This is a genomic window from Rhizobium sp. AC44/96 (genome assembly GCF_001692185.1).
Taxonomy (GTDB): domain Bacteria; phylum Pseudomonadota; class Alphaproteobacteria; order Rhizobiales; family Rhizobiaceae; genus Rhizobium.
Genome location: NZ_LXKO01000025.1, coordinates 403066 through 490036, shown reverse-complemented (window position 1 = coordinate 490036; position 86971 = coordinate 403066). Strand labels below are relative to the sequence as shown.

The window sequence follows — 86971 nt, the reverse complement described above, 5'->3', positions numbered from 1 at the left end:
CGTCTGCAAGCCGCCATCGACTTCGCGGGTCACCTGAGCCTTGCCATCCCCGATTTCGATCTTCGAGGCGAAGGTCGCCTGGGCGGAGCCGAGAAGGGCCGCCAGCATCTGGCCGGTCTGGTTCGAGTCGTCATCGATCGCCTGCTTGCCGACGATCACAAGACCCGGCTGCTCGGCATCGGCGACACCCTTGAGAATCTTGGCGACGGCGAGCGGCTCGACGGCATCGTCGGTCTCGACGAGGATCGCACGGTCGGCACCCATGGCAAGCGCTGTGCGCAGCGTCTCTTCGGCCTTGGCAGGACCGATCGACACCACCACCACTTCCTCGGCCTTGCCGGCTTCCTTCAGCCGCAGCGCTTCTTCCACCGAGATCTCGTCGAAGGGGTTCATCGACATCTTGACGTTCGCGAGCTCAACGCCTGTGCCATCGCCCTTCACGCGGATCTTCACGTTGTAATCAACGACGCGTTTTACGGGTACGAGGATTTTCATGGGGGCGTCCTGTTGTGTCTCTTGGCCCTTTCCGTTGGCGTCAGGCGCGAGCTGCGCAGAACGCCGGAAGTGGCGTGTTGATCGATCGCATCGCATGCTTGATGTTAGGCACGTTACAAAAGGTTCCGCCGAGCCTTGGTCCGAACCGGGCGCCACTGCTTGGCTAAACCCGCCCTCGGAGAGGACGAGGTAGGTCTCCTGTGTGCTATGGCAATGGTCGAGATAGCGCACATCAGACGCCATCCGCGACAAACCCAGCAGCACGTCCTTTCGACCATCGCCCCGATCGATCGGCGCGAGATCATCATGGGCCGAGAAGGCGGCGGCTGGCAGCTGCTGGAGAGCGTCGCGTCGTCCACCCATGTCCGCTTTCTTCCTCGCTGGAGGGGCCACGATCCCGGCCGATCAGAGATCCTTGGCGATCCTCAATCCGTCGTAGATGGCGGCATGCGTATTGCGCGCCGCAACCGCATCACCAATCCGGAAGAGCTGGAACTTGCCTTGCTCATTCCGGACGACCGACTGGGCCTGCCCGGCCAGAAGCTCGTCGTATGACGTCTCTCCCAGGTTTCGCGAGAGCGGCTTGAGTTCAAAGTACAGCTCATCGAGCGGAATGGTGCCGTGATTGATCACGATCTGGTCCACGACGCGTTCCTTGACGACGCCGCCATAGTCGCTTCCAACCTTCGCAATGATCTGGTTGCCGCTCTTCTCGGCGGATTCCAGCCGGAACGTGACCGTGAAGGTGACGTCCAGCTTCTGCAGCGAGCGCATGTAGGGCACGAGGTTCATCGCCATGACCTCAGGAGCGAACGACCGGTCCGGCGTCATGATCTCAACCTTTGCCCCTGCCTTCGCCAGGAATTCGGCTGCCTGCAGGCCGGCATGATCACCCGCATCGTCGAAGACCAGCACATTGGTGCCCGGCTTGACGTCTCCCGAGATGATATCCCAGGAGGAGACGACCAACTCATTGCCCTTCGACAGCACGTCGGTATGCGGCAGGCCGCCTGTCGCGATAATGACCACGTCGGGATTTTCGGCCGTGATGGTGTCAGCCTCCGCCCAACTGTTGAAATGAAAGGTCACGCCAAGCTTTTCGCACTGGCTCATCCGCCAATCGATGATGCTGATCATCTCCCGGCGTCGCTCGCTCTGTGCCGTAAGTCGAATTTGGCCACCGGCGTCGTTGGCCGCTTCGAACACGACGACGTCATGACCACGCTCAGCCGAGACACGCGCCGCCTCAAGCCCGGCCGGACCTGCGCCCACGATGACGATCTTCCGGCGCGCATCGCTCTTCTTGACGATATGCGGCATTGTCTGCTCGCGGCCGGTCGCCGCGTTGTGAATGCAAAACGCCAGGCCTCCCTGGTAGATACGGTCGAGACAGTAATTGGCACCGACACAGGGGCGGATATCATCCTCACGCTTCTCGATGATCTTCCTGACGATATGGGGGTCAGTCATGTGCGCGCGCGTCATGCCGATCATGTCGACCTTTCCTGACGCGATCGCGTGACGGGCCGTCGCAACGTCCTGGATCTTCGCCGCGTGGAATGTCGGGAAGGCCGTCGCGGCACGAATTTCGCCCGCGAAGTCGAGATGAGGCGCGCTCGCCATGCCTTGGATCGGGATGACGTCGGTCAGGCCGGGATCCGTATCGATATGGCCGCGGATGACGTTGAGATAGTCGATCAGGCCGCTTTCCTTCAGCCTTCGCGATATCTCGAAGCCTTCCTCCTTGCCGGTCCCGCCAGGAAGGCGTTCATCGGCGGTATATCGTACGCCGAGAATGAAGTCATCGCCGACGCGTTTTCGCATCTCGCGGAAGACGTCGAAACAGAAGCGCATGCGATTTTCGAGCGAACCGCCGTAGGGACCGTCGAGCTCGTTGGTCAGCGGTGAGTTGAACTGGTCAATCAGATGGCCATAGGCCTCGAGTTCGACACCATCCATGCCGCCAGCCTTCATGCGTTCGGCAGCGTCGGCGAAGTCCTTGATGATGCGCTCGATATCCCAATCCTCGAGCTTCTTGGGGAAAGCCCGGTGGGCCGCTTCGCGATGGTGAGACGGCGCCACAACAGGAAGCCAGTCGCCTTTGTCCCAGCGCGTGCGGCGGCCGAGATGGGTCAGCTGGATCATGATCGCAGCGCCCTCCTCATGGACGGCGTCGGTCATGTCCCGGATCCACGGCACGATCTCGTCCTTGTAGGCCAGCAGGTTGTTGAACACCGGCGGACTGTCGCGGGAGACTGCAGCCGACCCCGCCGTCATCGTCAGGGCGACCCCGCCTTTGGCGCGCTCGACCGTGTAGGCACGATAGCGCTCCTTCGGCATGCCATCCTCGGGATAGGCCGGCTCATGGGATGTTACGATGATACGATTGCGCAGCGTCAGATGCTTCAGCTGGTACGGCTGGAGAAGTGGATCGTTCGACATGTGCCGGCTCCAGATTAGGTATGGAGTGAGGCTAAACAAGAATGTACACATGTGTCAACTATGGAAAACAGACCAGTCATATATTTTGACACATATGTACATTCCTGTTGTGTGTGCATTAGCGATTTGATATGAGAGGCCTATGGACCTGACACTCAACGACAGCGGCTGGCGAGGATCGCAGGAAGGATGGCTGGAAGCGGCCTACACCTCACTGCTCGATTCCGGTGTGGATTCAGTCAAGATCCTGCCGCTTGCCAAGAAGCTCAACCTCTCGAGGACCAGCTTCTACTGGTTCTTCAAGGATCGCGAGGAATTGCTGTCCAGCCTTGTGGCGCGTTGGCGGGACAAGAACACCGGCGCCATCGTAAAACAGTCGGAGGCCTATGCGGAGACGCTCGCGGAAGCGATGCTCAACGTCTTCGATTGCTGGCTGGACAACCAACTCTTCGATAGCAAGTTCGAGTTTGCCGTGCGCAGCTGGGCACTGCAGTCGGAAGAGATTCTTGATGAGGTCCACAAGGCAGACCGAACGCGCATGGACGCGCTTTCGCGCATGTTCAAGCGGTTTGGCCATGCCGAGATCTCGGCGGATGTCCGCGCGCGCACGACCTATCTTGTTCAGATCGGCTACATCTCGATGCAAGCCAGAGAGGACATCGCCATCCGCATGAAACGGATCCCGGAATACATCGCCATCTATACCGGCGAAATTCCCCAACAACGCGAGCTCGACCGGTTCTTCGCAAGACACGGCTACAAGCCGGGCTAGGGAGAGGAACAATGGGCGCCACTGCGAGGATCGGGATCATAGGCGGGGCTGGCTGGCTTGGTACCTCTATCGCAGACTGCATCCTGGCTGCCGGCGTCGCGGCCGAACAAGATCTCACCCTGTCCTATCGCAGCTCTCGCCCAGATCGTTTCCCCCATGCGCACTGGACGTCGGACAACCAACAGCTTGTGGATCGCTCCGACGTCGTCATTCTCTCGGTGAGACCCCAGGACTGGAACCCCGACCTTTTCGACGCCAGGGGAAAGCTCCTGATCTCGGTGATGGCAGGCATCCGGCTGTCGGCGCTCGTCAGCGCGCACGGCTCCGAACGAGTCGTCAGAGCCCTGCCGAACGCGGCCGCGGAAGTACAGCATTCCTATACCCCCTGGCTGCCATCACCCAGCGTCAATGCGGACGATCGAACAATCGTGAGCCGGATCTTCGCCGCCTGTGGCGATGAAGACGAGGTGCAGAGCGAAAGTGATCTCGACTATCTGACAGGCCTGACGGGAACGGGCCCCGCCTACCCCGCGCTTCTGGCCGCCGCGATGATGAAAGACGCCATCGCTCATGGCCTGTCTCCGGCCATTGCCCAGCGCGCCGTCGTTGCGACGATGATCGGCGCCGGCCATCTTTTCGAAAAGAAACCGGATTGTCCTGACGACATCGTCGGCCGGTTTGTCGATTACCGCGGAGTCACAGCTGCCGGCATCGAGCAGATGCGCGCGGCAGGCTTCGACACCGCCGTTGCCAAGGGATTGGCTGCGGCGCTCCAGAAATCGGTGAGTATGGGAGACGCATCCTGACAACCGTGTAGGCGGGTTCGCGGCACCCCGTTGACGACATATATGCCGCTAAAGAGGGAACGATAAAATGAACAAGCTATTGGCATCGACATGTATCGCGTTCGGGCTGCTGGGAGCAGCGACCTCGGCAAATGCCGCTGACTGCGGCAGCGTCACCATCGCCAGCATGAACTGGCAAAGCGCCGAAGTGCTCTCCGCACTTGACAAGATCATCCTGAACGAAGGGTACGGCTGCCAGGCGGAAGTCACTGTCGGTGACACGGTCCCAACCATTACCTCCATGGCCGAAAAAGGCTCACCGGATATCGCGCCCGAGGCGTGGATCGATCTTCTTCCTGATGTCGTGAAGAAGGGCACCGATGAGGGCCGCATCGTCAAGGTCGGTTCGCCACTGCCCGATGGCGGCGTCCAGGGCTGGTGGATTCCCAAGTATCTCGCCGATGCCCATCCCGATATCAAGACCATCCCCGATGCGCTTAAGCATCCCGATCTCTTCCCGAGTTCCGAAGACCCGAGCAAGGGCGCCATTTTTAACGGCCCTCAGGGATGGGGCGGCACGGTCGTAACCACGCAGCTCTTCAAGGCTTTCGATGGCGAGAAGGCAGGATTTACATTGGTCGATACCGGTTCGGGCGCTGGCCTGGATGGTGCGATTTCAAAGGCCTATGAGCGCAAGCAGGGCTTCCTGTCCTATTACTGGGCTCCGACCGCGCTTCTCGGCAAGTACGAGATGGTCAAGCTTGGTGAAGGTGTTCCCGCCGACCCGACGGAATGGAAGCGCTGCAACACGGTTGCCGATTGCGCCGATCCGAAGCCCAATGCGTGGCCGGTCGATACGATCGTGACACTGGTCGCCAAGCCGTTCTCCGAGAAGGCTGGCCCCGAGGTCATGGGCTATCTCGAGAAGCGCTCCTGGAGCAATGAAACCGTCAACAAGGTCATGGCATGGATGACCGACAACCAGGCCAGCGGCGAAGACGGCGCCAAGCACTTCCTCAAGGAAAACAAGGATGTGTGGACGAAATGGGTATCGGAAGATGCCGCCAAGAAGATCGAAGCCTCGCTTTGATTGAAGGTCAGACGGCGCGCAACCCGCGCCGTCTTTTCTACAGCCGTTAGATAATCAGAACAATTGTGACGGCTCTTTCAGACAAAGGGGAACCGAATGGAATGGTTTTATAAATTCCCGCACATGAACGACGACAGTCTGCGCGATCTGAAAAAGGCCATCGACGACGGATTTCGTGGCTTCACAAGGGCTTATGGCGACACGATCGAAGGCCTGTTTTCTCCGCTCCAGCATTTTCTTCTCGCTGTCGACCGGTTCATGACGCAGACCCCCTGGCCGATCATCACGCTGATGGTGCTGATCGTTGCCTGGTTCGCGAGCCGCAGCGTGAAGATCGTTCTGAGCTGTCTCGTAACGCTTCTGCTAATCGGCTACTTCGACATGTGGGACGATACGATGAGGACGGTCGCGATGATCTTCGTCTGTACCGTTCTGTCAGTCGCAATTGGGTTGCCCATCGGCATTCTGATGGCCCGGTCAGACCGGTTTCAGCGGGTCGTACATCCAATCCTCGATGTGATGCAGACCATGCCGAGCTTTGTCTACCTCATCCCTGTTGTCATGTTGCTGGGCATCGGTCGCGTTCCCGGTCTGATCGCCGTGGTGATCTACGCAATTCCCCCAATGATCCGACTGACCGACCTCGGGATCCGTCTTGTCGACAAGGACGTCCTCGAAGCGGCCGATGCATTTGGCGTCTCCAACTCCCAGAGACTCTTCAAGGTTCAGTTGCCGCTTGCTCTGCCGACAATCATGGCCGGCATCAACCAGACAATCATGATGGCGTTGGCCATGGTCGTCGTGGCGTCGATGATCGGCGTGCAGGGTCTTGGCCAGCCGGTTCTGAAAGCGATCGCCAACCAGTATTTCACCCTCGGTATATTCAACGGCCTTGCCATCGTCGGCATCGCCATCATCTTCGACAGAGTCAGTCAGGCTTATGGCAAGCGGCTCCAGAAGCATCGGGAGATCTTCCATGGCTGACAATCACTTCGGCGGGATCAAGATCCGCAATCTCTACAAGATTTTCGGGCCGAACGGGCAGGCCTTTATCGAGGCCGTCCAAAAGGGCCTCAGCAAGGCGGACCTGAACCGAGAGCACGGACTTGTGCTCGGGCTTCGAAACATCAATCTCGAGATGCCGTCCGGCGCCATTCAAGTCATCATGGGCCTGTCGGGATCGGGCAAATCGACGCTCATCCGCCATATCAATCGGCTGATCGATCCGACGGCTGGCGAGGTGTTGGTAGACGGCGTCGACGTCGTGAAGATGAACGAAAATCAGCTGCGAGAATTTCGGCGGCGCCAGACAGCCATGGTCTTCCAGAAATTCGCACTGCTTCCACACCGCAATGTCCTTGATAACACAGTCTTCGGCCTGGAGGTTCAGGGGCTTGACCGATCAAAGGCGGTCGACGTCGCGATGCGGTGGATCGAGCGGGTGGGCCTGAAGGGCTTTGAGCAGAAATATCCCAATCAGCTTTCCGGCGGCATGCAGCAACGCGTTGGTCTCGCGCGGGCGCTTTCTAACGACGCCCCGGTTCTGCTGATGGATGAGGCCTATTCCGCTCTCGACCCCCTCATCCGCACGGATATGCAGACGGTCCTCCTGGATATCCAGAAGGAGATCAAGAAGACCATCGTCTTCATCACTCACGATCTCGACGAAGCGCTCAGGCTTGGCGACCAGATCGCGATCCTTCGCGACGGCGAAGTCATTCAGCAGGGAACGAGCCAGGATATCGTGCTGCGCCCGGCAGATGAGTATGTCGCAAACTTCGTCAAGGAGGTGAACCGCGGCCGCGTCGTTCAGGTCGAAGCCATCATGAGCCCCATCCGGCCCGGCGCGGGACTGAGCGGGATGACGATCGAGGCCCACACGACCATCGAGGAAGCCGTTCGGATGCTGGCATCGGCGCCAGATGGCGACGTGACGGTCCTTGGCCCCTCATCGCAGCCCGTCGGCGTCGTGAACTTCCGCCAACTGGCAGGAGCCATGGTGAACTCGCAGCCCCGCAAGGAGCACGAAAGCGCGGTTGCCCTCGTTAGGTGACGACGCCCTAGGCTCGACGACATCATCGCACGAGAACAGACCGCGCATGGAACTCCATGCGTGACCGTCAACCTTGTCTGGCAGTCGGGCCGCCTGCTGCCTTCCTCCCACCAACCACCATCACGAAATCGAGCTGCGCGACATGTCTCAACGATTTCCTCGCCTGTTTAGTCCTCTGAAAATCGGCCGGCACACGCTCAGGAATCGGATCGTGTTCGGCGCGCACACGGCCAACATGGCGGTCGATGGCCTGCCGTCGGCCCAGCATGTTGCCTACTATGCCGAGCGAGCGATCGGCGGAGCCGCAATGATCGTCGTCGAACCGATGCCCGTGCACGCGTCGACGGTTCTGACCAGAGGAAATTTTCGCCACTCGGACGACAGTGTCGTCCCGCATTTCAAGACGGTGGTCGGCGCCATCAAGGACAACGGCGCGATCGCGATCCAGCAGCTCTATCATGTCGGCGCACATGGAGACGCCGACAACTCCTTCCACCCGCACTGGTCGCCGTCCGGGCTTCCCAGCTATCACGATAGCGACGGCTCGCACCCGATGAGCGAGAAGGAGATTTGGGAGACGATCGACGGCTTCGTTCAGGCCGCACGGCGATGTCGCGAAGCGGGCTTCGATGGCGTCGAGGTCTGGGCCGCCTATCTTGGGATGGTCGACCAGTTCTGGACGCCGTGGAGCAACCGGCGTGACGATCGATGGGGTGGCTCGCTCGAAAACAGGACGAGAATGTCGCGCGAGATCCTCACGCGGATTCGCAAGACCTGCGGTCCCGACTTCATCGTCGGCCTGGCGGTCAGCGACGAACCTGATGTCAAGGCGGCGCTTCAAAGTGATGAGCTGGCCGAGATCATAAGCTTGCACGACAGCCTCGGCCTCATGGACTATGTCACCTGCGGCTCTGGCGGATATCTCGACTTCTACAAGCTGATGCCGACATTCATCTACCCCGAGAAACTCGGCGCCGATCTGGCGGCCACCTTGAAGAAGGTGGTGAAGAACGCCGTCATCATCGCGGAGAGCCATATCAGGACGCCAGAGAATGCCGAAACAGTCCTTGGCGAAGGAGCCTCGGATCTCGTCTCCATCGTTCGTGGCCAGATCGCCGATCCGCATCTTGCGAACAAGGCGCTGGAGGGCCGTCCCGAAGACATCAGGGGGTGCATCTCATGCAACCAGATGTGCTGGGGCCGCCGTTCCCGTGACTACTGGATAAGCTGCCTGATCAACCCTTCCGTTGGAAGGGAGGCTGAGTGGAATGGCGACCGCTTCACCAAGACAGAGCACCCGAAGCGGGTCCTTGTCATCGGTGGAGGACCAGCTGGCCTGGAAGCAGCAAGAGTGGCAGCAGAAAGAGGACACAAAGTCGTGCTTTCGGAAGCCGGAAGCCGCCTCGGCGGCAACTTCCTGCTGGCAGGGCTCCAACCGCGTCGCGCACAGATCCTCGACCTTCTCGCGTGGTACGAACGGCAACTCTCGAAGCTGGACGTGGAGGTGCGGCTCAACACCTATGTAGACGCCGACGAGATCGACGCGTCGAAGGTCGACGTCGTGCTCGTGGCGACCGGCTCCTATCCTCCCGAGACCGGCTTCCAGAAGGCCTTGCCGACCGTCGACACGATGCCGGGCATCGACAAGGGCGGCATTTTCTCGATCGAAGCCGTGATGGCGAGACAAGCAAGACCGGGCCGTCGCGTCCTTGTGCTTGATGAGGGCGGCGGATGGCGCGGCTGCGGCACCGCATGGCAACTCGCCGAGAGCGGCCACGACGTTACGATCGTCACGCCTGATCCGTTCGTCGGAAAGGAGCTGATCCGGACTGCCGCAGACGTTCCGATGAGGCGGATCCTGAAGAAGCTGGGTGTCCGTTGGATCACGGACGCGAGCATCCTCGAATGGCATGGCAACGGCGCGACCATCGTCGACAACGACATTGGAGAAACCCGTTTCGTCGAGGCCGACACGCTGGCCACAGCGACCACAAATCTGCCGATGAACTGGCTGATGGCCGGGCTTCGCGAGCGCGGCGTGACCACGCGCCAGATCGGCGATTGTGCCGCGCCACGCCAGGCTCCCTATGCCTTTTACGATGGCAGACGTGCGGGATTGGAGATCTGACATGGTCGAGGAGGTCCACCTTTCTTTCCAGGAGGCGGAGGACCTAGCAATGCGGGCCTGTCTCGCTGCAGGTGCAGCATCCTCAAGCGCTCGCTCGCTGGTGAACGCCACCCTATCGGCGGCTCGGCATGGCCGCGCGACCTTGGGGTTCCCGCACCTCTTGGATTATCTGACCGGCTTTATCGACAGGCGCATAAAGTGTGACCCGACCCCGCGGCTGGAGCGCAGTTTTCCGGCGTTCCTGGTCTGCGACGCCGACGGCGGCATCGCCCAGCTCGGCTTCGACCTTGCCCTCAACGACCTTGTGGGCGCCACAAGAACCTACGGCGTCGCCGTCTTCACCCAGCACAACAGCTTTACGACCGGCGAATTAGGCTACTATGTTCGCACCTTGGCCGACGAAGGCATAATCGCGCTTGCCGCTACCAATGCCCATGCCATGGTGGCGACGAAACCCGGCGACAGAGCCGTCTACAGCACCAACCCCCTGGCTTTCGGGTTTCCCCTTGGATCGAAGAGCCCGCCCCTGGTCATCGATCAAGCGTCGAGCGCAACCGCCTTCGTGAACATCCTTCACGCCGCCGAGGAAGATCAGCCGATCCCCGAAGGGTGGGCGGTCGACGCCAATGGCCAACCCACGACGGACCCAAGGATGGCGCTTTGCGGTACGCTGCTGCCGTTCGGCAGCCGCAAAGGTGGCAACATTGCCCTGCTCGTGGAAATGCTGTCTGCAGGCCTCTCAGGCGGAAACTGGTCCCTGGACGTGCCCGACTTCCGATCCGGCCCGACGTCTCCCGGAGTCGGTCTGACGATCATCGCCATCATGCCCGGCAAAAGCGGCGACGCACAGATCGACCGCGCCAAAGCTCAATCGCAGCGACTGCAGGAGTACAGCGTCCACGTGCCGGGCGTCACCGGCTACGAGCAACGCGCGGCTATCGAAGCGATCAGCATTCCTCGAAGCATCTTTGATCTGATCTCAGCGATCGCATTCAGGTGACAGAAGCCGGTCGTCGCCAGAAGGGCGACGCCTCTTTATCTCGGAGAGCGTGAACTCGGCTACGGGGCACCCAACTCTTCCAGTTGAATGCCCCGCATGCCTAAAGGGTTGTTGTCACGCCGGTTCATAAAGTCGCGTGCCGCGTGACCATCGCTACGCCGCAGGCAGGCCTCAGCGGCAGCGCGCTTCGTAAGTCCGACCATATCGGTCGCGATAAACACAATATCCTCGGCGCTCGGTTGATTGGCCGATGAGAGCTCCGGCTAACCCGCCTGCCACCGCGCCTACCGCCGCTCCGCCCCAGCTGTTGCTGACAGCACCGCCGATGACAGCACCTGTCCCGGCGCCAATTGCGGTACCCTTTTCGGTGGGCGTGCAGGACGCCAAAGCGCCAATCGTAGCGGTCACGATAACAATCTTCTTCAACATTATTGAACCTTCCTCGTTAGCCTTCCCTTGGCGAGTTAGTGCAGATTTACCAAAAGTCCACGGAGGGATTGCAAGAGGTTTTATTCCTGGCTCCAAAGACGGCGCTGTTTGCGAGGTGAAATGAACTATCGCAAACGCGGGCTACTACGCAGCCGAAAGCGTAGCCCGGGAACTACCGATCATGCTGAACAAGGTGATCCGATGCCTCTTGCGTGACTATCGGAAGTACTCAATCGCTCGAACTCACGGCATCAATCCTGCCACTGTGACCGGTTCGATGAGACGGCATCCCACTTACGCAGCGCTTCATTGAGCTGGGCACGTGAGGGTGCCCCGATACGCCCCCCGAACATCTGGCACTTGAGTGCCGCGGCCATGGATGAGCACCGCATGGTCTGCTCGATTTCCATACCTTCAGTGATGGCAAGCGCGAAGGTTCCGTGGAAGATATCACCTGCGGCAAGCGTATCGACGGCCTTTATCCTTGGCGCGGGAAGATGGCGAACGAGGCCGGTCGCGTCGTCGTACCACAAGCAGCCATGTTCGCCGGCGGTGACGCTGATGAAGGCATGGGGAAATCTCTGCTTCAGCAGATGGACGACTTCGACCAGGTCGGTCGCTCCAGCCAGCCGCTCTGCAGCAGGCTGCGAGAACACGATATGGCTCGCTGCCGGCGCGAGCCTCTCGATCACGCCATCCCCAACGACATCTCCGTCGAGGATGCCAGGCTTGCCCGCATCATGGGCGGCAATCAGGGTTTGCAGAGCGAGTTCGGGCCAGCGAACATCGACGAGCACGGCGTCGAAGTCGGAGATTTCTTCGGTCGTGACCGGCTTGACGCTATCGTGCAGCCGCCGATCGTAAAACGGAACGATCAGACGCTCTCCGTCGTCATCGACGAGAATGGTCGAGACGGCCGAACGGGCACCTTCCGCTCGGGTCATGCCGCTAACGTCGATGCCGCTGTTGCCGAGATCGGCTATGATATGTTCGCCCGCATCGTCATCTCCGACAGCGCCCCACAGGCTGGCATGGCCACCCAGTCGCGCGACCGCGAAAGCTGCGCTCGACGCCATTCCCTCGGCGATCTGCAGCATGTCATAGGGCAGGACCTTTCCCTGGCCAGTGGGCAATGAGCGCACGCGAAACAGGGTGTCGAGAACGGCGGCCCCAACGCAAAGGACACGGCGCGCCGGTCCAGCGGGCGGATCGAAGGCAGAAAATGTCGTCAAAATCGGCCTCTCAACTGGTCACTTGACAGCACCAGCCGTGAGGCCGGCCACGATCTGTCGTTGCGCAAACACCGTCAGTATCAGCACAGGCAGCGTGACGATCAAGGCGGCTGCCGCAAGCGGTCCCCAGCTAACCTGCTCGAAAGACAGCATGTTGTAGACCGCAACCGGGAGCGTTCGCGTCTCGCGGCTGGCCAGCACGATGCCGAAGACGAAGTTGTTCCAGGAAAAGATGACCGACAGGATGAAGGCGACAACTATGCCTGGTCTTGCAATCGGCAGGGCGACGAGCCGGAAGACCTGCCATGGTGAAGCGCCGTCGATACTCGCGGCCTCCTCCAACTCCAGCGGCGTCGTTTCGAAATAGGCGATCATGATCCAGACGACGATCGGCACGGTGACGACGAGATGGATGATGATCTGCGGCAGGAGCGTGCCGAGCAGGTTCAGCCACTGGAACAGCAGGAAGAGCGGGATGAGGAAGGAAAGGCCGGGCGTCATGCGGGAGATCATGATTACCATCGCCGATTTTTCCGCCTTCAGTCGCGCGATGCCATAGCCGGCGGGCACGCCGATCAGAAGGGCCAGAAGCGTCGCGCCGCCCGTAACCAGCACTGAATTCCAGAGGTAGAGGAAGAAGTTGTTTTCCTCGAAGACCTTGAGGTAGTTCGACCAGGCGAAGCGTTCAGGAATGAAGATTGGCGGATAGGCGCCGTTGTCGATCTCGTATTTCAGCGACAGCGAGATCATCCAGAGGAAGAACAGGATGACCGGCGAGATCATCACCAGGGCGGCGAACAGCAGTCCGATGCGATCGAGCGTCTTGCGTTTCATCAGCGCGCCTCCCCGTCCGACCAGTTCGCGCGGGCCCGTACCATCAGCAGGACGAAGGACAAGAGCACGATGAGAATGAAGAAGACCACCGCCATGGCCGAGCCATAGCCGATGTCGTAGTAGGAGAAAGCGGTGTTGTAGAGGTAGATGTTGATGGTCTCGGACGCCGTGCCGGGCCCGCCCTGGGTCATCGCGTAGATGATGTCGAAGCTCTTCACCGCGTCGATGCTGCGGATGATGACGGCGGTCATCAGGAAAGGCGCGATCATCGGAAGCGTCAGATAGCGGAACTTCTGCCAGACATTGGCGCCATCGATTGCTGCGCTCTCATACGGCTCACGCGGAACCGCGGCCAGCCCACCCAGCACGATCAGCATGACAAGTGGCGTCCATTGCCAGGTTTCGACCATGACGAGCGAGGGAATGACGCTGCTCTGGTTATAGATCCACTCCTGCGGCCCGATGCCGATGAAGGAGAGCAGGTAATTCAAAACGCCGAGCTGCGGATGGAACATCATGGTCCAGACGAGTGCGATGGCGACCGGGGTCGCCATCATCGGCATTACGAAGATACCGCGCAGAAATCCACGCAGCGGAAATTGCGCATCGAAGATCAGCGCAGCCAGCGTCCCCAGGACCAGCGGCGCCAGCACGGACAGCGACGTGTAGACCACCGTATGCCACAGAGATTCCCAGAAGCGCATGTCGCCGGCGAGACGGACATAATTGTCCATCCCGGCAAAGACCTGCGCCTGGCCAAGCGTCCAGCTGTTCACGCTCATCCACAGGGTAAACACCCACGGAAAAACGATAACGGCTGCAATGACGATCAGCGCCGGGACGACAAAGGGCCAGTAGTTGGGGGCAAACCGGCCCGGCTTGCTCCCCTTCTTTGGTGCGGCCCTGGCCACTGCGGCCGTTTCGATGCTCACCGAGGCCATTATCCCTCGCTTCTCGCAAGAACGGGTTCGAACTGAGCCGTTGCCGTCTTCAGTTCGTCCGTGGGATCGGCCCCGCCGATCATGTTGGTCAGACCGACGCCGTAGATGTCACGGAACTCCGTCACCGGGATGATGACCGGCAGGGTAAGTTGCGAGACCTTGGCCGAGCCGACAACTGCATCGAGCCATGCGCCGGGCATCTTGACGCCTTCGCGAACCTTCGCATCCTCGAGGATGGACTGACGGAACGGAACGCCGGCGCCGGCCTGCAGCAGACGGGCGCCCATGTCGTGCGAGATCGCCCATTGGCAGAAGAGATAGGCGGCTTCCTTCTTCTGGCTGGCAGCGACGACGCCGAGACCATCACCCGTCGTGGCAGCGGCCTGCGCCTTCGGACCCTTGGGCATGATGCCGTAACCGACCTGGCCGACGACGCGGGATTTCTCCGGGTTTTCGATCGGTGGTGCAAAGCCGACGCCATCGAGCCACATGCCGATCTTCCCCTGCAGGAAGGCAGACTGCGCTTCCGCCCAGTTGAAGCCGGAGACACCGGGAGGCGCCGTCTTCGTCATCAGCTTCTGATAGAGCTTTGCGGCCTCGACCGCTTCATCGGACGTCGTGCGCAATTTGCCATCAGGCCCGAGCGGGCTCGAACCATAGCCGAGCATCAGCGTCGTCCACACCGGCGTATTGGCGTTCTTCAGACCGCGGGCAACGAAGCCGTAGGTGTTGGTGGACGGATCGGTCAGGGCTTCGGCTGCACTCGCCAGCTCGTCAAAGGTTGTCGGGTAGGAAAGGCCCTTCTTTTCGAAGAGCGCCTTGTTCCAGTAGATGATCCAGTAATCGACCGAGAAGGGAAGCGACCGCAGCACACCATCCTGATCCTTGGCAAAGGCCATGCCGGCCTCGGCAAAATCGCGTTCCACAAGCGACGCGTCCGTGAGCGAAGGATCCTTGACGAAGCCGCTGATATCGGCAAGCCAGCCGCCCTTTTCGAACTGGCGTTTCTGAACGTGATAGCTCATGTGAACGACGTCGAAGCTCGGCTTGCCGGAGCTGAGCTCGATCGTGGTCTTCTGGCGTTGCTGCTGTTCAGGGGTTGCTTCGGCATTGACCTTGATGCCAGTCAGTTCCTCGAACTCGGACAGGTACTTGATCAGCGTCTCGCTGCGCGGGCTCTTGACGAGATTGACCTCGAGCGTGGTGCCGGCATAGCGCTTCCAGTCGACTGCCGCCGATGCGGAGCGCACGCTGAGCAGACTGCCCGCACCGAGCGCCGCGGTGCCCGCGAGAAAGCCGCGTCGCGTCGGATTCAAGAATGATGTCATGTTTGTCCTCCTCCTTGTGCCGGCGATCTCCTCACCTCCGGCTGGTTATGTCCTGCTAAATCCTGAGCGCACGGTCCCTTGCGTGGTTGATGTGCGCCACAAGGCTGTTGACGGCGTCTTCCACCGATCGTCGCTCGATCGCCTCCAGCACCTTCAGGTGCTCGCCCATCACGGGCCCGACCCGACCGTCGATGCGAAAGCGCTCCTGGCTGATCAGCCGCATCTTGATCGAGTTCACGCGGTAGGCGTTCGATATGATGGTATTTCCAAGCGCATCGATGAAGGCATCGTGCATGCCCCAGTCAACCGCCTGGGCTCGCACCTCGAGCTCATGAGACGCATCGCCATTTCGAATGGCGTCAGCGATATTCTGATGCTGCTTCAAGAGCTTCGCGATCGTTTCGTCCGATGCCGAGCGGGTGAAGAGCGCCACTGCTTCCTTCTCCAGAAAAACACGAAGCTGGAACGCCTCACGAATGAGGTTGAGATCAATATGGGCGATCTGCAGTCCGCGCTGCGGCACGGTCTTGATCAATCCCTCGGCCTCAAGCCGGGGGATGAGTTCGCGGATGGCGCCGAGCGTGAGGCCCGTCAACTCCACCAGGCGGCGCTGTGACACGAATTGGCCGGGGCGCACGTCACGCGCGAGGAGGTGACGCGTGAAGCTCTCATACGCCTTTTCCCGCAGTGTCGGCTGCTCGTCCGTTCCGTCCATCGCCTCCCCCAAAAACATGCCTCGCCTATGCAGCCTTCGACCGGAAAAGAGAATCGAAAGCAAGGGCGAGTTGGCTTTGCCCTTCCTCGGATATTGAAACAAGCGGCGGACGAACCGCAAGCCACATTTCATCATCCGTCAGACGCGCCACCATCGCCTTGACCGCAGCTGTCACAGGATATTTGAGAAGCTCGGCCACGAAATCTTCGATACGGGAATCGTCCCTGCCCTCTTCTGCCATGAGCTTGACCTCGTCGGGCACGAAGTTGGCCATGCCGGAGATTGCGCCCTGCCCACCAAGCCGAACACCCTTTGCCAGATGGCGTTCGTCTCCGATCAGGATGACCAGATCGCCATGCGCCTTGAGCAGGCTTTCGGTAAAGGGCCAGTCACCGGACGAATCCTTGACACCGACGACGACACGCGGAAACGCGGCACGCAGCCGCCCGATCAACGACACTGTCAGCGGCACCATGGTTACAGAAGGGATATTGTAGACGATGACGTCAGCAGCCTTGTCGCCCAGGATGGCGAATACGGCGGAAAACCAGCGGAAGAGGCCATCGTCGCTGACGTTCTTGAAATAGGAGGGCGGAGCCAGGAGAATGTTGCGGACTCCCTTGGAGAGCGCATGGCCGGCCTGAGCCGCCGCATCTTCAGCAGCATCGACGAGGACGCCGACAACGATCTTGCCTGGGGCGATCCCAGCCGCGAGGAAAGCGGCAAGAACGCGCTCCCGCTCCTGCGTTCCGATGGACGAACCCTCACCAGTTGTCCCAAAGAGCGTCACGCTCGAGCATCCGGCTGCCAGGCAACGCCGGGCCTGCGCGATCATGGCATCGATCGCGATATCGCCGTCGCCATCAAACGGCGTGGCCAAAGCGGCAGAAAGCCCGAATTTCTCAGTCACATCATTCCTCCCATTTAACATGCCAATCGTAACCAGCTAACATGTCAGTTGTAAAGAGCTGATTACAGAATAACAGGTGAAGATCTGGCGACCGTCGCAGGGCCGGCTGTTCCAGTCCGCCAGTCGATATCAATAAGGGGGGCAAGCAACCGTCGAAACCGCGCGTGCTCACAACTTCGGCAACGAACAAAGACTTGGCATCGCCGCGAGCGATGCTCGCTAGACGTTGCAAGGTCTGCGGCTGCTCGCGAACGCCAGCCGATCATGCCAGCGCGCGCCAGGTTTCGATTTGCCTCATGCCTTCGGCAAAAGCTGGCCCATTGCTTAAAAAAGGGGCGCAAATATCGGCTCGCGAAGCGCTCACGCTGCGACCTGGATAAACTCGATCGGTCCGCCAGGGATGTTGTCGTCGAACACCGCGCATGACAATCGGCCGCCGAAGACGCAGGCACTGTCGAGGTTTGTTCGATTGCCGGTCGTCTGCGGGTTCTCGAGCGAAGGCGTGTGGCCGTGCACGAGATGCTTGCCCCAGTATTCGCTGGAGTAACCGCCCGGGAAGCGCGTCCACATGAGATCTTCGGCTGTCTGATCTTCGAAGAACGCCCCTTCCTTGACCCCCGCGTGTACGAAGAGACGGTACTGGTCCTGGTGGAACAACGGTAATGCTGCGGCCCATTGAAGATGCGAGGGCAGGATCTCATGCCCGTAGGACGCCAAAGTCTTGAGGCCTCCATTTTCAAGCCACCAACTCTCGTCATGACAGCCATCATGAGCGCCGACCATCATATCCTCGTGGTTGCCCTTGAGCGAGATCCAGCGCCAGCCGGCGGGCGCTTCTACCGTGAGCGTATCGAGGACCGCTTTGCTATCCGGGCCGCGATCGACATAGTCACCGAGAAAAACGACCGTGCCGCCCGATGCGTAGGCATCGATATGTGTCAACATGCGCCTGAGCGGGCTTATGCAGCCGTGGATATCTCCGATCGCAAAGGTATAGCTCATAGCGCATCTCCTAGCTTCCCAACCGCTCACTGCATCATTGAACGGATGAAGGTGGAAGATAGGGCACCTTGGGGAGTTCGGCGCGCCTGCGACGAACATGAGCCGTCGCCTCGCCGATCACTCTAGAAGCCAAGCCAAAGAGGAGCCAGACCAGTGAACCTGACGAAGAGCTAAAAGTGACCGAAGGTCGGGATGTACCTGACGCACTCGATCAGCCGGATGTGCCGATGCCCATACGGACACCGGCAGCATAAGGATCGGCTGAGCGATGGTGTCTCCCCCCGAAAACCAGACTGCCGCGTTCTAGCGGCTTGCCGCGAAGTCGGCCATGCGACGGATCAGGAAGGATCCGACTGTGGCGCCGGCGTCCTGCAGACCGACGGTCTTTTCCTGGAAGGCGGCTGCCTTGCCGTGCTGCGCCAACATGGATTTTGTGGCTTCCAATGCCTGTTCAGCCGCTTTCGCTGTGACGCTCAATGCATCTGAAAGCGATGCATTTGCGGCAGCCTGCGCTTCCAGTGTCGTGGCGATCGGATCCAGTACGTCGAGCAGGGTCTTGTCGCCGACCTTGGCCTTGCCGCGCTCGGCAACGCCGTCACGGAATGCTCGCCAGAAGGCAACTAGGTCGGTCGTATCAAGCGTTTCCTTGCCTTCAACCGCCTTGCTCGCGCGCAGGAACCCGGTTGCTGTCAAGGTACCCATGGTGGACGGCGCCGTGCGCGCCATGGTCGCCCCGGCCGTGCGCAGCAGTTTGGAAATGCCCGCTGCCTCGCCTTCGGCTTCCAGTGCCTCCGCAGCGGCGGCGAAGGACTTGCTCATGGTGATCCCAAGGTCGCTGTCACCCACCTTGCCATCGAGCGCGATGAGGAACTCGCGCTGCTCGGCAAAAAGCTCCTTCCAGCTCTTGAAGAGGTCGATGAAGTTCGCGGCGTTCAGTGTCTGAAGCGTCATGGCATCACCCTGCGACGTACTGGAAGAATGGTGTGTTTGCCGGGGCTGCGACCAGCCGATCCAGCTCTTCGTCGAGATGCAGGATCGAGATCGATGCGCCGGCCATCTCCATCGAGGTCGCGAATTCGCCGACCCAGACGTATTTCGCCGTGACGCCGCGTGCTTCCAGAAGCTGGGAGACGCGACGGAAGAGGATGTAGAGCTCTTCCAGCGGCGTGCCGCCGAGGCCGTTCATCAGCACGGCAACGTTGTCGCCAGACTTGTAGTCGGTTTCGGCGAAGATGCGCTCCATCATCTCGTCGACGACAACATCGGCCGGCGCCAGCTTCTTTCGGCTGATACCGTTCTCGCCATGGATACCCATGCCGATTTCCATCTCGTCCTCGCCGATGGAGAAGGTGGCATGGCCGATCTCAGGAACGACGCAGCTCGAGAGTGCCACACCCATGGTGCGGGTGCGCAGGCGAGCCTTGTCGGCAAGACGCGTGACCTCGTCCAGCGAAAGACCTTCGGCAGCAGCAGCGCCCGCAGCCTTGTAGATGAAGAAGATGCCTGCGACGCCGCGGCGCTTGTGTTCTTCGCCGACGACCGACGATGCAACGTCGTCGTTGCCAACCACCTGCTTGACGGCGATGCCGTCGAGATCGGCGAGTTCGGCCGCCATGTCGAAGTTGATGAGGTCGCCGGTATAGTTGCCATAGATGTAGAGCACGCCTGCACCCTGATCGATGTGCTTCGTCACCTGGTACATCTGCTCGGCGCTGGGCGACTGGAAGACGCCGCCGACTGCGGCACCATCCAGCATTCCGTCGCCGACGAAGCCGAGGAAGGTCGGCAGGTGGCCGGAGCCGCCGCCGGTAGCGATACCGACCTTGCCGGCCTTGATCTTGGATGTGACGAGGCAGCGCAGATCGCCAGCCGTATGGGTGACGGCGGGATGGGCCTTGTAGATGCCTTCGAGCATCTCGTCGACGAAGTTGACGGGGTCGTTCAGGAACTTTTTCACGGGTTTCCTCCGGGAGTGGGGGTTATTTCTTACGCTGGCGCGTGACGAAGAAGGCGGCGGCCAGCAGGATGAAGCTTCCGACGACGAGCCGTTGCCAGGTGCTGGGAATGCCAACCATGACGAGCACGCTGTTGAGCACGACGATCAGCAACACACCGAGAAGGGTGCCGAGAACCGTGCCGGTGCCGCCGGTAATACGGGCCCCGCCGAGCACGACAGCGGCGATGACGTTGATCTCGGTGCCAACGAGATCGAAGGGGTTGGCCTGCCGGTTGGCACAGACATGGATGATGCCGGCAAGGCCCGCGAGCGCGCCTGCATAGCCGAACAGGAAGACGTGCACCGTCCGCAGACTGTAGCCAAGGCGGCTTGCAATGTCGGCGTTGCCGCCGACGGCGAAGATCGCGCGCCCCATCAGGGTACGATTGAGGATCCACCAGGTGACCAGAGCCGCGACGGGCAAGACGAGGAAGTAGAATGGCAGCGTGATCAGCGCGCCGTTGGCAGATTCAAACTGGAGGAGCGGCATGCGACCGAAAGCGCCCATCTGCGGCGGCAACGTCATGATCCAGACCGTGCCGATGAAGGAGAGCAAGAAGCCGCGGAAGAGATACTGTGTGCCGATGGTGACGATCAGCGACGGCACCTTTAGGTGATGAACGAGCAGGCCATTGATGATGCCAAGGACCGCGCCGCCGAGTGTCGCCATCAGGATGACGACGATGATGGGCAGACCCGGCAGATAGTGCTGCACCAGCACCGTCATCGAGTACATGGTGAAGGCCGCGATCGCCGTGAAGGAGACATCGATGCCGCCAGCCGCGAGGATGATGAAGACGCCAAGCGCGAACAGCCCCATGACCACGCTGGCACGGCCGATATCGATGAGCGTCGAAGGCTGCAGGAAGGCCGGGTTGGCGATGGTAACGCCGACAACGATCGCTATCAGGAGAAGGAAGGTAATCGTCTCCGGGCGACGATGCACGAGCGCACCGAAGCTGAAGGAGCGGGACGGATTGGCAGCGCCGTGGAGTTCATCGGTTCGTGAAGCGCTCATCGCATAGTCTCCGTCGTAGTCACCAGCATGGCCTTGTAGAGCTGGTCTTCGGTTGCCTGCTCCGCATCCATCTCCGCGACCACCTGGCCGCCGTTCATGACGAGGATGCGGTCAGCGTTCTGCAGCAGTTCGGGCAGATCGTCGCTGACGATGATGAGGCCCATGCCGGATTCGGCGAGCGCCTGGATGACGCGGTAGATCGTATCCTTGGAGCCGACATCGACACCGACCGTCGGTCCGTGCAAAACGAGGAGCTTCGGGGCGATGCTCAGCCACCGGCCGATAAGCACGCGCTGCTGGTTACCGCCCGAAAGTGCTCCGACCGGCAGGTCCAGGTTCTTCGTGTTGAGCCGCATTTCCTCGGAGAGCCGGGCGGCGATCGTGCGCCCTTCCTCCCGGTCGACGACACCGAGCGCATTGGCAAGGCGCGAGACGATCAGCGCGATCTCGTTTTCGAAGATCGACTTACCAAGGAACAATCCTTCGGCGAGCCGGTCCTCCGGCACATAACCGATGCCGCGTTCAATCGCCTCCGCAGGCGAACGCACGGAAACGGTCTTGCCCTCGAGGGTAACGACGCCGCTTGTCGCGGGGGCAACGCCGGTGAGCGCCATGGCGAGTTCGTTGCGGCCGGAATCGGCCAAGCCGGTGATGCCGAGGATTTCGCCCTTCCTGATGGAAAAGCTCATGTCCCGCACACCGTCGGCGACAAGGCGATCGACCTTGAGGAGGTCGGCATCGGCTGGCTTGCCGGTGCGGTAGCGCTGGGCGTCGATGGATCGGCCGGTCATCAATTCGGCCAGTTCCTTCTTGGTGTAATTGGCGATGGGTCCTTGGGCAACACACTGGCCATCACGGAAGACAACCGCGTGCCCGCCGATGCGGTAGCATTCGTCGAGCTTGTGCGTGACAAAAAGCACGGCGACGTTCTCGGAACGCAGTCTCTCGACGACGCGAATGAGGTTGTCCACCTCGCGGCGGGTCAGAGAAGTTGTCGGTTCATCCATGATGACGAGCTTGGCGCGGGTCGCAATCGCACGTGCGATGGCAACGAGCTGACGCGACGCGAGTGGCAGGTCGGACACGACAGTGTTGAGGAAGGCGCGGTCAGTCGGCAGGCCGGCAGCGGCAAGCGCCCGCTCAGCCGTCTGCCTTAGCCGCTTCCGGTCGAAGAGGCGTGCCAGGCGGCCGTTGGCATTGACCAGCTGCTCGTTCAGCGCGACGTTTTCAGCAACCGTGAGGTTGGGCAGCAGTGACAGGTCTTGGTAGACGGTCTCGATGCCGGCAGCGAGCGATTGGATCGGCGTTAGCGACGAAAAGGTCTCGCCATCGAGGATGATGTCTCCCGAGGTTGGCGCGTGCGCGCCCGACATGATCTTGATTACGGTGCTCTTGCCGCAACCGTTCTCACCGAGGAGATGGTAGGCTTCGCCGGGCTGCAGCGTCAGGTCGATGCCGCGCAAGGCATGGACGCCGCCAAACCATTTCTGAATATTTTTGAGTTCAAGGAGCGCTGCCGAACGCTGCGCGGTGTGTGCTTGTGCCGCCACGGAAATTGTCCTCATGCTGACCGGCGTGTTGCCACGCCGGACGGTTCCGGCCGGGAGGCGAATCCCCCGGCCGGCTGACGGTTTGCCGAATTAGAACAGGTGTTCCTTGTAGGTCGCCTTGTCGGCCAGGACCATGCCGTTGCCGAGGATCAGCAGACCCTTGCCGGGACCCTGCTTGACGGAGACCTTGTTGTAGCCTTCGACGCCGAGGTCCATGCCGTCCGTGACTTCCTTCTTCTCCAGCAGCAGCTTGGCGACGGCGTTCATTGCCATGCCGGCCTTCTGCGGATCCCAGAAGCCGATTGCGGTGATCGCACCGGATTCGAGAAGGTCGGCGGATGGGTTCGGCAGGCCGGTACCAACCAGGCACACTTTGCCGCTCAGACCCGCTTCGTCGATAGCGCGGCCGACGCCGAGGACGTCGTTGCCAGCCGAGGTCTGGAAGCCCTTGAGATCAGGATGCTTGCGCAGGATTTCCTTGGCCTTCTCATAGGTACCGTTGGCATCGTCGAAGGATTCGTTGTTCGGATCGACGAGTTCCATGCCAGCATACTTCTTGGCATTCGCTTCGCCTGCACCGACCCACTGCATATGCGTGCGGCTGCCGAGCGAACCGACGAAGGTCGTCCACTTGCCTTCCTTGCCCATGCATTCGGCGAGGCGCTCATTCAGCGCTGCACCGTAGTCGGCATTGTCGAAGGCTTCGACGTCGGCATTGGTGTTGGTCTGGTTATCGGCTTCATGCGTCACGACAACGATGCCGCGGTCCATGGCGCGTTGGAAGGTGCCTTCCAGAACCGCCGGGTCCATCGGGACAACAGCAAGTGCGTTGACGCCCTTGGCGACGAGATCGTTGACAATCTGCAGCTGCTGGGCCGAGTCCGCCGTTGCCGGGCCGCTCTGGGTGGCGACGACATCGGGATTGGCTTCCTGATAGGCGACGACGCCTGTGTTCATGCGGTCGAACCATGGAATACCGCTGATCTTGACCACAGTGGCGATGACGGGCTTGTCCTGTGCGGACAGCACACCGATCGAACCGGCAAGCGCGACGGCTGCAACGGTGGTTCCAGCCAAAAGCTTCTTCGAAAACGACTTCATAGTTTCCTCCACGAATATTCCCTCCTGTTTCTACTTCGATGCTTGAGGGACAGGCACCGAAGGGGTTTTCTTGCCGCGACCTGGGGACAGGAAGCCAGCGATGTCGTAGCGGCCGACGGCCAGGAACGTGAGCAAGAGCAGGCCCCAGGCGAAGTCGCGCACGAAATTGGAAAGACCGCCGAAATTGAGCAGGCTCGACATGAGCTGCAGGGCGATGGCGCTGAGCACGACGCAGACGACGCGTCCGTAGCCGCCCTCGGGCTTAACGCCGGCCATCACGGCAATGAGGATGGCGATCAGCAGGTAGGAGCTGCCATAGTCGAACTTCACGTTGACGTTGCGGGCCGCGATGATGATGCCGACGAGACCCGACAGTATGCCGGAGATCGCGTAAGTGCCGATGATCACACGGTTCTTCGGAAAGCCCGCATAGACGGCAGCCTTGGGGTTTGTTCCCATCAGCATCAACCACAGACCATATGGTGTGAACTTCAGAAGCGCCGCGACGACGCCGGCAACCAGCACAAAGACGAGGAAGCTGATCGGCACCGCGGCAATCATGTCGTTGCCGATGCTGGAAAGGAGCGCCGGGCTGCCGACCGTGACGGCCTTTCCGCCCGACACCACGACCGCGAGCCCCATGAAGGCCATCTGCGTTCCGAGCGTGCACAGGATGGGCGTGATGTTCAGGCGCGAGATGAGAAGGCCGTTGATGACCCCGCCGGCAAGGCCGACGAAAAGTGTGCCCGCGATGAACAGGAGGCTGAAGGCCGTACCGCTCTCCGACACCGACACGAAAGATGAGACGATGACTGCGGAAAGCACGCCTGACAGGTTGGCGAGCGCAATCCCCGACAGATCGATACCGCCATTGCCGGCGCACATGGCCAGCATGACGCCGATGGCCAGAAGACCGATTTCCGGCACTTGGCTCGCCATGGATTGGAGATTGAAAACCGAAAGGAACGAGCCGCCTGAAATCAGGGCGCCCGCCACAAGCAACAGACCGTTTATGACAAGCAGCATCGCCAGCTGTCCGCCGGTTTTCTGCATGATCTCCTCCCATTTGTTTACTAAACAAACTATAGCTTCACTAAACGCTAGCAAAGGAAATTTGCGCTGACAAGCCCCGTTTTTGCGCCATATCGGTTGCGAACCATGCCAAATTGGCTTAGGTCTCGGAAAATTTCGTTTAAATCGTTTAGTAAACTCGTTCGCAGTTGCAGCATGAAGGGCAGTCTGTCTCCGCATGAAGAAACCGGGAAAACTGACTATCAGGGACATCGCCGAGGCGGCGGGCGTATCGCCCGCGACGGTTTCACTCGTGCTGAACGGCAAGGGAGAAATTTCCGGCGTAACCCGCGCACGGGTGCTTGAGGCAGTGGCAAGCCTCAACTACGTGCCACGGGCAACGCGAAGCAGCGCGGACCCGGGCGAGACGCTGCGCTTCCTGAAGATCGCCAAGCACGGTCACACGGTCAACCGCGACCACAGCGTCTTTGTCTCCGACTATATCGATGGCATGTCAGCCGAGGCGACTCGGCGCAACTACACGCTTGAGGTGGTGAGTTTCGAGGGCCAGCCGATCAGCACGGTGGCGGAATCGCTGGCCGGCGCACCGATCTCAGGCGTTATCGCGCTTGGCACGGAACTGACGGAAGCCGATATCAGGCTGATCCAGGGCCTCGGCCTGCCGACCGTCTTCATCGATACGTTCTATGAGGTGCTGGAGGCGAATTTCGTTGACATGAACAATGAAGACGCCGTCTACAAGGCGCTGTCGCGTTTCCGCATGCAGGGTTTCCAGCGCATCGGCTTCGTTGCCTCCCATGTCGACACGACCAACTTCCGCCTGCGCCGCGAGGCATTCTTCAAGAACATGGCGCGGCTCAACCTGCCGGTGAACGAGGCCGATATCCTCTCGGTGGAATCAACGTACAACGGCGCTTATCTCGATACGCGTGCGCTGCTTTCGACTGGGCTCGAGCTCGCGGAATGCTACTTCTGCACGAACGACATCATTGCCTACGGCTTCATCCGCGCGCTTCGTGAACATGGCGTTTCAATCCCGCAGGATGTTTCCATCATCGGCTTCGACAATCTGCCGCAGAGCGCCACCATGGAGCCGGGACTGACGACTATCGACGTGTCGAAGCGCAAGATCGGCAACCTGGCCGTCACCGTGTTGGACGACCTGATTGCCGCCGCCGAGCCACAGCCGCCGGTCAAGATCCTGGTTGGCGCCGAGCTCATCCTGCGCGCCAGCCATGAGCATGGCGCACCGAAGGCTCCCCAGGACCGCCCGATGCGCAAGACGAAACAGCCCGCGCAATAACACCGCCAGGAAAGACGATGGAATACAGGACACTCGGCCGTTCGGGCCTCAAGGTTTCGGCCATCGCCATGGGAACCTTCTCCTTCGGCGGGGTCGGTGCCTTTTCCCGGGTCGCCAATCAGGGCGTTGCCGAAGCACGCCGCCTGATCGATTGCTGTATCGACGGTGGCGTCAATCTCTTCGACACCGCCAACATGTATTCGCTCGGCCGCTCTGAAGAAATCCTCGGCGAGGCGCTCGGGGCGAAGCGCGAGAAAGTGCTGATCTCGTCCAAGGCTCGCATGCGCATCGGCGACGGACCGAACGATGAAGGCACATCGCGTTACCATCTGATCCGGGAGTGCGAGTTGAGCCTCAAGCGGCTGAGAACCGACCATATCGACATCTACTTCATGCACGAATGGGATGGTCTGACGCCGATCGAAGAAACGCTGGCTGCACTCTCAACGCTGCGCGAACAGGGCAAGATCCGCTATGTCGGCTGCTCCAACTATTCCGGCTGGCACATCATGAAGGCTCTAGGCGTCGCCGACGCTAGGAACCTGCCCCGTTTTGTCACGCAGCAGATCCACTACACGCTGGAAGCGCGCGAAGCCGAATACGAATTGCTGCCGATTTCCGTCGACCAAGGCCTCGGTGTCATGGTCTGGAGCCCGCTTGCCGCCGGCCTCCTCTCCGGCGCTTTCGGCCGCGATAGGGCGCCCGCAGAGTCCCGCCAAGGCGCCGGTTGGAGCGAGCCGCCGATTCGGGACAAGAAGCGCCTCTGGACGATCGTCGACGCGCTTGAGGTTATCGCCAAGGCGCGCGGTGTAACGGTGGCGCAGGTCTCGCTGGCCTGGACCCTCTCACGCCCGGCCATTGCAAGCCTCGTGGTCGGCGGCCTCAGCGAAGACCAGTTCCGCGACAATATCGCGGCCGTTGATCTCAAGCTGACCGACGAGGAGCTGAATACGCTGAACGCAGTCAGTCGCGCGCCCTGCATTTATCCCTATTGGCATCAGCACAATTTTGCGAGCGCACGCTTCAACGCCGGCGACGATGCACTACATGCCAACTACGCTGATCTTGGCATGATGTGAGCGCATGGTCTGGCGCGACAAGTACCTGCCCTATCGCGGCCGGCACCGAAAAGCCCCGCCTCACCGCCCGAGGCTAGACATCGATGGATGGCTAGCGAAGGATCCACCTGTTCGATTCTGGCTCTAGTCGCCACGCGATGGAACCAGGCCCGTTTCCAGTCATTAACGTGGCATCAGCCGCGAAAGGAGATTGGAACAATGGCCAAAGACGTTACAGATCGCCGGGCGAAGGAGCATGTCGACGAGGACCAGAATGGTGTGATCGTCGCCGGCCCCGAGGCGCATGAACGCGAGCGCGGGGGGAGAGATCCCGCTCACAGAGTGGTGCCGGACAAAGACAAGGGCACCACCAAGCCAAACCCGCGAACCTGAGGGCGGTTCGAGAGTCAAGCAACGGGGCCGGCTCCCGCCAGGCGCAACGCCATAGCCTGAAAGGCCAGTTTTCCGATGCGACTTTGCCTCCGGCCACCCAGCATCAGCCGCGCAAATAAAAAACTCCCGTGTGCGGCCAGCACACGGGAGGGTCTTTTTTTGCGATGCCAGCGGCAGGCCGTTTCGCCGTTAGGCGACCAGGTCGAAGCGGTCGGCGTTCATTACCTTTGTCCAGGCGGCGACGAAATCCTGCACGAACTTCTCCTTGCTGTCGTCCTGGGCATAGACTTCCGCATAGGCGCGCAACACGGAGTTGGAACCAAAGACGAGGTCGGCGCGGGTTGCGGTAAAGCGGGCAGCGCCCGTCTTGCGATCGCGGATCTCGTACGAGTTCCGGCCGGTCGGGACCCAGGAATAGGCCATGTCGGTCAGGGTGACGAAGAAGTCCGTGGTCAGGGCTCCAACCTTGGACGTGAAGACACCGTGGCTGGTGCCGCCATGGTTGGTGCCGATGACGCGCAGGCCGCCGACGAGAGCCGTCATCTCCGGCGCCGTCAGGCGCAGAAGCTGGGCGCGATCGAGGAGCAGTTCCTCGGCGCTGACGAGATAGTCTTCCTTCTGCCAGTTGCGGAAACCGTCTGCGAGCGGCTCGAGCGGCGCGAAGCTGTCACCGTCGGTCTGCTCGGCAATGGCGTCGCCTCGGCCAGCTGCGAACGGCACCTGGATGTCGAAGCCGGCAGCCTTGGCGGCCTGTTCGACGCCGTAGTTGCCGGCAAGCACGATGACGTCAGCAACCGAAGCGCCGCTGGCGGCAGCGATCGGCTCCAGCACGGCGAGAACGCGGGCAAGGCGTTCAGGCTCGTTACCGGCCCAATCCTTCTGCGGCGCGAGACGGATGCGGGCACCATTGGCCCCGCCGCGGTTGTCCGAACCGCGGAAGGTGCGGGCGCTGTCCCATGCCGTGCTGACGAGGTCGGAGACCGAGAGACCGGAAGCCGCGATCTTCGCCTTGACGGCCGAGACGTCATAGCTCGTGCTGCCTGCCGGGATCGGGTCCTGCCAGATCAGGTCTTCCGCCGGAACATCCGGGCCGACGTAGCGAGCCTTCGGGCCCATGTCGCGGTGGGTCAGCTTGAACCACGCGCGAGCGAAGGCATCCGAGAATGCTGCAAAGTCATCGCGGAAACGCAGCGAGATCTCGCGGTAGATCGGATCGACCCGGAGCGCCATGTCGGCGTCCGTCATCATCGGGTTCAGGCGGATGCTCGGATCTTCGACGTCGACAGGCTTGTCGGCGTCGGCGATCGAGATCGGCTCCCACTGGGTGGCGCCTGCCGGGCTTTTGACCAGATGCCATTCGTGCTTGAACAGCATTTCGAAGAAGCCGTTGTCCCACTTGGTCGGCTCGGTCGTCCAGGCACCTTCAAGGCCGGAAACGACGGTATTCCGGCCGATGCCGCGCCCCTTGGTGTTCATCCAACCGAGGCCCTGGAATTCCGGACCTGCCGCTTCAGGATCGGCGCTGAGGTCGGCAGGATTGCCATTACCGTGGGTCTTGCCGATGGTGTGGCCGCCGGCGGTGAGTGCCACGGTTTCCTCGTCGTCCATTCCCATGCGGGCAAAGGTTTCGCGCATCTGCGCCGCAGTGGCAAGCGGATCGGACTTGCCGTTGACGCCTTCAGGGTTGACGTAGATCAGACCCATCTGGACAGCCGCGAGCGGGTTCGAAAGAGTAGCGGGCTTGGCAACGTCGCCATAGCGACCGTCGCTCGGCGCAAGCCATTCCTGCTCGTCACCCCAATAGACGTCCTTCTCAGGATGCCAGATGTCTTCGCGGCCGAAGCCGAAACCGAAGGTCTTCAAGCCGGCGACGTCGTAGGCGATTGTACCTGCAAGCGCGATCAGATCGGCCCAGGAAACCCGGTTACCGTACTTCTTCTTGATCGGCCACAGCAGGCGGCGGCCCTTGTCGGTGTTGACGTTATCCGGCCACGAGTTCAGCGGGGCAAAACGCTGGTTGCCGGTGTTGGCGCCACCTCGGCCGTCTGCCGCGCGATAGGAACCGGCCGCGTGCCAGGTGACGCGGGCGAACATGCCGACATAGCTGCCCCAGTCGGCCGGCCACCACTCCTGGCTGTCTGTCATGAGCGCGCGCAGATCGGCCTTCAGGGCCTCGACGTCGAGCTTCTTCAGCTCCTCGCGATAATTGAAATTCTTGCCGAGCGGATTGGTCTTTGTGTCGTGCTGACTAAGGATGTCCAGGTTCAGCGCGTTCGGCCACCATTGCGTGACAGATTTGCCGAGGGCCGTATTGCCGCCGTGCATGACCGGACACTTGCCGGCCGATTGTGTTTTCGTGTCCACGTTAACTCTCCCTAAAATTCGAACTGGGGTTGACGTCGCGTGCCAAATATTTTGCGCGGGTCGCTGAACCAGCTGTCGGGTCCAAGTCCCGAGATAGGCAATAAGCAACTCGGACGATAAATTCCAATTGTATATTCTGAATGGCCTGATAAGTTTAGATTATGATTGGCCTATCCATGAAGCACCTGCGTTATTTCGAGGCTCTGGCGCGGTTGGGGCATTTCGGCCGCGCCGCTGAATCCTGTGCGATTTCCCAGCCGGCGCTGTCCGTGCAAATCCGAGAACTCGAGGAACTGATCGGCGCTCCGCTCGTGGAACGAGGCGGACGGCAGATACGCTTGACAAGCCTCGGCGAGGAGTTTGCCGAACGCGTCCGCGCCATCCTTCGCTCGGTCGATGATCTCGCCGAACTAGCACGCGCCACCCAGGTGTCGCTTGCGGGCCGGCTTCGCATCGGCGTTATCCCGACGATTGCTCCCTATCTGCTGCCCGACGTGATCAAGACGCTGACGCAGCGCTATCCCGGGCTAGACCCACGACCGCGCGAGGCGGTGACCCAGCGGCTGATCGAGGACCTGCACGAGGCGAGGCTTGATGCGGCGATCGTCGCCCTCCCCGTTTCCGAGCCGACGCTCGAGGAAGTTCCCCTGTTCAACGAGGAGTTTGTTCTGGTGCGGCCGCTCGAGGACGCGGGAAAGCCCGTGCCGAGTTCGGAAATGCTACAGGAGATGCGCCTACTCCTGCTGGAGGAGGGCCACTGTTTCCGCGAGCAGGCGCTCTCCTTCTGCAACATCGCCGCCGCGCCGCCGCGCGAACTCATGGAGGGAAGCTCGCTCACCACGCTGGTGCAGATGGTAGGTGCCGGCATCGGCGTCACGCTGCTGCCGCAGATGGCGGTGCGTACGGAGACGCGCTCGGCCGATGTCAGCGTGTTCCGCCTGCTGGAGCCCCGCCCCTTCCGCACGATCGGCATGATCTGGCGCAAGACCAATCCCTTGGTATCGCAGTTCGGTCCCATCGCCGAAATTGTCCGTGACGCCGGCACCCGCAAGAAGTGCGAGCTTGAGGACCTCCCCGGTGTCAGCGGGGCGGCGGCGTCTCAATTTTCTATTGCGGGTTAGAATGCTGCCGGCTCATACAAAGACGACAACGGGGCAGAAAACGTCTTCAAGACGACGCTAGGACGCGATCGCCGAACTTCCTTCAATTGCGTTTCGCACGTCCATAAACTCTCGATGAATCGCCTTGAAGCGCAGAGCAACCGTTTCGAAGACGTCGACGAGATCCGGATCGAAGTGCTTTCCCTTTTCGCCGAGGATAATCGCGACGGCCTCCTCATGGGGAACGGCCGATTTGTAGACCCTTTCCGAGACGAGGGCATCGTACACGTCCGCGACTGCCATCAGGCGTCCCGCCAGGGGAATGTCTTTGCCCTTCAGTCCGCGCGGGTAGCCGGAGCCGTCCCATTTCTCGTGATGCGTCAGTGCGATCTCTTGAGCGACGCTCAAGAAATTGTTCGACACGCCAAGATGCTGCTGCGCGTTGGCGATTGCCGACATGCCCAGTTCTGAATGAGTTTTCATGATCGCGAATTCATCCGCGCTCAACTTTCCAGGCTTGAGCAGAATGCGGTCGGGGATGCCAACCTTGCCGATATCGTGGAGGGGCGCCGACTTATAAAGAAGCTCGATAACCGCGTTGCTCAGTTCCGACCGGAACGCCGGATGAACACTCGCCGCCTCTGCCAGAACGCGGATGTAATGCTGAGTGCGCCGAATGTGATTTCCGGTTTCGTTGTCTCGTGTTTCGGCCAGCGATGCCATTGCCAGAATGATGGCATCCTTTGCACGCAGTGCCTCTTCCTTTGAAGCTGCCAGTGAATTGATCAGGGCAACATTGGTCATGCCGACGGCCGCGCTGTTTGCGATGCGCCGAAGTACGTGAACGCTTTGCGAGCACGGAACGTGTTGCTTTGCCCAGTAGGCTCCGATGGCGCCGACGGGATCCTCTTCCCTCACCGGCATCATGACAAGGCTGCGCACGAAGGTTGGACGGTACACGGCATGCGGAACTCGATCATCCGCATAGATGTCTTCGACGATCGCGGCTTGGCGATTGAGCATCGCCCATCCCGAAATGCATTGCTCCAGCGGAAATCTTTGGCCCTTCCAAAGCGGCCCAATGGCATCCTCGTCAGCGTAGTGGCAGATCCCATCTTCACGCAGCACGAAAGTAATGCCATCCGCGCCAACAAGTCTTCTTGCCGCCAGCCGTACAGCGGACATGATATCCGTCAGGCCCCGTGCCATGGAGATGTCGAGGATCAGATTCTCCATGTCCAACATGGAGTCCTCGCGAGTTTGACTAATGGGTATTGCGACCATGTCGAACCGGAACAGTTGGTATGATTAGAATATCGGGCTTTGACCGACATTATCCTCAAGACTTGTTCGGAAAGTATAAATAATCTACTCAAAGTCGCAATATTTTACTCTTCACCTCCGCACCTCCTTCGAACACGGTGGCGCACATCACCTGCCTACATCTCACGCCGCTGTGCAGCGCCGGCGGCGATGGTCAACACCAGTTCGTCCACCTCAAGTGCAAGGCGCTCTGGCGGTAGTCCCACGAAACGGCCCTCCAAGCTGATGCTGATGACACCGTGAACGGCGCCGAATAGCGTGCGGGCGCGGATGGCGCGGTCCTCCGGGGACATGTCGGGCTGCAGCTCGGCCAACGGTTCGGCGATCACATCCATCAGGAAGAGATGCTCGTCGAGATGCCACTGCGGCGTCGGACTGGTGTCGGGCGGAAAGTGGTCGAATAGCGCCTTCCAGAGATTGCGGTGCTCGACAGCAAAGCTCAGATAACCCTGCGCGAGGTTGCGCAGCCGGTCCGTCGGGCTGAGATCCCTCGCCTCCGTGAGCGTCAGCCTTGCCTCCAGCGCCTTCAGCGTTGCGGAATTGACGTGGATGACGAGTTGGGCAAGGTCCGAGAAGACCGTGTAGAGCCCGCCAAGCGCGCAACCTGCGTCCTGCGTGATGTCACGAGCCCTGAGATTGACCAGACCGTCACGCGCGATGCGGTCGCGCGCCGCCTCGATCAGCCGCGCCTTCAGATCCTCGCGTTTTTCTTCCCGTCGACCGGCCATTAACCATTCCACTTCGATTTCCTGAACGATGTTCAAAATTATTCTTGAACATCGTTCACGATTCTGCCATACCTCAACTCGTGAACAACGTTCATAAACCGGAGGAAGGAAATGTTCAAACTGATTTCCATCTTGCTGCGAGGCAGGGCGCATGACGCCGAACAGGCCTTTGCCGATCGCAACGCCGTGCCTCTGCTCGCCCAGCAGATCCGCGATGCCGCCCAATCGATCCAGTCTGCCCGTCGCAGCGTCGCGATCGCCATGGCTCAGAATGAGCAGGAGCGGACGCAGCACGCTACGATCGCCTCCCGCATAGACGATCTTGAGGCCCGCGCCTGCGCTGCGCTGGCCAAGGGCAATGAGGCATTGGCTCGAGAGGCTGCTGAATCGATCGCCTATCTGGAGGCAGAACGCGACCAGTCCGAAAAGGCTCAGGCGCAATTCACGACTGCAATCGACAAACTGAAGGGGACTATCCGCCTTTCAGAAATGCGCCTGCAGGAACTGCAGCGCGGCGAGCGCCTGGCCCGCGCCACGGAAGAAGCACAGAAGCTTGATGTCGCCGGCGCGGACGTAGGCCTTGCCACGCTCGACGATGCCGAACAGACGCTTGCGCGACTTCGCATCCGCCAGAGCCAGAATGAAATGACGGCCTCGGCTCTCAAGGCCATGGAGACCTCCACGCGCCCTGCCGGAATCATCGAAAAGCTAGCCAATGCCGGTTGCGGCGCGCCGTTGCACACCTCCGCCGATGACGTGCTGGCACGCCTGCGCAACCGCATCAATCCCGCCGCTTGACGTCAACAGGATCACACAAGGGTTCACGACAATGAACGACAGTTTCCAGAAACACTCCGCAAGCTGGGTCAGCTTCTCCTACATTTCCTTCGGCGCGGCCGCCTTCATGCTGACGCTCGGCCTCTACCTGATGCCGCTTGATCTGTGGGGCAAGGGCTACCTCGCCATGGGCATCCTGATGCTGGTGCAGACAACGGTGAACATCACCAAGACCCTGCGCGACAATGCCGAGTCCGAAAAGCTGATCCGCAAGGTCGAGGATGCCCGCACCGAAAAGCTGCTGGTCAAATTCAATCGTAACGGTGAAGATTAATCGTCCTTAACTACAGCGCAGGGTTGTTATCGCATTCAACTTTTGCGTAACAACTCTGTGGCTTTCTCTACCCATCACAAGGGGGTCCTGCCGTGCAACACAAGCTGATGACGTCGAGGAAATTCGCGCCGCTGTTCTGGACACAGTTCCTGACTGCCTTCAACGACAATTTCCTCAAGAATACCCTGGTATTTCTCATCCTGTTCAAGATGTCGGCAAGCGAAGGCGCTGCCCTTGTGACGCTTGCCGGTGTCATTCTCATCGTGCCCTTCCTGCTGCTCTCGGCAATCGGTGGTGAGATCGCCGACAAGCACGACAAGGCAAAGGTCGCCGAACTCCTGAAACGCTGCGAGATCGCGGTCGCCGCCCTTGCCGTCGTCGGCCTTGGCTTTTCTTCCATCTTCGTGCTGATGGCCGCGCTCTTCGGCTTCGGCGTCGTCTCGGCTCTGTTCGGGCCAATCAAATACGGCATCCTGCCCGACCATCTGGAGCGTCGTGACCTGCCGAAGGCCAACGCCTGGATCGAGGGTGGCACCTTCATCGCCATTCTCGGCGGCACGATCGTCGCAGCCCTTGCCTTTTCCAACGGCGACAACGTCGTCCTCTTCGGCTCGATGATGATGGGGCTTTCGGTGATCTGCTGGCTGGCCAGCCGAATGATCCCGCCGACCGGTTCCAAGGCACCGGGTCTGACAATCGACCGCAATGTCATCCGCTCCAGCTATAACCTCGTCATGGAGATCCGTCAGGACAAGCGGTTGTGGCGGTCTGCGCTGATGAACTGCTGGTTCTGGCTGGTGGGGGCCTTCACCCTCTCCATCCTGCCGACCATGGTCACCGAACTGCTTGGCGGCTCCGAGCTCGTCGTGCCGGCCTATCTCACGGTCTTTGCGATCGCCGTTGCCGTCGGTTCGGGCATTGCCGCCTGGATGTCGTCGGGCCGCATCGTGCTCTTGCCGGCGCCTGTCGGCACGGCGCTTCTCGGCCTCTTCAGCCTCGACCTCGCCTGGAACCTCTGGGGCCTGCAATCGACAAGCCATGCCACGACGATTGCCGGATTCTTCGCTGGACAGAACACCATCCGCGTCGCCGTCGATCTCGCCGGCATGGCAATCTCGGGCGCCTTCATCGCTGTCCCGACATTCGCGGCGCTTCAGACCTGGGCACATGAGGATCGCCGCGCCCGCGTCATCGGCGCAGCCAACGTGCTCTCCGCACTCTTTATTACCGTCGGCCTCGGCCTTGTCACCGTTCTGCAGGCATTGGGCGCCTCCATTCCGCAGATCCTGATCGGCCTCGGCATTATCAACTTCGCGGTGGCCTGGCTGATGCTGAAGACGCTGCCGACGAACGCGTTCCGCGATTTCATTTCGATCCTGTTCCGCGCCTTCATGCGGCTGGAAGTCGAGGGACTGGAGAACATCAAGAAGGCCGGCGCGGCGCCGATCATTGCCTTGAACCACGTCAGCCTGCTCGACGGCGCGTTGGCGCTTGCCATCACCGAAGAGGAGCCGGTCTTTGCCGTCGATTACAAGATCGCCCAAGCCTGGTGGGTGCGCCCCTTCCTGAAGATGTGCAAGTTCCTGCCCCTCGACCCGACAAAGCCGATGGCAACCCGCTCGCTGATCAAGGTGGTGCAGGAAGGCAATCCGATCGGGATTTTCCCGGAAGGCCGCCTGACAGTGACCGGCACGCTGATGAAAGTCTATGACGGCGCTGCAATGGTCGCCGATAAAACCGGTTCGATGGTCGTGCCGGTCAAAATCGACGGACTGGAGAAGAGCTATCTCTCCTATCTCGGCGATGGCAAGATCCGCCGCCGACTGTTCCCCAAGGTCAAGGTCACGATCCTGGAGCCGGTGAAACTCGAAGTATCGCCGGAGCTCAAAGGCCGCAAGCGTCGCGTCGCCGCAGGCGCCGCCCTCTACCAGGTGATGTCGAACCTGCTCTTTCGCACCGCGGATACCTGCTCGACGATTCTCGACCGGGTCATACAGGCGGGCCACGAATTTGGCATGAAGAAGCTCGCTGTCGAAGATCCGGTCACCGGCCGGCTCACCTACGGAAAATTGCTGACCGGCGCTGCCGTGCTCGGGGCGAAATTCCGTGCCCGGTTCCCCGAACGGAACCTCGGTGTCATGCTGCCGAATGCCAATGGCGCGGCCGCCACATTGCTCGGCGTCATGACGGCGGGCAAGGTCCCGGCCATGCTGAACTTCACCGCCGGTGCCGCCAACATTCTCTCAGCCTGCAAGGCGGCAGAAGTCAGGCACGTGCTGACCTCGCGGGCTTTCGTGACCCAGGCAAAGCTTGGCCCCGTCATCGAGGTTCTGGAAAAGGAACTGACGATCGTCTGGCTTGATGACCTGAGAACCGAGGTCACCCTCAAGGACAAGATTGTCGGCTATCTCAGGAAGGCGCGACCGCTGGTCAAACGCCAACCCGACGACCCGGCCGTCATCCTCTTCACCTCGGGTTCGGAAGGCACACCGAAGGGCGTGGTACTGACCCACCGCAACGTGCTGTCGAACGCTGCCCAAGCCGCCGCCCGCATCGACTTTCACAGCGGCGACAAGGTGTTCAATATCCTGCCGGTCTTCCACTCCTTCGGTCTGACGGCGGGCACAGTCCTGCCGCTGATCTCGGGCGTGCCAGTCTATTTCTATCCCTCGCCGCTGCATTACCGCATCGTGCCTGAACTGATCTATGTCTCCAATGCCACGATCATCTTCGGTACCGACACCTTCCTCAACGGCTACAGCAGGACGGCGCATCCCTATGACTTCCGCTCGATCCGCTACATCTTCTCGGGCGCCGAGCCGGTGAAAGCCTCGACGCGCCAGACCTATATGGAAAAGTTCGGCCTGCGCATTCTCGAAGGTTACGGCGTTACCGAGACAGCCCCTGTCATCTCGATCAATACGCCGATGTACAACAGGTCAGGCACGGTCGGGAAAATCCTGCCGGGCATGGAATGGAAGCTGGAAGTGATGCCGGGCATCGATGAGGGTGGTCGGCTGCACGTGCGCGGCGCCAATGTGATGGCAGGCTACCTGCGTGCGGAAAATCCAGGCGTCATCGAACCGCTCACAGACGGCTGGCACGACACGGGAGACATCGTCACGATCGACGAGGACGGCTTCGTCAAGATCCGCGGCCGGGCGAAACGCTTCGCCAAGATCGGCGGCGAAATGATCTCGCTTGCAGCCGTAGAGGCGCTCGCCGGCGAGCTCTGGCCCGGCGCCCTTTCGGTCGTCTCCTCGGTGCCCGATGCCAAGAAGGGCGAGCGGCTGGTACTCCTGACCGAGGCGCCGACCGCCAGCCGCGCCGAGTTCCTTGCCTTCGCCAAGTCGAAGGGCGCCATGGACATGATGGTGCCGGCCGAGGTCAACATCGGCAAGGTGCCGGTGCTCGGTTCAGGGAAAGTGGATTTTGTCACAGCGCGCAAAATGGCTGAAAGCGCGTCGCAGCAGCAGGTCGCATGAAGTGAAGTGCCACCGTAAGTGACGCCAACCGAGCAGGAAGTCGGGTCTCCCTCAGGATCCGACTTCCGCCGCTACAAGCAAGTGAGCGAAAGCTTATGCGTGAAAGTCGGAAAGCAACTTCGTCCAAGAGAACTGTCAGGCGGACGCTCAACTCGCTTGCGGCAGAACGGACGCCAGTTGAATCGGCTACCTATCGGGCAAGCCAGCCGCCGTCGACCGGCAGCACCGTGCCATGAACATAATCGGAAGCGCGCGACGCCAGATAGACCGCCGTGCCCGCCATATCCTCGGCCTTAGCCCAGCGGGCGGCCGGAATGCGTTTGAGGATGTCCGCGCTGCGCTCCGCGTCGGCGCGAAGTGCCTCGGTATTGTTGGTCTCGACATAGCCGGGGGCGATGGCATTCACATTGATGCCCTTCGACGCCCACTCGTTCGCCATCAGCCTTGTGATCCCCGCAACCCCGCTTTTCGCCGCCGTATAGGACGGAATGCGAATGCCGCCCTGGAAGGAGAGCAGCGAGGCGATGTTGATGATTTTTGCCGGCGCTTGGCGCGCGACCGCGGCCTTCGCGAAGGCCTGGCAGAGGAAGAAGACGGATTTCAGGTTGGTATCGAGCACCGCGTCCCAATCCTCCTCCGTAAACTCCAGCGCGTCGGCGCGGCGGATGATGCCGGCGTTGTTGACGAGAATGTCGGGCGAGGCGCCGGCGGCAAGGGCGCGTTCGACAACGGCCTTAGCCTCCCCGGTATCGGACAGGTCCGCCTTGAGCGATACGAACCGGCGCCCCGTCGATGTGACCGCATCCGCTGTGCCGTCCATCGCCGAGCGGCCGACGCCGACGATGTCGGCGCCCGCTTCGGCCAGCCCAACCGCAATGGCCTGGCCGATGCCGGTATTGGCGCCGGTGACGATGGCCCAGCGGCCGGTGAGATCGAAAAGGCTCATCGCAGGTCTTCCATCGACACCTTGTCCATGTCGGTGAAGCTCATGTTATCGCCAGCCATGGCCCATATGAAGGCGTAACGACCGGTTCCGGCACCGGAATGGATCGACCAGCCGGGCGACAGCACGGCGTCGTGGTTTTTCAGCACGACATGCCGCGTTTCGCTGGGTTCTCCCATGAAATGGAAGATACGCGTCTGCTCCTGCATGCCGAAGTAGAGATAGACCTCCATGCGCCGATCGTGCACATGCGCCGGCATGGTGTTCCAGACCGAACCCGGCTCGAACATCGTCAGTCCCACGAGCAGCTGGCAGCTGTCGCACACATCCGGATGGACGTACTGGTTGATGGTGCGGGCGTTGGATTCCTCCGCCGAGCCCACGACCACCTTCCTCGCCATCTCACGGGTGATGTGCACCGTCGGGCAGGTCCGATGCGCCGGTGCGCTCAAGAGGTAGAATAGCGCCGGCTGGGCCGGGTCCTTGCTGGCGAAGCTCAAAGCCCCCTCGCCCATTCCGATATAAAGCGCTTCCTGGAAGCCGAGTTCATAGGCCTTACCCCCTACGCTGACCGTACCGGCGCCCCCGATATTGACGATGGCAGCCTCGCGCCGGTCGAGAAAGCGCTCCGTGCCGGTCTCGGCTATGGCAGCAATCTCGATAGGCTTGGCAGCAGGCACCACACCACCAACAATCATGCGATCGAGATGGCTGTAGGTGAGATTTGCTTCGCCGGGGCGAAACAGGTTCTCGATCACGAAGCCGTCGCGCAAACCTTGGGTGTCGCGCCTTGCGGCGTCCTGCGGTCCGACGACCTGGCGTACTGATACTGAAATGGTCACGGGCTATGCCCCTTCTGTCTGTTGGGTGGGATCAGGTGAGCACGACATATTCGGTCAACTGGTTGATCGTCGTGTCCGCCTTGTCGACATCGAACACCTTGGTGCCGTGGCTCATGATCACGAAGCGGTCGCAGACCTGATAGGCGTGGTAGATGTTGTGGGTCACCAGCACACTCGAGACGTTTTCCGCCTTGAGCTTCAGCACCTGGTTCAGGAGCGCCTCCGTCTCGCGCACCGAGAGCGCAGACGTCGGCTCGTCGAGAAGCAGGACGCGCTTCTTGAAATAGACGGCGCGGGCGATGGCAACGGCCTGCTTCTGGCCGCCGGAGAGATTTCCGACCAGCGTATCGGGGCTATCGATGCCGGAGATGTGGACGGCGTTCTGCAGCACCTCCATGGCGATCTCGCGCATTTCACGCTGGCGCAGGAAGCCGAAGCGATCGGTGAGTTCGCGGCCCATGAAGATGTTGCGGGTGATCGAGAGCGAATCCACCAGTGCCGTATGCTGATAGATGGTTTCGATACCGGCATCGGCGGAGTCAGACCGGCAGGTAAACGCCGTCTTCTTTCCATCGACGCTGAGATAGCCATCCGTCGGCTTGTGGATGCCCGAGATCAGGTTGACGGTCGTCGACTTGCCGGCGCCGTTGTCGCCGAGCAGTCCTACCACTTCGCCTTCGCCGATGTGGAAGCTCAGATTGCGCAGCGCGGTCAGCGCGCCGAAGCTTTTCGAGATGTTGTGCAGTTCAAGAAGATTGGGGGCCGACATCACGCAAGACCTCGCCGCTCGATAAGATGGTTGAAGATGGCGGCCAGCACGATCAGCGTCGCGATGAACATGTCGAGATAGAAGCCCGGCGCACGCAGTAGAAGCAGCACATCGGTGATGGTGTGGATGAGGAGCACGCCGAGGAAGATGCCGATGATCGAGCCTCGGCCGCCGCGAAGCGACAGTCCGCCGATGACGCAGGCGGCGATCGCCTGCAGTTCCAGTCCGGCGCCCTGCCCCGGTTGCACGCTGCCGACGCGGGCCGTTGCAATGATGCCGGCCACCGCCGCCATGCCGCCGGCGATCGCGAAGGCCACCAGCTTGACGCGGTTGGTGTTGATGCCGATCGCTTCCGCAGCACCCCGATTGCCGCCGGTGGCGAACACATGGTTGCCGAAACGGTGACGATGGACGAGGTAATGGAAGCCGACGACGAAGAGCACGATCCAGATGAAGGCGGCATTGATGCCGAGCAGTGTGCCGGAAAACAGGCTGGTGAAGATCGGTTCCGGGTCAAAGCGGACCTGGACCGCGCCGTTATAAAGGAGCACCGCGCCGCGCCAGAACAGCAGGCCGCCCAGCGTCACGATGAACGATGGTAACCCGAAGCGCAGCGTGATGTGGCCGTTGAGCAGACCGATCATGATGCCGGCCAAAACGCCGAGCGGGGCGGCTATGAAGGCGCTCATTCCGGCGCCGACGAGGCTCGCCATCAGGATGGCGGTGAAGGTGTAGACGGAGCCGATGGAGAGGTCGAATTCACCCGCGATCATCAGCACGCCGGCGCCGAGCGCCAGGCAGCCGAGCACGGGGACCGCCTTCATCAGGATCGTCAGGTTCTGCGGCGAGAGATAGCGGAACTGATCCGGATAGAGCAAGGCGCCTGCGATGCAGACGATCTGCAGCATCATGAAGACGAGGAAGATCGCGCCTGCCGGCATCGCCATGATCTGCCGGATAATCGGTTGTTTCTGCGTCCGCGACCGGGGCGCGGCACTTGTCTCAAGAATTGGTGTCACGGTCTGGTACTCGATCGATTGGAGACGGAGAACCTGCCGGCATCGCCGGCAGGCTCCCACGAAGCGCGGTTAGCGGAAGCTGCCGATCAGCGGCTTGACCGAGCTGATGCGCGACTTGTCGAGGAAGGCGCCCTGGCCGGTGTCGACGTCGGTCGGGGTCAGCCCGTACTTCTTGGAAAGCGCGATCTGGGCGATCGGGTAGTAGCCCTGCAGATAGGGCTGCTGGTCCATGGTCGCGAACATCGCGCCTGACTCGACCGCATTGACGATCTCGACCGCGAGGTCGAAGCCGCCGAACGGGACCTTCACGCCCGCGTCCTTGATGGCGCCGGCGCCAACGGTCGAGGTGACCGAGCCCGTGCCGAACACGGCCTTGACGTTGGGGTTAGCGATCAGGAACTGCGCCATGATGTTCTGCGCCTCGGCCGGATCAAGCCCGGCGCGAACCGTCTCGACCTTGATGCCGTTTTCCTTCATCGCCTTCTCGATGCCGCCGCCACGCGCGACCGCGAAGCTCGCTTCGGGAATTTCGCGCGGATTGAAGACGGTGTCGCCGGACTTCAGGCCGAACTCCTTGATCATCCGATTGCCGAGCTCGTAACCGGAGGCGAATTCGTTCATGCCGACATAGGCCTGGCGGCAATTGCCCTTGGCGCCTTCGAGGTCATCATTGTTGAAACCGATGACGACGATGCCTGCCTTCACGGCCGCGCAGATGCTCTCATCGAAGGCATCCGACGAGGAAATGGAAACCGCGATGCCATCGACGCCGGCTGCCGTGGCGCTTTCGATCAGGTCGTTCTGGCGAACCGGATCATTATTAGCATATTGCACGTCGAGATCGACGCCGAACTGTGCCGCCGCATCCTTGGCGCCCTTCACCACGGGGTTGAAGAACTGGACACTCGGATCGAGATAGATGATCATCGTTGCCTTGACGTCGGCGGCCAATGCCGTAGATGTCATCATCGTGGCGATACCCGCGGCGAGTGCTGCGGTTTTCAACCTGGTCAATTTCATTTGCGTATCCTCCCTTTGGATGTGCAATACGGGTCGAAAGACCCAAGTCTCGGCTGGCGGGCTCCGACCAAAGATCACGCCGGCCGAGATTTTCCTCCGAGACGTCCCGCCTTCTCCCAAAAGCGGAAACGCCCTGTCCCTCTAATTCCCTGTCAGCCGAACCACGGCGCGGGTCGCCCGAACGTCACGTGCACGCCCTTGAACTGGGAATATTCATCAAAGCCATAGCGGCCGAGTTCGCGGCCGAGGCCGCTTTTCTTATAGCCGCCGATCGGCAGTTCCGGGGTGCCGTCGATGACGCTGTTGATCCAGCAGCGGCCGGCGCGAATGCGGCGAATGCTCTGCATCGCGTTTTCGAGATTGGTCGACCAGACCGAGGCGGAAAGGCCGAACTCGCTGGCATTGGCGAGCGCGACGGCCTCGTCCGCGGTCTTGAAGGTCAAGGTCGAAAGCACCGGTCCGAAGATTTCCTCGCGGGCGATCGACATCTCCGGCTTCACGCCGGCAAACACGGTAGGAGCGTAATAGATGCCGGTGTCCTTGCCGACGCGCTCGCCGCCGAGCAGCAGTTCGGCACCGGATGCGATGCCGGCCTCCACGTACGAATGGACCTTGCCGACATGGGCTTCCGAGATCATCGCGCCGATCTTGGTGCGGTCGTTCAGCGGATCACCGAAGGTCACCTTCCGCGAGATGTCGAGCAGGCGTTCCATCAATGCGTCGCGAATACCCTCCTGAACCAGCAGTCGGCTGCCGGAGATGCAGCATTGCCCGCCATTGTGATACACGCCGTAAGCGATACCATCGGCCGCCGCCTCGAGGTCGGCATCGGCGAAGACGATCTGCGGCCCCTTGCCGCCGAGCTCCAATCCGACGCGCTTGACGCTGCGCGCCGCAATCTCGCCGAGTTTGGTGCCGACGCGCACCGAACCGGTGAAGGCGACCATGTCGACGCCGGGATCTTCGGCGAGCACCTGGCCGGCCGGATCGCCGTAGCCGGTGACGACGTTGAAGACGCCATCGGGAATGCCGGCCTCGCGCGCCAGTTCCGCCATGCGGATCGACGTACCAGAGGTGAACTCGGACGGTTTGAGGACGACAGTGCAGCCGGCGCCGATCGCCCACGGCACGCGCTCTGAAGCGATGATGAAGGGGAAGTTCCATGGCGTGATGATGCCGACAACGCCGACAGCTTCGCGCAGCACCAGACCGAGCCGATCGTCGCCGATGTTGTTGTGCGCTTGGCCTTCCAGAGCGCGCGCCTGACCGGCGGCATAGGACCAGAGGTCGGCGCAGAAGCCGATCTCGCCGCGCGCCTGGGCGATCGGCTTGCCGACCTCAAGGCTTTCAGCCAGAGCCAGTTCTTCCTGATTTTTCAGGATCAGGTCGGCCACCTTGAACATCAGACGCGAACGCTCCGCGCCCGACATGCGCGGCCACGGGCCGGCATCGAAGGCACGGCGGCCGGCGGCAACGGCCAGCCGCACATCATCGGCCGAGGCCTCCGGCCAAGTGCCGACCACGACGCCCGCGTGACCGGGGCTGACACGGTCAATCGTCCGGCCGGAAGCAGCATCCACCGACTTGCCATCGACAAGCATCTGGTAGCGGGATTTAATGTTCAGCCGCGGATCACTGGAATCAGGCGCAATGAAATTGGACAGCACGTTTCTCTTAAAGCCGACAAGTCGTGCCGGCCCTCCCTTTTTACCCGGTTTCAGACCACCGGATTTATGTTGCGTTTGAATTGTATGGTACTGTATGGTGGTTTAAATTGGATGTCAACGCATGACGGCGACGAAAGACATGAACCTCGAATCCTTGAAGATTGAGACCGGCGAAACCGCTGCGGCACAGGTGGAACGCGACTTGCGCGAGCAGATCATCAGGCTGGAACTGGCACCCGGCACGCGGCTTTCCGAACAGGAGATCGCGACCCGCATGGGTGTCTCGCGCCAACCCGTGCGCGAGGCCCTGATCGCGCTTGGGAAATCACGGCTGGTCGACGTGCGCCCGAACCGAGGCACCGTGGTCGTCCGAATCTCGGCACGGCAGATGATGGAAGCGCGCTTCGTGCGCGAAGCCCTTGAAACCGCTGTTGCCCGACGCGCCAGCGAAAGCTTCGACACCTGGACGCGGCGCCGGATCGACACCATTCTCGGCCGGCAGCGTGCCGCGATGGACGCCCATGACCACAACGCATTCCGGCGAGAGGACGAGCAGTTTCATATCGCGATCGCTGAAGGCGCTGGCTGCAGCCTTGCCTGGAATGCGATCGCCGACATCAAGGCCCACATGGACCGCGTCTGCAATCTGCAGCTTCGCCACCCCGATTCGATGATGCGGCTGATCGCCGAGCACGAGGCGATCATCACCGCCATCGACGGACGCGACGCGGACGCCGCCGCCGGCGCCATGCGCGCCCACCTTAACGGGATTTTGTCGGATCTACCGCAGATCGAGGCGGATAATCCGGATCTGTTCGAATAATGCCACATTGAAGGTGCCACTGCGCGGATGCATGACCCGCGCAGTGGCTGCCCTCGGACGTGGTTGAGCAGCGGCGCACCAAGGCTCCAAGCTAGAGAGAGACGCTGCGCCCAGTCCTGACGCTCTCGTCCGCCGCAATGCAGATGCGCAGCGAAGTCACGGCATCATCCATGTGACGGGTAAGGTCCAGGTTTTCGACCACGGACCGGTAGACGAAATCCTGCTCCCGATCGCACAGCGCCTGATGGCCCGGCTCGTCATGCATATCAAGCCAATCATCCGCTTTTGCCGGAGATCCATCTGCCTTCAGCTCTGCATGATGGACGCGCAATCTGGATGTCCGCGTATGCGCGTCCAGATCGGCGGAGCTTGCGCCCTCGTCCATGACGATGGAAACCGAGCCATTCGGCGAAATGACGTCCTTCACGAAGAAGGCGGTCTCCGACATCATCGGACCCCAGCCAGCCTCGTACCAGCCGACGCTTCCATCCTCGAACAGCACCTGGAAGTGGCCGTAGTTATACATGCCATCAGGCAGGCCGCCGGCCATTTTCACGCCCATGCCGCGCACTTCCACCGGCTTTGAATCGGTGATCTGGCACATGACGTCGACGTAGTGCACGCCGCAATCGACAATCGGCGATGTCGTTTGCATGATCGATTTGTGGATCGCCCAGGCGCTACCGCTCGACTGCTGGTTCAGGTTCATGCGGAAGACATAAGGACCGCCGAGGCCGCGTGCCTCGTCGATCAGCCGCATCCAGGATGGATGATGGCGCAGAATATAGCCGATGACGAGTTTCCGGTCATTGGCCTTGGCGGCGGCCACGACGCGTTCTGCATCGGCGACATTGGCGGCAAGCGGCTTTTCGACGAAGACATGCGCGCCGCTTTCCAGCGCCGCGACAGCCATATCCGCGTGGGTGTTCGTATGGGTTGCGATGCAGACGACATCGGGCTTGAGCTCTTCAAGCGCCTGCAAATAGTCGTGACGCAAGGGATAGGAGCGCAGTTCTTCCGGCAGGTCGGGAACCGAGCGGTTGACGAGACCGACGATCTCGAAACCGGGGTGATTGTGATGGGCGAGCGCATGGCTCTTCCCCATCTGACCGAGGCCGACCACCAGAACCTTGAGTTTTTGCTTAGTCATTCAGGCAATCTCCAAGTCAAACGGTGCGGCGAGCGTCAGCGATCTGGCTGGCGCCGATACTGGCGAGAGCGACGCTGAACAGGGTCGGGTTGGTCGCAGTCACCGTCGGGATCACGCCATTTCCGGCGACATAGAGATTGTCGAAGCCCCAGACCTTGGAGTTCCTGTCGCAGACGCTGGTACCATCGTCGCGCTCACCCATCCGGATCGTTCCCTGGTAATGCAGCGACGAACCGACAGGCTGCACGAAGGTAGCAAAGCCCGGCGCCGGACGACCGATGATGGCCGAAATACGCTGCGCATGACCCTTGGCCTCTTCCAGGCGCGCCTTGTCGCCTTCCGACTGCCGCCAGTGGATGGAAATGGCTGGAAGGCCGAGCCAGTCACGGGTGTTGTCATCGAAGGTGACACGGTTGTCGGCACTGATGTCGGAGGCCACGAAAAAGCCCATGCCGATCGGCTGACCACTCATTTCGCTGGCCTTCGGCATCGTATGCAGGCTGGTCGCGGCAATCGTGACGGAATAGGGAAACTCCGTGGTGGACGGAATCCAGCTCATCGACGCCATCGGCACATCGGTCTGCATTTCGCTGATCTGCGAGACGATATAGTGGTCGTTGATGTAGCGGCCGAGCGCTTCCGGGCGGATACCCGAGGCGTAGAGCAGTTGCGGCGAGTGCAGCGAATCACAGGCAACGACGACCGTTGCGGCCCTGACCACGAAGGCTTCTTCCGAGCCGACGCGGACAAGTTCGACACCGGTGACATGGCCATTCTCATGAATCACGCGGCGGCAGGCCGTTTCGGAAAGAATCTGAAAGCGCTCCTTCGGCTCATCGACGAGATCGCCGAGAACGACATCAGTGCCGTGATAGCGCAGGCCCTCGGGGCCAGGCGTTGCGGCAAGCGGCATCGGCTGAACGAAGCGATCGGGCGTGCGACCGGGATTGAAAACTTCGCCCAGGCGCTCGCGCATGGCAATGGCTGCAACATCGCCGGCGCGTGGATCCTTGTTGGTCCCAAGCAATTGCGCCGACACCGCCAGAGCCTTGTGCATCTCGTCGGTCGGGATGAAGGGCACCAATTCGATCTCGGAGGGCACCGGCGTGCCGGTCGACCACTTGGTTCCCATGCCGCCGACATTGGCTGCCGAGAAGCCGGCAAACAGGTTCTCGTCCTGCGGATCGGCTTCATTGGCGATGAAAAGACCGGAACGGCGCAACATCGATCCGTCGAAACCGCCGGCACGACGCGCTTCCCATTCCTCTTTGTTGATCGGCATGCGCGGGCTGCGATCGCCGCCCTGGGCCTGAAGTTCGAGGGCCGCGCGTTCGTCGAGATCAGCGATATTGTCGAGATGCGCGCCCTTTTGCGCGAGAATCTGCGGGCCGGCCTCGACCATCAGAATACGCGCTTGCGGCCATTCATTCCTGATCACCCGTGCATAGGCCGAGCCGGTCGGGCCACTCCCGATAATGACGACGTCGGCGGATTGCTCAGACATTATGCTATTCCCTATTCTTCGGTATCAATTTGATATCAAACAAAGATGTATCCTGGCGGATGTCAACCGGGATCGTTAGTCTACGAACAAAGTTTGATAACAGCGATCGAGGAGATGCCGCGATGAAGATAGGTCTGAGTTCATATAGCTTCCGTCCGTTGATGCAGAGCGGGGCCATGCAGATCGAGGATGTGTTCGCCTGGGTCGGCAAACATGGCGGCGATCATGTCGAGCTGGCAACGCTTTCCGTCGCCCCTGAAGGACAGGACCTGCAATATGAACTCATCGATGACGCCGAGATGCTGGAGCGGCTGACGGGAGCGTCCCAAAAGAGCAGTGTGCCGCTCGCCGGCCTTTGCACCTCAGGCAATTTCATTGACGATAGTGAACGGGCATTCCAGCTCGCCCGGCTGAAGCGCTATGTCGAGCTGTGTGACAAGCTCGGCGTACGCTTCCTGCGCCACGACGTCGTGCCGTGGTCGTTGCGCGTGACAGCGCCTGGCCAGTTCGAAGAAGCATTCCCTGCTATCGCCGAAGCGACCCACGAACTTGCCGCCCATGCTGGCCGCTATGGCGTGACGACGGGCGTCGAGGATCATGGCTTCTTCATGAACTCAAGCGAACGGATCAAGCGGCTGCTGCATGCGGTCAATCTGCCGAGCTTCAAGCTTACCGTCGATATCGGCAATTTCCTCTGTGTCGATGAGAACCCGCTGACGGGAACGCGAGCATGCCTTCCCGACGCGAGCTTCGTCCACATCAAGGACTTTTATGTGCGCCAGACCGCACCCGGAACCGATTGGCTGCAGACGGTCGGCGGCCAGGCGATTCGCGGTTCGGTGTTCGGTTACGGCGATCTGCCTGTTCAGTCGATCATCGAGGACATCGTCGCGTCGGGCTATGACGGCTTCGTTTCTCTGGAATACGAAGGCAATGAACCGACGCAATACGGCTGTGAGATCGGCTTGAAGAATGCGAAGGCAATGTTTGCCGCTGCCGGCCGCTGAACATTGCCCTCCTGCAATCTTGAGATTAGAGCGCGGCGATCCGGTCGACGCGCTTCTTGAGATCGGCGAGGCGATTTCGGTCGCCTCCCGTCACCTCGATGGAGGCCCAGCCGGAATAGCCGACATCAGACAGGGCCTTGTTGACGGCCGCCCAATCGCAGTCGCCCTCGCCCAACTCGACATCGAAACCCTTCCAAGGGCCTTCGCTGTTCATTTTTCCGAGGCTGTATTCCTTGATGTCGATCTTCAGGATACGCGACCCGAGTGCCTCGATCCAATGCGTCGGTCTGCCGTAGCGCAGGACGTTGCCGACATCGAAATACCAGCCGAGTTTCGGATGATTGAAGCGATCGACGAAATCCGCTGCCTCCAAGGGGCTGAGCAGGAAGTCGTTCCAGACATTTTCAAGGGCGATAGATACGCCGGTTTCTTCCGCGGCGGGCAGGATCTTGGCGATCCCCTCGGCGGCTCTCGCGTAAGCGGTCTTGTAGCTGGTGCCCGCGTTGACGACACCGGGAACGAGCAGCACCGTCGTGGCACCGTAGCGCACGGCATCATGAAGCGCTTTGATCATCGAATCGACACAGGCCTGACGCGCCGCCGGATCAGAATCCGTGAGCGGATGTTTCCAGTGCACGGCATTGACGAGGCCTGGGATCTTGAGGCCGGTCTTGTCGCGGGCATTCAACACCTCGTCGAGCGGCAGATCATTGGGTGCATCGAGTTCAACCCCGTCATAACCGAGATCGCGCAGAAGCTGGAACTTCTCCAGGATGGATAGCGAAGGCTCCTCGACCATGCTCCATTTCAGGCTGATTTTCGCCAGCGGACGAACGGAAACGGACGTGGAGGGTTGATTGGCGGATTCGGTCATTGATGGATCTTTGTTTAGTGGGGGCTGATGCGCGGCGGGACTATGTCAGCCAATACAACGCCGATCAATCGGTCATTGGAAGGCAAATAGTCACGGAGGCGAAGCCAACCAATAATGGGATCGCCGCGGTTTGATCAGTCATTATGCGCAGGAACGCCGCGTTGCGGTCGACCCGGCTTGACGGTTTCCGCCAACGAGGAGTAGCATCGATTTCTCAACGTGGGATTATGTACGTCTTGCAGTTGTGTTTTCTACCCAGCATTTCTCTTCGCATACGAACAGCCAATCGCTCAACGAATTGACGGAGGAAGCCTTGAGGACCAGCTCTGAGGGGGGCATTGCGCGCTGCTTCGGTACGATCTTTTCGACTATGTGCCTCGCAATGGTTGTAGCCGCTCAGCCCCTGGCCGCACAGACCGAACCGACGGTCGGTGTCAGTAACGTGGTCGTTGCCGACGTTTCTCCCAAGCATGAATTCGTCGGACGGGTCGAGGCAGTCGATGCGGTAGATGTGCGTGCGCGCATCGAGGGCTTTATCGAAAGCCGCCTGTTTGCCGAGGGGCAGTTCGTTCGAAAAGATCAGGTTCTCTTCGAAATCGACAAGCGCTCCGCGGAGATCGCTCTCGAAGATGCAAAGGCCGGCCTGGCAAGCGCGCAAGCAACACTTAGCGATGCAAAGCGCCGTCTGGAGCGCAATCAGTCTCTGAGCAGCCAGACTGTGTCACGCGCGGTGCTGGAAGAAAGCCAGGCCGCCAGCGAGACTGCGCAAGCCAATCTCCTGTCCGCCCAGGCAAGGGTCGAGCAGGCCGAGCTTAACCTCAGTTTCACGCGCATATCCTCGCCGTTCGATGGCCGCATCGGCGCGGCCGCCCTGTCGGTCGGGAGCTATGTGAACACCTCATCGCCGGCGCTGGCACGCGTGGTGGCGATCGACCCGATCCGTGTGGTATTTTCCGTCAGCGACCGCTCGATCCTGGAGTTGCGCGCGGCAGCAGGAGGCATCGGCAAGGACGAGTTGGCCAAGCGATTTACGCCCGGCCTTCGCCTCTCGGATGGCCAGCCCTACGCGCAGTCGGGCAAGATAGAGTTTTTCGGAAACGAGATCGACGAACAGACCGGAACGCTGGCAATACGCGCGCTGTTTCCCAATCCGCAAGCGCTGCTCATCCCGGGGCAGTTCGTGACGGTCGTCATTTCGCAGGCCGAACAAAAGTTGCGCCCGGTCGTGCCGCTCGGCGTGGTGCAGCAGGATCGCGAGGGCAAGTACGTCCTGTTGGTCAATGCCCAAAGCGAGGTCGCCGTCCAGCGGATCAAGGTTTCCGAGCAGTCCGATGGGAATTGGATCGTCGACGAGGGCCTCAAGGGCGGAGAAAGCCTGATTGTCGAGGGGCTGCAGAACGTGTCGGAGGGCACGCATGTCAAAGCGGTCCCCGCATCGCCGGCCGCCGCGGCAGGCGCGTCTGCGCTGGTTCCAGCGACACAGAGCCCGTCGCCATGAACATTTCCGCGCCCTTCATTGCAAGACCACGATTTGCTATGGTGATCGCTGTCGTGATGATCATCGCCGGCGTGGTGGCGCTGCTTCAAATCCCGGTCGCGCAGTTCCCGCAGATCACCCCGCCCGAAGTCCAGGTCACCGCCAGCTATCCCGGCGCCAATGCCAGCGTGATGACCGACAGTGTCGGCGCGCCGATCGAGGATCAGGTCAACGGTGTCGAAGACATGCTCTACATGTCTTCCTCCAGCACGAATAACGGCACCTACAGCCTGACCGTGACCTTTGCCGCCGGAACGGATCCAGCAATCGCACAAGTCAACGTGCAAAATCGCGTCGCCATGGCCACGCCCAGGCTTCCTGCCGCCGTCACGCAGACCGGCGTGTCGGTGAGGGCGCGGTCCTCCAGCATGTTGCTCGGCTTTGCGATCTATTCGCCAAAGGGAACCAGAGACGACGTCTTCATCAGCAACTACGCGACGATCAACATTCGCGACGCGATTGCCCGCATTCCCGGTGTCGGCGAGGCAAGCGTCTTCGGCCCGGCATACAGCATGCGGATATGGATGAACCCGGACCGGATGCAGGCGCTTGGAGTCACAGCGGCCGACCTTACTGCCGCAATCCAGGCACAGAACGCCCAGGCATCGGCAGGCCAGCTTGGTTCGCCGCCATCGGCGACCGGCCAACAACTGCAGCTGACAGTGATGGCAAGGGGTCGGCTTGCTGACGAAGCCGAGTTTGGCGATATCATTGTGCGCACGAACCGGGATGGCGCGATCGTGCGGTTACGCGATGTGGCCCGCGTCGAGCTCGGCGCTCAGTCCTACGATACGGCCTCGACCCTGAACGGCAAGCCGAGTGCGACGGTCGTCGTCTACCAATCCGCCGATGCAAACGCGCTGGCCGTTTCTGACGCGGTCCTATCGGAACTCACGCGCCTGTCGAAGCAGTTCCCCGAGGATGTTGCCTCCACCGTGGTATTCGACACCACCGCCTTCGTTCGAGAGACGATCCGGGAAATCTTCATCACGCTTGCGATCACCTTCGCCCTTGTCGTTGCCGTGGTCTACGCCTTCCTGCAGGACTGGCGCGCAACGGTCATCCCGACACTGACGATCCCGGTCTCCCTGATCGGCGGCTTCGCGGTGCTCTATGCACTGGGATATTCGGCCAATACGATCACTCTCTTTGCCATTATCCTGGCAATCAGTCTTGTCGTCGACGACGCGATCATTGTCGTCGAGAATGTCCAGCGCGTGATGAGCGAGGCCGGCGTCGGCGTTCGGGATGCGACCCTGCGCACGATGAACCAGGTCACCGGGCCGATCGTCGCGACGACGCTGGTGCTCGCCGCCCTGTTCGTGCCTGTCGCCTTCCTCGCAGGAATAACCGGTGAATTGTACCGCCAGTTTGCCGTGACGATCCTCGTCACCATCACCTTCTCGACGATCAACGCCCTGACCCTCAGCCCGGCGCTTTGCGTCCTCATGCTTCGCCCACCCGAGCACCAGCGCGCCGGGATTTTCAGAAAGCTGAACAATGGGCTTGATGCATCTCGGCGCTTTTATCTGCATCTCCTGCCGTTCTTTGCGCGCAAGGCATTCATTTCGCTGCTCGCCTTCCTGGTCATAATCGCGGGCATCGCTGGTCTCTTTCGGATCCTGCCGACGGGTTTCGTTCCTGCAGAGGACCAGGGCTACCTGTTCATGAATGTTCAACTTCCAAACGCCGCCTCCTTGGAGCGCACGCAACAGACGATCGCCACGGTGAGCTCCATCCTGCAGCGAACGCCGGGTGTGGCCAATACGATCGGGATCGCCGGCTCCAGCATGGTTGGCGGCGGTGGCTCCAACTCGGGGATGATCATTGCAGCGCTGAAGCCGTGGGGCGAGCGTGGCCGCGACCAAAGCGTCTTTGCGCTGATGAACCGGCTTAGGGCAGAATTTGCGGCCGTTCCGACGGCCTCCGTGGTGGCATTCAACCCGCCGGCAATCCCGGGACTTGGAACCACCGGTGGCTTTGACTTCAGGCTGCAGGCGCGGGCGGGTCAAAGCCAGGAGGAATTGGCCGAAGTGATGCGCGGCCTGATCACCAGCGCCAACAAGACGCCGGGGCTCGCCAGCGTTTTCAGCACGTTCTCGGCCGATGTTCCCCAGCTCTATCTCGACATCGATCGCAAGCGCGCCGAACTCTACGGCGTCTCCCCGGCGACGATCTTCAACACATTGCAGGCCCATATGGGCTCGTCCTATGTCGACGACTTCAATCTGTTCTCGCGCGTCTATCAGATCAGGATCCAGGACGAGCCGGGTTTTCGCACCCGCGTCGAAGATATCCAGCGCCTGCGCGTTCGGGGCCAGGCGGGCAACATGGTGCCATTGCAAGCCATGGTGTCGATCTCCGCCGTCTACGGCCCCAATGCGGTCAACCGCTACAATCTCTTCCCATCCGCGGCGATCAACGGCCAGGCCGCAGCGGGAACGAGTACGGGCGAGGCTCTGAACGCCATGCAACGACTGGCGGACGCGACCTTGCCGGCTGGGTTCGGATACGAGTGGACGGGGCTGGCACTGCAGGAAAAGCAGGCCGGCAATCAGACCGTCATCATCCTGATCATGGGCATCATTTTTACCTACCTCTTCCTCGTGGCGCAGTACGAAAGCTGGAGCGTGCCCGTCGCGGTCATGCTCTCGGTCACAGTTGCGGTACTCGGAGCGCTCGGCGGTCTGCTCGTTGCCGGCCTCGATCTCGACATCTATGCGCAGATCGGCCTGCTCCTGTTGATCGGATTGGCTGCGAAAAACGCCATCCTGATCGTCGAGTTCGCAAAGGAGAGGCGGGAGGCCGGCATGAGCATCATGGAAGCCGCGACCGAAGGAACGTCGCAGCGCTTCCGCCCTGTCGTGATGACAGCAATGGCCTCGATCCTGGGCGTCATTCCACTGGCAATCGCCACAGGCGCCGGCGCCGGCAGCCGGCAGGCAATCGGCACGACCGTTCTCGGGGGCCTGCTGGTCGGAACGCTGATCGGCCTGCTGATGATCCCCCTACTGTATATCGCCGTGCAAAGCACGCGCGAGGGGATCAAGCGGCGCCTGTTTGGACCAACGGCCAACGACCCGTTTGTTACCGGTGGTACAGCCGACTGACTCATGGCGCGCCGCGATCATAAAACGTTGCTACGTTAGCCCCCGCCGCGCAACGCTTGGGCAGGTAGTGCCCGTCTGCTGAGGAGACCCGCCGTGAGGGCGGTGGCCTCGACACCCCTCGCTTAGAGAGCCGAACCTCATTGGGAAACCACCAGCAAGGCTGGTCGTATCACAGGTTCGGTTACGACCTGACGGGCCGAGGCCAATGATCCGTATCGTGATCCGGATGTTGCCGATTTGAGGCTTGGATTCGTGGCAGGTAACCTTGCGGATCCACGGCATAGGTCGGCGCATCGCCAGGAAGCGATACCAGCATGCCGTACCACGAAACACGGCTCTCATTGCCATATTGCACTACGGGCGGAACCTCACTGGGATTATCGAAGCTTCCTGCCATGACACCGATGTCCGGAAACTCAGGATAATCGAAAATCATCGGAGTGCCACACTCACTGCAGAACCCCCGGCGAGCAAGCTCGGAGCTTTTGAACCACGACAGCTTGCCGCGCGTCACCTGAAAATCGCTCTTCAGGACCGGGCAGATCACCGCAAACGGCCCGCCCACCGCCTTCTGGCACATGCGACAATGGCAGACATGAACATTCTCCGGCTGACTATCGCACCGAAAGCGCACCGCGCCACATTGGCATCCCCCAGTATGGGGACGCAACCCACCCTCCGTCATGCTCTCTCCCTCGTCGGCGCCATAATGGACGCGGTACGACATCGTAGTCGTCACATGGCGGGATGCAACCGTCTACTCAAACCGCTTCCACTGACCGGGAGAAGTGGCGACACCTTGACCTCCAAACCCTGCCTGTCATCCTTGATGAAAATCGGCACCTCTTGAGCCAAGCCCGTCATGGAATCAACAGGTTAAAGTATTTATTGAATTAATCACTTAGTAATCCGCACGCATTACAGAGTATTTTATATTACGTGACACACTCATATTTGAGTTGCATCAGGCAACCCATGTCTGTAGTTGAATAAATACACTCACCAATATTTTTATATGCACAAAATCGGATTTTATAGTGACAATACAGCAGCGATAGAAACGGGCGGGCTTCTTCACATACAGGACATTCCCTTGATGAAGACAATTGCATATTTGACGTATGGAAACCGGCGCGAGTACGGGCTGGAGCTAACTTACAGTGTAATGTCAGCCGTCCATTTCCTCCGGCAGCGCAATGACAACATTCAGATTGTGTTGATAACCACGGCTGCGAGCCGGCGTGACGATCTCCCCGTTCGACATCTTATTATTGATGATGACGAGATGGATCGGTGGATGCTTGACGGAAAATACGCCCATGCTGCGAAATACGCGGCTTTTCTGCGCGCTTTGGACGAGTCTCAGGGACAGGTCATCCTGATTGATACGGACACCTACTTCACCCAGCATCCTGAAACGCTTTTCGAACGGATCGGTCCAAAGCGCGCGTTGATGCACGACTACGATACTACGCTTGGAACTCACCCGGAATGGACCAAGTTGCTGGCACAGATCGGTGGTCCAATTGCCGGCTATAGAGTTGACGGCGCCTCGGTTATGCTCAATTCCGGGATCGTCGGCGCAGATTGGTCAATTCGGTCACAGATTGACGAGGTCTATGATCTCATGAGCGGACTCTTTGCGATCGAGCCCGTTTTCAACATTGAGCAGTTCGCCTTCTCCGCCGTACTGGGCAAGTACGCTTCGCTGTCGGTGTGCCCGGATGTTGTGAGGCACTATTGGGGTTTTGATAGACCGTTCGTCCAGGCCCAGATCGACGATCTGTTCCCACAATTTTCACGGGATCTGTTCGATCAGCATGTCGGACAACTGTGTGCGTTCGGGACGCCCCCAAAGCCTCTGCGGCATCGCCTGAGAGCCAGGCTCATGGCGGCGTTACGCGGCAATAATCGGCAATATGGTTTTGCCTATCTCTCATATCTGTGCGCCTTGTCGAGTGAGAACCCAAAACTAGCCGATGCATGGGCAAATACGGCCTTGGATGTGCTCCTGGAAAACCCAGCGGGCTGGGCCGACATCAAGACCTATGTAAGGCAGGACTTTCGTGAATTTGTCACCGAACGCCTGGAGCAAAACTCATGGATGCAACCAGCTACCCGCCAACGATGGCGAGAACACTGGGGTGATGCACCCCTTTCGAGTGAGCGACAGCCTTGTGATGTCCGCACTTTTGCCTAGACGCCGACGTCGGACGGAAAAAGGAAGGGCCTTTGCATGTATCCTGATTTCGCTGCGACAGAGCGCTCGAAAGGTTCCGAGGCCAACGGACTGAACAGTCCCGCTAGCCGTTGATCAGGGAACGCGATCTCCCGCGGCATCAAAAAGGTGAAGCTTTGCCAGATTGATGCTGAGTTTCACACGCTCTCCCGGCTGAACGTCGACACGATCGCGAAGCATTACCGTCGCCGTCTGGTTCCCGATCTTCACGATGAGCATCGTCTCCGGGCCGGTCGGTTCAACCAGAATGATCTGGGCCGGGACACCGGTGTCATCCGCTGAGAGGGCAACGTGCTCCGGCCGGATACCATACTGGGCGATCGCGGCGGTGCCTCGATCGTTGGGCAAGGGCAAAGCAGGGCCGCCATCCAGCACAAAGCGACCCTCGACAAGCGTCCCATCGAACAGGTTCATGGCGGGAGAGCCGATGAAGGTCGCGACGAAGGTGTTTACAGGACGATCATAGAGATCGAGTGGCTTTCCGACCTGTTCGATACGACCGGCGCGCATGACCACGATCTTGTCGGCCATGGTCATGGCTTCGATCTGGTCGTGCGTGACATAGACGGTCGTCGTCTTCAGGCACTGGTGCAGTTCCTTGATCTCGGCGCGCATCGTTACCCGCAACTTCGCGTCGAGATTGGACAATGGCTCGTCGAAGAGAAACACCTTGGGGTGTCTCACGATCGCCCGGCCCATCGCCACGCGCTGGCGCTGGCCACCGCTGAGCTGCTTCGGCAGCCTGTCGAGGAGTGGCTCAAGCGCCAGTATCCCGGCCGCCTCGCGCACGCGCTTTGAGATTGCGGTCTTGTCCTGACCCTGAAGCTTCAGGGCAAAACCCATGTTCTCCTCGACCGTCATGTGCGGATAGAGCGCGTAGCTCTGAAACACCATGGCGATGTCGCGTTCCTTCGGCGGCACCTCGTTGACGACACGCCCACCGATGCGGATTTCGCCGCCGCTGATGTCCTCGAGGCCTGCCAGCATACGCAGCAAGGTGGACTTGCCGCAGCCTGATGGACCAACAAGTGTAACAAACTCACCGTCGGCTATGTCCACGGAAACGCCGTAGATCACGGATGCCGCGCCATACTGCTTCTTGACTTCGTCGATTGCGACCGATGCCATGATATCCTCCCACCAAAATTAGAGCTTGAGTTGCCAGACGCGGGCGCTGGCGATCGAACCATTTCCTTGAGATAGCTGTGCCGCCTTGACGCCCATGAAGGTCGGCAGGCGCTTGGTTCCGGTCCACCGGCCGTTGTCGGCAAAGACTTCGATCGATCCGGCGTCCAGAAAGACCCGTACCGTAGATGGTCGCGCACCGGCCGCGAGGTAGCGGGGCGAAGCTTTGCCACCGCGCTCGCCGAAGAGGATCTCCAGGCCTTCCGCGTCGAGGCGAAGTGCAAGATCGATGTCTGTATGATCGAAGCGCAGCTCGAAGGCCGCACCCGGGCTTGAAAGATCCAACTCGATCTCGACGGCGCCGTTCTCCAACGGCAGCCGTTCGCCCGCTGCCAGACGACCGGTACCATCGAGCTCCGCATGCCGAAGCGCGTTGACACCTTCGACCGGCGGCGTAAGGACGGCCGTCCCATCCCACAGAACCCGACGCGGCAAGGTCATCGCCGTTGGAAAGTCCTCCTTCTTGGAGACATCTGTCCAGTTGGCGAGCCACGCAATCCCGACCGGCCCGCCATCGTCGACGAAGGCCTGGAAGGCATAGGCGTCCGACCCGAAATCCAGCTCCTGCTCCAGCTCTGGCGTGAAGCTTTGGCCATCGAAACGCCCGACCGTGACGCTGGTCATATTGCGGCGCCCCCTCTGATCCCGGCTCGTCAGAAGTCCGAAGATCAACGCCCACCGCGTTTCGGAAGTCCCGGCATCGCCAAGCGGCACCATGCACGGGCATTCCGCAGCCGTCATGCCGTAGCGATTTTCTCGGTGCAGCGTGCCGAGGAAGGTCCAGCCATCCGCACCGACCGGATCAAGCGTCTCATAGAGCAGAACGACGCCCCCGGCTTTGTCGCGGCTGCCGATCAACATCTTCCAGCGCCCGTCGGGGCCTTTGAAGACGTAGGGATCGCGAAAGTCGAGCGTCAGGTCCAACCCGCCTGGTCGTTCCGGGAGGATCACGGTGGACGGCTCCGCCGATAAACCGTCGAGGCTGGTGGCCGACAGCTGGATCTGCTCTTCCGGTTTTCGATCGCGCACCTGCTCGGTGTAGAAGACACGGATATCGTCTCCGCCCTGCCCGGTTGCCGCTATGGCCGAACCGGAAAAGGCGCCGCCGCGTCCGTCATTGCGCTGCGACAGGTCATCGGACGGAAACAGGAAGACCGGCAGATGCCGCCAGTGGACATAGTCGTTCGACACGGCATGTCCCCAATGCATGGTGTTCCAGCGCAGGCTGTGAGGATAGTGCTGGTAGAAGAGATGCACCTGACCGCCAAAACGGCCAAACCCGTTCGGATCGTTCATCCAGCCGAACAGCGGCCGAAAATGATAGCCGTCCGAAAGGGCGGGAGGCGCGTTCTCGGCGCTGTGGTGGAGAACACGGATCCCCTCGTTCTGCACGCGCGTGGGGAGGAAGGCGTAGATAACCGAAACGTCAGTTGCTTTGGCATCGTAGGACAATTCGAGACTGCCGCCGCGAGGCAACGCAACCTTGCAAAACTCGAACTCTTCCGTCCTAGCGGTCGCCACCTGTTGAAGCTCGATACCATCGAGCTCAACACTCATCGTCGCGACCTCGCCTGGTCGGCGCGATTTGAGCCAGAGGTGGATGACCGTTCCAGTGTCGAGTTCAGCACGCACGGATTGGCGGGCAGACGGGATGGTCGTTGCCTGGTAAGTCATCAATCAACCTTTCACGGCGGAGCCGACGAACGAGCTCACGAACCAGCGCTGGAACGCGAGATAGAGGGCGAGAATAGGGATCATCATCAGGACCGAGGCTGCCATGGCGCGATCCCAATAGATGCTGTCCTGACCAAAGAAGGTGGCAATCGCGACAGAGATCGGCCGGGCATAATCGGTCTGCGTCACCAGGGTCGGCCAGAGATACTGGTTCCAGCTTTCGATACCCATGAGGATCGATACGGTTGCCAGAGCCGGCAGACTGAGTGGCAGGTAGATCGAGCGGTAGATCCTGAAGATCGACGCTCCGTCGATCTCGGCCGCCTCATAGAGCTCTTTCGGAAGCTGGGCGAAGAACTGGTAGAAGAGGAAGATGTAGAGCGGGCTGGCGACCCAAGGCAGAATCTGGACGGCGAAGGTGTCCGTCAACCCGGCGCGCGACATCATCACCACCAGCGGCATGATGATGCTTTCCTGGGGGATCACGTAGAGCGCGACGACGAGCGACAGAAGCACGGCCTTGCCGCGCAGCGAGCCCCAGGCGAGGATGAAGCCCGCCATCGAATTGACGACAAGGCCGGACGCGACGGTAACAGCCAGGATCACCAGCGAATTGAAGAGATAACGGCCGTAGGCAAGCTCGCCGGAGAAATGGGCGATCTCGTTGAAGTTGGAGAGCGTCGGGTTCGAAACCCAGAAGGCGCGGAAGCTGCCCATGTCCGCCAGAATCTGGAAGCGGTCATCCTTCAGGCTCGCGATCAGGAGCATGAAGAGCGGCGAGATCACGACAAGCGCGATAATGAAGATTGCGACCGTCTGAACGAGGCGAAGCGAGATCTTTCCGGAGCGTTCGGCGGGCACGACACGGGGGAGAGCGATATCAGACATCGAAGCGTCTCAGCAGTTGGCGCTGAAGCAGCGCGATTACGAGGACGATGACGAAGAGGATCACCGATACGGCGGAGGCGTAGCCAAGCTTCTGCTGCTCGAACCCAGTCCTCACCATGTAATGAACGACCGTTTCCGTGCTTCCGCTCGGTCCACCTTGGGTCAGGATGGAAACCTGGGTGTAAAGCTTGAAGGCCTGGATCGTCGTGATCACAAGCACGAAGACGTGGGTCGGACGAAGGCCCGGCATGGTGACGTGCCAGAAACGCTGGAAGACGTTGGCTCCGTCGATCCTTGAGGCATCGTAGAGTTCATCGGGAATTCCCTGGAGACCGGCGAGATAGACGATCATCTGGAAACCGTAAGCCTGCCAGGCCGACAGAAGGACGATGGAGAACATTGCCCATTTGGGATCACCGAGCCAATCGATCGGCTGGATGTGGCCGGCGGAGAGAAAGCCGACGATCTGGTTCAGCGGGCCGCTCGGATACTGGAAAAGCGTGCCCCAGATAACGCAGACGACGACCATCGAAGTGATGGCTGGCAGAAAGAACATGCCGCGAAGCAGGTTGCGACCGGGGATCTTCTGGTGGAGCAACAGTGCTGTGGCAAACGCCATGCCGCACTGGACGGGCAGCACCCAGATGGTGAAACGCGTCACATTCCACAACGAGGTCCAGAACAGCGGGTCGTTGAAGATGCGCATGAAGTTCTGCAGGCCGATGAAGCGCACCGGTGTCGGGCGCGGCACCAGCGGCTGGTTCGTCATCGACGTCCAGAACGACAACAGGAACGGCGCAATCAGGAAGCAGGCGAGCAGGACGACTGCCGGTGCAATCATCAGCATTTCCTGCATGAGCCGGCCCGGATCCCGGCGTCTGCCGACGCGCGGTCGGGCAGCGGCAGGTGATTGTTGCAGTGTCATCGTCTCCTCCTCGCAGTCTGTTCTGTCATGACGGGCGCTTCCGGGGCCGGACCGTCCGGCCCCGGGGCTCAACGCTTATTGCTGGGCATCGAACGGCGGATAGCCGTCATTGTCCTCGATATCCTCGTCTATCTTCTGGGCGGCTTCAGACAGAGCCTGCTTTACGTCGCCGCCGTTGAAGGCCTTGTCGACGGCCTGCATGAAGGCTGAGGTGATCGCCGGATAGGCTGGATGCGGCGGACGCGCGACCGCCGTCTTCGACGCCTGCTCGAAGGCCACTGCCATTGCACCGCCCGGAGCGTAAAGCGGCGAGGATTCCGCGAAGCTCTTCAGGCCGGGGAAGGCAGACTCGTGCTTGGCGTATTCGCGATAATCCTTGTCCTTCAGCATAAAGCTCAGGAACTTTCCGGCCACATCAGGATGCTCGGAGGTCTTGGTGATTCCCCAGATCCAGGTGCCGTTGGGGCTGACACCCTTGTTGCCGAGCTTCGGCAGCGGCATCACGACGATATCGTCCTTCATGGCCGCCGCGGCTTCCGCGTAGAACCAGTGCCCACCAAGTGCCAGTGCGGCCGGACGGCCCTCCGCATAGAACTGGTTGGTGCCCGATGATCCAGGAACAACCCAGCCGTTCTTCACCCATCCCTGCATCATCGTCAGCGCGCCGACGCAGGCATCGCTGTCGAGTGTTCCGGTCGCCTTCCAGGTCGTACGATCGATCAGGTCGCAACCGGCACTCTCAAGCAGCGGACCATAGGCATAGGTGATCCATTCGGTCTTGATGCCGTAGCCACGGAAGGTATCGATCGGCCACTTCACCCCGTCGAGCTTGGAGAGTTTCTCGAGATAACCTTCGAACTCCTCCTTGGTCCAGGCATCGTCGACCGACTTCGGAATGCGTGCGCCGATGGCTTCCAGGTATTTCTTGTTGCCGTAGAGCACGACCGACGAGTCGGTGAGGCCGACGGCGTAGAGTTCCTTGTCGATGGGGTAGGTTCCCTGCGACACGTTCGAAGACGTCATGTCGTCGATGACGTCCTTGTCGATAAGCGACTTGATCGGCTGCAGATAGCCGGACCAGGCATAGTTGGCGAGGAACGGCGCATCGATCTCCATGATGTCAGGCAGCTGCTTGGACATGACAGCGGCGCTGAACTTCTCATTGTAGGCGTCGTGGGGCGCATAGATGAACTCGATGTCGACGTCTGGATTGGCCGCTTCGAAGCGCTTTGCGACATCAGCATAGGCTTTGACCCAACCCGGATCGCCCTGATGCATCATGTGGATGACGGTCTTTGCGTCGGCAAAGCCGGCGGTCGCCACCAGCGAGGCCGAAGACAGAAGCAGAGCTTGAAGTAAACGTTTACCCATTTATATTCTCCTCCATTGATAGGCATGCGTCGATGTTTAAACGGAAGACCGTTCCACGAGCTGGAACGGCAGCTTTCGCAGCATGGGCCCGCCGGCTTCCTCGGCCAGCAGGATCTCGGCGGCAAGGCGGCCCATGGCCCGATGCGGCAGCGCCATGGTCGTCAAGGGCGGATCGAGACGCGAGGCGATCTCGATTTGGTTGTCGAAGCTTGCCACGGCAACGTCGCCGGGGATCGAGGCCCCGACCCGACGGAGCGCGGCATAGACCTCCATGGCAACGCGATCATTGCCACAAAGGATGGCGTCGGGTCGGTCGGCGGCCTGCATCAGCGCCGTGACATGCGACAGGACAAGGCTGGGCGCGCGGTCGCTGTAGATCGCGCGCCGGACAGCCGGCAACACGGCAACAGGCGCAAGGCCAGCCTCGGCCAAGGTGATCCGGAAGCCCTGCTCGCGCAAATCGCCCGCCAGCAGGCCTGGAAGATTGATGAAGGCAACGCGACGCCGGCCGGCGTCAAGCAGGTGACGGGTCATCTCCGCGGCGGCCGCCTCTTCGTCAGGCACCAGCGAGATCACGCGACCATCCACCTCGCGGCAGTTGATCATGACGCCGACGTTTTTGGCGAGTTCCGGCGGCAGCGCCACGGTCTTGTGGTACATGGCGGCAAACGCAGTCGCACGCGGGCGAAACCGGCGAACCTCTTCAAGAACGGAACCAACGTCGCGGTTTCCCCCAAGATTCATGACGAAGACCGCAAGCTCAGCGCTTCGGGCAGCACCATCGAGACCACGAATGATCTCCGTTGCGAAGGGAGAGGTGATGAGCTCGTCGGCGACCACGCCGATTAGCGGCAGCCACCCTTGACGCACGCCACGGGCTGCGAGATTGGTGACATAACCGAGTTCGTCTGCGATTTCCTTGATCTTCGCACGCGTCTCATCAGACATCCGCGCGGAGCCGCCATGGAGCGCGCCGGAGACGGTCTTGATTGAGACCCCCGCCCTTTCCGCGATATCCGACAGCGATGCCGCCACTTGGTTCCTCCCTTGGGTTATCGATTACCCAATTACTCCCACAGGCGCCCCGTTGTCAAGACGGATGATTTCGATCGGGTCCTTCTCCTAGGCAAGCGAAGCAGGCCTACTTCCACATCGACCGCATGCGGGCGCCAACGTCGATGCGTATTTGACGGGTGCTGCGCTCACTTGCGTTCGCCGAAACTTTCGGCCAGCTCGTCACCTCGAAGAACTGCAGCAGGGTGACGGGGATGAACCGCGTCCGCGAGGCATAGACATGGCGGTCTCCCTGCGTGTTCTGGCCATGCGTGAAGAACCGCTGTGGCGTCAAAAGTGTGAGGCTGTCACGAGCCCTCGTCATTCCGACATAGAGGAGGCGGCGCTCCTCCTCCAGCTCGGCCGTCGTTCCCGCTCCCAGATCCGACGGAATACAGCCGTCCACGACGTTGAGCATGAAGACGGAACGCCACTCCTGCCCCTTGGCAGAATGGATCGTGGAGAGGATCAGATAATCCTCGTCAAGCAATGGCACACCGGCCTGATCGCTTGTGGCATCGGGTGGGTCCAGCGTCAGCTCGGTCAGAAACCGCTCGCGGTTCGGATAGCCGCCGGCGATCTGCTCCAGTTGCAGAAGATCGGCCTTGCGCGTGTCGGCATCTTCATGGATGCGGTCGAGATGCGGCTCGTACCAGCCGCGCACCGTCCCGATCTCGCTTGGCCAGACAGCCGAGGATTTCCGCAATCCGGACAGGAGATTGGTGAAATCCGCCCAGGCATCACCGGTTTTCGGTGGCGGCGGGATCTCGGCAAGCGACAGCAATGGCTCGGGCTCGGCCGCGATCGTGTCGAGGATCTTTCCGGCTGTTTGCGGACCGATGCCAGGAAGCATCTGAAGAAGCCGAAAACCCGCCACGCGATCGCGTGGATTCTGCGCAAAGCGCAGCACCGCGAGCAAGTCCTTCACGTGGGCACTGTCGAGAAACTTCAGGCCGCCGAACTTCACGAAGGGAATATTGCGACGCGTGAGTTCGATTTCCAGCGCGCTGCTGTGATTGGACGACCGGAAAAGCACCGCTTGCTGCTTGAGTGACGTGCCAACTTCACGGTTCGCCAGGACCTGTTCGACGATGTAATTTGCCTGATCGACCTCATCCTTGACGGTCACGAGCAGCGGGCGTTGCTCGGATTCACGATCCGTCCAGAGGTTTTTGGTGAATCGCTCTCTGGCGAGATCGATGACACCGTTGGCGGCGGCCAGGATCGGCTGTGTCGAGCGGTAGTTGCGATCGAGCGTGATGACGTCGGCTGGCGCCGGCGAAAAGGCCTTCGGAAAATCCAGGATGTTGCGAACCGTCGCGGCGCGAAAGGAATAGATCGACTGGGCATCATCGCCAACCACGGTGAGCCCGTGGCCCCCAGGTTTCAACGACATCAGGATCGACGACTGCAAGCGATTGGTATCCTGGTACTCATCGACCAGCACATGATCGAAGCGATTGCCGATATCCTCGGCAAGCAAAGGATCGGAGACCATCTGCGCCCAGTAGAGCAGCAAGTCGTCGTAATCCAGGACATTCTGCGCCTGCTTTGCCTCGACATATCCGGCAAAAAGCTGCTTCAGCTGCTCCTCCCAGCCGAGCACCCAGGGATAAGCGGATTTCAGCACGTCGATGATGCTGCTCTCGGAATTGACGACGCGAGAGTAGATGGCAAGGCATGTGCCTTTCGTCGGAAAACGGCTGTCCGTCTTCGACAAGCCAAGTTCGTGGCGAACAAGGTTCATCAAATCGGCGCTGTCTTCCCGGTCATGAATGGTAAAGTCGACGTTGAGACCGATCTGCTCGGCATACGTTCGCAGCAGGCGCGCACCGATCCCGTGAAACGTGCCCGCCCATGCCAGCGCATCAGTCATGACCGCCGCATTGTCACCCAGCACCTGCCGACAGATGCGCTGGACCCGCCGCGCCATTTCCGCCGCGGCTCTACGGGAAAAGGTCATGAGGAGGATACGGCGCGGATCAGCACCATTGACGACAAGATGGGCGACCCGGTGAGCAAGTGTATTGGTCTTTCCGGACCCTGCCCCGGCAATGATCAAGAGCGGCCCAGCCGCCGCTCCATCATTCAAGCCCACCCCATGTTCAACCGCCTCGCGCTGGCGATCATTCAGTTTTTCCAGATATGTCGCGCCCATTACCCTCTGCCACTTTACGGTTCCAATCGCCGGCTTTCCGCTCGTTCTTGGCAACGAAATCAGCGGATAAGCCCCTAGAAGATCGACTCACCGTCGCGCTCAGAACAAAAATAGAACGTACCAGTTCGTGGGCGGGCTGAAAAGCCTGCCTCGCGACACCGACTGAATCCAACGCGGTGGGTGGAGCTGATGCGCCGGCGGGCATCAGCGGTCTCTGGCGATTTTGCGAGAACGCACACCGTCAGGCATAGTCATCGATTGCGCCGCAATAACCCCCTCTCTCCAGGCTCGGAAACGAGTTACTCAGGGCGCACAACTCTCTAGCTCTCCGTCGCGCCAACGCGACGGAGTCAGAGTCTGCAGCTGAGTTTGACGAAAATTACTTCCGCTTAGCCGTCGTAGTGGCCTGAGAAGACCTGCTCCGCGGACTTGACGACCACCGCGAGGTTCACGCCTTTCGTGATGACTGTTCCCCCCGCCCTCAGGTCGGCAACCGCCTTGAGCGTGCCCGCCTTGGGGGCATCCAGCGGCTGGACGGTGCCGGCTCCCAGATCGGCGACCCAAAGACCATCTTCACCTGCAATGCTGATGACTACGACTGCGGACATGCTCTTCCCCTTTTCAACGGTTAACGTTCAAAATCCTGCCTTCTTCAGGCCTTCACGGTAGAGATCCTTCTGCCACTGCTCCTTGCTCGGAACGGCGGCAAGCCATTTGTCGACATCAAAATTCGGGTTGGCCTCCCGAACCCTTCGCACGCAAACCCGCGCCATGTCCTGGCGGCCGAGCATGGCCCAGCTGGCGGCGGCCAGCCGGTCGGCCAGGCTCGGGTCGGCCATTCGGCCTATGTAGTCCAGTGCCGCCTGGAACTCGCTAAGCGCATAGTTCGCTCCCGCCGCGGTCCAGAGATAGGGGTCGGGGCTCAGCGGATTGAGTTCGATCGCCCGTTCGATCTTCTGCAAAGCCATGCTCGGGCGCGAGCAATGCACCAGCGTATCGGCATGATCGGCGATGACATCGGCATAGTGTGGCGCAAGGTTTTCAGCCACCTCCATCGCCTCCGCGCTCTCATCGAATGCGCCCTGCAGCAGCTTGGCGACGCCGAATTCCCGGAAACCATCGGCGAAGTCCGAGCGTTTCTCGATGGCCTTCTTTGCTAGGTTCTCCGCCTGGGTTAGCAGGTCGATGTCGCCTCGAGCCGTCAGCAGCCACTCCTTCGAATAGGTCCGGCCCATCGAACTGAGCGCCGGCGCAAAATCCGGACTTGCGCTGAGGGCTGCGCGCATCTCGCCGCGCGCGCGGCGAAGGTTGGGCAGCGTCAGCCTTGCTAGATGTTGCCGGCCAACGAGGTATCGATGGTAGGCGATCGGATGCAGCTGAAGATCGGCACGGACCTCCTCGTGGCGCGCGATTTCACTCGATACGCAAAGCGCGATCTGCCGGGAGATCGCCTTGCGATCGCGCAAGAGCGAATGGTGCGTCAGGCGAAAGCGATCAGCCCAGAGGATCTGGCTGTCGTCAAAGAAGATCAGCTGGACAAACAGCGTAACTTCATCGCCCACGGCGTTGATCCGTGTCTCGAGCACATAGTTGACGTTGTGGCGTTCGAAGAAGGCCGCCTGCGTTTCCTGATGATGGCTAATCTGGATCGCCGAATAGGGGGCAATGACCTGCAGGCTGTTGAACGCACAAAACCCGATCGTTATGTCTTCAATCAGGAAGGCGGCAAGCGAGGCCGCATCGGCGTGCGTGGATTGATTGGTCGGCGGCAGCAACACCAGCCGAGGCACGGTAATGCCAAGCTCTCCCGACACCAGTGGCAAGCCGGACGCTCCGGAACCCTCAAAGGGAGCCGAAACGCGAGCGGCAACCTTTGGTTTTTGCTCGCTTGGCTTCAGTTGAAGCGTGTCGAGCCCTTTCGCGATCGCATTGCGGCGCTCCTCGAAAAAAGACTGCAGCGACGCCACCTGCTCGCCGGCGTCAAGCGACTGCACGAGCAGGTTCAGCGTATCCTGATCCCGCGGCCCCGATTTGAATAGGATGATGGCAGCATCCCTCAGGAGCCTGGATTGCTCCTTGGTCTGTGCCAATTGCGAGGCTGATCTCAGCGTGTCTTCCAGGAGGTCGCCATGATACTTTTCCCGCTCGGAGAGCCAATGCCTGAACTCACGGCTTTGCGTGCTGGCCGTTCCCAGGAATGTCTGGTCCATTAACCTTACAAGGCCTTTAAGCCGGACGAACGGATCCGGCTCGTCCCCGACGAGCAGCAGGTCGGAAGACAGCGCCGCGCGATTGATCGAGACCGCACTCCCTTCCAGAGACAGGACCTCGACCCCAAGTTCATTTTGAAGTGCCGCAATTCTCGAAAGCAGCTTTCGCAAGGTGGAATCCGAGATGCCGCGATCCCGTTCTCCCCACAAGAAGCGATCCAACGTCGCTCGGTAGGCGGTCCCCTGCTCACTCGTCAGCAAATATGCAAGCAACAACAGGCCTTTTTCAGGGAATGCAACCACGTTGCCCTCCCTGTCCATGAGCTGCAGTTTCCCGAAGGTCTCCAGGACAAAAGCCATTCCTGCTGTCTAAGCCTCTCGCGCGTGTTGCGTGTCCGCCAGACGCCACATTGTCACGATGTTTCCCGAGATTCAACGGCTGCATTTCTTCAGGAGGTACGCATAGGTTGCGTCCATCGATCCAGAACCCGCGATTGGGGGTTGCTCTTAATGAGCAGTCGTACCCCGAGTTTTCAATGCTTTCGAGTTATCGGGCGGACGCAGCCAGGTAGCTTGTCAGCACATCCAGGAAGCGATCGATATCGGCTCTGGTCGTCCGATGGTTGACGATCGCGCAGCGGATCGCCAGTTCGCCTTTGATCGTCGTCCAGGACGGCACGGCCGAACCTGCCTCGTGGAGATCGAGTACCATGTTCCGGGTGAACTCCGTGTCAGCCCCGCGGATCCCGAAACAGACGATGTTGAGGGCAACGGGCGCCTTCAGTTCGAACCTCGGATCGCTGCCGAGACGATCCGCGAGGTAGCGGGCGATCTCACAGGTGTTTGCAATGGAATTGCCGATCCGCTCGCTGCCAAGCGCTTCGATGGTCATCCAGGTCTTCAACGCACGGAACCCGCGCGACAGGTCCGGCCCGAGATCGCAGGGCCAGGTTTCACCGGCGGCAAGCCCCCTGTTGGCGCGCTGCAGATAGGCCGCCGGCTGCGCGAAGGCCCGCTTGTGGGCAATGCTGTCGCGCACCAGCAGGAACCCGGCATCATAGGGAACATGCCCCCATTTGTGGAAATCGAGCGCCACGGACGCTGATTGTTCGATCCCGGCAAATAGCGCGCGCATGGATGGGGAGAGCATTCCAAGCGCTCCGATCGCTCCGTCGACGTGGAACCAGATACGTTCACGACGCGCGATCTCTGCGATTTCGCCGAGCGGATCGATCGCCCCCGTGTTGACGGTTCCCGCGGTACCGACGACCAAAAAAGGGAGAAACCCATCTCTGTGATCATCTGCTATCTGCGCCGACAGGGCGTCAGTTCGCATCCTGCCCTGGCTGTCGACGTCGATCGAGCGAAGGTTGTCCGAGCCGATGCCGCACAGCTGCATTGCCTGGGCAATACACACATGCGCCTCGCGGGATGTGTAGGCCAGGAGCTGCTGTGGCGTATTGCGTAGGCCGGTCTCGCGGCTGGACTGCCCCATCGCCTCGGTCTTGGCGATGGTGACGGCAAGGAAGTTCGCCATCGAGGAGCCGGTGACAAACAATCCGCTGGCGCCAGCCGGATATCCGAGCGCCTCACCCATCCAGCGGACAATCTGCTGCTCGACCTCAACGCCGACATGGTCGCGTCCGCCACAGTTGAGGTTCAGGCCGGCTGCGACAAGTTCGGCCAGCATGCCGACAGGCGTGCCCGCCCCGTGAACCCATCCCATGAATAATGGATGCAGATTGCCGGTCGCGTAGGGAAAGACATGGGTGCGAACGTCATCCAGGACATCCCCGAGGTCGCGCGATGCCGCTGGCAGCGGACGCGCAAATCGTTCCCGGATCCCGGCGTCCATGGGCCGCCACACGGGCTTCTGCCTGATGCTCGCGATATGGTCGATCGTGTCGTCGAGCAGCCGGTGCGCATTCTCACGAAACTGCGCCCAGTCATCGGGATCAAGGCCGGACGGTGCCTCGGTGGGATCGTCGTCCCTCATGCACGCCGCTCGGTTGCCCGGATCGCGGCCCACTTGGCAAACACGATGTCGAGGTTGGACTCGATCGGCTTGAAGGCTTCCTCCAAGCTGTTGCCCAACGCCATGCGCCCCGAGACGGTCGCGATATCCAGGGCGGACGCGGCAACACGTAGCACGCTGCGCGAGCCCAGCTTCACCGCCTGGCCCAAGTGGCAAACGGGCCCCTCACCAGCCTCGCGCATGGCCAGATGGATGCTCTGTGCCTGTGCGAAAGACGCAAATGCGCCGGTCTCGTCGATGATCGTCATCGGCACGATCGCACGGGAGCCAAGGTGTTCGCCGTCATCCTCCGGGTGAAGAAAGGCCCCGTCGATATCACCGATCCGGGCGCGAACCAGCTGGGCGAATTGCCGCTTGATGAGACCCTGCAGACCGTCATCAACGGCAATGCTGTCGGCAAGATTTGCCAGGGCCGCAACCCATCTGAGACCGAGCCCGAGATTGAGTTCCGAACCGAACGCAAAGCCTATGCCCGCCCGAAGGGTTTCCGGCCAGTCGTAGAGCGCCGTGTATTCGGCCAGACCTGCCGGAAGGTCGACAATGGACCCCAACTCCTCCGCGATCGATCCAGGCACCAGAAGCGCGCCCGCAAATGGCGGCCCGGCGATGAACTTCGAACCGGTCACCGCGACCATGAAGCCATCCGCGATGTCCTGGCGCACCGCCGCGTTCGAGCAACGATATTGGCACGCATCAACGATCACACGCACCCGTCCGGGCGCAAGGCCACGGACATGGCGAGCAGCCTGTCGTGTCACGCCGGTCAGACCCGTCTTCGACGTATCGAGCACATGAACGAGCACATCCCGGCCGCGCTTGAGTTCTCGTTCGACCATGGCAACGAGATCCGCGTCGATCTCATCGGGCAGTCTGGCCTGGCCAATTTCGTTGCGGATCGAAATCGCGCACACATCGATGCGATCGGCCGATATACCTTCAAGCGGCGCGCCGGCGGCCACCGGACGGCCGAGCGCGGTCAGATCGGAATAATGGCGGCCGGCTGCGGCGAGCGGAACACCGCTCCCCGTCTCATCAGGCGCAATCAGGATGTTGGTCAAGGGGCGTGTCGACAGGCCCGCCATCATGCAGATGGCCAGAAGCTCCACATCGGTGCCCGACGCGGCAAGAATGATCTCCGCGTCACCACAGGCAAGTTTGTGACGGATACTGGCTCGCAGGTCGTCAAACCATCGATCGACGGTAACCGACGATGGTGTGTCCATTCCGAACAGCCGCTGCAACTCGTGACCGGCAGCGGCCAGCCCCCTGGCAGACACGTTGCTTGCGGTCGTCGATGCGAACGAAATCTCGTCTTCCGCCAGCGTCGTGCGCGTTCCATACCGGTTTCGGCCGGTGAACGGATCAGACAGGATTCGACGGTCCCCGCCGGCGCTCAGCAGAAGCGACAGGGAATGGAAAAGCCCCTCGCTTCCGAGCGACCGATCATTCAGTGCCTGCTGGATCCGCTGCTCAACCGGAGGCATGGCGACCCCGTGTTGCGCGATTGCGAGAGCCTTCACTGGCGCCACGGCTGTTCATGCGTGACTGCCGCACCCGGCAGATGGGACATTGGAGATGCGCCCAACACCGCGCGTTGTTTCAACGCATTCTCGAATGCGGCGAAGAGCTTGTTCATCGCCGCTTTCTTGTACGGGAAGACCTTCTCCGAATCCATGGAATGGACGATCATCGCGACATCCGCCTCAAACAGGAACAGACGTCCGTCATCAAGCTCGGCGCAATCGATCGCAAAGTAGTCCAGGCCGATATGTTGGTGAAGCGCATCGAATGCACGAGCATGGCGCACAGCAAAATCGGTGTCGAAATCTGCCATCCAGGCCGCCTCTTCAAGGCGCCGGTCATTGTGCTGCGCCATGCCGGCGCTCAGATAGTGAACCATCCAATGATCCGAAATCGCGAGATGGCTTGCATAGGGCTTACCGTCGATAACGGCGATGCGCTGCTTGCGGAACTTTCCATCGGCGTCGCTATAGTCGATGAATGGCACGATATAGAATTCGGTCTCGGAGCGGGACGTAAGGTATGTCGAAAGCTCCGCCGTCGTCGCAATCTTCTCCATCCCCTTGCCGGCGTGGGTACCGATCGGGCGCACGATCACCGGATAGGCTTCAATCCCCGCGATCGACCCGATGCTGGCCTCCTCGGCAGCGACACTCTGCAGCTCGTTGCGAGAAATGCGCGTCGTAGCCGCGGCAAGAACGGAGGGTTCGTCCTTGAATGCATCCGCCACCCCTTCGCGCGACAGATCGATGACGCTACGGGGCGCATTATTGACGATAGGACCGGCCCAATTGCTCAACAGCCGCTCGAGATTCTCCAGGACCGGCAGATTTTCGGGCGACTCGCCGACCGCGACGAAAGCAACATCGTGCGCCGGAACATCGTCCAGGCTCGCGGTTTGCGCATCGACATAGTGGAGCCGGATGACCGTGTTGGACGTCTCCAGGAGAAATTCGATCGGCGTATTGGCCATGAAGTCGCCGGCCGTGAGAAGCACGAGCACCGTCAGTCCGGAGCCGTCGCCGTTCCTGATCCTGTAGGACCTGGATATATCAAGCGCCGCCTGCTGGGTTGTCGAGGCATCCTCTGCCTTGCCAAGCGTCTGCAGGATGGCTGAAAGATCCAGGAACGCCGCGGCATCCCGCGGATTGGCGGAGACGCGGGCCATCAGCTTGTCCCAGGTGGGAGAAATGTCGCGCCCCTCGTACAAGGTACGAACGATCGCAGCCTTGCCTATGAGGATGTCTTTGTCTTCCGATATCCGGATCTGAGCCACAGTGCCTGTCAAACGCCAAACTCCTTATGTCGCCGTTGCGCTGAGGCTGAAACGCCGCGCCAGACGGATGCACGATTTGGCCTGTATTTCTGTGCCCAGTGGCTTGTGCGGACCTTGCTTTGACGGTCCCTGAGGCCCGCGCTTGCTGCTTAGATGATCGGAGGTTGAAGAGCCAATGTCACGCGCTCAGGAGTTGGCGCCGTGACGGCGCCTGTGAAGTTCGCGGACTTTCTCTGCGAGGTCAGGAACAGGACCATCCACCTTCGCATCGCGGATCACCTCCTCGATCGCAATCCTGCGAACGGGGGAGACATCGATGCCCATTTCCTGCAGCCAGTCGCCCAACTGATCTGACGAACTCGCATAGACGATGCGGCCAAGCCCCACCCAACCGTGCGCCGCCGCACACATCGGGCAATGCTCTCCCGAGGTATAGACGGTGGCCTTGGCCCGATCCGCAGGCGTCATGTTCTCGGCGGACCATCTCGCAAGCGTGAACTCCGGATGTCGTGTTCCATCGCCGGTTGAATGGATACGATTGCGGTCTTCCGCGAGAACGCTGCCGTCGTCTGCAACGAGCACCGACCCGAAGGGTTCGTCGCCGGCATCAACAGCCTGCGCCGCCAGTTCGACGCAACGGCCGAGATGCTTGAGATCCGTGTCGGTAATCATGGGCGTGCTCCTTGCTTCAGGGGATGGTGGAAAGGATCGTCTCGACAGGCCTGTGTATGACCGGCCTGCCGTTGTCGAAGCTGCGACGTCCGCGCTTCCAGCCGGCGATGACGGGCGCGATTTCACGCACCGCCGAGCGGGGACCGCGGCAATCCATCAATACGATCGTCGCCTCTGCGCCAACGCGTATTCCTGATGAGACGCCCATCAGCTGGGCTGCCGACCGATCGACCATGGCAAACACCGCGTCGATGTCGTCTGCCCGGGAAAGCTGCGCGACGTTGGCATAGAGATTGGCCATGCGGATCAAGGAGGCGTCACCAAACGGCGTGAATGGATTGAGGACATTGTTCGTCGCGATCGACGTGACCACGCCGGACGCCGCCAGGACGTGGGCGGGGGCAACACCGCGCGGCACAAGCCGGTCGGCACCGCGGCCATTGAGGAAGAGGTCGGTCGAGGGCAAAACGGTCAACGCGATACCAGCCTCGACAAGAGCGGCCGCAACCCGCGAAAGACGACCAGGAGACATGGCAGAAAGGTTGGTGACATGGCCGATCGACACCCTCCCCTGCCAGCCGCGCCTGACAGTTTCCTCGATCACGGCCGGCAGATTGGTGTTGGCCGGATCAAGGTCGAAATCGAGGTGAAAGTCGACCGCGACATCATGCTTCTCGGCAAGATCGAAAATCAATCCCACGTGCCGGCGCGGCTCCGGATCGATGTATGGGCACCCACCGATGAGATCTGCACCCTCTGCCAGTGCCTGGTCCAGCATGACGAGGCTCTCGGGCTCGTTGGTCAGTCCTTCCTGCGCAAAGGCGCAGATTTCGACGTCGATCGCGAAGGCAAAATCGCGCCTGATCCGCTTGATTGCCTCAAACGACCGGAAGCCGACCCGCGGATCGATCTCGACGAAAGACCGCATCCGTGTCGTGCCATGAACAATGGCCTTTTCCACCAGGCGCGCGGCGCGCTGATAGACGTCGGCCTCGTTGAAGGCGGGTTTCACTCTCGCCGTCTCGCGCACGGCTTCGGCGAGCGTACCCTCGCAAATGACGCAGCGATCGAGAATGCAGGCCTTGTCGAGATGAATGTGGCTGTCCACGAAACCGCTGAATGCGAAGGCGCCTTGCGCATCAAACTCCTCAATCGCCTCGCATCTGAAACGCGGCTCGACTGCCACGATCCGGCCGCCTTGTACGGCAATGTCGACCAGCGCCCCGTCCTCCTCGGTGCGAACGTGGCGGATGACGAGATCATACGGCAGGGCTGACGTTGTCATAGACCGATTGCGCCGCCGTCGCTGCGCGGGTCATGAGCACCGGCCAGGCGTCCTTGCGCCCCGATCTTGATGATCCCCGCCTGACCGCCCAGTTGGCTGAAGGCGTCGATACCGCTCACCACATGGCCCATCGCAGATAGCGACCCGATGGCATCGGCACCGACATTGCTCTCGATCTTGAGCGTGTGGCGGCTGTCTGAAAACGTCTGGCCAAGCAGGAACCTCGGGCGCGAAAGCGCCGCCAGCGGATCAAGATGATGGTCGGCCAGCAGGCTGATCAGCAGTGCCAAGGTCTGCGGCTGCCCATCGGCACCCTGGGTTCCGTAAAGCAGGTGAGGACGGCCATCCTTCAGCGCCATGCCAGGATTGAGTGTGTAGAACGGACGCTTGCCCGGCTCCAGCCTGTTCGGGCTCGAAGGATCCAGACTGAAGGCTGCTCCGCGGTTCTGCCACAGGATGCCGGTATCGCCGACCACGACACCGCTTCCCCAGTCGAAATAGGTGCTCTGGAGCAGTGACACCGCCCGCCCCTTGTCATCGACTGCCGCCAGGAACGCGGTATCGCCATGCCTATGCGGCTGCGGCCAGGGCATGGCACGCGCCGGATCGATGGCATCCGCCTTGGTTCGCAGCCATTCAGGATCCAGCAGCGCCTCGGCTAACGAAGACGCCGCAAAATCCGGATCGGCAATGCGGTGGCGGTCGAGGAAAGCCTGTTTCACGCCCTCGATCAGCCGGTGATAATAGGCGCTCCCCAAGAAATCGAACCAGGCCATATCCAGATGTTCGAGTATGCCCATGATGCCAAGCGTCGTCAGCCCCTGCGTTGGCGGCGGCGGCGCAAACAGCGTCAGGTCGCGATAACGAAGCGAAACAGGAGTGTCTTCGCGTGTACGGGTCACGGCCAGATCAGCGGCAGTCAGCGGTGAGCCGATCTCGGCTAGACCGCCCGCGATACGCGCGCCAAGCTCCCCCTCGTAGAATTCACGCGCACCGTGGCGGGCAATGGCTGAGAGCGACCGCGCCAGGTCGGATTGCCGCTGGATGCCGCTGCCGGTGAAGATCGCGGCAAAGCCAGGCCATTCCCCCAGCTCGTCGCGGCGAAACTCATGCCAGAAACGCTGCGACGAGCTGACCGTAAAGCCATCGGTCGCAATCCGGATGGCGTCATCAAGCAGGCCGGAGAGGCGTTCCTTGCCCGCCCATGCGGATGTCGAATGGGCGAGCACCCGCTCCCAGCTGTCGACGAGACAAGCGCTGGTCAGCGTCGATCCGGGCCCGCGCGAGGGTATAGCGGTGATACCGTCAATATTGCGGGCCGACTGCCCGATACCGAGAAACGAGCGGACATTGCCATCGGCATCCGAAACCATCCAGACGGCATCGCCACCCAATCCGCAGAAGTGCGGATAAAGCACCGAGAGTGCAGCGCCCGCGGCAACCAACGCTTCGATTGCGTTGCCGCCGCGCTTCAGCACAGCCGCGCCGGCTTCGCTCGCCTGCCAGTGAGGCGTGGTGATCATCGCAGTTTGCGAGGTGGCGCCGGCATCCGCCGTCTGTCTGGTTCCTGGCGTCATCAGCGGACTACAACCCCGTTCCTGGCGACAAGCCGCCCTTCCTTGAACACCTGACGGTCTTTCGGAATGGCGACAACAGCCTCCGGAACATGCTCAGCCGCGAGAGTGACGAAATCCGCCTTGGCGCCAACCTCGATACCGTAGCCTTCCAGCCGCAATGCCTTTGCACCCGAGGCCGTGACCACGTCGAACGCGGCGCTCAGCTCGTCATCGGTATAGAAACCAGAGCGATAGCCGATCATCATTGCGCGACCGAGCATGTCGCCGTCGCCATAAGGCCACCAGGAATCGCGAATGTTGTCGCTACCGCTGAAAACGGTGACGCCCGCGGCCCTGAGCAGTGCAACCGGCGGGAAATTATGATTGCCGGGAGCGTTCGTCATGATCGAGACGCCGCTGCTGGCGATCCGATCGGCGATTTTCCTTGCCACCTCCGGGGGCAGATCGCCAAGTCCATAGGCATGGCTGACGGCAACGTGACCCTGCATGCCGAGCGCCACCGTGCGCGAGCAGATTTCCTCGATGGTGAAGGCGCCGAGCGTGCCCGCGTCGTGCAGGTGGATATCGACGTCGACGCCGCGCTTTTCAGCGATCCCGAAGACGACATCCAGGTGTCCGTTCACATCGCGGTCGAAACTGCCGGGATCAAGACCGCCGACAAGATCGGCACCGAGTGCAACCGCCTCGTCCATCAGTTCTGGCGTCCCAGGGCTCTTCAGGATCCCGCTTTGCGGGAACGCCACCAGCTGGATGTCGATCAGGCCCGCATACTCCTCACGGACCGCAAGGATAGTCTCCAACGACTTCAGGCCCACCGAGCCGTCCACCATCACATGGCTGCGCATCTTCACGCTGCCCTGGCCGATGCACAGATCGAGCTGGTTGCGCGCCCGTACATCCATGGCCGCGGCCTGAGCCATGTTCTGCGCCTGGAAGGCAACGCGCTCATGGACGTCAAAACCGTTCGTGCAGGGTTTGTGCGGAATCCACTTGTCGCCATAAAAGCTGGTATCGAGATGGATATGCCCCTCGACAAAGCTCGGTACGAGTAGCGCGCCGGCCAGATCGACGACAGTGCCGCCCGGTCCGCCTTGGCCAGCCGGCGTGATCGCGGAGATCCGTCCGCCGACCACGCTGATATCGTAGAGTGACCCATCGGCCAGCCGGGCATTGGTAAAAACTGTTTCAATCGTGCTCATTGGCATCTCCTCGTCTTTTGTCGTTTTATTGTCGCGCGCCGGCTTCCGTTTCGGGCAGGCCGGCGCGCCGTTTCAATTCAGGTTTCTCAGTTCTGCGGCAGAGTGCCCTGCACGCCTTCCATCAGCCAGGTCATGCCCTTGATGTCATTATCGGCAAGAGTCTGCCCGGCGGCTACCTTCACCGTTCCCGACTGATCCTTGATCTCGCCGGTAAATGGCTTCAGCTTGCCGCTGATGATCGCCGCTTCCGCAGCTTTCATTTCGGCTGCCACGGATTCGGGCAGCTCAGGGCTGCTGGTCGTCATCTTGACGTAGCCGCCTTCGCCGAGGCCCAGCCAGTTGTTGGACGGCTGCCATGTGCCGGCCATCACGGCCTTGGCCGCATTGATATGAGCTGCGCTCCAGTCAAGTTCGAACGAGACGAGCTGCTTCTTCTTGACGTAAGCCGAGAAGTCGCCGGTGCTGCCGATCGACCAGACGCCCTTTTCTTCGGCGGCAAGGCCCTGAACCGGTGTATTCGGGCTACCGGAGATCACGTCGGCGCCCTGCGCCACCAGCGCGGCAACCGCATCCTTTTCCTTGGCCGGATCCACCCAGGCATTGGCCCAGACGACTTTCAGGACTGCGTTCGGATTGACGCTGCGCGCACCCAGCAGGAATGCATTCAGGCTGTAGATGACCTGCGGCACGGGGAACGCACCGACCCAGCCGAGAACGTTGCTCTTCGTCATGCGACCGGCGGCAATGCCGGTAAGATAGGTACCTTCGTAGTGGCGCGCTTCAAACACGCCGAGATTCTTGCCGGCATCGATGCCAGCGCAGCACTCGAAATGCGAATTCGGCAGCGTCGGCGCGAGTTTCTTGAGGGACGCATACTGCGAGAAGGTGGTTCCGAAGATCAGCTTGTGGCCCTGCGAGGAAAGCTGGCGGAACAGACGCTCGCAATCCTGAACTTGGGCGATGTTCTCCAGCACCGTGACCTTGACCTTATCCGGATAGGCCTTCTCCAGCGCGCGCCACGCGTTGGCCTGGAAATACTCCCAGCCGGTGTCGGAGATCGCCCCCATGTGAATGACGCCGACCTTCAGCACCTCGTCTGCGGCAAACAGCGGCTTGGCGCCGCCGGCGATGGCAAGCGACGCCGCAGCACTGGTCTTCAGGAAATCGCGTCTGGAAAAATTGGTCATGTCAGTTCCTCTCTTTGGTTTCATTCTTGGTTGAAAAAGTCAGCCGTCGGCCGTGAAGGGCTTTCCAAGCGACGCCGGAATGTTGAGGCGCATCAGGGCTGCGTTTCGCGAGATCAGGACGAGCACCACGATGGTCACGATGTAAGGGAGTGCCGACATGAGCTCCGACGGCAGGCCCACGCCTGCGCTTTGCGCGAAGAGCTGCGCAATGGTGGCGCCACCGAAGAGGTAAGCGCCGAGGAAGCAGCGCACCGGTCGCCACGTTGCAAACACCACCAGCGCAACCGCGATCCAGCCGCGCCCGGCAATCAGGCCCTCGGTCCAGAGCGAGGTGTAGATGATCGAGATGTAGGCCCCAGCGATGCCTGCTGTCGCGCCGCCGAACAGCGTGGCGACATAACGGATGCCGTTGACCGGGTAGCCGAGGGCATGGGCTGATGTCGGCGCCTCGCCAACCGCCCGCAGGATCAGACCGGCGCGGCTGCGATGCAGGAAATACCAGACACCGGCAAAGAGCGCCCACGACAGCCAGACCAGCGGATGCAGCTGGCCGAGGACGTTACCGATCAGAGGGATCTTTCCGGCCAGCGCCGATAGCTGCGATGGTTCGATGACGATCGCCATGCCGATATAGGATTTGCCGAGGTAGGAGCCGAGACTGGTGCCAAAAATGGTGAGTACAAGACCGACCGCCACCTGATTGGCCCTGAAGCTGACGGCCAGCACGACGAACATCAGCGCCAGCAGCATCGCTCCCAGCATGGCCGCGACGATCGCCAGGAACAGGTTGCCGGTTGCCATCATCACCATGAAGGCAAGAACCGCGCCGATGACCATCATGCCTTCGACGCCCATGTTGAGGACACCGGCGCGCTCGACGACGAGTTCGCCGAGCGCAGCGTAAACCAGCGGCGTACCGGCAATCAGGGTCGCGACGAGGATCGGGAGAAATTGACTGATCATGCCGATGCTCCTTGCCCGGCGCGGGTACGCAGACGAATGCGATATTGGACGAGGACATCCGTGGTCAGGATGAAGAACAGCAGCGTGCTTTGCAGCAGACCCGTGATCGAGGACGGCATGCCGAGCGACATCTGCGCCAAGTCACCTGCGAGATAGAGCAACGCCATCAGCAGTCCTGAAAGCAGGATGCCGATCGGGTTCAGCCGCCCCAGGAAGGCGACGATGATGGCGGCGTAACCGTACCCTGGCGAGGCAGTCGGAAAGATCTGCCCCAGCGGGCCGGCTATTTCTCCAACACCGGCTATGCCTGCAACCGCCCCACTGACGAGCAGCCCGAGCCAGACGGCACGATTGACGCTGAAGCCGGCATAACGCGCTGCGCCTTCCGACAATCCGGTGACCTTCAGCTGGAACCCGGCAAAGCTGCGGCTCATGAAGACCCAGCCGACGGCAACGGCGACCAGGGCGAAGAGAACGCTCGCATTGGCACGCGTCCCCTCGAGCAGGACGGGAAACAGGGCGTCCGGCGCGAGCGGCTCTGACTGCGGGAAATTGAAGCCCGCCGGATCGCGCCACGCGCCGAAGACCAGCCACGACAGCCAGAGGCCCGCCACGTAGTTCAACATGAGGCTGACGAGGATCTCGCTGGCGTTGAATTTGACCCTGAGAAACGCGGGGATGGCCGCCCAGACCATGCCGCCGATGGCGCCGGCGACGATCATCGCCGGAAGTATCCAACCTCCACCTGCAGGGCCGTAGTGGAGTGCGACATAACCGGAAAAGATTACGCCTACTGTCAGCTGTCCCTCGGCACCGACATTCCAGATGCCGGCGCGGAAGCCGATTGCCAGCCCAATGCCGATCAGCACGAGAGGCGCTGCCTTGATCAGAAGTTCTCCCAGGCCGTAGAGATCGACCAGCGGCGCGGTCAGAAAGGTGACAAGTGCCTCGAGCGGGTTGTGTCCCGCAGAGGCGAACAACATCATGGCGACAACCGCCGTCAGCAGGAGCGAGAGCACCGGCGATAGCCAGACCATCAGCTTGGAGGGTTTCAGGCGGGGCTCAATGCGCATGCGCTGTCTCCTGCCGGCCGGCATCCCCGGCCATTGCGATCCCTATGTCGTCGCGGTTGGCGGCATCTCGCGGCACTGCCTGGCTCAATCGTCCACCCGCGATCACCGCGATCCGGTCGGCGATCTCGAACAACTCGTCGAGTTCTTCGGAAATGACGACGATCGCCGCCCCCTTGTCGCGCAAGTCGAGCAGAGCCTGGCGGATCACCATGGCTGCACCGACATCCACACCCCATGTCGGCTGGGAAACGATGAGCACCGAGGGATCCTGCAGGATCTCGCGGCCGATGATGAACTTCTGCAGGTTACCGCCCGACAGGCTACCGGCGGCCGCCCTCGGGCTGCCGCACCGCACGTCGAACGCCTTGATGCAGCGCTCGGCAAACGCCGTGACGCGATCGAACCTGATCAGGCCGAGCTGCACAGAGCCGCGGCGATTGGCCGTCAGAAGTGCATTGTCCGAAAGTGCCAGCGACGGCACCGAGCCCTGCTTGAGCCGATCTTCCGGAACCGAGCAAAGCCCGAGCGATCGCCGCACAAAGGGATCGAGATTTCCGATCGGCTGGCCGTCCAGCGTGATGGCTTCCCTAGTCGAGAGCTGGGTCTCGCCCGAAAGCGCGGCCAGCAGTTCGGCTTGACCATTGCCCGAGACGCCAGCGATACCAAGAATCTCACCACCACGAACCGCCAGGCTGATGTCCCGCAGCGTCGTACCGAAGGGGTCATCCGTGGACAAGTCGAGACCCGACACCGAAAGGCGGATACGACCGGCCTCGTCGACAGCCGAGCGTTCGCGATAGGCCGGCAGATCGCTTCCCGTCATCATACGCGCCATGGAGGCCGGGCTTTCGAGCCTCGGGTCACAGGTTCCAGTCACCCGTCCGCCGCGCAGGATGGTCGCCCTGTGGCAGAGCGCCTGGATCTCGTTCAGCTTGTGGCTGATGTAAAGAATACTGCAGCCGTCATCGGCTATCTGCCGCAACGTCACGAAAAGGGTTTCGACCGCCTGCGGGGTCAGCACCGAGGTCGGTTCGTCAAGGATCAGCAATTGAGGGTTCTGCAACAGGGCGCGAATGATCTCCACCCGCTGACGCTCCCCCACCGACATCGTGTAGATGTGGCGACCGGGATCGACCGGCAGACCATAGCGCGCCGCGACCAAACTGATGTCGCGTGAGAGCGCGTCCAGCCGTGGCTTGTTGGGCATCGCCAGCGCAATGTTTTCGGCAACGGTCAGCGTGTCGAACAGTGCAAAATGCTGGAACACCATGCCGATGCCGAGCCGCTGCGCATCCGCCGGCGAAGCAATCGTGACCTCGCGGCCGTTCCACAGCATCTCGCCCGCGTCAGGCCGCACCATCCCGTCGATGATCTTCATCAATGTGGATTTGCCGGCCCCGTTCTCTCCCACGACGGCGTGGATCTCGCCGGGCGCAACGGCAAGATCGATTCCGTCATTGGCGACAACCGCCGGGTAGACCTTGCGGATACCGCGAAGCTCCAAACGATATTCTGATGAGGCAGTCTGCGATGACATGGGCACAATCTTGGCTACATGATACTGGTAATCATGTATGCAATACGAATGCCACAATGTATCGCTGATTTCAATTCAAGCCGATACGCTCAGTTATCCAACTGAAAACATTGGTCAAAAAATGCAAAGCGCCGCTCTTGGCCGAATCCACAACGCGGAGACATGCCCGTTAGGCGCCACGTAGACGTCTACAAAAAATGCAGAAAACTGTATACTTGATGGAAAAAGCGGCAGGTCAGCCGTGCGCCCTGTCGGCATAGCGCGACAGGATGGACCCCAGATCCGGCTCGACAGGAGCCTCTTCATCAAACAGCGCCCGGCTCTCGACCGACGACAGATGTTCATCCATGAGCTGCTCGGCCACGGCAACATCACCCGAACGCAAGGCAGCGATCAGGGCAGAATGCTCGCTGATGGCGCATTCGCTGGAGTGTGGGCGGCTATACATCGCCAAAATCAACGAACAGCGGGAAACGAGCTCAGACAGATAGCGCTCCAGAAGCGTGTTGCCGGAAAGCTCGGCGAGCTTCAGATGGAATTCGCCGGCAAGGCGCGTCGACAGGCGCACGTCGCCCTTGGCATGCGCCGCCTCTTCCTCCTTCACGTGCTCCTGCAAGCCCTTTTCGATGGATGGGTTCCAGCGCTTGATGATGCTCTTGATGACTTCACGCTCCAGAGCCCGGCGAACAGCGAAGGCATCATGCGCCTCCTCAAGGCTGGGCTGCGCGACCGTCGCCGTCCGCTTGTGATAGGTATCGACAAGGCCCTGCGCTTGAAGCTTCGCCAGCACGGCACGCACCAGCGTCCGGCTCATGGAAAAATGCCGGCCGATCTCATCCTCGGGCAGCTTCGTGCCGGCCTTCAACGCCTGCTCGATAATTGCCTGACGGAGGGTACGGTGGGCAATTTCCACACGGTCGGAATTGGAGGACATAGGGGTCTGAACCACGCTTTGAAGAGATCCGGCACACGATTAGCGTGGTTTCTCGTATACAACAAGGGTCCCGATCCTGGATCCCTGCATGGCCAGAGCGAATGCCGGCATTAGCGAAATGGCGGCTGATGGGGTATGCCTGCTGCTGATGATGACCGACGACGAAACCCAATCCGACATCCCAACCGCCCGCATGCTCAGCTGGTCGAAAAACTCCGCCGTCTATCGCCTCGGGCGCCAGATGATGACGGAGAAACAATTGTTCGACGCGATCAGGAAAAAGGCCACGCAGAAATTCGACGACATCAGCGCTGCACAGGCACAGGCGGTCGCCGAGTTTGCAGTGAAATTCGCTCGCGATCTCGGAGCGCTGAACGATGTCGCCTACGCCGAAATCAGCACGCGCGCCGGCGTACGCGGCGGCAAGTCGCACAGGACCATCGCCCAGCGGCTGTCGTTGAAAGGCATTGATCGCGAGACGGCTGCGTCCGCTCTTCAGGCAACCGACGACCTCTTTGCAGCAATCGTCTTCGCACGCAAGCGAGCGTTCGGCCCCTATCGCCGGGTCGAGGCGGACGACAAGCGAAGGGCCAAGGAAATGGCCGCATTCGCGCGCAACGGCTTTGGTTTCGAGCTTGGACGGAACGTCCTGCAGATGAGCGCTGACGAAGCCGATGCCATTTTGGAATCACGGCGCGACAGCATTTTCTGATCCGCGACCACGGCAGCAAGCCGATGCCGGGCTGCCTCCTGCAACCCAAATCATTGTGAAGCTCCACCGGGTTCCCGCCACGCGAGTGTCACGGCGAAGTCACAACATCATTGGCCTCGCCCGTGCTTATCTGTTGCCAATGCACCTCTTCCGGTTTTGAGCGAGGCGCAGCATGACGCGGAGGCGTCTCGTTTTGATCGTACGTTGTCGGCCGATATGCGGGTCCGGGTGGCCAGTGTTCCGGCAACGGGAGCCTCATCGTATAGACAGCAGGTGTGCATGCTAATCGACGTTAGAAGAGTATCCCAGGCCGAGGCTCGGCAAGGTGCGAGTATCATAGTAAAAGCCTATGCCGAGCCGCCATGGGACGAAGACTGGTCGCTTCAAAAGGCTGCATCGCGCCTCGATGAACTGATGAACACGCCCGGCTGCATAGCGATAGCCGCGTTCAAGGAAGAAGAGATCATCGGCTTTGCCTTCGGCCTGCCGCACACCTCGGCCATTGGCCGCGGCCTGCAGATCGCCGAAGTCGCGATACTACCCCAGCACCAGCGCCAAGGCATCGGCTCCAGGCTCTTGCTCAGCCTCGAGAAGGAGGCCAGCCATTTCGGCTATGTGCATTTGTGGCTTGTGTCCCGCCAGGCAGGCGGCGCCGCGCACTATTACCAGGCCAACGGCTACCGGCAATCAAGTGCGCTATGCGTCTATTCCAAGCGATTGGGCTGACGTCCCGGGACGAAGACTACGCCACAAGATTAGTGGCTGCTCACGCCTGCGTAGCCGATCGGGTCGCTCAGCCCCTCGTAGGGAACGTCACCGAGTTCCCGCTTGACGGCGTGCAAGGCCAGATCGAGGCAATCCACGGCGCTCGCAAGATTGATGTCCTGGGCGGCATAGCGCGCAAAGGAGATCAGCCGCGCAAGCGCGGCAAGTTCATCCAGGTCCTCGTCGGAACGTTCGTTTAGGCCAGCTTCGGCCAACTTGCCTTCAAAGGATATGCTCATGTCATTTCTCCGCAGATCGGAGAGAAGCATAGGCCAATTGTGGCAAGCCGCCCGTGAAAACCGCGTGACACAACCACAGAGTGATTTTCACGAGCAAGACTGCCTTTAATGTCGTGAAAAGAAAGACGTCTCGGCAATTTGCCACGACATTTCATGACGCAAGGCCCCCGGCGCTGCCGCGCGCACAGCCTCCAGAAGAGCTAGGGCATCAATCCGCTTCTGGTCAACCGCGTTCGAAACCAGCATCGAATGCATCTCCTTGCGCTCCGAAACCTCGGTCAACCCGTAACCGTCGACGACCGAACGCCACGTCCTCTCCTTGAAAAAGATCTGCGCCGCCGCCGTCTCGATCACCAACCGTGTGTCACGTGCTAGCGCCCCTTGCGCCTCCAACCGGTCGAGTGTCGCCCTGACATTCACCAGCGGCACGGTCAGCGGCTTCCAGCCGAACTCGGCCGGCGCGTGCAAAAGCGCGACATCGGCATCGTCGACGGTCGCCCCACACATGTACTCCTCGAATATTCGACCCACACCGATCATGCCGAAGGCACGGCATTCGGCTGCCCGCAACGCGCCCATGCTCGATGCACCATAGACCGGAACGTTCTGCGACAGAGCAAGCAGGATCTCCTTGTGCCAAACGGGCGCGGTATATTCAAAGCCGCCGTCGACGATACCGATAACGCTTGCGCCGTCTCGCAGTGCTGCGGCAACGTCGCCTTGTACGGCTGGCGGTCGAATGATGATGCCGTCTCCGGCAACGGAAGCGGCATCCGGAAGGCTTGGGCCTACGAAAATGACCTTCATGACGCGAGTGCCTTTGATATCGCCCGCTCGCCGAAACGGCGCGCGCGGCTCCCCTCCGGATTTTCAAGCGAAGGCATGAACACTTTGGTCACGCAGAACGGAAGCGTGGGATCACTGAGTTGCACCGCGATGACGAGGCCGACATTGCATTCCCTCAGGGTGGCGAGCGTCGCGCCCAGCAACTGAGAGACACCGGAAACGCTTGTCAGCACCCCCGGCGCCGTGACGACAGGAGGACGTGGAACCGCCTGAAGCGCACGACGCGTTGCTGCCGGCAGGGGCTTGTGGAAGGTTTCCGGGCTGACATCGTCACGTGCGCCGCTGATGTAGGTCAGCCGGGATTGGGCGGCTTCGGTGATCGCCCGAATGGCGGCTCGTGCGGGTGACGGATGGCAGCCACTGCCTCCCGTTGCCTCGACGAAGCGGGCATTCTCGTCACGGTGAGCGCCACAAGACGCCAGGATCGCTGTAAAGCACGGCACCGGAATGTCGCTCGTCATGTCGAAAAGCCTGAGATCAAGGCCAGCCGTCTCGATCTTTGCGACCAGTTCATCGATCACCGCGTCATTCAGGCCGCGTGGGTCAACACAACGCGCTCCGCGCGCCGCATCACTTTCTATCTGCCAAAGGACATGGGCATCGCGCTCTATGCGCTCGAGCACGCCATGAAGCACCGCTTCATCCATGGTGTTGCCCGAAGCCAGCCCATCCGAGGACATCCAGAAACGCGACGCTCGGGTTCGATCAAGAAGTATGGCGTCAAAGGGAACGAAAATGTCTGTCCCCGTGAGCAACTCCTTGCCGCAAACCCATGCGATTTCCTCGCCCGGATCGATATCGGCCTGGTTCAGGCCGATCAGGCAATCGAGTGTTTCGACGGTTTGGCCTGCTTCCCCAAGGCTGAGCGCGCTGCTGCGAACTGGGGTGACGGTGGGATCGCCGGCGACCGCCCGCTCCAGGGCTTCCATCACTGCCGAGGCCCTGGCGTCCTGGTCACTGATCCCCTTGCCCTGAGCGATCGCGATCGATCGCGCATTGGGTGTGTAGGCACACCAGACCGGGATGCCAAGGCAATCAAGGCCGGTGTGGCGTGCTACGCGGGTGATACCGAAATCAGCCAGGATTGGTCCTACGCGCGATAGCGTTTCCGATGGCGGGACGGATCGATCGGACCATGATGGCGTCAACGATGAACCTCGGTTCGGTCCCATGACGGAATTGCCGAGGTCGGAAGGCCTCGTCATCGAGGCTGGACGGCGATGTCGCCTCGCCCGCAGCGCAGCCGATTTCGCGGCATAGCCCTTACCCAAGAATTGCCTTCACCGGCTCGGCGGTCTCCCGATCGACCGCGGCAGCCCCCAGAGACCCCAGGCTTCTGGTGAGTGCGAGCAGCTTCTGGCGGACATTCGCATCCTCGATCGCGATGAAGGCCCTGCTGAGTGCCAGACCTTCCTTCGAGGCCAGGAACAGCGCGATCTCATCGGTTTCGGTCTTGATATCAGG

75 protein-coding genes and 1 pseudogene (1 of these 76 cut by a window edge) are annotated in these 86971 nt (G+C 60.9%); 21 read left to right on the top strand and 55 right to left on the bottom strand.

The features are described 5' to 3' along the window. The 3 genes and pseudogenes from A6U87_RS30495 to A6U87_RS19705 all read right to left on the bottom strand — a co-directional run. A partial coding sequence (locus A6U87_RS30495) for an electron transfer flavoprotein subunit beta/FixA family protein (protein WP_065693009.1) occupies window positions 1–495 on the bottom strand: 495 nt, incomplete at its 3' end. A 168-nt stretch (window positions 496–663) separates the two neighbouring features. Continuing rightward, window positions 664–858 (bottom strand): annotated as a pseudogene (locus tag A6U87_RS30705) (dimethylsulfonioproprionate lyase family protein); the annotation flags it as partial. A 42-nt stretch (window positions 859–900) separates the two neighbouring features. After that, window positions 901–2937 (bottom strand): NADH:flavin oxidoreductase, encoded by a 2037-nt coding sequence (locus A6U87_RS19705; protein ID WP_065692964.1) that lies wholly within the window; start codon window positions 2935–2937, stop codon window positions 901–903. 142 nt (window positions 2938–3079) lie between these two features. Between A6U87_RS19705 and A6U87_RS19700 the strand changes: the two genes are divergently transcribed. The 7 genes from A6U87_RS19700 (at window position 3080) to A6U87_RS19670 (ending at window position 10765) form a co-directional block, all read left to right on the top strand. Further along, window positions 3080–3709, top strand: coding sequence for a TetR/AcrR family transcriptional regulator (locus A6U87_RS19700; RefSeq protein WP_065692963.1), 630 nt, complete (start codon window positions 3080–3082; stop codon window positions 3707–3709). A gap of 11 nt (window positions 3710–3720) precedes the next feature. Beyond that, window positions 3721–4515, top strand: a complete 795-nt coding sequence (locus A6U87_RS19695) for a pyrroline-5-carboxylate reductase (RefSeq protein ID WP_065692962.1) — start codon at window positions 3721–3723, stop codon at window positions 4513–4515. Between the two features lie 67 nt (window positions 4516–4582). Beyond that, window positions 4583–5584: an ABC transporter substrate-binding protein gene (locus A6U87_RS19690; RefSeq protein ID WP_065692961.1), complete on the top strand. Its 1002-nt coding sequence runs from the start codon at window positions 4583–4585 to the stop codon at window positions 5582–5584. Window positions 5585–5680: 96 nt separating this feature from the next. Beyond that, window positions 5681–6568 (top strand): proline/glycine betaine ABC transporter permease, encoded by an 888-nt coding sequence (locus tag A6U87_RS19685; protein WP_065692960.1) that lies wholly within the window; start codon window positions 5681–5683, stop codon window positions 6566–6568. Beyond that, window positions 6561–7637, top strand: a complete 1077-nt coding sequence (locus A6U87_RS19680) for a glycine betaine/L-proline ABC transporter ATP-binding protein (RefSeq protein WP_065692959.1) — start codon at window positions 6561–6563, stop codon at window positions 7635–7637. Before A6U87_RS19685 ends, A6U87_RS19680 begins: the two co-directional genes overlap by 8 nt. Window positions 7638–7779: 142 nt before the next feature. Next, complete coding sequence (locus A6U87_RS19675; RefSeq protein WP_065692958.1) at window positions 7780–9765, top strand: FAD-dependent oxidoreductase; 1986 nt, start codon at window positions 7780–7782, stop codon at window positions 9763–9765. Window position 9766: 1 nt separating this feature from the next. Beyond that, a complete protein-coding gene (locus tag A6U87_RS19670; protein ID WP_065692957.1) occupies window positions 9767–10765 on the top strand; it encodes an Ldh family oxidoreductase in 999 nt (332 codons plus the stop codon). A 171-nt stretch (window positions 10766–10936) separates the two neighbouring features. Here the strand turns inward: A6U87_RS19670 and A6U87_RS29375 are convergent, their stop codons facing one another. The 14 genes from A6U87_RS29375 to A6U87_RS19605 form a co-directional block, all read right to left on the bottom strand. Next, window positions 10937–11194: a YMGG-like glycine zipper-containing protein gene (locus A6U87_RS29375; RefSeq protein WP_083199573.1), complete on the bottom strand. Its 258-nt coding sequence runs from the start codon at window positions 11192–11194 to the stop codon at window positions 10937–10939. Between the two features lie 251 nt (window positions 11195–11445). Continuing rightward, a complete protein-coding gene (locus A6U87_RS19665) occupies window positions 11446–12426 on the bottom strand; it encodes a sugar kinase (protein ID WP_065692956.1) in 981 nt (326 codons plus the stop codon). Window positions 12427–12444: 18 nt separating this feature from the next. Next, a complete protein-coding gene (locus A6U87_RS19660) occupies window positions 12445–13260 on the bottom strand; it encodes a carbohydrate ABC transporter permease (RefSeq protein WP_065692955.1) in 816 nt (271 codons plus the stop codon). Beyond that, window positions 13260–14201, bottom strand: coding sequence for a carbohydrate ABC transporter permease (locus A6U87_RS19655; protein ID WP_065692954.1), 942 nt, complete (start codon window positions 14199–14201; stop codon window positions 13260–13262). Before A6U87_RS19655 ends, A6U87_RS19660 begins: the two co-directional genes overlap by 1 nt. Then, the gene (locus tag A6U87_RS19650) at window positions 14201–15529 is read right to left on the bottom strand and encodes an ABC transporter substrate-binding protein (protein WP_065692953.1); all 1329 of its coding nucleotides are present in this window, start codon (window positions 15527–15529) and stop codon (window positions 14201–14203) included. Before A6U87_RS19650 ends, A6U87_RS19655 begins: the two co-directional genes overlap by 1 nt. A 55-nt stretch (window positions 15530–15584) precedes the next feature. Next, on the bottom strand, window positions 15585–16262 hold the full coding sequence (locus A6U87_RS19645) for a GntR family transcriptional regulator (RefSeq protein ID WP_198928731.1): 678 nt from the start codon (window positions 16260–16262) through the stop codon (window positions 15585–15587). Window positions 16263–16269: 7 nt separating this feature from the next. Further along, the gene (locus tag A6U87_RS19640) at window positions 16270–17154 is read right to left on the bottom strand and encodes a dihydrodipicolinate synthase family protein (RefSeq protein ID WP_065692951.1); all 885 of its coding nucleotides are present in this window, start codon (window positions 17152–17154) and stop codon (window positions 16270–16272) included. Between the two features lie 360 nt (window positions 17155–17514). After that, window positions 17515–18156, bottom strand: a complete 642-nt coding sequence (locus A6U87_RS19635; protein ID WP_065692950.1) for a metallophosphoesterase family protein — start codon at window positions 18154–18156, stop codon at window positions 17515–17517. Between the two features lie 303 nt (window positions 18157–18459). Further along, window positions 18460–19107, bottom strand: a complete 648-nt coding sequence (locus tag A6U87_RS19630; protein ID WP_065692949.1) for a dihydroxyacetone kinase family protein — start codon at window positions 19105–19107, stop codon at window positions 18460–18462. Window positions 19108–19111: 4 nt separating this feature from the next. Further along, window positions 19112–20113, bottom strand: coding sequence for a dihydroxyacetone kinase subunit DhaK (locus A6U87_RS19625; protein WP_065692948.1), 1002 nt, complete (start codon window positions 20111–20113; stop codon window positions 19112–19114). A gap of 22 nt (window positions 20114–20135) precedes the next feature. Next, complete coding sequence (locus A6U87_RS19620) at window positions 20136–21170, bottom strand: ABC transporter permease (protein ID WP_065692947.1); 1035 nt, start codon at window positions 21168–21170, stop codon at window positions 20136–20138. Next, a complete protein-coding gene (locus tag A6U87_RS19615; protein WP_244499537.1) occupies window positions 21167–22720 on the bottom strand; it encodes a sugar ABC transporter ATP-binding protein in 1554 nt (517 codons plus the stop codon). Before A6U87_RS19615 ends, A6U87_RS19620 begins: the two co-directional genes overlap by 4 nt. A gap of 90 nt (window positions 22721–22810) precedes the next feature. Then, window positions 22811–23821 carry a substrate-binding domain-containing protein gene (locus A6U87_RS19610; protein ID WP_065692945.1) on the bottom strand — a complete coding sequence of 337 codons (1011 nt, stop codon included), beginning with the start codon at window positions 23819–23821 and terminating at the stop codon, window positions 22811–22813. A gap of 30 nt (window positions 23822–23851) precedes the next feature. After that, the gene (locus tag A6U87_RS19605; protein WP_065692944.1) at window positions 23852–24874 is read right to left on the bottom strand and encodes an ABC transporter permease; all 1023 of its coding nucleotides are present in this window, start codon (window positions 24872–24874) and stop codon (window positions 23852–23854) included. A 196-nt stretch (window positions 24875–25070) separates the two neighbouring features. Between A6U87_RS19605 and A6U87_RS19600 the strand changes: the two genes are divergently transcribed. The 3 genes from A6U87_RS19600 to A6U87_RS30200 all read left to right on the top strand — a co-directional run bounded on the left by A6U87_RS19600 (window position 25071) and on the right by A6U87_RS30200 (window position 27607). Further along, window positions 25071–26156 (top strand): LacI family DNA-binding transcriptional regulator, encoded by a 1086-nt coding sequence (locus A6U87_RS19600; RefSeq protein WP_065692943.1) that lies wholly within the window; start codon window positions 25071–25073, stop codon window positions 26154–26156. A 17-nt stretch (window positions 26157–26173) separates the two neighbouring features. Continuing rightward, window positions 26174–27235, top strand: coding sequence for an aldo/keto reductase (locus A6U87_RS19595; RefSeq protein WP_065692942.1), 1062 nt, complete (start codon window positions 26174–26176; stop codon window positions 27233–27235). A gap of 198 nt (window positions 27236–27433) precedes the next feature. Then, the gene (locus A6U87_RS30200; RefSeq protein WP_198928730.1) at window positions 27434–27607 is read left to right on the top strand and encodes a hypothetical protein; all 174 of its coding nucleotides are present in this window, start codon (window positions 27434–27436) and stop codon (window positions 27605–27607) included. A 189-nt stretch (window positions 27608–27796) separates the two neighbouring features. Here the strand turns inward: A6U87_RS30200 and katG are convergent, their stop codons facing one another. Beyond that, window positions 27797–29971 (bottom strand): catalase/peroxidase HPI, encoded by a 2175-nt coding sequence (katG, locus tag A6U87_RS19590; RefSeq protein ID WP_065692941.1) that lies wholly within the window; start codon window positions 29969–29971, stop codon window positions 27797–27799. 161 nt (window positions 29972–30132) lie between these two features. On the opposite strand from katG, the gene A6U87_RS19585 reads away from it, so the two are divergent. Beyond that, window positions 30133–31092 carry a hydrogen peroxide-inducible genes activator gene (locus A6U87_RS19585; RefSeq protein ID WP_065692940.1) on the top strand — a complete coding sequence of 320 codons (960 nt, stop codon included), beginning with the start codon at window positions 30133–30135 and terminating at the stop codon, window positions 31090–31092. Window positions 31093–31149: 57 nt separating this feature from the next. Here the strand turns inward: A6U87_RS19585 and A6U87_RS19580 are convergent, their stop codons facing one another. Next, window positions 31150–32307, bottom strand: a complete 1158-nt coding sequence (locus A6U87_RS19580; RefSeq protein WP_206744128.1) for an HD domain-containing phosphohydrolase — start codon at window positions 32305–32307, stop codon at window positions 31150–31152. Window positions 32308–32510: 203 nt separating this feature from the next. Then, complete coding sequence (locus A6U87_RS19575; RefSeq protein WP_065692938.1) at window positions 32511–33122, bottom strand: TetR/AcrR family transcriptional regulator; 612 nt, start codon at window positions 33120–33122, stop codon at window positions 32511–32513. A 111-nt stretch (window positions 33123–33233) separates the two neighbouring features. Here A6U87_RS19575 and A6U87_RS19570 point away from each other — a divergent pair, with 111 nt between their 5' ends. The 3 genes from A6U87_RS19570 to A6U87_RS19560 all read left to right on the top strand — a co-directional run bounded on the left by A6U87_RS19570 (window position 33234) and on the right by A6U87_RS19560 (window position 37718). Continuing rightward, on the top strand, window positions 33234–33920 hold the full coding sequence (locus tag A6U87_RS19570) for a PspA/IM30 family protein (protein WP_065692937.1): 687 nt from the start codon (window positions 33234–33236) through the stop codon (window positions 33918–33920). A 31-nt stretch (window positions 33921–33951) separates the two neighbouring features. After that, window positions 33952–34233 (top strand): YiaA/YiaB family inner membrane protein, encoded by a 282-nt coding sequence (locus A6U87_RS19565; protein ID WP_065692936.1) that lies wholly within the window; start codon window positions 33952–33954, stop codon window positions 34231–34233. 92 nt (window positions 34234–34325) lie between these two features. Then, window positions 34326–37718: an acyl-[ACP]--phospholipid O-acyltransferase gene (locus A6U87_RS19560; RefSeq protein ID WP_065692935.1), complete on the top strand. Its 3393-nt coding sequence runs from the start codon at window positions 34326–34328 to the stop codon at window positions 37716–37718. A 190-nt stretch (window positions 37719–37908) separates the two neighbouring features. Here A6U87_RS19560 and kduD read toward each other — a convergent pair whose 3' ends face one another. From kduD to A6U87_RS19530, 6 genes are all read right to left on the bottom strand, one after another. After that, window positions 37909–38664, bottom strand: a complete 756-nt coding sequence (gene kduD / locus A6U87_RS19555; protein WP_065692934.1) for a 2-dehydro-3-deoxy-D-gluconate 5-dehydrogenase KduD — start codon at window positions 38662–38664, stop codon at window positions 37909–37911. Beyond that, window positions 38661–39503, bottom strand: a complete 843-nt coding sequence (gene kduI, locus A6U87_RS19550; protein WP_065692933.1) for a 5-dehydro-4-deoxy-D-glucuronate isomerase — start codon at window positions 39501–39503, stop codon at window positions 38661–38663. The genes kduD and kduI overlap by 4 nt, the downstream gene beginning before the upstream one ends. Window positions 39504–39534: 31 nt before the next feature. Continuing rightward, window positions 39535–40272: an ATP-binding cassette domain-containing protein gene (locus A6U87_RS19545; protein WP_016554332.1), complete on the bottom strand. Its 738-nt coding sequence runs from the start codon at window positions 40270–40272 to the stop codon at window positions 39535–39537. After that, a complete protein-coding gene (locus tag A6U87_RS19540) occupies window positions 40272–41291 on the bottom strand; it encodes an ABC transporter permease (RefSeq protein ID WP_198928729.1) in 1020 nt (339 codons plus the stop codon). Before A6U87_RS19540 ends, A6U87_RS19545 begins: the two co-directional genes overlap by 1 nt. A gap of 69 nt (window positions 41292–41360) precedes the next feature. Beyond that, window positions 41361–42311, bottom strand: coding sequence for a substrate-binding domain-containing protein (locus A6U87_RS19535; RefSeq protein ID WP_065692931.1), 951 nt, complete (start codon window positions 42309–42311; stop codon window positions 41361–41363). Window positions 42312–42463: 152 nt separating this feature from the next. Next, complete coding sequence (locus A6U87_RS19530) at window positions 42464–43978, bottom strand: aldehyde dehydrogenase family protein (protein ID WP_065692930.1); 1515 nt, start codon at window positions 43976–43978, stop codon at window positions 42464–42466. 121 nt (window positions 43979–44099) lie between these two features. Between A6U87_RS19530 and A6U87_RS19525 the strand changes: the two genes are divergently transcribed. Then, window positions 44100–44801, top strand: a complete 702-nt coding sequence (locus tag A6U87_RS19525; RefSeq protein WP_065692929.1) for a GntR family transcriptional regulator — start codon at window positions 44100–44102, stop codon at window positions 44799–44801. Window positions 44802–44892: 91 nt separating this feature from the next. Here the strand turns inward: A6U87_RS19525 and A6U87_RS19520 are convergent, their stop codons facing one another. Next, the gene (locus A6U87_RS19520) at window positions 44893–45951 is read right to left on the bottom strand and encodes a Gfo/Idh/MocA family protein (protein WP_065692928.1); all 1059 of its coding nucleotides are present in this window, start codon (window positions 45949–45951) and stop codon (window positions 44893–44895) included. 16 nt (window positions 45952–45967) lie between these two features. Continuing rightward, window positions 45968–47455, bottom strand: a complete 1488-nt coding sequence (locus A6U87_RS19515) for a GMC oxidoreductase (RefSeq protein ID WP_065692927.1) — start codon at window positions 47453–47455, stop codon at window positions 45968–45970. A 122-nt stretch (window positions 47456–47577) separates the two neighbouring features. On the opposite strand from A6U87_RS19515, the gene A6U87_RS19510 reads away from it, so the two are divergent. Continuing rightward, the gene (locus A6U87_RS19510; RefSeq protein WP_065692926.1) at window positions 47578–48462 is read left to right on the top strand and encodes a sugar phosphate isomerase/epimerase; all 885 of its coding nucleotides are present in this window, start codon (window positions 47578–47580) and stop codon (window positions 48460–48462) included. Between the two features lie 25 nt (window positions 48463–48487). Here A6U87_RS19510 and A6U87_RS19505 read toward each other — a convergent pair whose 3' ends face one another. Next, window positions 48488–49336, bottom strand: a complete 849-nt coding sequence (locus A6U87_RS19505; protein ID WP_244499536.1) for a sugar phosphate isomerase/epimerase — start codon at window positions 49334–49336, stop codon at window positions 48488–48490. A gap of 382 nt (window positions 49337–49718) precedes the next feature. Between A6U87_RS19505 and A6U87_RS19500 the strand changes: the two genes are divergently transcribed. Continuing rightward, a complete protein-coding gene (locus tag A6U87_RS19500; RefSeq protein ID WP_244499535.1) occupies window positions 49719–50834 on the top strand; it encodes an efflux RND transporter periplasmic adaptor subunit in 1116 nt (371 codons plus the stop codon). After that, on the top strand, window positions 50831–53983 hold the full coding sequence (locus A6U87_RS19495; protein WP_065692924.1) for an efflux RND transporter permease subunit: 3153 nt from the start codon (window positions 50831–50833) through the stop codon (window positions 53981–53983). The genes A6U87_RS19500 and A6U87_RS19495 overlap by 4 nt, the downstream gene beginning before the upstream one ends. Before the next feature lie 181 nt (window positions 53984–54164). Here A6U87_RS19495 and A6U87_RS19490 read toward each other — a convergent pair whose 3' ends face one another. Then, the gene (locus A6U87_RS19490; protein ID WP_065692923.1) at window positions 54165–54668 is read right to left on the bottom strand and encodes a GFA family protein; all 504 of its coding nucleotides are present in this window, start codon (window positions 54666–54668) and stop codon (window positions 54165–54167) included. Window positions 54669–55079: 411 nt separating this feature from the next. On the opposite strand from A6U87_RS19490, the gene A6U87_RS19485 reads away from it, so the two are divergent. After that, window positions 55080–56183 (top strand): hypothetical protein, encoded by a 1104-nt coding sequence (locus A6U87_RS19485; protein WP_141683999.1) that lies wholly within the window; start codon window positions 55080–55082, stop codon window positions 56181–56183. Between the two features lie 114 nt (window positions 56184–56297). On the opposite strand, the gene A6U87_RS19480 is transcribed toward A6U87_RS19485, so the two are convergent. The 21 genes from A6U87_RS19480 to A6U87_RS19380 form a co-directional block, all read right to left on the bottom strand. Beyond that, entirely contained in the window at window positions 56298–57350 is a 1053-nt protein-coding gene (locus A6U87_RS19480) for an ABC transporter ATP-binding protein (RefSeq protein ID WP_065692921.1), read from the bottom strand. A gap of 18 nt (window positions 57351–57368) precedes the next feature. Further along, window positions 57369–59081, bottom strand: coding sequence for a glycoside hydrolase family 32 protein (locus A6U87_RS19475; RefSeq protein WP_065693007.1), 1713 nt, complete (start codon window positions 59079–59081; stop codon window positions 57369–57371). A 3-nt stretch (window positions 59082–59084) separates the two neighbouring features. After that, entirely contained in the window at window positions 59085–59969 is an 885-nt protein-coding gene (locus A6U87_RS19470) for a carbohydrate ABC transporter permease (RefSeq protein WP_065692920.1), read from the bottom strand. Beyond that, window positions 59962–60894 carry a carbohydrate ABC transporter permease gene (locus A6U87_RS19465; protein WP_065692919.1) on the bottom strand — a complete coding sequence of 311 codons (933 nt, stop codon included), beginning with the start codon at window positions 60892–60894 and terminating at the stop codon, window positions 59962–59964. The genes A6U87_RS19470 and A6U87_RS19465 overlap by 8 nt, the downstream gene beginning before the upstream one ends. Before the next feature lie 75 nt (window positions 60895–60969). Continuing rightward, complete coding sequence (locus tag A6U87_RS19460) at window positions 60970–62265, bottom strand: sugar ABC transporter substrate-binding protein (RefSeq protein WP_065692918.1); 1296 nt, start codon at window positions 62263–62265, stop codon at window positions 60970–60972. 36 nt (window positions 62266–62301) lie between these two features. Continuing rightward, window positions 62302–63300: a LacI family DNA-binding transcriptional regulator gene (locus tag A6U87_RS19455; RefSeq protein WP_065692917.1), complete on the bottom strand. Its 999-nt coding sequence runs from the start codon at window positions 63298–63300 to the stop codon at window positions 62302–62304. A 106-nt stretch (window positions 63301–63406) separates the two neighbouring features. After that, complete coding sequence (locus tag A6U87_RS19450; RefSeq protein WP_065692916.1) at window positions 63407–65476, bottom strand: ATP-dependent helicase; 2070 nt, start codon at window positions 65474–65476, stop codon at window positions 63407–63409. A 389-nt stretch (window positions 65477–65865) separates the two neighbouring features. Then, window positions 65866–66084, bottom strand: coding sequence for a hypothetical protein (locus A6U87_RS19445; protein ID WP_065692915.1), 219 nt, complete (start codon window positions 66082–66084; stop codon window positions 65866–65868). A 27-nt stretch (window positions 66085–66111) separates the two neighbouring features. Next, on the bottom strand, window positions 66112–68046 hold the full coding sequence (locus A6U87_RS19440) for a hypothetical protein (protein ID WP_065692914.1): 1935 nt from the start codon (window positions 68044–68046) through the stop codon (window positions 66112–66114). 187 nt (window positions 68047–68233) lie between these two features. Then, window positions 68234–69682: an aminotransferase class V-fold PLP-dependent enzyme gene (locus A6U87_RS19435; protein WP_065692913.1), complete on the bottom strand. Its 1449-nt coding sequence runs from the start codon at window positions 69680–69682 to the stop codon at window positions 68234–68236. Beyond that, window positions 69679–71205, bottom strand: a complete 1527-nt coding sequence (locus tag A6U87_RS19430; protein WP_141683998.1) for a hypothetical protein — start codon at window positions 71203–71205, stop codon at window positions 69679–69681. The genes A6U87_RS19435 and A6U87_RS19430 overlap by 4 nt, the downstream gene beginning before the upstream one ends. Before the next feature lie 32 nt (window positions 71206–71237). Then, a complete protein-coding gene (locus A6U87_RS19425) occupies window positions 71238–72530 on the bottom strand; it encodes a RimK family alpha-L-glutamate ligase (protein ID WP_198928728.1) in 1293 nt (430 codons plus the stop codon). A 174-nt stretch (window positions 72531–72704) separates the two neighbouring features. After that, entirely contained in the window at window positions 72705–73190 is a 486-nt protein-coding gene (locus A6U87_RS19420) for a nucleoside deaminase (protein WP_065692911.1), read from the bottom strand. Window positions 73191–73206: 16 nt separating this feature from the next. Next, a complete protein-coding gene (locus A6U87_RS19415; protein ID WP_065692910.1) occupies window positions 73207–74475 on the bottom strand; it encodes an amidohydrolase family protein in 1269 nt (422 codons plus the stop codon). Further along, window positions 74472–76052, bottom strand: a complete 1581-nt coding sequence (locus A6U87_RS19410) for a gamma-glutamyltransferase family protein (protein WP_065692909.1) — start codon at window positions 76050–76052, stop codon at window positions 74472–74474. The genes A6U87_RS19415 and A6U87_RS19410 overlap by 4 nt, the downstream gene beginning before the upstream one ends. Further along, window positions 76052–77251 carry an amidohydrolase family protein gene (locus A6U87_RS19405; protein WP_065692908.1) on the bottom strand — a complete coding sequence of 400 codons (1200 nt, stop codon included), beginning with the start codon at window positions 77249–77251 and terminating at the stop codon, window positions 76052–76054. The genes A6U87_RS19410 and A6U87_RS19405 overlap by 1 nt, the downstream gene beginning before the upstream one ends. A gap of 86 nt (window positions 77252–77337) precedes the next feature. Continuing rightward, window positions 77338–78438 (bottom strand): BMP family ABC transporter substrate-binding protein, encoded by a 1101-nt coding sequence (locus A6U87_RS19400; protein WP_065692907.1) that lies wholly within the window; start codon window positions 78436–78438, stop codon window positions 77338–77340. 39 nt (window positions 78439–78477) lie between these two features. Continuing rightward, window positions 78478–79401 carry an ABC transporter permease gene (locus A6U87_RS19395; protein ID WP_065692906.1) on the bottom strand — a complete coding sequence of 308 codons (924 nt, stop codon included), beginning with the start codon at window positions 79399–79401 and terminating at the stop codon, window positions 78478–78480. Beyond that, window positions 79398–80474, bottom strand: coding sequence for an ABC transporter permease (locus tag A6U87_RS19390; RefSeq protein WP_083199567.1), 1077 nt, complete (start codon window positions 80472–80474; stop codon window positions 79398–79400). Before A6U87_RS19390 ends, A6U87_RS19395 begins: the two co-directional genes overlap by 4 nt. After that, a complete protein-coding gene (locus A6U87_RS19385) occupies window positions 80464–82011 on the bottom strand; it encodes an ABC transporter ATP-binding protein (RefSeq protein WP_065692904.1) in 1548 nt (515 codons plus the stop codon). The genes A6U87_RS19390 and A6U87_RS19385 overlap by 11 nt, the downstream gene beginning before the upstream one ends. A gap of 235 nt (window positions 82012–82246) precedes the next feature. Beyond that, window positions 82247–82960, bottom strand: coding sequence for a GntR family transcriptional regulator (locus A6U87_RS19380; protein WP_244499534.1), 714 nt, complete (start codon window positions 82958–82960; stop codon window positions 82247–82249). A gap of 136 nt (window positions 82961–83096) precedes the next feature. Between A6U87_RS19380 and recX the strand changes: the two genes are divergently transcribed. Then, window positions 83097–83657, top strand: coding sequence for a recombination regulator RecX (gene recX / locus A6U87_RS19375; RefSeq protein ID WP_065693005.1), 561 nt, complete (start codon window positions 83097–83099; stop codon window positions 83655–83657). 279 nt (window positions 83658–83936) lie between these two features. Next, a complete protein-coding gene (locus A6U87_RS19370; RefSeq protein WP_065692902.1) occupies window positions 83937–84383 on the top strand; it encodes a GNAT family N-acetyltransferase in 447 nt (148 codons plus the stop codon). A 29-nt stretch (window positions 84384–84412) separates the two neighbouring features. Here the strand turns inward: A6U87_RS19370 and A6U87_RS19365 are convergent, their stop codons facing one another. The 4 genes from A6U87_RS19365 to A6U87_RS19350 all read right to left on the bottom strand — a co-directional run. Beyond that, on the bottom strand, window positions 84413–84661 hold the full coding sequence (locus A6U87_RS19365; RefSeq protein ID WP_065692901.1) for a hypothetical protein: 249 nt from the start codon (window positions 84659–84661) through the stop codon (window positions 84413–84415). A 105-nt stretch (window positions 84662–84766) separates the two neighbouring features. Next, window positions 84767–85468: a TfuA-like protein gene (locus A6U87_RS19360; RefSeq protein ID WP_065692900.1), complete on the bottom strand. Its 702-nt coding sequence runs from the start codon at window positions 85466–85468 to the stop codon at window positions 84767–84769. Next, window positions 85465–86679, bottom strand: coding sequence for a YcaO-like family protein (locus A6U87_RS19355; protein WP_065693004.1), 1215 nt, complete (start codon window positions 86677–86679; stop codon window positions 85465–85467). The genes A6U87_RS19360 and A6U87_RS19355 overlap by 4 nt, the downstream gene beginning before the upstream one ends. Before the next feature lie 91 nt (window positions 86680–86770). Next, window positions 86771–86971: the end of a helix-turn-helix domain-containing protein gene (locus tag A6U87_RS19350; RefSeq protein ID WP_065692899.1), read on the bottom strand. Its footprint extends 237 nt past the window's final position; the window shows 201 of its 438 coding nt (coding positions 238–438); its start codon lies off the right edge, out of view — the gene reads right to left on this strand; the stop codon is at window positions 86771–86773.

What these genes read in the sequence shown, in the direction of transcription:
- A6U87_RS19705 (WP_065692964.1), bottom strand. Translation starts at nt 2,937, where the DNA reads ATGTCGAACGATCCACTTCTCCAGCCGTACCAGCTGAAGCATCTGACG.
- A6U87_RS19700 (WP_065692963.1), top strand. Translation starts at nt 3,080, where the DNA reads ATGGACCTGACACTCAACGACAGCGGCTGGCGAGGATCGCAGGAAGGA.
- A6U87_RS19695 (WP_065692962.1), top strand. Translation starts at nt 3,721, where the DNA reads ATGGGCGCCACTGCGAGGATCGGGATCATAGGCGGGGCTGGCTGGCTT.
- A6U87_RS19690 (WP_065692961.1), top strand. Translation starts at nt 4,583, where the DNA reads ATGAACAAGCTATTGGCATCGACATGTATCGCGTTCGGGCTGCTGGGA.
- A6U87_RS19685 (WP_065692960.1), top strand. Translation starts at nt 5,681, where the DNA reads ATGGAATGGTTTTATAAATTCCCGCACATGAACGACGACAGTCTGCGC.
- A6U87_RS19680 (WP_065692959.1), top strand. Translation starts at nt 6,561, where the DNA reads ATGGCTGACAATCACTTCGGCGGGATCAAGATCCGCAATCTCTACAAG.
- A6U87_RS19675 (WP_065692958.1), top strand. Translation starts at nt 7,780, where the DNA reads ATGTCTCAACGATTTCCTCGCCTGTTTAGTCCTCTGAAAATCGGCCGG.
- A6U87_RS19670 (WP_065692957.1), top strand. Translation starts at nt 9,767, where the DNA reads ATGGTCGAGGAGGTCCACCTTTCTTTCCAGGAGGCGGAGGACCTAGCA.
- A6U87_RS29375 (WP_083199573.1), bottom strand. Translation starts at nt 11,194, where the DNA reads ATGTTGAAGAAGATTGTTATCGTGACCGCTACGATTGGCGCTTTGGCG.
- A6U87_RS19660 (WP_065692955.1), bottom strand. Translation starts at nt 13,260, where the DNA reads ATGAAACGCAAGACGCTCGATCGCATCGGACTGCTGTTCGCCGCCCTG.
- A6U87_RS19655 (WP_065692954.1), bottom strand. Translation starts at nt 14,201, where the DNA reads ATGGCCTCGGTGAGCATCGAAACGGCCGCAGTGGCCAGGGCCGCACCA.
- A6U87_RS19650 (WP_065692953.1), bottom strand. Translation starts at nt 15,529, where the DNA reads ATGACATCATTCTTGAATCCGACGCGACGCGGCTTTCTCGCGGGCACC.
- A6U87_RS19645 (WP_198928731.1), bottom strand. Translation starts at nt 16,262, where the DNA reads ATGTTTTTGGGGGAGGCGATGGACGGAACGGACGAGCAGCCGACACTG.
- A6U87_RS19635 (WP_065692950.1), bottom strand. Translation starts at nt 18,156, where the DNA reads ATGAGCTATACCTTTGCGATCGGAGATATCCACGGCTGCATAAGCCCG.
- A6U87_RS19630 (WP_065692949.1), bottom strand. Translation starts at nt 19,107, where the DNA reads ATGACGCTTCAGACACTGAACGCCGCGAACTTCATCGACCTCTTCAAG.
- A6U87_RS19620 (WP_065692947.1), bottom strand. Translation starts at nt 21,170, where the DNA reads ATGAGCGCTTCACGAACCGATGAACTCCACGGCGCTGCCAATCCGTCC.
- A6U87_RS19610 (WP_065692945.1), bottom strand. Translation starts at nt 23,821, where the DNA reads ATGAAGTCGTTTTCGAAGAAGCTTTTGGCTGGAACCACCGTTGCAGCC.
- A6U87_RS19605 (WP_065692944.1), bottom strand. Translation starts at nt 24,874, where the DNA reads ATGCAGAAAACCGGCGGACAGCTGGCGATGCTGCTTGTCATAAACGGT.
- A6U87_RS19600 (WP_065692943.1), top strand. Translation starts at nt 25,071, where the DNA reads ATGAAGAAACCGGGAAAACTGACTATCAGGGACATCGCCGAGGCGGCG.
- A6U87_RS19595 (WP_065692942.1), top strand. Translation starts at nt 26,174, where the DNA reads ATGGAATACAGGACACTCGGCCGTTCGGGCCTCAAGGTTTCGGCCATC.
- A6U87_RS30200 (WP_198928730.1), top strand. Translation starts at nt 27,434, where the DNA reads ATGGCCAAAGACGTTACAGATCGCCGGGCGAAGGAGCATGTCGACGAG.
- A6U87_RS19585 (WP_065692940.1), top strand. Translation starts at nt 30,133, where the DNA reads ATGATTGGCCTATCCATGAAGCACCTGCGTTATTTCGAGGCTCTGGCG.
- A6U87_RS19580 (WP_206744128.1), bottom strand. Translation starts at nt 32,307, where the DNA reads ATGGAGAATCTGATCCTCGACATCTCCATGGCACGGGGCCTGACGGAT.
- A6U87_RS19575 (WP_065692938.1), bottom strand. Translation starts at nt 33,122, where the DNA reads ATGGCCGGTCGACGGGAAGAAAAACGCGAGGATCTGAAGGCGCGGCTG.
- A6U87_RS19570 (WP_065692937.1), top strand. Translation starts at nt 33,234, where the DNA reads ATGTTCAAACTGATTTCCATCTTGCTGCGAGGCAGGGCGCATGACGCC.
- A6U87_RS19565 (WP_065692936.1), top strand. Translation starts at nt 33,952, where the DNA reads ATGAACGACAGTTTCCAGAAACACTCCGCAAGCTGGGTCAGCTTCTCC.
- kduD (WP_065692934.1), bottom strand. Translation starts at nt 38,664, where the DNA reads ATGAGCCTTTTCGATCTCACCGGCCGCTGGGCCATCGTCACCGGCGCC.
- A6U87_RS19545 (WP_016554332.1), bottom strand. Translation starts at nt 40,272, where the DNA reads ATGTCGGCCCCCAATCTTCTTGAACTGCACAACATCTCGAAAAGCTTC.
- A6U87_RS19535 (WP_065692931.1), bottom strand. Translation starts at nt 42,311, where the DNA reads ATGAAATTGACCAGGTTGAAAACCGCAGCACTCGCCGCGGGTATCGCC.
- A6U87_RS19525 (WP_065692929.1), top strand. Translation starts at nt 44,100, where the DNA reads ATGACGGCGACGAAAGACATGAACCTCGAATCCTTGAAGATTGAGACC.
- A6U87_RS19520 (WP_065692928.1), bottom strand. Translation starts at nt 45,951, where the DNA reads ATGACTAAGCAAAAACTCAAGGTTCTGGTGGTCGGCCTCGGTCAGATG.
- A6U87_RS19515 (WP_065692927.1), bottom strand. Translation starts at nt 47,455, where the DNA reads ATGTCTGAGCAATCCGCCGACGTCGTCATTATCGGGAGTGGCCCGACC.
- A6U87_RS19510 (WP_065692926.1), top strand. Translation starts at nt 47,578, where the DNA reads ATGAAGATAGGTCTGAGTTCATATAGCTTCCGTCCGTTGATGCAGAGC.
- A6U87_RS19505 (WP_244499536.1), bottom strand. Translation starts at nt 49,336, where the DNA reads ATGACCGAATCCGCCAATCAACCCTCCACGTCCGTTTCCGTTCGTCCG.
- A6U87_RS19500 (WP_244499535.1), top strand. Translation starts at nt 49,719, where the DNA reads ATGGTTGTAGCCGCTCAGCCCCTGGCCGCACAGACCGAACCGACGGTC.
- A6U87_RS19495 (WP_065692924.1), top strand. Translation starts at nt 50,831, where the DNA reads ATGAACATTTCCGCGCCCTTCATTGCAAGACCACGATTTGCTATGGTG.
- A6U87_RS19490 (WP_065692923.1), bottom strand. Translation starts at nt 54,668, where the DNA reads ATGACGGAGGGTGGGTTGCGTCCCCATACTGGGGGATGCCAATGTGGC.
- A6U87_RS19485 (WP_141683999.1), top strand. Translation starts at nt 55,080, where the DNA reads ATGAAGACAATTGCATATTTGACGTATGGAAACCGGCGCGAGTACGGG.
- A6U87_RS19480 (WP_065692921.1), bottom strand. Translation starts at nt 57,350, where the DNA reads ATGGCATCGGTCGCAATCGACGAAGTCAAGAAGCAGTATGGCGCGGCA.
- A6U87_RS19475 (WP_065693007.1), bottom strand. Translation starts at nt 59,081, where the DNA reads ATGACTTACCAGGCAACGACCATCCCGTCTGCCCGCCAATCCGTGCGT.
- A6U87_RS19470 (WP_065692920.1), bottom strand. Translation starts at nt 59,969, where the DNA reads ATGTCTGATATCGCTCTCCCCCGTGTCGTGCCCGCCGAACGCTCCGGA.
- A6U87_RS19465 (WP_065692919.1), bottom strand. Translation starts at nt 60,894, where the DNA reads ATGACACTGCAACAATCACCTGCCGCTGCCCGACCGCGCGTCGGCAGA.
- A6U87_RS19460 (WP_065692918.1), bottom strand. Translation starts at nt 62,265, where the DNA reads ATGGGTAAACGTTTACTTCAAGCTCTGCTTCTGTCTTCGGCCTCGCTG.
- A6U87_RS19450 (WP_065692916.1), bottom strand. Translation starts at nt 65,476, where the DNA reads ATGGGCGCGACATATCTGGAAAAACTGAATGATCGCCAGCGCGAGGCG.
- A6U87_RS19445 (WP_065692915.1), bottom strand. Translation starts at nt 66,084, where the DNA reads ATGTCCGCAGTCGTAGTCATCAGCATTGCAGGTGAAGATGGTCTTTGG.
- A6U87_RS19440 (WP_065692914.1), bottom strand. Translation starts at nt 68,046, where the DNA reads ATGGCTTTTGTCCTGGAGACCTTCGGGAAACTGCAGCTCATGGACAGG.
- A6U87_RS19435 (WP_065692913.1), bottom strand. Translation starts at nt 69,682, where the DNA reads ATGAGGGACGACGATCCCACCGAGGCACCGTCCGGCCTTGATCCCGAT.
- A6U87_RS19430 (WP_141683998.1), bottom strand. Translation starts at nt 71,205, where the DNA reads ATGCCTCCGGTTGAGCAGCGGATCCAGCAGGCACTGAATGATCGGTCG.
- A6U87_RS19420 (WP_065692911.1), bottom strand. Translation starts at nt 73,190, where the DNA reads ATGATTACCGACACGGATCTCAAGCATCTCGGCCGTTGCGTCGAACTG.
- A6U87_RS19415 (WP_065692910.1), bottom strand. Translation starts at nt 74,475, where the DNA reads ATGACAACGTCAGCCCTGCCGTATGATCTCGTCATCCGCCACGTTCGC.
- A6U87_RS19410 (WP_065692909.1), bottom strand. Translation starts at nt 76,052, where the DNA reads ATGACGCCAGGAACCAGACAGACGGCGGATGCCGGCGCCACCTCGCAA.
- A6U87_RS19405 (WP_065692908.1), bottom strand. Translation starts at nt 77,251, where the DNA reads ATGAGCACGATTGAAACAGTTTTTACCAATGCCCGGCTGGCCGATGGG.
- A6U87_RS19400 (WP_065692907.1), bottom strand. Translation starts at nt 78,438, where the DNA reads ATGACCAATTTTTCCAGACGCGATTTCCTGAAGACCAGTGCTGCGGCG.
- A6U87_RS19395 (WP_065692906.1), bottom strand. Translation starts at nt 79,401, where the DNA reads ATGATCAGTCAATTTCTCCCGATCCTCGTCGCGACCCTGATTGCCGGT.
- A6U87_RS19390 (WP_083199567.1), bottom strand. Translation starts at nt 80,474, where the DNA reads ATGCGCATTGAGCCCCGCCTGAAACCCTCCAAGCTGATGGTCTGGCTA.
- A6U87_RS19385 (WP_065692904.1), bottom strand. Translation starts at nt 82,011, where the DNA reads ATGTCATCGCAGACTGCCTCATCAGAATATCGTTTGGAGCTTCGCGGT.
- recX (WP_065693005.1), top strand. Translation starts at nt 83,097, where the DNA reads ATGACCGACGACGAAACCCAATCCGACATCCCAACCGCCCGCATGCTC.
- A6U87_RS19370 (WP_065692902.1), top strand. Translation starts at nt 83,937, where the DNA reads ATGCTAATCGACGTTAGAAGAGTATCCCAGGCCGAGGCTCGGCAAGGT.
- A6U87_RS19365 (WP_065692901.1), bottom strand. Translation starts at nt 84,661, where the DNA reads ATGAGCATATCCTTTGAAGGCAAGTTGGCCGAAGCTGGCCTAAACGAA.
- A6U87_RS19360 (WP_065692900.1), bottom strand. Translation starts at nt 85,468, where the DNA reads ATGAAGGTCATTTTCGTAGGCCCAAGCCTTCCGGATGCCGCTTCCGTT.
- A6U87_RS19355 (WP_065693004.1), bottom strand. Translation starts at nt 86,679, where the DNA reads ATGGGACCGAACCGAGGTTCATCGTTGACGCCATCATGGTCCGATCGA.